Source organism: Serratia sp. PF-27, from assembly GCF_030053255.1.
Taxonomy (GTDB): domain Bacteria; phylum Pseudomonadota; class Gammaproteobacteria; order Enterobacterales; family Enterobacteriaceae; genus Serratia; species Serratia bockelmannii.
In genome coordinates this window covers 657,028-769,720 of the sequence record NZ_JASGBT010000022.1, presented here as the reverse complement: position 1 = coordinate 769,720, position 112,693 = coordinate 657,028, and the positions used below count along the sequence as shown (strand labels likewise).

At 61.9% G+C, this 112,693-nt stretch carries 108 protein-coding genes and 3 tRNA genes (1 of these 111 cut by a window edge); 40 read left to right on the top strand and 71 right to left on the bottom strand.

The window, feature by feature from the left end; genetic code table 11:
- From osmY to QMZ29_RS23015, 6 genes are all read right to left on the bottom strand, one after another.
- A protein-coding gene (osmY, locus tag QMZ29_RS23040) for a molecular chaperone OsmY (RefSeq protein WP_025305209.1) crosses the window boundary here: on the bottom strand, window positions 1–496 show its 5' portion. 119 nt of this gene lie to the left of the window's left edge; only the first 496 of its 615 coding nucleotides appear in the window; it begins with the start codon at window positions 494–496; the stop codon falls past the left edge of the window.
- 517 nt (window positions 497–1,013) lie between these two features.
- Complete coding sequence (prfC, locus tag QMZ29_RS23035; protein WP_025305208.1) at window positions 1,014–2,603, bottom strand: peptide chain release factor 3; 1,590 nt, start codon at window positions 2,601–2,603, stop codon at window positions 1,014–1,016.
- Between the two features lie 146 nt (window positions 2,604–2,749).
- Window positions 2,750–4,015: a type II toxin-antitoxin system HipA family toxin gene (locus QMZ29_RS23030; RefSeq protein ID WP_043136059.1), complete on the bottom strand. Its 1,266-nt coding sequence runs from the start codon at window positions 4,013–4,015 to the stop codon at window positions 2,750–2,752.
- A 3-nt stretch (window positions 4,016–4,018) separates the two neighbouring features.
- Entirely contained in the window at window positions 4,019–4,324 is a 306-nt protein-coding gene (locus tag QMZ29_RS23025) for a helix-turn-helix domain-containing protein (RefSeq protein WP_060434177.1), read from the bottom strand.
- Between the two features lie 154 nt (window positions 4,325–4,478).
- Window positions 4,479–4,922 carry a ribosomal protein S18-alanine N-acetyltransferase gene (rimI, locus tag QMZ29_RS23020; RefSeq protein WP_261425191.1) on the bottom strand — a complete coding sequence of 148 codons (444 nt, stop codon included), beginning with the start codon at window positions 4,920–4,922 and terminating at the stop codon, window positions 4,479–4,481.
- Window positions 4,867–5,304, bottom strand: a complete 438-nt coding sequence (locus QMZ29_RS23015; RefSeq protein ID WP_060434175.1) for a DNA polymerase III subunit psi — start codon at window positions 5,302–5,304, stop codon at window positions 4,867–4,869. The genes rimI and QMZ29_RS23015 overlap by 56 nt, the downstream gene beginning before the upstream one ends.
- 146 nt (window positions 5,305–5,450) lie before the next feature.
- Here QMZ29_RS23015 and rsmC point away from each other — a divergent pair, with 146 nt between their 5' ends.
- On the top strand, window positions 5,451–6,491 hold the full coding sequence (gene rsmC / locus QMZ29_RS23010) for a 16S rRNA (guanine(1207)-N(2))-methyltransferase RsmC (RefSeq protein ID WP_261425194.1): 1,041 nt from the start codon (window positions 5,451–5,453) through the stop codon (window positions 6,489–6,491).
- A gap of 51 nt (window positions 6,492–6,542) precedes the next feature.
- On the opposite strand, the gene QMZ29_RS23005 is transcribed toward rsmC, so the two are convergent.
- Window positions 6,543–7,535, bottom strand: coding sequence for an aldo/keto reductase (locus tag QMZ29_RS23005; RefSeq protein WP_025305204.1), 993 nt, complete (start codon window positions 7,533–7,535; stop codon window positions 6,543–6,545).
- A 118-nt stretch (window positions 7,536–7,653) separates the two neighbouring features.
- Between QMZ29_RS23005 and QMZ29_RS23000 the strand changes: the two genes are divergently transcribed.
- From QMZ29_RS23000 to QMZ29_RS22985, 4 genes are all read left to right on the top strand, one after another.
- A complete protein-coding gene (locus tag QMZ29_RS23000) occupies window positions 7,654–8,598 on the top strand; it encodes a LysR family transcriptional regulator (protein WP_261425198.1) in 945 nt (314 codons plus the stop codon).
- Window positions 8,599–8,670: 72 nt separating this feature from the next.
- Window positions 8,671–8,757 (top strand) — tRNA-Leu (locus QMZ29_RS22995).
- 36 nt (window positions 8,758–8,793) lie between these two features.
- Window positions 8,794–8,880: transfer RNA gene (locus QMZ29_RS22990), tRNA-Leu, on the top strand.
- Window positions 8,881–8,922: 42 nt separating this feature from the next.
- A tRNA-Leu gene (locus QMZ29_RS22985) sits at window positions 8,923–9,009 on the top strand.
- A gap of 88 nt (window positions 9,010–9,097) precedes the next feature.
- On the opposite strand, the gene QMZ29_RS22980 is transcribed toward QMZ29_RS22985, so the two are convergent.
- Window positions 9,098–9,382 (bottom strand): DUF1435 domain-containing protein, encoded by a 285-nt coding sequence (locus QMZ29_RS22980; RefSeq protein ID WP_261425199.1) that lies wholly within the window; start codon window positions 9,380–9,382, stop codon window positions 9,098–9,100.
- Between the two features lie 259 nt (window positions 9,383–9,641).
- Between QMZ29_RS22980 and QMZ29_RS22975 the strand changes: the two genes are divergently transcribed.
- Window positions 9,642–10,721 carry a GGDEF domain-containing protein gene (locus QMZ29_RS22975; RefSeq protein ID WP_173888225.1) on the top strand — a complete coding sequence of 360 codons (1,080 nt, stop codon included), beginning with the start codon at window positions 9,642–9,644 and terminating at the stop codon, window positions 10,719–10,721.
- A 45-nt stretch (window positions 10,722–10,766) separates the two neighbouring features.
- On the opposite strand, the gene QMZ29_RS22970 is transcribed toward QMZ29_RS22975, so the two are convergent.
- The gene (locus QMZ29_RS22970) at window positions 10,767–11,363 is read right to left on the bottom strand and encodes a TetR/AcrR family transcriptional regulator (protein ID WP_016929176.1); all 597 of its coding nucleotides are present in this window, start codon (window positions 11,361–11,363) and stop codon (window positions 10,767–10,769) included.
- A gap of 136 nt (window positions 11,364–11,499) precedes the next feature.
- Between QMZ29_RS22970 and QMZ29_RS22965 the strand changes: the two genes are divergently transcribed.
- Complete coding sequence (locus QMZ29_RS22965) at window positions 11,500–12,696, top strand: MFS transporter (protein ID WP_060434166.1); 1,197 nt, start codon at window positions 11,500–11,502, stop codon at window positions 12,694–12,696.
- 10 nt (window positions 12,697–12,706) lie between these two features.
- On the opposite strand, the gene QMZ29_RS22960 is transcribed toward QMZ29_RS22965, so the two are convergent.
- Window positions 12,707–13,618: a LysR family transcriptional regulator gene (locus tag QMZ29_RS22960; RefSeq protein WP_025305199.1), complete on the bottom strand. Its 912-nt coding sequence runs from the start codon at window positions 13,616–13,618 to the stop codon at window positions 12,707–12,709.
- 108 nt (window positions 13,619–13,726) lie between these two features.
- Here QMZ29_RS22960 and QMZ29_RS22955 point away from each other — a divergent pair, with 108 nt between their 5' ends.
- Window positions 13,727–14,929, top strand: coding sequence for an MFS transporter (locus tag QMZ29_RS22955; RefSeq protein ID WP_261425201.1), 1,203 nt, complete (start codon window positions 13,727–13,729; stop codon window positions 14,927–14,929).
- A gap of 1 nt (window position 14,930) precedes the next feature.
- Here QMZ29_RS22955 and fucP read toward each other — a convergent pair whose 3' ends face one another.
- From fucP to QMZ29_RS22920, 7 genes are read right to left on the bottom strand one after another with little or no spacing between them, the layout of a single operon-like run.
- The gene (fucP, locus tag QMZ29_RS22950) at window positions 14,931–16,160 is read right to left on the bottom strand and encodes an L-fucose:H+ symporter permease (protein ID WP_060434161.1); all 1,230 of its coding nucleotides are present in this window, start codon (window positions 16,158–16,160) and stop codon (window positions 14,931–14,933) included.
- Window positions 16,161–16,200: 40 nt separating this feature from the next.
- A complete protein-coding gene (locus tag QMZ29_RS22945) occupies window positions 16,201–16,560 on the bottom strand; it encodes an L-rhamnose mutarotase (protein ID WP_043136092.1) in 360 nt (119 codons plus the stop codon).
- Window positions 16,557–17,333 (bottom strand): L-fucose dehydrogenase, encoded by a 777-nt coding sequence (locus tag QMZ29_RS22940; protein ID WP_043136096.1) that lies wholly within the window; start codon window positions 17,331–17,333, stop codon window positions 16,557–16,559. Before QMZ29_RS22940 ends, QMZ29_RS22945 begins: the two co-directional genes overlap by 4 nt.
- Window positions 17,311–18,174 carry an amidohydrolase family protein gene (locus QMZ29_RS22935; protein WP_060434159.1) on the bottom strand — a complete coding sequence of 288 codons (864 nt, stop codon included), beginning with the start codon at window positions 18,172–18,174 and terminating at the stop codon, window positions 17,311–17,313. Before QMZ29_RS22935 ends, QMZ29_RS22940 begins: the two co-directional genes overlap by 23 nt.
- Window positions 18,175–18,188: 14 nt before the next feature.
- Window positions 18,189–19,466, bottom strand: a complete 1,278-nt coding sequence (locus QMZ29_RS22930; RefSeq protein ID WP_283225792.1) for an L-fuconate dehydratase — start codon at window positions 19,464–19,466, stop codon at window positions 18,189–18,191.
- A 14-nt stretch (window positions 19,467–19,480) separates the two neighbouring features.
- Window positions 19,481–20,326: a fumarylacetoacetate hydrolase family protein gene (locus QMZ29_RS22925; protein WP_025305192.1), complete on the bottom strand. Its 846-nt coding sequence runs from the start codon at window positions 20,324–20,326 to the stop codon at window positions 19,481–19,483.
- A 25-nt stretch (window positions 20,327–20,351) separates the two neighbouring features.
- A complete protein-coding gene (locus QMZ29_RS22920; RefSeq protein WP_043136107.1) occupies window positions 20,352–21,092 on the bottom strand; it encodes an SDR family oxidoreductase in 741 nt (246 codons plus the stop codon).
- A 236-nt stretch (window positions 21,093–21,328) separates the two neighbouring features.
- On the opposite strand from QMZ29_RS22920, the gene QMZ29_RS22915 reads away from it, so the two are divergent.
- Entirely contained in the window at window positions 21,329–22,087 is a 759-nt protein-coding gene (locus tag QMZ29_RS22915) for a FadR/GntR family transcriptional regulator (RefSeq protein ID WP_025305190.1), read from the top strand.
- A gap of 126 nt (window positions 22,088–22,213) precedes the next feature.
- Complete coding sequence (gene ampH, locus QMZ29_RS22910) at window positions 22,214–23,356, top strand: D-alanyl-D-alanine-carboxypeptidase/endopeptidase AmpH (RefSeq protein ID WP_025305189.1); 1,143 nt, start codon at window positions 22,214–22,216, stop codon at window positions 23,354–23,356.
- Between the two features lie 33 nt (window positions 23,357–23,389).
- Here ampH and hpaC read toward each other — a convergent pair whose 3' ends face one another.
- The 11 genes from hpaC to QMZ29_RS22855 form a co-directional block, all read right to left on the bottom strand.
- A complete protein-coding gene (hpaC, locus tag QMZ29_RS22905; RefSeq protein WP_025305188.1) occupies window positions 23,390–23,905 on the bottom strand; it encodes a 4-hydroxyphenylacetate 3-monooxygenase, reductase component in 516 nt (171 codons plus the stop codon).
- A 16-nt stretch (window positions 23,906–23,921) separates the two neighbouring features.
- Window positions 23,922–25,484, bottom strand: coding sequence for a 4-hydroxyphenylacetate 3-monooxygenase, oxygenase component (hpaB, locus tag QMZ29_RS22900; RefSeq protein WP_043136111.1), 1,563 nt, complete (start codon window positions 25,482–25,484; stop codon window positions 23,922–23,924).
- A 178-nt stretch (window positions 25,485–25,662) separates the two neighbouring features.
- Window positions 25,663–26,559 (bottom strand): 4-hydroxyphenylacetate catabolism regulatory protein HpaA, encoded by an 897-nt coding sequence (gene hpaA / locus QMZ29_RS22895; protein ID WP_004933161.1) that lies wholly within the window; start codon window positions 26,557–26,559, stop codon window positions 25,663–25,665.
- Between the two features lie 34 nt (window positions 26,560–26,593).
- Window positions 26,594–27,964, bottom strand: coding sequence for a 4-hydroxyphenylacetate permease (hpaX, locus tag QMZ29_RS22890; RefSeq protein WP_087762954.1), 1,371 nt, complete (start codon window positions 27,962–27,964; stop codon window positions 26,594–26,596).
- 3 nt (window positions 27,965–27,967) lie between these two features.
- On the bottom strand, window positions 27,968–28,762 hold the full coding sequence (gene hpaI, locus QMZ29_RS22885; RefSeq protein WP_099816600.1) for a 4-hydroxy-2-oxoheptanedioate aldolase: 795 nt from the start codon (window positions 28,760–28,762) through the stop codon (window positions 27,968–27,970).
- 76 nt (window positions 28,763–28,838) lie between these two features.
- Entirely contained in the window at window positions 28,839–29,642 is an 804-nt protein-coding gene (hpaH, locus tag QMZ29_RS22880) for a 2-oxo-hept-4-ene-1,7-dioate hydratase (protein ID WP_043136119.1), read from the bottom strand.
- A gap of 14 nt (window positions 29,643–29,656) precedes the next feature.
- Window positions 29,657–30,043 carry a 5-carboxymethyl-2-hydroxymuconate Delta-isomerase gene (locus QMZ29_RS22875; RefSeq protein WP_004933172.1) on the bottom strand — a complete coding sequence of 129 codons (387 nt, stop codon included), beginning with the start codon at window positions 30,041–30,043 and terminating at the stop codon, window positions 29,657–29,659.
- Window positions 30,044–30,093: 50 nt separating this feature from the next.
- Window positions 30,094–31,167, bottom strand: a complete 1,074-nt coding sequence (gene hpaD / locus QMZ29_RS22870) for a 3,4-dihydroxyphenylacetate 2,3-dioxygenase (RefSeq protein WP_147823079.1) — start codon at window positions 31,165–31,167, stop codon at window positions 30,094–30,096.
- A 37-nt stretch (window positions 31,168–31,204) separates the two neighbouring features.
- Entirely contained in the window at window positions 31,205–32,659 is a 1,455-nt protein-coding gene (gene hpaE, locus QMZ29_RS22865) for a 5-carboxymethyl-2-hydroxymuconate semialdehyde dehydrogenase (protein ID WP_033636981.1), read from the bottom strand.
- Complete coding sequence (locus QMZ29_RS22860; protein ID WP_033641766.1) at window positions 32,656–33,420, bottom strand: fumarylacetoacetate hydrolase family protein; 765 nt, start codon at window positions 33,418–33,420, stop codon at window positions 32,656–32,658. Before QMZ29_RS22860 ends, hpaE begins: the two co-directional genes overlap by 4 nt.
- Complete coding sequence (locus QMZ29_RS22855; protein ID WP_060434146.1) at window positions 33,417–34,049, bottom strand: fumarylacetoacetate hydrolase family protein; 633 nt, start codon at window positions 34,047–34,049, stop codon at window positions 33,417–33,419. Before QMZ29_RS22855 ends, QMZ29_RS22860 begins: the two co-directional genes overlap by 4 nt.
- Window positions 34,050–34,375: 326 nt before the next feature.
- Between QMZ29_RS22855 and hpaR the strand changes: the two genes are divergently transcribed.
- Entirely contained in the window at window positions 34,376–34,828 is a 453-nt protein-coding gene (gene hpaR / locus QMZ29_RS22850) for a homoprotocatechuate degradation operon regulator HpaR (RefSeq protein ID WP_049204618.1), read from the top strand.
- 56 nt (window positions 34,829–34,884) lie between these two features.
- Here the strand turns inward: hpaR and QMZ29_RS22845 are convergent, their stop codons facing one another.
- From QMZ29_RS22845 to QMZ29_RS22815, 7 genes are all read right to left on the bottom strand, one after another.
- On the bottom strand, window positions 34,885–35,676 hold the full coding sequence (locus QMZ29_RS22845) for an SDR family oxidoreductase (protein WP_261425206.1): 792 nt from the start codon (window positions 35,674–35,676) through the stop codon (window positions 34,885–34,887).
- A gap of 4 nt (window positions 35,677–35,680) precedes the next feature.
- Entirely contained in the window at window positions 35,681–36,478 is a 798-nt protein-coding gene (locus QMZ29_RS22840; protein WP_261425208.1) for a molybdenum cofactor biosynthesis F family protein, read from the bottom strand.
- Window positions 36,479–36,489: 11 nt separating this feature from the next.
- Entirely contained in the window at window positions 36,490–37,272 is a 783-nt protein-coding gene (locus QMZ29_RS22835) for an SDR family NAD(P)-dependent oxidoreductase (RefSeq protein WP_043136148.1), read from the bottom strand.
- Complete coding sequence (locus QMZ29_RS22830; RefSeq protein WP_043136151.1) at window positions 37,265–37,855, bottom strand: DUF3156 family protein; 591 nt, start codon at window positions 37,853–37,855, stop codon at window positions 37,265–37,267. The genes QMZ29_RS22835 and QMZ29_RS22830 overlap by 8 nt, the downstream gene beginning before the upstream one ends.
- Window positions 37,830–39,323, bottom strand: coding sequence for an APC family permease (locus tag QMZ29_RS22825; RefSeq protein ID WP_261425211.1), 1,494 nt, complete (start codon window positions 39,321–39,323; stop codon window positions 37,830–37,832). Before QMZ29_RS22825 ends, QMZ29_RS22830 begins: the two co-directional genes overlap by 26 nt.
- Before the next feature lie 129 nt (window positions 39,324–39,452).
- Complete coding sequence (locus QMZ29_RS22820) at window positions 39,453–40,637, bottom strand: anaerobic sulfatase maturase (RefSeq protein ID WP_149569893.1); 1,185 nt, start codon at window positions 40,635–40,637, stop codon at window positions 39,453–39,455.
- A complete protein-coding gene (locus QMZ29_RS22815) occupies window positions 40,634–42,346 on the bottom strand; it encodes an arylsulfatase (RefSeq protein WP_049204609.1) in 1,713 nt (570 codons plus the stop codon). The genes QMZ29_RS22820 and QMZ29_RS22815 overlap by 4 nt, the downstream gene beginning before the upstream one ends.
- Before the next feature lie 482 nt (window positions 42,347–42,828).
- On the opposite strand from QMZ29_RS22815, the gene QMZ29_RS22810 reads away from it, so the two are divergent.
- The 4 genes from QMZ29_RS22810 to QMZ29_RS22795 all read left to right on the top strand — a co-directional run bounded on the left by QMZ29_RS22810 (window position 42,829) and on the right by QMZ29_RS22795 (window position 46,813).
- Window positions 42,829–43,476 (top strand): helix-turn-helix transcriptional regulator, encoded by a 648-nt coding sequence (locus QMZ29_RS22810; protein WP_043136164.1) that lies wholly within the window; start codon window positions 42,829–42,831, stop codon window positions 43,474–43,476.
- Window positions 43,477–43,615: 139 nt separating this feature from the next.
- On the top strand, window positions 43,616–44,803 hold the full coding sequence (locus tag QMZ29_RS22805) for an MFS transporter (RefSeq protein WP_043136167.1): 1,188 nt from the start codon (window positions 43,616–43,618) through the stop codon (window positions 44,801–44,803).
- Window positions 44,800–45,912, top strand: coding sequence for a histone deacetylase-like amidohydrolase (locus QMZ29_RS22800; RefSeq protein WP_060448198.1), 1,113 nt, complete (start codon window positions 44,800–44,802; stop codon window positions 45,910–45,912). The genes QMZ29_RS22805 and QMZ29_RS22800 overlap by 4 nt, the downstream gene beginning before the upstream one ends.
- Before the next feature lie 94 nt (window positions 45,913–46,006).
- A complete protein-coding gene (locus QMZ29_RS22795) occupies window positions 46,007–46,813 on the top strand; it encodes an alpha/beta hydrolase (protein ID WP_261425215.1) in 807 nt (268 codons plus the stop codon).
- A 46-nt stretch (window positions 46,814–46,859) separates the two neighbouring features.
- Here QMZ29_RS22795 and QMZ29_RS22790 read toward each other — a convergent pair whose 3' ends face one another.
- The 3 genes from QMZ29_RS22790 to QMZ29_RS22780 form a co-directional block, all read right to left on the bottom strand.
- Window positions 46,860–47,225, bottom strand: a complete 366-nt coding sequence (locus tag QMZ29_RS22790) for a cupin domain-containing protein (RefSeq protein WP_015376517.1) — start codon at window positions 47,223–47,225, stop codon at window positions 46,860–46,862.
- A gap of 18 nt (window positions 47,226–47,243) precedes the next feature.
- Complete coding sequence (locus tag QMZ29_RS22785) at window positions 47,244–48,545, bottom strand: NAD(P)/FAD-dependent oxidoreductase (protein ID WP_033636959.1); 1,302 nt, start codon at window positions 48,543–48,545, stop codon at window positions 47,244–47,246.
- Between the two features lie 101 nt (window positions 48,546–48,646).
- A complete protein-coding gene (locus tag QMZ29_RS22780) occupies window positions 48,647–49,405 on the bottom strand; it encodes a helix-turn-helix transcriptional regulator (protein WP_261425217.1) in 759 nt (252 codons plus the stop codon).
- 229 nt (window positions 49,406–49,634) lie between these two features.
- On the opposite strand from QMZ29_RS22780, the gene QMZ29_RS22775 reads away from it, so the two are divergent.
- Complete coding sequence (locus QMZ29_RS22775; RefSeq protein ID WP_261425219.1) at window positions 49,635–50,762, top strand: iron-containing alcohol dehydrogenase; 1,128 nt, start codon at window positions 49,635–49,637, stop codon at window positions 50,760–50,762.
- A 135-nt stretch (window positions 50,763–50,897) separates the two neighbouring features.
- Here the strand turns inward: QMZ29_RS22775 and QMZ29_RS22770 are convergent, their stop codons facing one another.
- Window positions 50,898–51,827 (bottom strand): LysR family transcriptional regulator, encoded by a 930-nt coding sequence (locus QMZ29_RS22770; RefSeq protein WP_025305173.1) that lies wholly within the window; start codon window positions 51,825–51,827, stop codon window positions 50,898–50,900.
- Window positions 51,828–51,962: 135 nt separating this feature from the next.
- On the opposite strand from QMZ29_RS22770, the gene aptA reads away from it, so the two are divergent.
- The 4 genes from aptA to QMZ29_RS22750 all read left to right on the top strand — a co-directional run bounded on the left by aptA (window position 51,963) and on the right by QMZ29_RS22750 (window position 57,437).
- Entirely contained in the window at window positions 51,963–53,303 is a 1,341-nt protein-coding gene (aptA, locus tag QMZ29_RS22765) for an omega-aminotransferase AptA (RefSeq protein WP_282980704.1), read from the top strand.
- 10 nt (window positions 53,304–53,313) lie between these two features.
- The gene (locus tag QMZ29_RS22760; protein WP_261425220.1) at window positions 53,314–54,822 is read left to right on the top strand and encodes a CoA-acylating methylmalonate-semialdehyde dehydrogenase; all 1,509 of its coding nucleotides are present in this window, start codon (window positions 53,314–53,316) and stop codon (window positions 54,820–54,822) included.
- 126 nt (window positions 54,823–54,948) lie between these two features.
- Window positions 54,949–56,325, top strand: coding sequence for an APC family permease (locus QMZ29_RS22755; RefSeq protein WP_261425221.1), 1,377 nt, complete (start codon window positions 54,949–54,951; stop codon window positions 56,323–56,325).
- Between the two features lie 2 nt (window positions 56,326–56,327).
- Window positions 56,328–57,437 carry a DmpA family aminopeptidase gene (locus tag QMZ29_RS22750; protein WP_049204593.1) on the top strand — a complete coding sequence of 370 codons (1,110 nt, stop codon included), beginning with the start codon at window positions 56,328–56,330 and terminating at the stop codon, window positions 57,435–57,437.
- A gap of 34 nt (window positions 57,438–57,471) precedes the next feature.
- Here QMZ29_RS22750 and QMZ29_RS22745 read toward each other — a convergent pair whose 3' ends face one another.
- From QMZ29_RS22745 to QMZ29_RS22700, 10 genes are all read right to left on the bottom strand, one after another.
- Window positions 57,472–58,722, bottom strand: a complete 1,251-nt coding sequence (locus QMZ29_RS22745) for a phospholipase D-like domain-containing protein (RefSeq protein WP_261425222.1) — start codon at window positions 58,720–58,722, stop codon at window positions 57,472–57,474.
- Window positions 58,715–59,365 carry a MotA/TolQ/ExbB proton channel family protein gene (locus QMZ29_RS22740; RefSeq protein WP_282980705.1) on the bottom strand — a complete coding sequence of 217 codons (651 nt, stop codon included), beginning with the start codon at window positions 59,363–59,365 and terminating at the stop codon, window positions 58,715–58,717. Before QMZ29_RS22740 ends, QMZ29_RS22745 begins: the two co-directional genes overlap by 8 nt.
- A 46-nt stretch (window positions 59,366–59,411) precedes the next feature.
- Window positions 59,412–61,655: a TonB-dependent receptor family protein gene (locus QMZ29_RS22735; protein WP_049204587.1), complete on the bottom strand. Its 2,244-nt coding sequence runs from the start codon at window positions 61,653–61,655 to the stop codon at window positions 59,412–59,414.
- Between the two features lie 39 nt (window positions 61,656–61,694).
- Entirely contained in the window at window positions 61,695–62,441 is a 747-nt protein-coding gene (locus QMZ29_RS22730) for an energy transducer TonB family protein (RefSeq protein ID WP_141971155.1), read from the bottom strand.
- A 1-nt stretch (window position 62,442) separates the two neighbouring features.
- Complete coding sequence (locus QMZ29_RS22725) at window positions 62,443–62,850, bottom strand: ExbD/TolR family protein (RefSeq protein ID WP_197781094.1); 408 nt, start codon at window positions 62,848–62,850, stop codon at window positions 62,443–62,445.
- A gap of 244 nt (window positions 62,851–63,094) precedes the next feature.
- Entirely contained in the window at window positions 63,095–63,418 is a 324-nt protein-coding gene (locus tag QMZ29_RS22720; protein WP_049207794.1) for a helix-turn-helix domain-containing protein, read from the bottom strand.
- The gene (locus tag QMZ29_RS22715) at window positions 63,381–63,761 is read right to left on the bottom strand and encodes a type II toxin-antitoxin system RelE/ParE family toxin (RefSeq protein ID WP_033641319.1); all 381 of its coding nucleotides are present in this window, start codon (window positions 63,759–63,761) and stop codon (window positions 63,381–63,383) included. The genes QMZ29_RS22720 and QMZ29_RS22715 overlap by 38 nt, the downstream gene beginning before the upstream one ends.
- Window positions 63,762–64,015: 254 nt before the next feature.
- Window positions 64,016–64,936, bottom strand: coding sequence for a L,D-transpeptidase family protein (locus QMZ29_RS22710; protein ID WP_025305160.1), 921 nt, complete (start codon window positions 64,934–64,936; stop codon window positions 64,016–64,018).
- A gap of 232 nt (window positions 64,937–65,168) precedes the next feature.
- Complete coding sequence (locus tag QMZ29_RS22705; RefSeq protein WP_173888199.1) at window positions 65,169–66,044, bottom strand: helix-turn-helix domain-containing protein; 876 nt, start codon at window positions 66,042–66,044, stop codon at window positions 65,169–65,171.
- A gap of 10 nt (window positions 66,045–66,054) precedes the next feature.
- Window positions 66,055–66,432: a hypothetical protein gene (locus QMZ29_RS22700; RefSeq protein WP_147823095.1), complete on the bottom strand. Its 378-nt coding sequence runs from the start codon at window positions 66,430–66,432 to the stop codon at window positions 66,055–66,057.
- A gap of 120 nt (window positions 66,433–66,552) precedes the next feature.
- Between QMZ29_RS22700 and QMZ29_RS22695 the strand changes: the two genes are divergently transcribed.
- Window positions 66,553–67,374, top strand: coding sequence for an AraC family transcriptional regulator (locus QMZ29_RS22695; RefSeq protein WP_147823096.1), 822 nt, complete (start codon window positions 66,553–66,555; stop codon window positions 67,372–67,374).
- Between the two features lie 38 nt (window positions 67,375–67,412).
- On the opposite strand, the gene QMZ29_RS22690 is transcribed toward QMZ29_RS22695, so the two are convergent.
- The 7 genes from QMZ29_RS22690 to QMZ29_RS22660 all read right to left on the bottom strand — a co-directional run bounded on the left by QMZ29_RS22690 (window position 67,413) and on the right by QMZ29_RS22660 (window position 74,645).
- Window positions 67,413–68,549: a porin gene (locus tag QMZ29_RS22690; RefSeq protein WP_033638822.1), complete on the bottom strand. Its 1,137-nt coding sequence runs from the start codon at window positions 68,547–68,549 to the stop codon at window positions 67,413–67,415.
- A 371-nt stretch (window positions 68,550–68,920) separates the two neighbouring features.
- On the bottom strand, window positions 68,921–69,691 hold the full coding sequence (locus QMZ29_RS22685; RefSeq protein WP_173888193.1) for a 3-hydroxybutyrate dehydrogenase: 771 nt from the start codon (window positions 69,689–69,691) through the stop codon (window positions 68,921–68,923).
- Window positions 69,692–69,703: 12 nt separating this feature from the next.
- Complete coding sequence (locus QMZ29_RS22680) at window positions 69,704–71,098, bottom strand: GntP family permease (RefSeq protein ID WP_197781138.1); 1,395 nt, start codon at window positions 71,096–71,098, stop codon at window positions 69,704–69,706.
- 42 nt (window positions 71,099–71,140) lie between these two features.
- Window positions 71,141–72,064 (bottom strand): 3-hydroxyacyl-CoA dehydrogenase family protein, encoded by a 924-nt coding sequence (locus QMZ29_RS22675; protein ID WP_049204569.1) that lies wholly within the window; start codon window positions 72,062–72,064, stop codon window positions 71,141–71,143.
- 18 nt (window positions 72,065–72,082) lie between these two features.
- On the bottom strand, window positions 72,083–73,267 hold the full coding sequence (locus tag QMZ29_RS22670) for an acetyl-CoA C-acetyltransferase (RefSeq protein WP_197781091.1): 1,185 nt from the start codon (window positions 73,265–73,267) through the stop codon (window positions 72,083–72,085).
- Between the two features lie 14 nt (window positions 73,268–73,281).
- The gene (locus tag QMZ29_RS22665) at window positions 73,282–73,935 is read right to left on the bottom strand and encodes a CoA transferase subunit B (protein ID WP_019453268.1); all 654 of its coding nucleotides are present in this window, start codon (window positions 73,933–73,935) and stop codon (window positions 73,282–73,284) included.
- A gap of 11 nt (window positions 73,936–73,946) precedes the next feature.
- Entirely contained in the window at window positions 73,947–74,645 is a 699-nt protein-coding gene (locus tag QMZ29_RS22660) for a CoA transferase subunit A (protein WP_004933280.1), read from the bottom strand.
- A 168-nt stretch (window positions 74,646–74,813) separates the two neighbouring features.
- On the opposite strand from QMZ29_RS22660, the gene QMZ29_RS22655 reads away from it, so the two are divergent.
- From QMZ29_RS22655 to QMZ29_RS22645, 3 genes are read left to right on the top strand one after another with little or no spacing between them, the layout of a single operon-like run.
- A complete protein-coding gene (locus tag QMZ29_RS22655; RefSeq protein WP_060434097.1) occupies window positions 74,814–75,731 on the top strand; it encodes a LysR family transcriptional regulator in 918 nt (305 codons plus the stop codon).
- Window positions 75,703–75,903, top strand: a complete 201-nt coding sequence (locus QMZ29_RS25870) for a hypothetical protein (RefSeq protein ID WP_442992108.1) — start codon at window positions 75,703–75,705, stop codon at window positions 75,901–75,903. The genes QMZ29_RS22655 and QMZ29_RS25870 overlap by 29 nt, the downstream gene beginning before the upstream one ends.
- A complete protein-coding gene (locus tag QMZ29_RS22645; protein WP_043136237.1) occupies window positions 75,900–76,301 on the top strand; it encodes a putative T6SS immunity periplasmic lipoprotein in 402 nt (133 codons plus the stop codon). The genes QMZ29_RS25870 and QMZ29_RS22645 overlap by 4 nt, the downstream gene beginning before the upstream one ends.
- A 15-nt stretch (window positions 76,302–76,316) precedes the next feature.
- On the opposite strand, the gene QMZ29_RS22640 is transcribed toward QMZ29_RS22645, so the two are convergent.
- The gene (locus QMZ29_RS22640) at window positions 76,317–76,616 is read right to left on the bottom strand and encodes a hypothetical protein (RefSeq protein ID WP_261425223.1); all 300 of its coding nucleotides are present in this window, start codon (window positions 76,614–76,616) and stop codon (window positions 76,317–76,319) included.
- Between the two features lie 236 nt (window positions 76,617–76,852).
- Between QMZ29_RS22640 and QMZ29_RS22635 the strand changes: the two genes are divergently transcribed.
- From QMZ29_RS22635 to QMZ29_RS22595, 9 genes are all read left to right on the top strand, one after another.
- Window positions 76,853–78,223 (top strand): glutamine synthetase family protein, encoded by a 1,371-nt coding sequence (locus tag QMZ29_RS22635; protein ID WP_261425225.1) that lies wholly within the window; start codon window positions 76,853–76,855, stop codon window positions 78,221–78,223.
- Between the two features lie 246 nt (window positions 78,224–78,469).
- Window positions 78,470–78,670 (top strand): GNAT family N-acetyltransferase, encoded by a 201-nt coding sequence (locus QMZ29_RS22630; protein WP_261425226.1) that lies wholly within the window; start codon window positions 78,470–78,472, stop codon window positions 78,668–78,670.
- Window positions 78,671–78,683: 13 nt separating this feature from the next.
- Window positions 78,684–79,373: a trehalose-6-phosphate synthase gene (locus tag QMZ29_RS22625; RefSeq protein WP_049207774.1), complete on the top strand. Its 690-nt coding sequence runs from the start codon at window positions 78,684–78,686 to the stop codon at window positions 79,371–79,373.
- Window positions 79,374–79,857: 484 nt separating this feature from the next.
- Window positions 79,858–81,579 (top strand): ABC transporter permease, encoded by a 1,722-nt coding sequence (locus QMZ29_RS22620; RefSeq protein WP_261425227.1) that lies wholly within the window; start codon window positions 79,858–79,860, stop codon window positions 81,577–81,579.
- A gap of 15 nt (window positions 81,580–81,594) precedes the next feature.
- On the top strand, window positions 81,595–82,386 hold the full coding sequence (locus QMZ29_RS22615) for an ABC transporter ATP-binding protein (protein ID WP_261425228.1): 792 nt from the start codon (window positions 81,595–81,597) through the stop codon (window positions 82,384–82,386).
- Window positions 82,387–82,417: 31 nt separating this feature from the next.
- Complete coding sequence (locus QMZ29_RS22610) at window positions 82,418–83,500, top strand: porin (RefSeq protein WP_283225791.1); 1,083 nt, start codon at window positions 82,418–82,420, stop codon at window positions 83,498–83,500.
- Between the two features lie 584 nt (window positions 83,501–84,084).
- A complete protein-coding gene (locus QMZ29_RS22605; protein ID WP_147823105.1) occupies window positions 84,085–84,864 on the top strand; it encodes an ABC transporter ATP-binding protein in 780 nt (259 codons plus the stop codon).
- 111 nt (window positions 84,865–84,975) lie between these two features.
- Window positions 84,976–85,668, top strand: coding sequence for an MgtC/SapB family protein (locus tag QMZ29_RS22600; RefSeq protein WP_019453282.1), 693 nt, complete (start codon window positions 84,976–84,978; stop codon window positions 85,666–85,668).
- A gap of 27 nt (window positions 85,669–85,695) precedes the next feature.
- Window positions 85,696–86,580, top strand: coding sequence for a LysR family transcriptional regulator (locus QMZ29_RS22595; protein WP_282980825.1), 885 nt, complete (start codon window positions 85,696–85,698; stop codon window positions 86,578–86,580).
- A gap of 4 nt (window positions 86,581–86,584) precedes the next feature.
- Here QMZ29_RS22595 and sfnG read toward each other — a convergent pair whose 3' ends face one another.
- The gene (gene sfnG, locus QMZ29_RS22590) at window positions 86,585–87,679 is read right to left on the bottom strand and encodes a dimethylsulfone monooxygenase SfnG (RefSeq protein WP_025305137.1); all 1,095 of its coding nucleotides are present in this window, start codon (window positions 87,677–87,679) and stop codon (window positions 86,585–86,587) included.
- Window positions 87,680–88,115: 436 nt separating this feature from the next.
- Here sfnG and QMZ29_RS22585 point away from each other — a divergent pair, with 436 nt between their 5' ends.
- The 3 genes from QMZ29_RS22585 (at window position 88,116) to yjiA (ending at window position 91,717) form a co-directional block, all read left to right on the top strand.
- The gene (locus QMZ29_RS22585; protein WP_060448212.1) at window positions 88,116–90,296 is read left to right on the top strand and encodes a carbon starvation CstA family protein; all 2,181 of its coding nucleotides are present in this window, start codon (window positions 88,116–88,118) and stop codon (window positions 90,294–90,296) included.
- A gap of 218 nt (window positions 90,297–90,514) precedes the next feature.
- A complete protein-coding gene (locus QMZ29_RS22580) occupies window positions 90,515–90,718 on the top strand; it encodes a YbdD/YjiX family protein (protein ID WP_004953088.1) in 204 nt (67 codons plus the stop codon).
- A gap of 21 nt (window positions 90,719–90,739) precedes the next feature.
- Window positions 90,740–91,717 (top strand): GTPase, encoded by a 978-nt coding sequence (yjiA, locus tag QMZ29_RS22575; protein ID WP_261425230.1) that lies wholly within the window; start codon window positions 90,740–90,742, stop codon window positions 91,715–91,717.
- 182 nt (window positions 91,718–91,899) lie between these two features.
- On the opposite strand, the gene QMZ29_RS22570 is transcribed toward yjiA, so the two are convergent.
- The 8 genes from QMZ29_RS22570 to QMZ29_RS22535 form a co-directional block, all read right to left on the bottom strand.
- Complete coding sequence (locus QMZ29_RS22570) at window positions 91,900–93,126, bottom strand: RhtX/FptX family siderophore transporter (RefSeq protein WP_261425231.1); 1,227 nt, start codon at window positions 93,124–93,126, stop codon at window positions 91,900–91,902.
- A gap of 3 nt (window positions 93,127–93,129) precedes the next feature.
- Complete coding sequence (locus QMZ29_RS22565) at window positions 93,130–94,548, bottom strand: PepSY-associated TM helix domain-containing protein (RefSeq protein WP_261425232.1); 1,419 nt, start codon at window positions 94,546–94,548, stop codon at window positions 93,130–93,132.
- Window positions 94,545–94,793, bottom strand: coding sequence for a hypothetical protein (locus QMZ29_RS22560; protein WP_049279053.1), 249 nt, complete (start codon window positions 94,791–94,793; stop codon window positions 94,545–94,547). The genes QMZ29_RS22565 and QMZ29_RS22560 overlap by 4 nt, the downstream gene beginning before the upstream one ends.
- On the bottom strand, window positions 94,793–96,931 hold the full coding sequence (locus tag QMZ29_RS22555) for a TonB-dependent siderophore receptor (RefSeq protein ID WP_197769267.1): 2,139 nt from the start codon (window positions 96,929–96,931) through the stop codon (window positions 94,793–94,795). Before QMZ29_RS22555 ends, QMZ29_RS22560 begins: the two co-directional genes overlap by 1 nt.
- Window positions 96,932–97,018: 87 nt before the next feature.
- A complete protein-coding gene (locus QMZ29_RS22550) occupies window positions 97,019–98,656 on the bottom strand; it encodes an ATP-binding cassette domain-containing protein (protein WP_261425234.1) in 1,638 nt (545 codons plus the stop codon).
- A complete protein-coding gene (locus QMZ29_RS22545; protein ID WP_173888167.1) occupies window positions 98,646–100,322 on the bottom strand; it encodes an ATP-binding cassette domain-containing protein in 1,677 nt (558 codons plus the stop codon). The genes QMZ29_RS22550 and QMZ29_RS22545 overlap by 11 nt, the downstream gene beginning before the upstream one ends.
- Window positions 100,323–100,422: 100 nt before the next feature.
- Window positions 100,423–101,301 (bottom strand): helix-turn-helix transcriptional regulator, encoded by an 879-nt coding sequence (locus QMZ29_RS22540; protein ID WP_060434065.1) that lies wholly within the window; start codon window positions 101,299–101,301, stop codon window positions 100,423–100,425.
- Between the two features lie 123 nt (window positions 101,302–101,424).
- Complete coding sequence (locus QMZ29_RS22535) at window positions 101,425–102,447, bottom strand: LacI family DNA-binding transcriptional regulator (RefSeq protein WP_145956992.1); 1,023 nt, start codon at window positions 102,445–102,447, stop codon at window positions 101,425–101,427.
- Between the two features lie 284 nt (window positions 102,448–102,731).
- Between QMZ29_RS22535 and ascF the strand changes: the two genes are divergently transcribed.
- Together ascF and QMZ29_RS22525 are read left to right on the top strand one after the other, a co-directional pair.
- Window positions 102,732–104,174 (top strand): PTS cellobiose/arbutin/salicin transporter subunit IIBC, encoded by a 1,443-nt coding sequence (gene ascF / locus QMZ29_RS22530; protein ID WP_261425237.1) that lies wholly within the window; start codon window positions 102,732–102,734, stop codon window positions 104,172–104,174.
- Between the two features lie 16 nt (window positions 104,175–104,190).
- Window positions 104,191–105,621: a 6-phospho-beta-glucosidase gene (locus QMZ29_RS22525; protein WP_261425239.1), complete on the top strand. Its 1,431-nt coding sequence runs from the start codon at window positions 104,191–104,193 to the stop codon at window positions 105,619–105,621.
- 42 nt (window positions 105,622–105,663) lie between these two features.
- Here the strand turns inward: QMZ29_RS22525 and QMZ29_RS22520 are convergent, their stop codons facing one another.
- From QMZ29_RS22520 to QMZ29_RS22510, 3 genes are read right to left on the bottom strand one after another with little or no spacing between them, the layout of a single operon-like run.
- Window positions 105,664–106,083 (bottom strand): putative T6SS immunity periplasmic lipoprotein, encoded by a 420-nt coding sequence (locus QMZ29_RS22520; protein WP_197769262.1) that lies wholly within the window; start codon window positions 106,081–106,083, stop codon window positions 105,664–105,666.
- A 12-nt stretch (window positions 106,084–106,095) separates the two neighbouring features.
- On the bottom strand, window positions 106,096–106,521 hold the full coding sequence (locus QMZ29_RS22515) for a putative T6SS immunity periplasmic lipoprotein (RefSeq protein ID WP_261425240.1): 426 nt from the start codon (window positions 106,519–106,521) through the stop codon (window positions 106,096–106,098).
- Window positions 106,522–106,532: 11 nt separating this feature from the next.
- Window positions 106,533–107,066 carry a hypothetical protein gene (locus QMZ29_RS22510; protein WP_048795350.1) on the bottom strand — a complete coding sequence of 178 codons (534 nt, stop codon included), beginning with the start codon at window positions 107,064–107,066 and terminating at the stop codon, window positions 106,533–106,535.
- Window positions 107,067–107,602: 536 nt separating this feature from the next.
- Between QMZ29_RS22510 and QMZ29_RS22505 the strand changes: the two genes are divergently transcribed.
- A complete protein-coding gene (locus tag QMZ29_RS22505) occupies window positions 107,603–107,911 on the top strand; it encodes a hypothetical protein (RefSeq protein WP_164099981.1) in 309 nt (102 codons plus the stop codon).
- A gap of 235 nt (window positions 107,912–108,146) precedes the next feature.
- Window positions 108,147–109,265 (top strand): HNH endonuclease, encoded by a 1,119-nt coding sequence (locus tag QMZ29_RS22500; RefSeq protein WP_261425241.1) that lies wholly within the window; start codon window positions 108,147–108,149, stop codon window positions 109,263–109,265.
- Window positions 109,266–109,326: 61 nt separating this feature from the next.
- On the opposite strand, the gene QMZ29_RS22495 is transcribed toward QMZ29_RS22500, so the two are convergent.
- Entirely contained in the window at window positions 109,327–110,613 is a 1,287-nt protein-coding gene (locus QMZ29_RS22495; protein WP_261425242.1) for an McrC family protein, read from the bottom strand.
- Window positions 110,606–112,672, bottom strand: coding sequence for an McrB family protein (locus QMZ29_RS22490; RefSeq protein ID WP_261425243.1), 2,067 nt, complete (start codon window positions 112,670–112,672; stop codon window positions 110,606–110,608). Before QMZ29_RS22490 ends, QMZ29_RS22495 begins: the two co-directional genes overlap by 8 nt.
- Window positions 112,673–112,693 lie beyond the last annotated feature (21 nt).

Genomic DNA, 112,693 nt, shown 5'->3' with positions numbered 1-112,693 from the left:
CATCGGTGGTTTCCACTTTCACATTGCGCGACGGCACGATGTCATCGGCCAGCAGCTTGGCTTTCAGCTCACTGGTGGTGGCGGTGTCGCCGGCATACGATTTGATCGATTGATTGGCTTCATCTTTCACGTGCAGCTTGTCGCTAACGGTTTTGACGCCTTCCACCTTGCCGGCAACCGCAACTGCATGCTCCGCCTGCGCCTGGCTGCCGACAAACCCGCTCAGGATCACGGTGCCTTTTTCGGTTTTCACCGAAATGTCAGTGCTTTTGATGGTCTTATCGTCCACCAACGCACTTTTAACTTTAGCCGTTATCGCGCTGTCATCCATGTAACCGTCAACTTTTTTCATGGAGCTATCGATTTTGGCACCGGCACTGTCCGCGGCGTTAGACGCCTTGTTGAGCAGACTGTCTTCGGCTAGCGCAGTGCCGCTCACCAAAGCAGAACCCAAAACAACAGCCATCAGCGAGTGTGCAAATTTGGTCTTTTTCATCGATCTCTTCCTTTTGTTGGGGGCCCGCAGCGCCAGAGTGCCGGAACCCTTCAGCCACCTTCACGCGGCCTCTCGGTAAATACTTCATCATCGCTATACGATTAAGCGTTCACGATAGGAATATTGCAACAGCCGTGCCAACTCAATAAACACCTTTAAAATCAAGCAAAAGAAGCGTTGAGCCGGATTTTTAATCAAAAAACTGTCGCCTATTGACGACAGACTAAGTGACACGAAACGGTAAAATAGTCATCTCATTGATATTTAAGGAAACAGACTGTCTCCTATCGGCAACACATCAGAATAACTAACCAAACAATCAGCGTATTGCAGTGATTTACTCTCAAGCAATGTGCGGACATCTCGTTAAAGATAGACCATGCGGCGGAAAACGCAGGCCAATCGCGTCTCGCCTTGGCGATGTCGATTCGCAGGATAAAATATGAGGAAGTTTTATTAATTAGCGGAGTGAGAATACGGGGAGCTGGCAGGGCGCACCGGGCGCCCTGCAGAGTTATCAGTGTTCGCGGGTTTTGCGGAAGGTCACGTCAGGATAGCGTTCCTGCGTCAGGTTGAGGTTCACCATGGTCGGCGCGATGTAGGACAGGTTGTCCCCACCGTCCAGCGCCAGGTTGATCTCGTTCTTGCGCTTGAACTCTTCGAACTTCTTCACATCGTCGCACTCGACCCAGCGTGCCGTCGACACGTTGACCGACTCATACAGCGCTTCCACGTTGTACTCGCTCTTCAAACGCGCCACGACCACGTCGAACTGCAGCACGCCGACCGCACCGACGATCAGATCGTTGTTGGCGATCGGGCGGAACACCTGCACCGCGCCCTCTTCGGACAGCTGCACCAACCCCTTCAACAGCTGTTTCTGCTTCAGCGGATCGCGCAGGCGAATGCGGCGGAACAGTTCCGGCGCGAAGTTCGGGATGCCGGTGAACTTCATGTCTTCGCCCTGGGTGAAGGTATCGCCGATCTGAATGGTACCGTGGTTGTGCAGACCGATGATGTCGCCCGGGTAGGCTTCTTCCACGTGCGAACGGTCACCGGCCATAAAGGTCAGCGCGTCGGAGATCACCACGTCTTTGCCGGTGCGCACCTGGCGCAGCTTCATGCCTTTCTCGTAACGGCCGGACACCACGCGCATAAAGGCCACGCGGTCGCGGTGCTTCGGATCCATGTTGGCCTGGATCTTGAACACGAAACCGGTGAATTTCTCTTCCGCCGCCGTTACTTCACGGGTGTCGGTTTTACGCGGCATCGGCGCCGGCGCCCAGGCCACCAGGCCGTCCAGCATATGATCCACGCCGAAGTTGCCGAGTGCGGTACCGAAGAACACCGGCGTCAGCTCGCCGCTCAGGAAGGCCTCCTGATCGAACTCGTGGGAAGCGCCCTGCACCAGTTCCAACTCATCGCGCAGCTGCGCCGCCAGATCTTCGCCCACGGCGATATCCAGTTCCGGGTTGTTCAGGCCTTTGACGATGCGCACTTCCTGAATGGTGTGGCCTTTACCGGTCTGGTACAGGTAGGTTTCATCCTTGTACAGGTGGTAAACGCCTTTGAACAGCTTGCCGCAGCCGATCGGCCAGGTGATAGGCGAACAGGCGATTTTCAGTTCGCGCTCGACTTCGTCCATCACTTCCATCGGATCGCGGATGTCGCGGTCCAACTTGTTCATGAAGGTCAGGATCGGCGTGTCGCGCAGACGGGTGACTTCCATCAGCTTGCGGGTACGATCCTCAACGCCCTTGGCGGCGTCGATCACCATCAGACAGCAGTCCACGGCGGTCAGGGTGCGATACGTATCTTCGGAGAAGTCTTCGTGCCCCGGGGTATCCAGCAGGTTGACCAGGCTGTCGCGATACGGGAACTGCATCACCGAGGTGGTGATCGAGATCCCACGCTGCTTTTCCATTTCCATCCAGTCGGATTTGGCGTGCTGGCTGGAGCCGCGGCCTTTTACCGTACCGGCGGTCTGGATCGCCTGTCCGAACAGCAGCACTTTTTCGGTAATGGTGGTTTTACCGGCATCGGGGTGCGAGATGATGGCGAAAGTTCTTCTTTTGGAGACTTCGCGGGCAAATTCACTAGGAGACATGGTTTTCAGGTTCTACGGTTAGTCCGCCCTGCGACATCATCAGAACGCGCCGATCGCGGCGCCGGGCAAAGCGGTGAATAAAAGATAACAGCCGGGCATTTTCGCCGATTTGCCAACCGGTGACAATCAATGGATCCGATTTCCCGCTAACGCAGGCGGAAATCGGGAGACAAAGCGGCCCAATGCCGGCGCAATACCGATTTGTGATCGTCCGCCATCGGCAGCTCTTCCAATAAGGCCGGCCACAAATTTCGCGCCTTGTCGATGGCATCCACCAGGTGCACCCGTATCGCAGACCAGGGAATATCGACCCGCTCAGCCCAGCGTTCGAAGGTTTGCATTGAGATCCTATCCCAGCGCTTTTCCTTCGCCATATTGAGCGCAGCCTCAGACTCACCAGGAATATAAGCCAACGTAGTGACGATGTCATAAGCGGGAGAAAGCCGAATATCAGTCTGGTTTGGATAGAACATGGACCAATTTTTTACGTGCGCATCGCCATTGGCGAGCAAAATATTCGCCAACAGACGGCGCGCCATTTGCTGCACATCCGCTAAAGATTCACTGCCATACTCATAGAGATAAGCCGCTATTTGATCGTAATTTTTGCCGCGGTATTTATCGTGCGCGTAAATCTCGAATATCTGGGCAAAATCTTCTGCATGCACTCGCCCGCTTTCGCTGCGGTCAAAACGACGGGTGGCATAAGCATAGGGTTCATCCGCCAAGCGAATATCAGGCAAGTGTTCAAGTCGTGTCAGTTCAACCAGCTCAATATCAGGAATATCCACGCCGATGGCTTGCGCCAAACGCATTGCCGTATATTCATTTTCAGGGAGATGACGATGAACCGTTGAAGGCGTTTTAATGATCCAGCTATCAGCGCCCACCTGAGAAGAAATGTTGAAGCGGCCCTCTTTGCGCACAGAGGAAAATTTCATTTGTACCCCTGCCAGAGAAAACTTTTGCGCCTCCATCCCAACATCAATTTGCACGGCTTCCAACTCGCCGCGCGACCTTAACGCCCAGGCGGGTATGTCACTGGCAGCCAACGGCCGTGCTTCAAGCGCTCCCGGCAAGTTTCCACCGGCCCAGGCAATTAAAGGAAACTCCTCATTCACATGGGCTTTCAACGACTGTGCCACCCAAGCGCGCAGTGCGCCTTCGGGTAACAAGTTGGATAAAACGGGCGGCAGACGCTGCGATGACTGTAAAACTTGCTCAAGATACCCCGCGTGCGCCTTCTGCCTGAGCGTAAACAAAGGACGAACACGCTCCGGCAAAGCGAGGTAGTGTGGATCAAACGTCAGGATGTTTCTGCCGCCGCTGTAATGCGCCAGCACGCCAACACGCACGCCATGCAATATCAAGGCTAATGCCTGTACCGATTCAACCTGTCGCAGCCCTTTCATCAGCTAGTCCTCGAGATCTTTCAGTTTTTTTTCAAAATCCTGCGGCTTACCGACTTCCGGTGCGCTACTCACTTCCTGTTGCAGCAGGCACTCCACATCACGGGCAGACTTTTTTGGCACGATGACATATTCCAAATTCATCGCCGCCAATATTCGTAGCAACGTGCTTACCCGCAGATCGCTCCCCGCTTCAATACGCTGATATTGCTGTTGGGTCATGCCAATCTTCATTAAAAAGTCTTTTTGACTCCAACCCAACTCACTGCGTTTTTCTTTCAGCAACGCTGATATTTCGGATAGTTTTCTCATCCGCGCCTCCAAACAACGCATTGATTGTCTCACCAGCAATAAACAACAAACTAGTTGTCGAGACAGTGAAAAACAACTTTTTTGATGTAAATTAATGAAGAAACAACTTTTTAGTTGTAAAAGGGAATGCAAACAATAAACAGGATGTTTTAGATTACCCCAGCGGCAGCGCCATCACGATCGCGTCTTCGCGGCCGTGGGTGCTCGGGTAATAATTGCGGCGCACGGTGACCTCGTTGAAACCGAGATCTTCATACAGCGCGATCGCCGCCTGGTTGGAAGCACGCACCTCCAGCCACAGCGTAACCACGCCGCGGCTCTCCAGCTGTTCGATCACCGCGTTGAGCAGCAGGCGGCCAAAGCCCCGGCGCTGGTACTGCGGATGGATGGCGATGTTGAACAGCGTGGCTTCGTCCAGCACGATCTGCGTGATGGCGAACCCCGCCATCGCCCCGTCGGCGCTCAGCTTCAGGTTAAGGTAGCGATCGCCCTGATTGCTGGCGAAGGTGGTTTCCGTCCAGGGAAAAGCGTGGCTGGCTTGCTCAATGGTGAAGGCCGTGGCCAGATCGGCCGCCGTCAGGGTAGAAATCGTGTTCATGATGACAAATCTGCTGCCAGAGGGCGCGTTTGGCCCCCGCGTCTTGGGAAAGCTCGGCCAGCGCCGGGCTGTGTAGCTGCGCGCCGGCGACCGCGAGCGGTTCCGCCACGCCCAGCCGCCAACTGTTGCATGCGGTCTCTTCAGGCAGCATCGCCGCCTGTTCCGGCGTCAGGCTGTAAGTTTGCGCCGGCGTCAGCCCCAGGCTGTGCAGCACGTCGCAAAACAGCGGATCGTCGGGTGCGGGCAGCGTCTGCGCCACCACCAGCAGGCGTGCCTCGGGCGGCAGACTGACCGCCACTTCGCCCTGCAACACGCTCGGGCGGCGCAATGTCCACTGCGTAATACCCAGTTGTTGTAACAGCCAGTCGCGTTTTGATGCCATGCCGATTCCTACCCGTTGTGGTGCGCCATGCCTGCCATGCGCCGCGCTATGCTAACAAACCCGCGCAGCCCGCGCCAACAAACCCGTCGAACATATCGCCACAAAGCTCTATAATCCCCGGTCTCATTTCCAGGAGCCAATATCTGATGTCTGCATTAACCCCCGCCAGTGAAGTCATGCTGCGCCACAGTGATGAATTTATCGAACGCCGCGTGCTGTTTGCCGGCGACCTGCAGGACAGCCTGCCGGCCCAATTCGAGGCCGCGGACGTGCGCGTCCACACTCAGCAATACCATCACTGGCAGTTACTGAACCGGACGATGGGCGATAACGTGCAGTTCGGTTTGACCGTCGATCCCGCTTTCGTCGCCGACTGCGACACGCTGGTTTACTACTGGCCGAAGAGCAAGCAGGAAGCGCAATTCCAGCTGTGCAACCTCCTGGCGCTGCTGCCGGTGGGCGCGGACGTGTTCGTGGTCGGTGAAAACCGCAGCGGCGTGCGCAGCGCCGAGCCAACGCTGGAAGGCCATGCCACGCTGGTGAAAATCGACAGTGCGCGCCGCTGCGGCCTGTATCATGGCCGCCTGGACGCGCAGACCGAGTTCGACCTGAACGACTGGTGGGACAGCTATCAGCTGCACGATCTGGAAGTGAAAACGCTGCCGGGCGTGTTCAGCCGCGACGGTCTGGACGTCGGCAGCTCGCTGCTGCTGTCGACGCTGGAAAAACACATGAAAGGCAAGGTGCTGGACATCGGCTGCGGCGCCGGCGTCATGGCCTCGGTAATGTCCAAGCTGTCGCCGAAGGTGAAACTGACCCTCAGCGACGTCAACGCCGCCGCGGTGGAATCCAGCCGCGCAACGCTGGCCGCCAACGGCATCGAAGGCGAAGTGATCGTCAGCAACGTTTACTCCGACATCACCGGCCGTTTCGACATGATCATCTCCAACCCGCCGTTCCACGACGGGCTGCAGACCAGCCTGACCGCTGCTGAAACCCTGATCCGCGGCGCGGTGAAGCACCTGCCGATCGGTGGCCAACTGCGCATCGTCGCCAACGCCTTCCTGCCGTACCCGGACATTCTGGACGCCACCTTCGGCAGCCATGAAGTGCTGGCGCAGAACGGCCGCTTCAAGGTGTATCAGGCCACCGTCGGCCGCCCGCCGCGCGCGCCGAAGAAGAAATAATTCGCCGTTGGCGGAAAACGACAGAGCGCGGCCTGAGGCCGCGCTTTTTTTTTAGCCGTTGATATAGGTCATCGACTCGGCGCCGTAGCGTTCGCCGGCCGCCGCACTCAGTGGGAACACCGCGTCGATCGCCGCCAGCTCAGCCGCGCTCAGCGTTATCTCCGCCGCCGCGACGTTCTCTTCCAGGTAGCGACGGCGTTTGGTGCCGGGGATCGGCACGATGTGCTCGCCCTGCGCCAACACCCAGGCCAGCGCCAGCTGCGAAGGTTTGACGCCCTTCTGCGCCGCCAGCTCGCCCACCTTCTCCACCAGCGCCAGGTTGCGGGCGAAGTTTTCCCCCTGGAAACGCGGGTTGCCTCGGCGGAAATCGTCCTCGGCCAGATCCTCCGGCCGCCGGATAGCGCCGGTGAGGAAACCGCGCCCTAACGGGCTGTAAGGCACAAAGCCGATGCCCAGGCGCTCACAGGCCGCCAGCACGCCCTGCTCGGCGTCGCGCGTCCACAGTGAATACTCGGTCTGCAGCGCCGTGATCGGATGTACCTTGTGCGCCCGCTCCAGCGTGGCCACCGACGCCTCACTCAGGCCGATATGGCGGATCTTGCCTTCGCGGATCAGATCCGCCATCGTGCCGACGACGTCTTCGATCGGCACTTGCGGATCGACCCGGTGCTGATAATAAAGATCGATCTCCTCCACGCCCAAGCGCCGCAGGCTGCCCTCGACGGAGCGCCGGATATACTCGGGGCGGCTGCTGACGCCGCGCGCCGAAGGATCCGCCGGATCGCGCAGGATGCCGAACTTGGTGGCCAGGAACACCTGTTGCCGTTTGCCTTTGATCGCTTCCCCCACCAGCGCTTCGTTGGTGTGCGGGCCATACATGTCGGCAGTGTCGAGCAGCGTGACGCCCAGCTCCAGCGCCCGGTGCAGCGTGGCGATGGCTTCCTGCCGATCGGCGCCGGTGGAGTAGAAGTCGCTCATGCCCATGCATCCCAGCCCCAGGGCGGAGACGACGGGACCGTGGGAACCCAGTTTACGTTGTTGCATTGTGCTGCCCTCATGCGGTGAATGGATAACGCAGCAAAGTCTGGTTGTTTACGCTACAAAGATAAATAATGCAGATTGCACATCACTGTTCAAAAATCACCAACAATCCGGAGTGGACATGGATCAGGTTCAAGCCATGCGCATTTTTACCCGCATCGTCGAACTGGGCAGCTTCAGCCGGGCGGCCGAACGCCTGCAGCTGCCGCGCGCCACGGTCAGCAACGCGTTAAAACGGCTGGAGCAGCGGCTGGGCGTTCGCCTGCTGATCCGCACCACCCGCCAGGTACAGGTGACCAGCGAAGGCAGCCTCTACTATCAACGCTGCGTGCAGTTGTTGGGGGCACTGGAGGAGGCGGACACGCTGTTCAGTCACCATAAGCTGCAGCCGTCCGGCAAGGTGCGCATCGATATGCCCCATTCGCTGGCGCGCCAGATCGTCATTCCGGCGTTGGACGACTTTTACCAGCGTTATCCCGACATCACCCTGGCGCTGGGTGCCAACGACACCCACGTCGATCTGTTGCGCGAAGGCGTTGACTGCGTGCTGCGCGCCTGGGAAACCGAAGACGACAGCCTGGTGGCGCGGCGCATCGCCCAGTTGCCACAGATCACCTGCGCTTCCCCCGCTTACCTGCAGGCCTGCGGCACGCCGCTCGACATCGATAGCCTGCAGCCGCATCGCGCGGTGGGGTATTTTTCCCTGGCCAGCAACCGCGATTATCCGCTGGAATTCTGCCGCGGCGGCAAGGTGGAACGGCGCGAACTCCCCGCCCGGCTGAGCGTCAGCGGCGCCGACGCCTACATCGCCGGCGCGCGGGCTGGCATGGGATTGATTCAGGCGGCGCGCTATTCGCTTGCCCCTTGGCTGGAACGGGGCGAACTGGTGGAAGTGTTGGCGGACACGCCGCCCCCGCCGATGCCGATTTACATCATGTATCCGCCCGGCCGTTTCCTGGCGCCACGGGTCAGGGTGTTGATTGATTGGCTGATTTGGCTGTTTGACCAGCAGAAAAGCGGCGATATGGCTGTTTTTCCAGCAAACGCCCGCAAAGCGGGGAAATAACTGTTGACGTGTCCGCCAAAATCTCTAGAATTCGCCTCCGTGGTAACGTTACTCCGGTAATGTTTCTGGTACGCGAAGGTGGCGGAATTGGTAGACGCGCTAGCTTCAGGTGTTAGTGTCCTTACGGACGTGAGGGTTCAAGTCCCTCTCTTCGCACCAAATAACCACATGATTTATATTGCACTCAGCATCGATGCGAAGGTGGCGGAATTGGTAGACGCGCTAGCTTCAGGTGTTAGTGTTCTTACGGACGTGAGGGTTCAAGTCCCTCTCTTCGCACCACGCTGGCGACGTAATATAAATCAAAGCAACAACATCGACTGTGCGAAGGTGGCGGAATTGGTAGACGCGCTAGCTTCAGGTGTTAGTGTCCTTACGGACGTGAGGGTTCAAGTCCCTCTCTTCGCACCAATTGATGATCTCTCCGGTAGTGTCCTCGAAAAAATCCCAACGCATTGATGAACAACACGCCTAAGCGTGGTTTTGCCGTTTCCGGCGTTTACGTGAAGCTGAAGTTGAGGCTGATTGCCGCCAGGCCGCCCGCCAGCGCCATGCAGGAAGGCAGCAGCAGATAGTGGCGCAGCCGGCTGTTGAACAGCATCACCAGCGTGGCCAACATCGCTATCACAATCAGGGTGCGCAACTGCAGCATATTCAGATCGATCAAGGCCAACAGCGGCATCAGCGCGCACGGCAGCAAAACGCCCCAGGCGCTGGCCAGGCGATCGCCGAGGCACCAGCTGACGCCCCACAGTCCACACGCGGCAATCATGGCAGTAAGCATGACAACCCCCTTTAAGTGATAATGATAACCAATATCATATAACACTTTTTTGGCCGCCGCATCATTTTCACTGCGGTGACCAAACCCAGATGACACCAGCATGAAAAAATGATAATTTGACATAAGAAAATTCCTAGTCCTGTTTGCATGATAATAATCACAATCCTCAACCATGCAATTCAAGTGGATATTCGCGCCAAAGGAATGCTTCTCAACCTTAATTATTCGACAGAACGACTTTGCAAAGAGTGACCTCCGTATGAACGCCCGTTCTTATCAGGAATTACTGAACAGCAAGCAGCGCCTGGCATTATTTCTTTTTCTGGTGATGAATGCCGCCTCTTCCGTATTTACGTTATTGTTCCCTTTTAGGGATACGCCCGCATTTACCCTACCTTTATTATGTATACCGCTATTTTGTCTGGCGGCGGCGCTATTTTCCCTGCAAACGCCGCGGAAATACTTGTGCAAACTCAACCTGTTTTCCAGCGTGCTTGGCCTGCTGTGGGCCGCACATATTTACGTTAAAAGTCAATATTGCTTGCCGAATAACCAAGATTTTTTATTAATTAGTTTGTTCAGCATCTTTTTTATCAGCGCTATTTCTCTGACGGATAACTTTACCGCCTTTTGTTTACACGCCGTGCCTTCCGCAATGGTGATCCTGGCTTTAGACGGCATGCATAATACCCTGCGGATATTATTCACCACGCTATTACCTATTATCGCTTTCTCCATTCATCACCTGATGTTGAAACGCAGTGAAATCTTTACCCACGCGCTGGTGGCCAACCTGTATAACGAGCGGGACAAATTCAATAATTTGAGCATGCTCGATCCCCTGACCGGCCTTTATAATCGCCGCGGGCTGGAAAATAAGATCACTATGCTGCTGGAACCGCAAACCGGCCGCCACTACGTGCTGCTGCTGGATATCGACCACTTCAAGGTCTACAACGACAGCTACGGCCACGCCATGGGCGACCGGGCGCTGGTGCAGGTAGCGGTCGCCATTCGCGATGCGGTGCGTTCGCGCGACATCGTGGTGCGTTACGGCGGGGAAGAGTTTTTGGTGCTGCTGACCAACGTGCACGAAGGCTACGCGGCGCAACTGGCCGAACGGGTGCGCCAGCGGGTGGCGGAGCTGAACATCCCGCACGGCGCCAGTCCGCAGCACAGCGGCACGCTGACGCTCAGCGCCGGCATCTCCGCGCTGGAAAAACTGGACATCGAATCGGCGATAGGCGCAGCCGACGCCGCGCTCTATCTGGCGAAGCACAGCGGCCGCAACAATATTCAGCTGGCGCAAAACGTCGAGCCCGCCGCCGTTCACCCTTAAGCCGCCGCCGTAACGGCGCGGCGGCTGACATCAACACTTATACGGCTATACGGCGGTGGAACGCAGCCCGTTCAGCAACAGGTTCAAACTGACCAAGGCTTGTTCCAGCCCCACGTCTTTTTCCGGATGATGGGCGACCCACAGCGCGGCATCCATCAGTCCGCCGTTGATTAAATGCGCCAGCGATTCCGGCTCGGCGACGGCGATGCGCCGCTGCGCCATCAAGGCCTGCAATGCGCCCGTCATCCAGCTGATGCACGCCAGCTTGCTGGCCCGCAGATATTCAGCTCCCAGCACCGAAGGTGAATCACGCAACAGAATGCGTTGCGCTTGCGGCTCCGTCATCATGATCAGATAACCGCGGCAACGCGCCGCAAAAGCCTCCCAGTCATCCGCAGTACTCGCGGTTATGTCAGCCAGATGCGCATCCATCTCCGCGTCTATCGCCTGCACCACCGCCAGGAACAGCCCCTTTTTATCGCCAAAATGGTGATAGAGCGCGCCGCGCGTCAGGCCGGCCTGGGCGGTGAGATCATCCATCACCGTCTCGGCATACCCCACGCTGCCAAACTGCCGGCGGGCCGCCGCCACCAGCTTTTGTCGGGTTTCTTCAATCATTTCGGTGCGCGCTTTACGTGCCATGGGTCCACTCCGCCTCATTATTGATGACGTTATAATTGACATACGCCATGTATGTCAATTAACGTAACATACGTGGCGTATGTCAATGATGGACATTGAGCGAATACCGAGCCGCCAACATTCCGGAGCCCTTTCCATGGCAAATCCTTATTTCAAACTGTTCAACGCCCCGGGCAGCAAGGCGTTTTCCTCTGCCGGGCTAATCGCGCGCCTGCCGGTCTCGATGACCGGTATCGGCATCATCACCATGCTCTCGCAGGTACGCGGTTCCTATTGGTTGGCGGGCGCGGTGGCAGCGACGTTCGCCTTTTCCATGGCGCTGCTTGCGCCGCAAATCGCGCGCGCGGCGGATCGTCACGGCCAAAGCCGCGTGTTGCCGTATGCCACCGGGATCAGCGCGATCGCCCTGCTGCTGCTGTTGCTCTGCACCCACTATCGGGCACCGGACTGGACGCTGTTTGTCTTCGCCGCGCTCGCGGGCGGCATGCCCAGCATCTCCGCGATGGTCAGGGCCCGCTGGAGCGAAATTTATCGCGGCACGCCACAGCTGCACACGGCATTTTCATTCGAGTCCGTATTGGACGAGGTGGCCTTTATCGTCGGCCCACCGATCGCCGTGGGGCTTAGCGTTTCACTCTTCCCAGAGGCCGGCCCTCTGGTGGCCGCGCTGCTTCTGGTGGCGGGCGTTGCGGCATTCGCCGCGCAAAAAAGCACCCAGCCCCCGGTTTACGCCCACAATAACCAGCGGCAGCGCGCCATCCTGACCATGCCGTCGATGCAGATCCTGGTGCTGGCGCTGATCGCCCTCGGCACCATCGTCGGCACCGTGGACGTCATCAGCGTGGCCTTCGCCGAGCAGCAAGGGCAGCCGGCCGCCGCCAGCATCGTACTGTCGGTTTACGCGTTCGGCTCCTGCCTGGCCGGGCTGATTTTCGGCGCAATGAAGATCCCCGTCCCCTTGCCTCGTCTGTTCTTATACGCGGCGTTCGCCACCGCTTTCACCACCTTGCCGCTGCTGTGGGTGCACAATGTCTTAACGCTGGCGGCGGCGATGTTTGTCGCCGGATTGTTTTTTGCGCCGACCATGATCGTTGCCATGGGGCTGGTTGAAAACATCGTGCCGCCCTCCCGGCTGACGGAAGGATTGACCTGGATGGTCACCGGCCTGGGGATAGGCGTAGCGTTCGGCGCAGCCCTGGCAGGCCTGGCGATCGACGCTGCGGGGATAACGGCCGGCTTTGGCGTCACGCTCACGGCCGGCCTGGTCGTACTGCTGGTGGCGGCCGGCGGCTACCGCTTAATGCAGCGAACGCTGGCCTTGAAAGCGGCGTGAATCGCCCGCGCTAAGCGGTTTCCCAAATCGCCTTGCCCTGCCAGCGCCGTTCGATCGCCGTCAGAAACAGTTTCACCTTGGGGGAGAGATGGCGCCGGCTGGGATAGACGGCGCAGATCGGCGGCCCCGGGCGACAATAGCGCTCCAGCACCGGCACCAGCGTGCCGGCCGCAATCTGCTCGCCGACCAGAAACGCCCCCACTTGGCACAGGCCGGCCCCGGCGACGGCCGCATCCCGCAAAGCCTCGACGTTGTTGAAACGCATCCGGCCGCGCACCGGCTGTTCGTGCAGTTGGCCGTTGACCAAATAGCGCCAGGGCGCCGGCAGCCCCTGATGGCTGAAAACCAGCGTCTCGTGATCGCCCAACGCCTCCGGTTTTGCAGGCGTACCGTGCCGCGCCAGATAGTCCGGCGCCGCGCAGGTGATTAGGCGATGCGGCGCGAGCACTCGCCGCACCAGCCGGCTGTCGTCGCTGCCGCCGACCCGGATAGCTACGTCGATGCCGTCGCGCACCAGATCGCTGTACTCATCGGAGAAGCTGACGTCGGCGTCCACCTCCGGCCACTGTGCCAAAAACTCCCGTAAAATCGGCAGGATATGCAACCGCCCCAGCGAGACCGGCAGATCCAACCGCAGCCGCCCGCGCGGGGTTTGCCGCCGCGTATTGAGCGCCGTTTCCGCCTCTTCGGCCTGCGACAGGATGCGCTGCGCATACTCGTAAAACACCGCGCCGTCTTCGGTCAGGCTGACGCTGCGCGTGGTGCGCTGCAGCAGCCGGGTCGCCAATCGCTCCTCCAATCGGTTCACGCATTTGCCCGCCGCCGATCGGGAGATGCCCAGCCTCTCGGCCGCCAGCGTGAAGCTGCAAGCGTCGGCGACGCGGATGAACACCAGCAGGTCTGTCAGGTTATCCAACGGCATAGACGGTAAATTAGCCACGATTTGTCCCCAATGTTGCGCAATCAGGCCAGTTTATCAGCCATTTTGGCGCGGATACACTGAGGCTCTTCATCTGTTGGGAGGATCCTTATGAATGCCTTACACGCCGACGGCGGCGCAAAACCCTGGCTGGCGACCTTCGCGGTCGGCCTGTCCACCTTTACCGTCGTCACCGCAGAAATGCTGCCCGTCGGCCTGCTGACCCCGATCGTCAGCACCCTGAACGCGACGATCGGCCGCGCCGGATTGCTGATTTCCCTGCCGGCCCTGTTCGCCGCGCTGTTCGCCCCGCTGGTGGTGCTGGGCGCCCGGCGTACGGATCGCCGCAGCCTGTTGGTGGGCTTTCTGCTGCTGCTGATCGCCGCCAACCTGCTGGCCGCCGCTGCCACCTCCCTGGCCCTGCTGTTCGCCGCGCGCATCCTGCTGGGTTTTTGCATCGGCGGTATCTGGGCCATCGCCGGCGGGTTGGCGGAACGCCTGGTGCCGCCGGCCTCCGTCGGATTGGCGCTGTCCGTCATCTTCGGTGGCGTAGCGGCGGCCTCGGTGTTCGGCGTGCCGCTCGGGGTGTTCCTCGGCGAAGCGCTGGGTTGGCGCATGGCGTTTCTGGCGGTCGCCGTCCTGGCGGCGCTGGCACTGCTGTTGCTGGTGTGCGTGCTGCCGCCGCTGCCGGTCACGCAGGCGATAAGCTGGCGGTCGTTCACCGCGCAGCGCGCGAATCGCCGACTGTTGACCGGGCTGCTGCTGACGTTTCTGCTGGTCGCCGGCCACTTTATGGCTTACACCTTTGTTCGCCCGCTGTTGCAGACGGTCGCCGGCATCGAGGGCCGCTGGGTGGGGCCGCTGCTGTTCGCCTACGGCGTCGCCGGTATCGCCGGGAATTTCATCGCCGGCCAGGCCGCCGCCAAACGGCTGCGCCGCACCCTGGCGCTGATCGCCCTCGGGCTGGCGCTCGCCGTCCTGCTGCTGCCGCTGCTGGGCCACGCGCCGCTGAGCGGCAGTGCCTTCCTCCTGCTGTGGGGCATCGCCTACGGCGGCGTTTCCGTTTCGCTGATGGCATGGATGCTCAAGGCGGCCCCCGATGCGGTCGAGGTCGCCTCTTCTCTGTATATCGCGCTGTTTAATCTGGCGATTTCCTGCGGTTCGCTGGCGGGTGGGCTGGTGGTGGACACCGGAGGCCTGACGATAAACGGCGTGCTGTCCGGCATGGTGCTGCTGCTGGCGTTGACGATCCTGATGCGAACGCGCCCACAGGCGCTGACAACGGCGGCGAAGGCCGATTCGCCGCCGGGTTGAATCAGGCGCGGCGCTGCCGCAGGCCGTAAACCAGCACCACCGCGAAGCACAGCAGCGGCAGCAGATAAGAGAGAGCAGTGCTGTAACGGTCGGCCAGCGCCCCCATAAAGTACGGCATGATGGCGCCGCCGACGATCGCCATGATCATAAAGGAGCTGGCGCGCTTGGTGTGTTTACCCAAATTTTTCACCCCCAGGGCGAAAATGGTCGGGAACATGATCGACATAAAGAAGAACACCGCGATCAGCGCCACCACCGACACGCCGTCGACGCTCAGCATCACCACGCCGCACAGCGCGATGTTGATCAGCGCATAGGCCGCCAGCAGCGTCGCCGGTTTGACTCGCCCCATCAGCCAGGTGCTGAAGAAGCGTCCGACCATAAAGCAGATCATGGCGATCGACAGCAGGTAAGAGGCGCTCTGGTTAGACACCTCGCGCCAGTGCTCGGTGGCGTAGTTGATGAAGAACGCCCCGACGCCCACCTGCGCCGCCACGTAGAAGAACTGTGTGATAACCCCGCCGACGAAATGCGGATGCTGCCACAATCCTTGCGCTATCACGCCGTGCACCGGTTTTTCCTCTTCGCGGATCGCCGGCAGCCGTGTGCGGCTGAACAACAGCGCGATCAGCAGCACCAGCGCGGCGATCGCCACATAGGTCATCTTCACCGCGCTCTGATCGCCGCCGCCGGCGGACTGGCTGGCGGAGAAGAACAGCGTGCCGCCGATCAGCGGGCCGATAAACTGCCCGAGGCCGTTGAACGACTGGGCCATATTCAGCCGCCGTTCGGCGCCCTGCGCATCGCCCAGCACCGTGGCGTACGGGTTGGCCGCCGTTTCCAGGCAGCCCAGGCCGCTGGCGATGACGAACAGCGCGAACAGGAATACGCCGAAGCTGTTGGCCGACGCCGCCGGCACGAACAACAGCGCCCCCAGCGCGTACAGGCACAGCCCGACCAGAATGCCTGCCTTATAGCCCTTGCGATCCATAAAGTACCCGGCGGGCAGCGCCACCAGGAAATAGGCGCCGAAATAGGCCGCCTGCAGCAGCCCCGACTGCGCCTTGGTGACGTGCAACGTCTCCTGAAAATGTTTGTTTAATACGTCCAGCAGGCCATAGGACAGCCCCCACATGAAGAACAGGCTGGTGACCAGGATAAAGGCCCAGCGCAGATTGGCGGTCACGGGGACGCCCGGCTGCGCGGAGGCCGCACTTTTTTCAGCAAGCATGGTGATACCCTCGTATCGTCTGGCGATGATGATGTTGGCGTTATTGCTGTTGCAGAGAGAAAATCCGCGCCATTTCCACCCATTTTTCGCCCTGCGGCGTCCAGGGGGTGGCGGCCTGGTAGTGCCACATCAGCGCTTCCCATCGCTGTACTTCGGGGTTGTTCAGGCTGGCGGCGTCAAAACGCGCGGCGTCAAAATCGGCGCTGACCTCCACGATCATGAACAGCCGGGTGCCCAACCGGTAAATCTCCATGTCCAGAATGCCGTGCTTGCGCAAATGCGCGGCGATGCCCGGCCAGATGCGCTGATGATGCTGCTGGTACTCCGCAATCAGCGCCGGTGAGTCAATCAGATCGAGCGCCTGGCAGAAACGGCGCCGCCCTGCCGCCGCGCCGCTCACGTCAGCGCCCGATCGAGATGCAGGTAGCCGCCGTCCACCGATAGCCACTGCCCGGTGGTATGCGATGACCGCGACGACAGCAGAAACGCCACGGTATCGGCGATCTCCTGCGGCGTGGTCATGCGCTGCCCGAGCGGAATGCGCGCGGTGATTTTCTCCATCTGCCGCTGCGGCTCGGCGAAGGTGTTGAGCCAGCGCTGGTACTGCGGGGTGATCACCTCCGCCGGCACCACCGCGTTCACCCGCACCCCGTCATGGCGCAGCGACACTGCCCATTCGCGCGTCAGCGCCAGCACCGCGCCCTTGGCGGCGGTGTAGCCGCTGGTGCCCCCCTGCCCGCTGAGCGCGGTCTTGGAGGCGATGTTGACGATGGCGCCCCGGCTCTCCTGCAGCGCCGCCTGGCACAGGTGCGCCATCAGGTAGTAGTGCACCAAGTTCTTCTCCAGCGAGCCGACGAACGCTTCACGCCCCGCCTCCAGCCCGACGCCGTCATTGACCCCGGCGTTGTTCACCAGTCCGTCGATGCGGCCGAAGGTCGCCAGCGTCTGGCTGACCGCCCGGCGGCAGGCCGCCTCGTCGCACAATTCGGTGAGGATCACCTCGGTGCGCGGCTGCAGCCGCTGCAAATCGGCCAGCAGCGCCGCCTCCGGCGCGGCGTTGGTGACCAGCACCGGGATCGCCCCCTCCTCGGCCAGCACATGAGCAATCGCCGCGCCGATGCCGGCACCGCCGCCGGTGACCAGCACCACCTTATCTTGCAGATACAGATCCATAACCAGACTCCGTTAAACCGTAAATTCGCCAGGCGGTGCCGCCCCAAATCGCCGCCTGCTCGGCGGCCCCCAGCGTCGACAGCGCCCGTTCGCACAGTTGCACCACCTGGCGGTAGTCGCCGGCCAGCAGGCACACCGGCCAGTCGGAGCCGAACATCAGCCGCTGCGGGCCGAACGCCTCCAGCGCGGCGTCGAAGAACGGCAGCAGTTCTTCCGCCCGCCACCGGCCGCCCGGCGCCTCGGTGATCAGCCCCGACAGCTTGCAGGCCACGTGCGGCAGCGCCGCCAGCGGCCGGATTTGCTGCGCCCAGTGCCGCGCGCCGCGCGCGATGTCCGGCTTGCCGAGGTGATCCAGCACCAGCCAGTGTTCGTCATGGCGGGCGGCGAACGCCGCCGCTGCCGCCAGATGCCGGTGCGTCACCAGGATCTCGTACACATACCCGGCGCGCTGCAGCGTTTGCATGCCGCGTTCCACCTCCGGCCGCGCCAGCCAGGCCGCCGGATCCGCTTCGTCCTGCACCTGATGGCGCACCCCGCGCAGCGCGCTGTAAGGCCGCAAGGCCTCCAGGCGCTGCGCCAGCTGCGGCGCGGCGATATCCAGCCAGCCCACCACGCCGCATACGCCCTCGCTCTGTTCAGCCAGCGCCAGCAGGGCCAGCGTCTCGTCCTCGCTGGGGCGCGCCTGCACCGCCAGCGCGCCGTCGAAACCGTGTTCCTGCAACAGCGGCCGCAGCCGGGGCGGATCGAAATCCTGCCGCAGCACGCGCATCCGCTCGTCGATCCACGGGTAGTGCCGTGGGTGATAGCGCCAGTAGTGCTGATGCGCGTCGATGCGCGGCATGCGATCCTCCCGCCTCACCCGCGGAACCGATACTGCTCGATCGACGACGGATGCATCTCGATCGAATAGCCGGGACGGCTCGGCGGCATGTAGGCCGCGCCGTTGATCACGCAGGGATCGACAAAGTGTTCATGCAAATGATCGACGTACTCGATCACCCGGCCTTCGTGGGTGCCGGCGATGCACAGGTAGTCGATCATCGACAGGTGCTGCACGTACTCGCACAGTCCGACGCCGCCAGCGTGCGGGCAGACCGGCAGCTGGTATTTGGCCGCCATCAGCATCACCGCCAGCACTTCGTTGACGCCGCCGAGACGGCAGGCGTCGATCTGCACCACGTCTACCGCGCCGCGCATGATGAACTGCTTGAACATGATGCGGTTCTGACACATCTCACCGGTGGCCACCTTGACCGGCGCCACCCCTTCGCGGATGCGGCGATGCCCTTCCACGTCGTCCGGGCTGGTCGGCTCTTCGATAAACCAGGGTTTGGCGAACGCCAGATGCTTCACCCACGGAATGGCTTCGTCCACTTCCCACACCTGGTTGGCGTCGATCATCAGCCGGCGATCTGGGCCGATCACCTCGCGGGCGATGCGCACCCGGCGGATGTCGTCTTCCAGATCGCGCCCGACCTTCAGCTTCAGGTAGGAGAAACCGGCGTCGACCGCTTCCTGGCACAGGCGGCGCAGCTTGTCGTCCGGGTAGCCCAGCCAGCCGGCGGAGGTGGGGTAACAGGGATACCCCTCCTGCAGCAGCCGCTCCAGGCGCCGTTCTTTGCCCTCGGCCCGCTGTTTCAGCAGCGCCAGCGCTTCCTGCGGCGTGATGCAGTCGGTGATGTAACGGAAGTCGATGCAGCGTACCAGCTCCTCCGGCGTCATCTCTGCCACCAGCCGCCACACCGGTTTGCCGACCGATTTGGCCCACAGATCCCACACCGCGTTGACCACCGCGCCGGTCGCCAGGTGAATGGCACCTTTGTCCGGCCCGATCCAGCGCAGCTGGCTGTCGCTGGTGAAGCGCCGCCAGAAGGCGCCCATATCGGCGGCGATCGTCTCCAGCCGCTCACCGACGATCTGATGCTCCAGCGCGCGGATCGCCGCGCAGCAGATCTCGTTGCCGCGGCCGATGGTGAACGTCAGTCCGTGGCCGCTGAGATCCGCGCGATCGGTCTCCAGGATCACGTAGGCGGCGGAATAGTCGGGATCCGGATTCATGGCGTCGGATCCGTCCAGCCCCAGCGACGTGGGGAAACGAATGTCTTCAACCCGCAGTGCGGTAATGGTGGTCATGGCGGCGCTCCCGGTTAAGCCTGTACGGTTTGCTGGCGCTGTTCGCCCAGCCCTTCAATGCCCAGACGCATCGTCTGGCCCGCCCGCAGGTAGATGGGCTGCGGTTTCTGCCCCATGCCGACGCCCGGCGGCGTGCCGGTGGAGATCACGTCGCCCGGCTGCAGGCTCATAAAGCGGCTGAGGTAGCTGACGATCTGTGGAATGCGGAAGATCATGGTGCTGGTGTTGCCGTCCTGATAACGCTTGCCGTCCACCTCCAGCCACAGGTTCAGGCTGTGCGGATCGGCGATTTCGTCGGCGGTCACCAGCCAGGGGCCGATCGGCCCAAAGGTGTCGCAGCCTTTGCCCTTGTCCCAGGTGCCGCCGCGCTCAATTTGATACTCGCGTTCTGAGACGTCGTTGATCACGCAATAACCGGCGACGTGGCGCATCGCGTCCGCTTCGCTGATGTAGCGCCCGCCCAGGCCGATCACCACGCCCAGCTCCACTTCCCAGTCGGTTTTCTGCGAGCCGCGCGGGATCTCCACCCGGTCGTAGGGGCCGACCACCGCGCTGGTCCATTTGTTGAACACCACCGGTTCCTCAGGAATGGCCGCACCGGTCTCCGCCGCGTGATCGGCGTAATTCAGGCCGATGCAGATGAACTTGCCGATGCCGCCGACGCAGGCGCCGAGACGCGGCTGCCCCTCGACCAGCGGCAATGCGGCGCTGTCCAGCGCGCGCAGTTTGGCGAGCGACGCCGGCGATAACGCGGCGCCGCCCACGTCGGCGATATGCTGCGACAGATCGCGCAGGCGGCCCTGCTCATCCAACATGCCGGGGCGCTCTTGCCCGGGTTCCCCATAACGTAAAAGTTTCATGCGTTCCTCTCTCAAAAATGGCGGCTCAGTTGCTCCAGCCACCGTCGATGATCTGCACCGTGCCGGTGGTGTACGAGCTGGCGTCGGAGGCCAGATACAGCGCCAATTGGGCGATTTCCTCGGTGGTGCCGATGCGCCCGATCGGCTGACGGGCGACGAACGCCTGATACACCTCTTGCTCGCTGCGCCCCTGTTCGCGCGCCTGCTCGGCGATGCGCTGGCGCAGCGACGGCGATTCCACCGTGCCGGGGCAAATGGCGTTGCAGCGGATGCCCTGGGTGACGTAATCCGCCGCCACCGAGCGCGTTAGGCCGATCACCGCCGCCTTGCTGGCGCTGTAGGCGAAGCGGTTCGGCACCCCTTTCACGCTCGAGGCCACCGAAGACATGTTGATGATCGAGCCTTTGCCGCGCGCCAACATGCCCGGCAGGAAGGCGCGGATCATGCGGAACATCGCGGTGACGTTGAGATCGAGCGCGAACGCCCACTGATCTTCGCTGCAGTCGAGGATCGATCCGCTGTGCACCACGCCAGCGCAGTTGAACAGCACGTCGATCGGGCCGATCGCTTCCGCCGCCGCCGCGATGGCGGCCGGATCGGTGACGTTCAGCGTCAGCGCGCGGATCCCGGCGGAGCCCTGCAGGCGCTCGAGGTTGATGTCGCTGGCGATCACTTCAGCGCCGGCGGCGGCGAACAGCCTGGCGGTGGTGAATCCGATCCCTTGCCCGGCGGCGGTGATCAGTACGCGTTTCCCGGTTAAATCCATCTTGACTCCTCGGCCTAAAGGTCTAATGGTCAGGCCACTAAAGGCGGTTAAAGGTCAGGCCTCTAACATGACAAAAGACGCTTTACGCGTTATCGTTGGGGGAAGAAGTTAATAAAAACAGCCTTGAAACCGCATTTCAATTAACCATTTTTTTACACTTGAATAACGATTACTCAAGCGCCTTATCGCATAATTGTGCGCCAAATCACTGAACGCCGAATCGTCAAAGGTCAAAAATGCCGATTACCCGACTGGAAAACCCAAGAATTTACAGACAGATAGCTGACCAACTCAAACGTCTTATCGAAAATAACGAATTTCCGCCGGGCAGCCGTCTGCCCTCGGAGCGCGATCTCGCCCAGCAATTGCAGGTCAGCCGCGCGTCGGTGCGCGAGGCGCTGATCGCGCTGGAAGTGATCGGCCTGGTAGACGTCAAGGTCGGCAACGGGGTGATCGTGCGCTCGCCAACGCCGCTGGCGCCGTCGCAGGAGCCGGTGATGGCCCAGGCCGGCCGCAACCAGTGGGCGGAGATCGACGACGAGCTGAACATCGAGCTGGATTTCAACGCCGAGTTGCCGCCGTTTTCTCTGCTGCAAACCCGCCTGCTGATCGAACCGGAGACCGCCGCGCTGGCCGCGCGCCACGCCACCGACGAAGAGCTGGCGGGTATCCGCGCCGCCTATGAACAGAACTGCCGCGATAACCGCGCCGGTTCCGCCACCCACCCCGGCGATCGGCTGTTCCACATCCGCATCGCCCAGGCCAGCGGCAACCCGGCCTATGCGTTCATCATCGGCCACCTGCTCGGCCACCGTTACGGCAGCATGTTCCGCGTGCTGCAGCGCCACTATACGCCGGACGACATGCCGCACCGCTCCGAGCTGGAACACCGGGCGATCCTAGCGGCGATCGAAGCGCGCGACGTGCGCGGCGCCCGCAAGGCGATGAAGGCGCACCTGGACGAAGTGATCGCCATTTTCGCCCGCGCGCAGTAGGCCGCCGGCGGTGAAAAAATTTTATCGCCACCGCTCTTTTTTCTACATGCAGCCGGGGCCTGGGGGCATTACACTGGGCGACGAATAAGCCCTTTCCCCGCTGCATTGTTAAATGGATAACGACCGTTGAAGAACTCTGTCTCCGCTTTATTGCTGGCGCTGGGCCTGTGCGCCGCGCCGCTGGCCGTGCAGGCCGCGCCCCCGCAGCTGGCTTCGCAAATCGTCGACCAGTATGCCGAACATATTTTCTACAACAGCGGCGCCACCGGCATGGCGCTGGTGGTGATCGACGGCAATCAGGTGGTTAACCGCAGCTTCGGCGACACCAAGCCCGGCAACAACCTGCGCCCGCGCCCGGATTCGCTGATCCGCATCGCGTCGATCACCAAGCTGATGACCAGTGAAGTGATGGTAAAAATGGCGGCGGCAGGCCAGGTCAAACTGACCGATCCGCTGCGCAAGTACGCCCCCAAAGGCGCCTATGTGCCGGCTTACAACGCCGGCCAGCCGATCACCTTATTGAACCTGGCCACTCACACCAGCGCGCTGCCGCGCGAGCAGCCGGGCAAGAAGCCGCCGAAAACGCCGGTGTTCACCTGGCCGACCAAGGCCCAGCGCTGGCAGTGGCTGGCGCATGCCAACATCACGACGCCGCCGGGCGTGCACGCCGCGTATTCCAACCTGGCGTACGATCTGCTGGCCGACGCGCTGTCGCGCGCCGCGGGCAAGCCTTACAACGCGCTGCTGAAAGAGAAAATCACCGCGCCGCTCGGCATGGTGGATACCACGCTGACGCCGAGCCCTGAACAGTGTTCGCGCCTGATGGTGGCGGCGGCCGGCCCGAGCGCTTGCCGCGACACCACCGCCGCGGCCGGCAGCGGCGGCGTCTACTCCACCCCGCGCGACATGCAGCGTTGGATGCAGCAGTTCCTCTCCTCCAGCGCCAGCGGCCCGCGCAAAGCCACCGCCGCCAGCGAACAAACCATGTACTTCCAGCGCCACGATCTGGTGTCGCTAAAGGGCATGGACGTGCCGGGGCAAGCGGATGCATTGGGATTGGGCTGGGTGTATATGGCGCCGAAGGACGGGCTGCCGGGCATCATTCAGAAGACCGGCGGCGGCGGCGGGTTCATCACCTACATGGCGATGATCCCGGCGAAAAATGTCGGGGTGTTCGTGGTGGTGACCCGCTCGGAGCTGAGCAAGTTCACCAACATGAGCGATCCGGTCAACCGCCTGGTGAGCGATCTGGCGGCCAACAAGAGTTGATATGCGGGGCGCAGCTGGCTGCGCCCCCACGTCTCAGGCCAGCACCGCCATCTGATGGATCACCGGATGGAAGTTGCGCTTGAAGTAGATCAGGCCGTTGCCGGCTTCGCTCAACGCGATCTGCTTGATCTGCACCAGGTACATCTGGTGGGTACCGATGCTCTGGATCTGCTCGATTTCCCCTTCCAGGCTGGCCAGGGTATTGCGCAGCACCGGCTGCCCCAGTGCGCCGAGCTGCCACTCTTCCAGCCGGAAACGATCTTCCATGCTGACGCCGGTCATGCCGGCGAAGTGGCGCGCCATCAGCTCCTGCTCGTGGTTGAGCACGTTGACGCACAGCCTGCGGTTTTCCTGAAACACCGGGTTCATCGCGCTGTTGCGGTTGATGCACACCAGCAGCGTCGGCGGCGTATCGGTTACCGAGCACACCGCCGTGGCGGTGATGCCGCAGCGCCCCGCCGGGCCGTCGGTGGTGACGATATTCACCGCCGCCGACAGGCTGGCCATGGCGTCGCGAAAGCGCAGGCGCTGTTCATTTTCCTGAGACATACAACCTCCTCCTGAATTACTTCAGCAGATTATCCAACTGATTAATATCGTCATTGTTCCGCAGGTGCGGCACCTTCCAACCGTGCTGATCGTAATCGGCCAGGCACTTGTCGACCATCTGCATCATGCGATCCATATTGCCGGATCCCTGCGCATGGCGCAGGCACTGCAGGCGGATCTCATCCTGGCTGCCGGCGTAGTTGATCTCATACAGCTCGTGGCGCCCGCCGAACTCACTGCCGATCGCGTCCCACATCAGCTTGAGGATCTTGATGCGCTCGACGTGATCCATGCCGTCCGATCCGCGCACGTAGCGCGCCAGGTACTTGTCGATCTCCGGGTTGTTCATGTCGCGCACGCTGGACGGCAGGTAGATCAGGCCGCTGGTGACGTTCTTTTCGATGATGTGTTTCACCTTGGTGTAGGCCATCGGCGCCATCACACGGTAGGTTTGCAGCGCGGCGGAATCCGGCAGGTAGGCGCCGTTTTCCCATTGCGTGGCTTCGGCGCACATCGCGTCGCTCAGCGACCAGAACAGGTTGCGCCAGGCCACCACTTCGCCCAGATCGGCCTGCACGCCGCGGAACTCCAGCACGCCGGTGCACGAGAGGCTCTTTTGCAACAGCGCGGTGATGAAATCCATCTTCACCGCCAGGCGCACGCAGGCCTGCAGCGGGAACAGCCGGGCGAAACCGCCCTGGGTGCTCCAGCGGCGGCAGCGGTCGAAATCGCGGTAGATCAGCACGTTTTCCCACGGGATCAGCACATGATCCATGATCAGGATCGCGTCGTTCTCGTCGAAGCGGCTGGTGAGCGGATAGTCAAACGGCGATCCGGTGGCGCCGGCCACCAGCTCGTAGGAGGCGCGCGAAATCAGCTTCACTCCTTCGGCGTCCATCGGCGCCACGAACATCAGCGCGAAGTCCGGATTATCGCCCATCACCTGCGCCGAACCGAAGCCGATGAAGTTGTAGTGGGTCAACGCCGAGTTGGTAGCCACCACTTTGGCGCCGCTGACCACGATGCCGGCGTCAGTTTCTTTCTCCACCTGAATGTAGACGTCCTTCACCTCATTGACCGGCTTATGACGATCGATCGGCGGGTTGACGATGGCGTGGTTGAAATAGAGCCCGGTTTCCTGAATGCGTTTGTACCAGTGGCGCGCGTTATCGGCGAACTGGCCGTAGAACTCCGGATAAGCGCCCAGCGCGCAGCCGAAGGCCGCCTTATAATCCGGCGTGCGCCCCATCCAGCCGTAGCTTTGGCGTGACCAGTCGGCGATGGCGTCACGCTGCTGGCGCATCTCTTCCGGGCTGCGGGCGTAGCGGAAGAACTTGTGGGTATAGCCGCCGTTGCCGGTGTCGGTGTTCCAGCACAGGCGATCCTGGCTGGCCGGATCGTGCAGCGCGTCGTACAGCTGGCCGACCGACGCCGCCGCGTTGCGGAACGCCGGGTGGGTGGTGACGTCTTTTACGCGTTCGCCGTAAATGTAGATTTCGCGGCTATCCTGCAAACTTTTCAGGTATTCGGCGCCGGTGAACGGGCGTTTGCTGTCGGCACGAAAGTCTTCTGGTTTCATCGGGTCTTCCTCGTCATCGGCATTTTTCAGGCCGTGGAGTCGGCCATTTGTTAAAATAATGTTTTCTTTTGGTTGCTTAATTGAAGCTGCCAAAGCCGGTTTCGAGAAGAGACTTTTGCGGCAATCGCCGGTACTTTTCAGGTCAGTTTGCCGCTTTCGCGGCAAACTGTGATCGCGGTTACGAAAGGGCGTGTTGCGCCGCGCGGTAGGTCGAGGGGGAACAGCCTTCCAGCCGATTGAAAAAACGGGCGAAATAGGCCGGATCCTTGAAGCCGAGGCTGTAAGCGGTTTCATGCACCGTGCAGGCGCTGAACAGCAGCATGCGCTTGGCCTCGCGCAGCAGCCGATCGAAGATCAGCCGTTTGGGCGGCCGGTTGGCGAAGCGCCGACACAGGTCGTTGAGCCGCGATTCAGTCACCCCCAACGCCTGCGCATACTCCGGCACCGGCAGATGCTCGCGAAAACGCTCGTCCACCATCTTGTTAAACCGTTGAAACAGCTGCAGTTCGCCGCGCACGCCGCTGTTGGCGCTGTCTTCCAGCGCGGTGTTGCGCAGCAGCAGCGTGAACACCGCCTGCGCCAACAGCGCCAGCGTCTGTTCGCGCCCGGCCAGGTTCTGCGCGAACTCGCGGCGGATCAGCGCCCAATAGTGGCTGAGCGCCGTCAGCTCCTGCGGCGCATCGGCCAGCGACAGGCAGATGCCCGGCATGTCCAGCGCCAGATTGCTGCCGGGATACAGGCGCTCCAGCAGCGGCCAAATCAACTCCTGGCGCACCGTCAGCACGTGGCCGTCGCTGTCCGGTTCGGTGAAGAACGCATGCGGCACCGACGGCGGCGTGAGGATGAACAGCGGCGCCTGCACCGAATAGTGCTGATCGTCGAGCTGCAGCTCTATCTTGCCGGTCTCCAGGAAATGCACCTGGAAGAAGCAGTCGTGCCAGTGCACCTGCATGTCGCGGCCGAAGAATGCCGCCAGCCCGGCGAAGGTTTCGTAGTGCACCTCGTCGGCGGCGTAGCGCGCGTCATACTCTTTGCAAATATCGATGTTGGCGATAAAGCCGGTACTTTTCCGCACCTCATGACCTCCTGCAATCATGCCCACTTGCGCATCAAGGCGTCGCTCTCGGGCGCGAATCCTTCATCGGAATGCGCCACACCAGCACGGCGCCGACGATCAACAGCGCCGAAACGAAATACAGCCCGGAGTTGAAGCTGCCGGTCAGATCCTTGAACCAGCCGATCAGCAGCGGGCTGAGCGCCGATCCGATGTTGCCGGTGGCGTTGATCACCGCGATCCCCACCGCCCGCGCTTCCAGGCTGATCGACTGATCTGGCGTGGTCCAGAAGATCGCCATGGCGGTAAAGGAGCCGACCGACGCCATCACGATCCCGAGCAGCTGGATCAGGCTGTGATCGGTGGCGGACGCCAATAGCCAGCCGGCGGCGGCGAACAGGTACGGCAGCGCGGTGTGATGCTTGCGCTCCTGCAGCCTGTCGGATCGTTTGCTCCACCACACCATGCCGGCGATGGTGCAGATCTGCGGGATCGCCGCCAGAATGCCGATCGTCACGTTGCTGCTGCCCTGGTTGAAGCTCTGCAGGATCTGCGGCGTCCAGATGTTGATCGCGCTCAGGGTGTTGGTCAGGCAGAAATAGGCCAGCGTGTACATCAGCACAATCGGCGTGCAGATCTCACGCCACAGGCTGCGCTGCTGCAGCGCGCGGTGGCTGCTCGGCCCGTTGGGCTGCACCAGCTGCAGCTTGTCGGCCTCCATCATCGCCTGCAGGCTGGCTTTTTCCTCGTCGGTCAGCCACTTGGCCTTGGCCGGGGTGTCGTCGAGATAGAACCACACCACCACGCCCAGCAGCACCGATGGTATGCCTTCCAGCAGGAACAGCCACTGCCAGCCCTTCAGGTTCATCACCCCGTCCAGCGCCAGGATATAGCCGGAGACCAGCGAGCCGATCGCCATGGTCACCGGCATGGCGATCATGAACAGCGCGTTGGCGCGGGCGCGGTAAAACGCCGGGAACCAGTAGGTGAGGTACACCAGAATGCCCGGCAGGAAGCCGGCCTCGGTGATGCCGACAATCATGCGCAGCACGTACAGACTGGTCGGCCCGGTAGCGAACATGGTGCAGGTGGAGGCGATGCCCCACAGCACCATGATGGTGGCGATCCAGCGCCGCGCACCGACCCGGCTCAGCATCATGTTGCTCGGTATGCCAAAGATCACGTAGGTGACATAGAACAACGTCGCCGCCAGCCCGAACATGGTCGAGCTGAGGCCGAGATCTTTGCCCATCGTCAGCCCGGCGAAGCCGATGTTGATACGATCGAGGAAAGAGAAAACAAACAACACGAACAGGAAAATGATCAGGCGCCGAAACAACTTTTTAATCACCGATTGCTCGGCGGCGGTTAACGCTTTATGTTGCTGCGCCGGGTTGGCCGGCGGCAGCGAATCGACGTGGTTCATGGTTCAGTAGACTCCCGATGAAGGCGCTTGCGCCCCGCCCTGTTTGAACTCGTCCGCCAGGGCTTCCGCCGCCCGCGCCAGCAGGGTGGTATCCACCCCCACCGCAACGAACAGCGCGCCGGCCTCCAGATAGCGCTGCGCCAGTACCTTGTTGGCCATCAAAATGCCCGGCGCCTTGCCGGCGGCGCGGATACGCGCGATGGCGTCGTCGATGGTGCGCTGCACCTCCGGGTGCTGCGGATTACCGGCAAAGCCCATGTCGGCGCTGAGATCCGCCGGGCCGATAAACACGCCGTCCACCCCTTCCACCTGCAAAATGGCGTCGAGGTTTTTCACCGCTTCGCGGGTTTCAATCTGCACCAGCACGCACATCTGCTCATCGGCCTGCTGCAGGTAATCGGGCACCCGATTCCAGCGCGAGGCACGCGCCAGGGCGCTGCCGACGCCGCGCACGCCGTGCGGCGGATAGCGCGTGGCGCGCACCGCGTCGCGCGCCTGTTCGGCATTCTGAATCATCGGGATCAATAAGGTTTGCGCGCCGACGTCCAGCAGTTGCTTGATGATCACCGCGTCGTTCCACGGCGGGCGAACCACCGGCTGGCTCGGGTAAGGCGCGACCGCCTGCAGCTGCCCCAGCACCGTTTGCACGTTGTTGGGCGCATGTTCGCCGTCGATCAGCAGCCAGTCGAAACCGGCGCCGGCCAGCAGCTCGGCGCTGTAGCTGCTGCACAGCCCGAGCCACAGCCCGATCTGCGGGCGTTTTTCCTGCAGCGCACGCTTGAAGTGGTTGGTTAACATCGCATTCTCCCTGACAAGCGGGCGCGGCGCGTGGCCCCCGCCCGGTTATTGCGGCCCGGTTCGCCGGACCTGCTTATTAGACGAAGCGGCAGCTGATGCAGCCCATCGGGCCGTAGTCGACGTGGAAGGTATCACCGCGCCGCGCCGGCACCGGCCGGGTGAAGGAGCCGCCGAGGATCACCTGTCCCGCTTCCAGCTCCACCTCATACGGCGCCAGCTTGTTGGCCAGCCAGGCCACGCCGTTGGCCGGGTGGTTGAGCACCGCGGCCGCTACGCCGGACTCTTCAATCACGCCGTTGCGGTACAGCAGCGCAGAGATCCAGCGCAAATCCAGCGCATCCGGTTTGATCGGCCGCCCGCCCATCACCACCCCGGCATTGGCGGCGTTGTCGGAAATGGTGTCGAACACCTTGCGCGGCCGCTGCGTCTCGGGATCGACGTTGTGGCTGCGCGCATCGATGATCTCCAGCGCCGGAATGACGTAGTCGGTGGCGTTGTAGACGTCGAACAGCGTGCAGTTCGGCCCGCGCAGCGGCTTGGCCAACACGAAAGCCAGCTCCACCTCCACCCGCGGCACGATAAAGCGATCGATCGGAATGTCGCTGCCGTCGTTGAAGAACATGTCGTCCAGCAGCGCGCCATAGTCCGGCTCGGTGATCTGCGAGCTCACCTGCATGGCGCGCGAGGTCAGGCCGATCTTGTGGCCTTTGAGCGTGCGCCCCTCGGCGATCTTCAGCTCCACCCACTGCCGCTGAATGGCGTAGGCGTCTTCAATGGTGATCTCGGGATGATCGAGCGACAGCGCGCGGATCTGCTCACGACTCTTTTCCGCCTGATGCAGGCGCTGCACGGCGCGGTTAATCTGCTCTTTATCCAGCATGTACGACCCCTTATTCACGCCTTGTTGAACAGCGCGTGGACATTGTTCTGTTTGTAATTCAGCACCGGATCCAGCTCTTCCATGGTGAAAGAGAGCGCCAGGTAACGCTGCGCCATCAGCGCGGCAAAGTGTTCCTTGATCAGCGCAAACAGCATCTCGCCCACCTGCTGCCGGCTTTCCAGACTGCGGCCGTGGCCGATCTTCAGCGTCATGTGCACGAAGGCGTAGTCCTGCTTGCCGTCGGCCATCTGCCAGGTGTCGAGCCAGATGGCGCGGCTGCGCACGCCGGCCAGCGGAAAGATGCCGGTCGCCGCCAGCGCCTCGTTGACCTTGGCGAACAGGGTGGGCAAATCCGCCTCGCGGCGGATGTTGTCGGTACATTCAGCGTAAAAATGGGGCATAACGTTCTCCAGACGGCGCATAGGCGCGGGCGCGGCCCGCGCAGCGGCATTTACAGCGTATTGCCAAGTTTGAAACCTTTTTCCGTATCGCCCTCGCGGGTATAGGAAAAACCGTCTGCGCCGATGGTGACGGCCATTTCGCTGGGCGCACTGCGCTCGATGACCGGCTGCGGCTGCCCATCGAGATCCAGCACCAGCGATCCTTCGGTATACCAGCTCGGCACCACCGGATTGCCCCACCAGTCGCGGCGCTGGTTGTCATGCACGTCCCAGGTCACGGTCGGGTTGTCCGGATCGCCGGTGTAGTAATCCTGCGTGTAGATTTCCACCCGGTGGCCATCGGGATCGCGCAGGTAGAGATAGAACGCGTTGGAGACGCCGTGGCGGCCAGGGCCGCGTTCGATCAAATCGGATTTGCGCAGCGCGCCGAGCTTGTCGCAGATGGCCAAAATATTGTGCTTTTCATGGGTGGCGAAGGCGATGTGGTGCATGCGCGGCCCGGCGCCGCCGGTCATCGCGGTATCGTGCACCGTCGCCTTGCGGCGCATCCAGGCCGCGTAAACCACGCCGTCTTCATCGCGGATGTCTTCCGTCACGCGGAAGCCCAGCCCCTGGATGTATTCCACGGCGCGCGGCACGTCAGGGGTGATTTGGTTAAAGTGGTCGAGGCGCACCAGCGCGCCCGGCGTATACAGATCGTAGCGCCAGGCCAGACGCTCGACGTGCTGCACGTCGTAGAAAAACTCATACGGAAAACCGAGCGGATCCTCTACCCGCACCGCATCGCCGATGCCTTTGGCGAACCCGTTCACCCGACGCTCGGTACGGCAGCCAAGCGCCTTGAAATACGCTTCGGCGCGATCGACGTCTTCCGGCGTGCGCACGCGGAAAGCAAACGCCGCCACGGCGGCGACCGGGCCTTCGCGCAGCACCAGGTTATGATGAATAAACTCCTCCATCGAACGCAGGTAGAGGGTTTTATCCTCTTCGGCGGTCACGACCAGGCCGAGGATATCGACGTAAAATTCGCGTGCGGCTTTAAGGTTCGTGACCTGAATTTCCATGTAGGCACAGCGCACGACGTCGGGAGCAGGGACAGCATCAGTGGTAAGTTTTATCGTCATTGTTCTCATCTCTTTCGTTATTATTGTGGCCTGAGGCTCAAACGCCCCATTTCGGGATCGGGTGGTCGCCCATGGAAATGCACACGTTCTTCATTTCGGCGAACACTTCGAAGCTGTATTCGCCGCCTTCGCGGCCGGTGCCGGAGGCTTTCACGCCGCCGAACGGTTGGCGCAGATCGCGTACGTTTTGGGTGTTGACGAAAACCATGCCGGCTTCGATGCCGCGGGCCAGGCGCAGAACCTTGCTCACATCCTGCGTCCAGATGTACGACGCCAGGCCGTACTCCACGTCGTTGGCCATGCGCAGGCCGTCTTCTTCCGACTTGAACGGCAGCAGGCAGGCCACCGGCCCGAAAATCTCCTCCTGCGCCACGCGCATCCGGTTATCGACATCCGCCAGCACCGTCGGGCGCAGGAAGTTGCCGTGGCTCAAACCGGCCGGTTTGTCCGGGCCGCCGGCCAGCAGGGTTGCCCCTTCTTCCACCCCGAGGCGGATATAGCCGGAGACTTTTTCCCAGTGCTGCGGGCTGATCAGCGCCCCTACCTGGGTGTTGGGATCTTGCGGGTCGCCCACGCGCAGGCGGTTGGCACGCTCGGCAAAGCGTTTGACGAATTCCGGGTAGATGCTCTCCTGAATGAAGATGCGCGAACCGGCGGTGCAGCGTTCACCGTTGATCGAGAAGATGGTGAACAGCGCGGCGTCGAGCGCCCGCTCGATGTCGGCGTCTTCAAAGATCAGCACCGGCGACTTGCCGCCCAGCTCCATGGAGAATTTCTTCAGCCCGGCGCTTTCGATGATGCGGCGGCCGGTGGCGGTGCCGCCGGTGAAGGAAACCGCGCGCACATCTTTATGGCGCACCAGCGCGTCGCCGGCAGTGGCGCCGTAGCCCTGCACCACATTCAGCACCCCGGCCGGGATACCGGCCTCCAGCGCCAGCTCGCCCAGGCGGTCGGCGGTCAGCGGCGACAGTTCGGACATCTTCAGCACCGCGGTGTTGCCCAGCGCCAGGCAAGGCGCGGTTTTCCAGGTGGCGGTCATGAACGGCACGTTCCACGGCGATACCAGCGCACACACCCCCACCGGCTGCACCAGCGTGTAGTTGAGCATCTTGTCGTCCACCGGGTAGGTCTTGCCGTTCATCTGCTGGCACACCTCGGCGAAGAACTCGAAGTTGTGCGAGGCGCGCGGGATCAGCACGTTTTTGGTCTGGTGGATCGGCAGGCCGGTGTCGGCGGTTTCCAGTTCGGCGATCTGCGGCACGTTCTGGTCGATCAGCTCCCCCAGACGACGCATCAGGCGCGCGCGCTCTTTCATCGGCGTGTTGGCCCATTTGGGGAACGCCTCTTTCGCTGCCGCCACCGCCTGGTCGATCTCCAACTGACCGCCGGAAGCCACCTCCGCCAGCACCTCGCCGTTCGCCGGGTTGGTGGTGGTGAAGTACTCTTTGCTGGCGACGTTCTTGCCGTTGATCCAGTGGTTGATGGTTTTCATCGCAGGCTCTCCTCGTAATCTTTTTCACTGATAATGTGGTTAACCAGACGGCCGATGCCCTCGATCTCCACCACCACTTCATCGCCCGGCTGCACGTCGGCCAGCCCTTTCGGCGTGCCGGTGGCGATCATGTCGCCCGGCTGCAGCGTCATGAATTCGCTCAGGTAGGCGATCAGGAACGGAATGTCGAAAATCATGTCGGCGGTGCTGCCGCGCTGGCGCAGCTCGCCGTTGACATAGGTGCCGAGCGCCAGCCGGTGCGGATCGGCGACGTCGTCGCGATCGACGATATACGGCCCGATCGGCGTCAGGGTGTCGCGGCTCTTCACCCGCAGATTTGGCCGGTAGTAGTTCTCCAGGTAATCGCGGATGGCGTAGTCGTTGCATAGGGTGTAACCCGCCACGTACTCCATGGCGTGCTCACGGCTGACGTTGCGCGCGGTCTTGCCGATCACCGCCACCAGCTCGGCTTCGTAATGCATGTACTCCACGCCGGCCGGGCGTACCGACACCTGACGGTGCCCGGTCAGGGTGTTTGGCGCCTTGAGGAACACCAGCGGTTCTTCCGGCGCCTTGAATTCCAGCTCGCTGGCGTGGTCGGCATAGTTCAGCCCCAGGGCGAACACCGTGCCCTGCGCCGGCGGCAGCCATTCCACTTCGCGCTCCTGCAGCACCTCGCCGTTCGGCAGCGTGACGCGCAGCTGGTCATCCACCTGCACGTTGAAGACCTGGCCATGATGGCGAATACGAGCATGTTTCATGATGCGGCTCCTGCCTGGGTGACGCGGTTGGTCAGAGTGGGCAGGCCGGCGGCACGCACCGTCACCTCATCTCCCGGTTTGATCTCCACCCGCTGGTGCGGGGTGCCGATCAGCACCGCATCGCCCGGCTGCAGAGTGATGAAGTCGCTGATGGCGGCGATCAGCTCCGGCACCGAGCGCACCAGATCGGCGGTGGACCAGCGATCCCGCTCCACGCCGTTGATCTCGGTGACGATCTCCAGCCGATCGGCAGTCGCCAGCTGGCCGATCTCCCCCAGCGGGCAGAACCCGTCGCGGCATTTGGCCTTGATCGCCGGGCGGTAAAAGCTGCTTTCCGGCAGGCTGACGTCGTTGGCCAGCGCGTAACCGGCCAGATAACGGCCCACCTGCGCCGCCGGCACCTTGCGCGCGGTGTCGCCGATGATCACCGCCAGCGTGCCGCCGCTTTGCACGGTTTCACCGGCCGGAAACGGGATCGCCCCGCCGTTGGCGAGGTGGGTGTTGCGCGGTTTGATAAACCACACCGGGGTTTTGGGTGGGGTTTGATACGGTGGCTGGTGAAACGCCTGATCCCAGGCGTCCAGTTGGCTGCGGTGGTTCAGCGCAACGGAAAATACGGTGCCTTTCATGCGAACTCCTCCAATGGCAAAACATGACAACCGGCATTCATTAATATATTAATGATTACTTTTATACACTGTGCAGCTTTTACGCAACGCGCTTGGAGTGATTTGTGATCGTGATAACAAAATATTCACAAACAACGAACATTAGCGTGATTATTCAGCGTATTAATCATTTTTATCGCCATTTTTCGCTGCCCCGCGCATTTTTGCTTTATCCCTGCGGGTAACTTTGGCTACTATTAAGTTATTAACAAAATCGGGCCTGGCGGGGTAACAGCCCTGCGGTAAGCGCCGTGACAACGAACACCTTGATAGCTAAGGCCAAACTTATGCATGAATCGTTAACCATCGCCCTGCTGCAGGCGCGCGAAACCGCCATGGGGTTCTTTCGCCCGATCCTGAAAAGCCACAACCTGACCGAGCAGCAGTGGCGCATCATCCGCGTGCTGGCCAACAGCCGTTCGATCGAATTCCACGAACTGGCGGCGGAAACCTGCATCCTGCGCCCCAGCCTGACCGGCATTCTGTCGCGCATGGAGCGTGATAAGCTGATCTTCCGCCTCAAGCCGGTTAACGATCAGCGCAAGCTGTACGTGTCGCTGACCCAGCAGGGCCAGGATCTGTATGAAGTGGCGCGCCACCAGGTGGAACAGGGCTACGCCGAGATTGAAGCCGCTTTCTCGCGGCAGAAAATGGACCAGCTGATGACGTTGCTGGACGAGCTGATCACCCTGGGTGACAGCCTGCCTGCCAACGTCGCCGCGCATCCCGCCAAGCAGTGATTTAACCAACCGGAATGCTCAAATTAATTGGCGTTGCAGCCAACAACGCTGCAGCGTCAAGTAAGCAGAGAATTCGTTTCCGGCAACAGCGCGCCGCCGTCCACCACCAGCGTCTGGCCGGTGATGTAGGCCGCCGCCGGCGAGGCGAGAAACACCATCGCCGCGGCGATGTCTGCCGGTTCCCCCAGCCGCCCGAGCGGCACTGAGGCGGCGATCGCCTGATTCACCTGCGCGTCGCCCAGGTTGGCCATCGCCGGCGTGCGGATCATCCCCGGCTCCACGCCGTTGACGCGAATGTTCTCCGCCGCCAACTCCAGCGCCGCCGCGCGAATAAATCCGTTCACCCCGGCCTTGGAGGCCGCATAGTGCGCCAGCCCCGGGTAGGCTACCCGCGGGCCGGTCACCGACGAGGTCACCAGAAGGCAGCCCCCGCCCCGACGGCGCATCCACGGCAACGCCGCCTGCGCCAGAAAGAACGGCGCCATCAGATTGACGCTCAGCGTGCGTTGCAACAGGGCCGCGTCGATGGCGGCGAACGGCGTCAGCGGAAAATAGGCGGCGTTGTGGATCACCACGTCCAACCGTTGACGGCGCTCACCCACCGCCGCCACCAACTCGGCAATCTGCCCCGGCTCGGCCAGATCGCAGGCCAGCGCCTGTACGCTCAGCCCTTCGTCCCGCAGCGTTTGCGCCGCCGCCTGCGCCTGCGGCAGCTGCACGTCCGCGATCGTCACCTCGGCGCCCAGCCGGGCAAAGGCGCTGACGATCGCCAGCCCAATACCCTGAGCGCCGCCGGTCACCAGCACCACCTGCCCCGCGAAGGCATTGGCCGCATAGGTTGCGCTCATCGGCCTATCCTCGCGGGTGGTGCGTGATGTTCAGCACCTGCGCGTGGGCGCCGACCGCAAAGTTGCTCAGCGCGCTGAAATCGCTGCCCTGATAACCGAGGATCTTGCCGTCGGTGCGCATGCCCTGCAGATCGATCATCACCACGCCCAGCGTCGGGATGATCTTCTCGCGCCAGACGAACAGATAAAGCTGATCCGCCACCTTCACGTAGTGGCAGCGATCGACGTCCGCCAGCCCTTTCTCCACCCCGTCCAGACACTGCCAGGCGTAGAAGTTGTCGTTCAGGTAGATGTGCTCGTACCGCTCGGTCGGGCTGTAGGTGTACATATTGCGCATGCCGATCAGCTCGTCGGTAAAGCCCGGCGGCGCCACGTCGGCGTCGTCCAGCGTGCCGAAGCGGAATTCGGCCTCGACCGGGGTCAGCGGCAGCCCCTGTTCCACCCGGCTGAAGGCGTCGAGCCGAGCCTGCGCTTCGTCCGGCAGTTGGCCGTACACCGCGGTGAAGTTGCCCTGATTGCGGTCGCACACCAGCGTAATGCTGGCGTTGGCGCGGGCGGGGTCGAGAAAATCGATGAACAGCACGCCGGGACGAATGCTGGTCGCGCGATAGGCGACGCTGCGCCGTTCGCCCCACTCCAGCGTCTGCTCGTCGGTAAACCGGCAGCGCTGCGTCGCGCCGTCGCTAAAGCGCAGCGTCAGCGTAGTGCCCGCCAGCCCGTGCTGCCGTTCCAGCGTATTGCTGTGCGGCGCAAAGCCTTCCGCCAGCGCGCCAACCTGAATGAATACCGCTTCTGAACTCATGGAAATACTCCTTACAGGGAAGTGAAAGCCAGGGTCGGCACATCGACGATGGTGGAGCCACCGTCGGCCACCAGCGCCGCGCCGGTAATGATTGAAGCCTCGCTGGAACAGAGGAAACGGCAGACGCGGGCGATCTCCTCAGCGCTGGCCGGCCGGCGCAGCGGTACGTCGCGACAGACCATTTGGTAGGCCTGCTCCAGCGAAATCTGATGGGCGTCCATCAGCAGTTGCATCTCTTCGTCCGCCATCGGCGTGGTCACCCAGCCCGGACACACCGCGTTGGCGCGCACGCCCAGCGGGCCATAATCGCGGGCGATGGAACGCATCAGCCCGATCAGCGCATGTTTGGCGGTAACGTAGCCGCAGACCTCCGGCCCGGCGGCCAGCGAGGCGATCGAGGCCACGAACAGCAGGTTGCCGCCGCTTTTAATCAGCTCCGGCAGGCAGGCGCGCGCGCTGGCGAAAGCGCTGTTGAGGTTGCTGTCCATCGCCCCTTGCCACTGCGCGTCGGTCATCTCGGTGATACGCTTGAAGCCCATGCCGCCGGCGCTGCCGATCAGGCAGTCGATGCGCCCGGCGTCGCGCAGAATCGCCGGCAGCAGCGTGTGGTTCCAGCTCTCGCCGCTGGCAGCGTCGCCCACCAGCGCCTGCGCGCCGATCTCTTGCGCCAGCGCCGCCAGCGGTTCCGGGCGGCGGCCGATGATGAACACCCGATCGCCCTGCGCCGCCAGCAGGCGGGCGCAGGCGGCGCCGACGCCGGTACCGCCGCCGGTAATCACAACCACTCTATTCATGATTCAGCTTCTCCATCAGTTGGCCGATCATCAGCAGGCTGCTCAACAGCAGCCGCCGCTGTTCGGCATCCAGCCGCAGATAGCGGCGGCCGGCCGGCAAACGGCTGACCACCTCCGACGCGGCGAAATGCTCGATATCCACCTGCCAGCGCCCGTCGTTCACCGTCAGCCGCACGCGGCGAAAATCCAGCTGCGCCAGCGTCTCGCCGATCTGCGGGTAGCGCTGCAGCCCTTCCAGCACTCGCTGCGCGGCTGCATGGCGTTGGCGCAACAGATAGCGCACCCCGCGCCGCCGCAGCCAGCCGCCGGTCACCACGTCCAGCGTCAGCGGAGGCTGCGCTGCGCATGCGCCCTGCAACCGAAAACGGTGGCTGACGATATGCGCCATAAACAGCCCCTGCACCTGTTCGCCGATCTCGATCTGCGGCCCCTGCGGCAGCGTCAGCCGCAGCAGGCCCGGCGCCAGGCGTTCGCACGCGTAGGGTTCCAGATTGCGCGCCAGACGATCCAGCGCGGCGCCCGGCCGATAGCCCGACGGCGCGCGCCGCCAGGCGCGATTAAGTGAGGGAAGTAAGCCGATCAAACTGCGCCTCCTCGTTTTCACCCTTGGCAAATGCGTTCTCCAGCACCTGCTCGACCGGCACCGGCTTGAACGGGTTCACTTTCTGCACGCACAGCGTCCAGAACAGCGCATAGGCGGCGGTCAGGCCGATCATCCAGCCGAAGGGAATGTAGATATCGCTCGGGTTCATCCCCGGCGGCGTGATGTAGACGATGGCCAGCACGATGCCGACGCTGGAAACGATTTGCGGCAGCGGGAACCACGGCGATTTATAGGCACGCGGCAGGTCGGGGCGGCGCACGCGCAGGATCACCACCGAGCAGGTCACCAGCAGGTAGGCCACGCCCCAGGCGCACACCGCCGCCAGCACCAGCGGAATGATCCTGTCGAGGTTGCCCTGAATGGCGAAGGCGTGTACGCAGGGGATCAGGACCGCCACCAAAATGCCGACCACCGGCGTTTTAAAGCGCGGGTGCAGATAAGCGAACATGCGCGGCAGCGCGCCGTCCAGCGCCATGCCGTACAGAATGCGCGGCACCGCCGCCATCAGCGTGTTGATGGTCGCCGCGCCCGCCAACAGCAGGCCGACGCCCAGCCAGTATTTGCCGAACTGGCCCATCACCTGGCCGGCGAACGCCGGGATGGCCATCGGCGTTTCCAGCAGGCGCGTGCCGCTGGCGGCGTCGATCACCACGTTTTCCACCTGGTGGCTGAGCGCCGCGCCATACAGCGCCATGCACACCGCCACGCCGCACAGCCCGAGCGCCATCGCGCGCGGGATCACCCGATCGCAGCGTTTGATCTCCGGCGCCATCGGTGTCACCAGCTCACAGCCGACGAACATGAACATCGCCATGCCGATCAGGCTGAACACCGCGAACGGATCGTTCAGGCTCAGCGCGCTGCCGAACCAGCCCTCGAGCGGCACCGCATGCGGCGACAGCAGCCCGACGATGCCGAAAATCACCAGCGTGCTCCACATGGCGAAGGTCAGCACGATCTCCGCCTTGCCGAAGGCCTCGATGCCAAACGCGTTGAGCAGGCCGAACACGACAACCAGCCCAACGCCGACCATCCAGGAGGCATTGTGGCTTTCCATCAGGGTGTTGAGGTGCTCGAAGTTCACCAGCGCCATGATGCCGGAAAGAATGGTCTCGGCGGTGCCGGCGAAGATATGCACGATCAGGTAGGCCGACAGCGCGCCGGTGATGGCGAAAAAGCGCCCCATGCCGCAGGAGATGTAGTCGTAAACCGAACCGGAGGTCGGCAGCAGCGACGCCGCTTCGGAGAAGGTGGTGAGCTGCGCCTGCATCATGATGAAGGCGATCAGCATCGCCAGCGCGAAGGTGTCGCCGCCGATGCCGAAGCCGCTGGTGACCGTCAGGATCACCGGGCTGGCCATGATCACCCCGACCGAACTGGCCAGGGTGGTGGGAAAGCCGACCTTGCCTCGAGCCAGGTGGGCGTGCAACCGCGACGACAGGTTCATGGTTATTTCCTCTTATAGTTTTGGCCTGATGCATGCAGGTGCTTGCAGGTTTTTCACCGCCAGCGGCGGTAATCTCACTATAGAGAGGAAAGGAAAATGCTGACTATCGTCCTTAAGGACGAGACGATTTCAACCTGCGGTGGCGCTCACGGCGGCGCGCCATTGCATCGCCCCCTGCGGGCTGCGCGGGTAGGCGCGCAGCGGCGCCAGCAGCGCGGAAAAGAAGGCGTAATAGCCGGCGCACAGCCGGTTGTAGCGATCTTCGCCCACATGCGCCGGGCAGCCGCCCTGGCAGACGCTTTTCACGCTGCAGCGTTGGCACTCGCGGCGCAGGCTCTTGTTTTTACCGAACGGCATCTCCACCGCCCTTGCCGCCAGGGTGGCGAGCGGCGTGTGGCGATCGGCATGGCCGAGCAGATGCTGCGCATTGATCAGATGATCGCAGGCGTAAAGCCGCCCGTCCGGCTCCATCACCAGATTGCCGCCGCAGCGTTCGGCGTGCACGCAGCTGGGGCTGACGTGGGTGAAATACTGCGCGTAGACCTGTTCGATGTTCATCACGAAGACCTGGCCGATATGCCCGCGGCTGCGCCAGCGGCGATATACCGCCAGCATGAAGCGCCCCCAGTTGGCGGCGCTCAGTCCGTAACCGGCGGTGGGCGCATCCCCTTCCAGCATCAGCGGCTGAAACTGCAGATAACGCGCCCCGATCGCCACCGCATGATCGTAGATCGCCTCGGCGCGATCCGCGACGCCGTCGTGCACCACCATCAGCAGGTTGAAGTCGATCTGATGGCGCTGCAACAACGCAATGCCGCGCAACGCGGCGTCATAGCTGGCGCCGCCGCGCTTGTCCGGCCGGTGGGCGTCCTGCACCTCGCGATCGCCGTCCAGGCTGACGCCGAGGATAAAGTGATGTTGCCGGAACAGCCGGCACCAGGCGTCGTTCAGCAGAGTGCCGTTGGTCTGCAGGCTGTTGCTGATCCGCACGCCCGGCGGCGCATAGCGGCGCTGCAACGCCAGCGCCCGCTTGTAAAAACCGATCCCCGCCAGCAGCGGCTCACCGCCCTGCCAGACGAAGTTGATCTCGCGGCTGTAACGCGGCTGGGCGGCGATGTAGCTGCGGATAAATTCCGCCAGCAGGTCATCGTCCATCTTGCGCGTCCGTTCTTCCTGGCGCTGCGGATAGTAGCAGTAGCGGCAACCCAGGTTGCAGCCGGCGCCGATCGGCTTCACCAGCAAATGAAAAGGCGCCGCCGCGCGCGGTTCGCTCTCCACCGGGATCTGCTGCGCACGCAGCTGGGCCAGGTTCATGGTGCCGCCTGCGGCAACGGTTTGTGGGTCTGCGGATCCAGGCCGATGTAGTCACCGGTGCTGGCGTCAACGCCGAGGTAGTCGATCGCTGCGCCTTTAGCTTCAATAATCATGCTCTGCTGCGCAAAGCGGCGATACGCTTCGCTCAGCCGTTTGACCCGTTCCGGGTTGGCGGCGGCCAGATCGCGCGTTTCCAGCGGATCGTCATGCAGGTTGAACAGCCCCCACGGTGCCATCTGCGCCGTCGGCCCGGCCTTCACCAACCGCCGCAGCTTCCAGATGCCGTCTACATAGGCGGCCTGGTTATGCAACTCCACGCCGTAGGTCGCGCGCGGCACACCGTCGGCCTCGCCGCTGAAATAGCGCTTGAAGCTGACGCCGACCATCGGCAGCGTCGGTTTGGCCTTCAGCGGTTTGTTGGCGTCGATGCCGGCATAGTCATACAACGTCGGGGCGATGTCATACACCGCCATCGGCGTGCGGTCGATGCCGCCGCGCCCCTTCAGCCGCGGCGCGGAGATGATGAAATCGGTATTGATGCCGCCCTGTGCGCTGGTGGTTTTGTGGTAGTTGGCGTACGGCGCATTGCTGACGTTGGCCCAGTGCGGCCCGTAAGAGATGAACGATCCCTTGCGGCCGAGGTTGGCGTAACTGTTGTCGAACTGCCGCCAATACTCCGGCTTCGAGCCGTAGTAGAAGCCGCTGGCCGGGTTAGCGCCGTTGTCGGTGGCGAACACGATCACCGTATTTTGGTCGCGGCCGGTCTGCTTCAGGGTGTTCAGCACCGCGCCGACCTGATCGTCCATATAGGCAATCATCGCCGCGTATACCTGCATGGTCTTGGCTTCATATTTTTGCTGCTCGGGCGTCAGCGCGTTCCAGGCCTTATCCAACGCCAGCGTCGGCATCGGCGTGCGATCGGAAATCAACCCCAGCGCCTTCAGGCGCTGAATGCGCTGCTGATAGGCCTGCTGATAGCCGGCGTCGTATTTGCCGTCGAATTTAGCGATCCAGTCATCCGGCGCCTGCAATGGATCGTGCGGCGCGGTGAACGCCAGATAGGCGAAGACGGGCTGATTCTGCGGTGTATCGCGGATCCACTGTTCCAGCTGATCGGCATAGGCCTTGCTGGAGTAGAAATCTTTGGGCAACGACACGCGTTTGCCGTTCAGGGTGTAGAAGGTGTGGAACGCCTCCACGGTGCCCAGCGGTTTCGCATCGTCGAAATGGCTGGTGCCGCCGCCCATGAAGGCGAAGGCGCGCTCGAAGCCGCGATCGGTCGGTTTGGCGCCGTCGACATAGCCCAGGTGCCATTTGCCCGCCATCATGGTGGCGTACCCCGCATCGCGAAAGCGCTCCGGCAATGTGGTCACGCGGTCGGTCAGCCGCATTTCATAGCCCGGCTGCGCCGCGGTGCTCTCATACCACCACATGCCGCCCATGCCGGCCTGCTGGTTGGTGTTGCCGGTCATCAACATCGACCGCGCCGGCGCCGACATCGGCGAGGTGTAGTACTGGCTCATGCGCACGCCCCGTTCGGCCAGCGCCTGCAGGTTGGGGGTCGGTATCTCGCCGCCGAACGGGCTGATGTCGGAGTAGCCCATGTCGTCCACCAGAATGATCAGCACATTAGGGCGATCGGCGTCCGCCCCCTGTGCCAGGCCCGATAAGGCACCGCTCAACGCCACCGCCAACGTTTTTTTCTGCATCGTTCGTTCCCCGTATGGTCATGCGGACTGAACAACCCGACGCCTCAGCCCGAGAAAGGTCATCATTTTTTCGTCTTATACGTTTGGCGCCGCCTGGCGCTATCTTCAATTCGCAGTGTAGGAAGCGGTGGAAAAGCCTGGCTATCGTTCTTAAGAACGAGGGGCGGCGACGGTCGCGCCGGTTGTAGCACGCGCCGGGCGGCGAGGGCTTCGTCCAGGCAAGCATTCAAAAGCGCTGTAAATTCAGCGGGAAAAGCGGCGAACTATTTCATTAACCTATTAATGAAAATCGCGAAAAATCCGCCCTAAAAAGCCCTGATAAACGCAGTGTCATCTTGTTATTTATGTGTTTTATTGCAATCGGCCTCACGTTGTTAATATGTTTTTATTGTGTTGCCAAATTGCTACAACTATGCTTGTATCGTTCATATATTGACCGCCAACATTCTCCAGATTGAACGATAAAGGGAGGAATACGAATCATGCACAGCACCGCATCCGATGCCTTTATCAACAGTTGTTTGGCGACCATTACGCACCTGATCCCGGTGTCCGCCGGGGTGTTTTATCTGGTCGATCGCGACCTGCGGCCGGATCACTACATCCTGCACGGCATGCCCGATAAAACGCATCAGCAGTACCTGAACCACTTCCAGCAGATAGACCCGCTGCAGCCGGCCAATTTCCATCGCCAGGACATCACCATGGTCGGCATGAGCCCGGCGGCGATCGCCGGCAACCGCCGCTATTACCACGACTTTATGCTGCCGAACGACATGCGCGACATGACGGAGATCTTCATCCGCCAGCGCAAGCGCATCGTCGCCGGGGTATCGCTGATCCGCGATACGCCGTTTACTGACGTGGAGCGCGGCCGCCTGCGCGCGGTGCTGCCGCTGATCGAGCTGGCGACGCGCGATCTGCTGCCCGACGGCGAGGCGCAGCTGTTGACCGCCAAAGAGCAAGAGATCGTCAACCTGGTTCGCGAAGGCGCCAGCAATAAGCGCATCGCCCTGAAGCTGGGCATTTCGCTGTCCACGGTGAAAACCCATATGCGCAATATTTTCGCCAAAACCGACGTGGTGAACCGCACCGAACTGGTCGCCGGCGGCTTTCTCGCCCACGGTTAACGCCCGATAACGGCCGCCGCTGCCGACGGCCGGAAAATAACGCCAAAACGTATTCGCCATTTATGGCGCGGCCTCCCCCTGCCCGCAATCGGGCCGGGCGGGATATTTCATCGTCACTCAACGCTTGGGGAAAAGGTTTATGTCCAGTGATTCGGTTTCCGCGCCCGCCGTCGGCGCGGCGCTCCCCTGCCCGCCGCGGCTGTTGACCGCCATTATCGTCTTCGCCGCCATCGCGCCGGGCATTCTGATGACCGCCCCCGCCGTGGCCGCCCAGCTCGCTACTCAGTGGCAGCTCGGCCCGGCGCAGATCGGCCACCTGTTCTCCACCGAACTCGGCGCCATGAGCCTGGCCACGCTGCCGGCGTGGTGGTGGATCGGGCGCATCAACTGGCGGCGGGTCGCTACGCTGTCGGCGCTGGTGTTTATCGCCGGCAACCTGGCTTCGGCGCTGGTGCAAGATTTTACCTTGCTGCTACCGCTGCGCTTTATCGCCTCGCTGGCGGGCGGCACCCTGATGATCCTGTGCATCACCTGCGCTGCCGGCACCGCCAATCCCAGCCGCGTCTATGCCTTCTGGGTGCTCGGCCAGCTGGTGCTGGGCGCGGTCGGGCTGCTGGTGCTGCCACCGCTGTTTGCGCACTTCGGCCTGATGGCGGTCTACCTGATTTTGGCCGCCATCATGCTGTGCTGCCTGCCGCTCATCCCGGCGTTCCCCAACGGTTTCACCGCCGCCCGCACCGCCCGCAGCGGCCCCGCCGCCTCGCTGGCGCGCAAGCTGTGCGCCGTGCTGGCGGTGCTGACCTTTTACATCAGCCTGAGCGCGGTCTGGACCTTTATCGGCGGCATCGCCGCCGGCGCCGGGCTGTCGCCGGCCCACAGCGGCCAGGTGCTGGCCGTCGCCACCTTGCTCGGCATCGTCGGCGCGGGGGCCGCGGCGCTGATCGGCGCGCGCTTCGGCGGCGGACGCCTGATCGTGCTGGGGTACGCCCTGCTGCTGGCCAGCGTGGCGCTGCTGACAGGCCAGCCCCTGCTCCTGCGCTTCGCCCTGGCCGCCCTGCTGTTCAAATTCACCTGGACCTTCGTGCTGCCGTTCATTCTGGCGCGGGTCGCCGGGCTGGATAACGACGGCAAGCTGATGAACGGCATCAACCTGGTGATCGGCGGCGGCATGGCCATCGGCCCGACGCTGGCCGGCTCTCTGATCGAATCTTCCGGCGGTTTCAACGCCTTGCTGTTTGGCGCGCTGGGCTGCGCGCTGCTGTCGCTGCTGTTGATTTCGCTGGCTTCACCGCGCGCACCGCGCCGTATAACAGGAGGAGAAAGGTGAAAAGAACAACCGGTTTCTTGTTTGATGAACGCTGTTTCTGGCACAGCACCGGCCTGCACGCCACCACCCTGCCGGTCGGCGGCTGGGTGCAACCGCCCTCGGGCGCCGGCCATGCCGAATCGCCGGAAACCAAACGGCGTATGAAGAACCTGATGGACGTATCCGGCCTGTCGCGCCAGCTCACCCTGCTGAGCGCCGAACCGGCGACGGAAGAAGACCTGCTGCGCATCCACCCCGCCCACTACCTGCAGCGCTTCAAACAGGTGAGCGACAGCGGCGGCGGCCTGCTGGGGGAGGAAGCGCCGCTGGGGCCAGGCAGCTATGAAATCGCCAAACTCTCCGCCGGGCTGGCCTGCGCGGCGGTGGAGGCGGTGCTGCAGGGCGAGCTGGATAATGCCTATGCGCTGTCGCGCCCGCCGGGCCACCACTGCCTGCCGGATCAATCGATGGGCTTCTGCTTCCTGGCCAATATTCCCATCGCCATCGAGCGCGCCAAGGCCCGCTACGGCCTCGGCAAAGTCGCGGTGCTCGACTGGGACGTGCACCACGGCAACGGCACCCAGCACATCTATTGGCAGCGCGGCGACGTGCTGACGCTGTCGCTGCATCAGGACGGCTGCTTCCCGGCGGGCTATTCCGGCGAGCAGGATCGCGGCGAAGGCGACGGGGCGGGCTGCAACGTTAACGTGCCGATGCTGGCCGGCGCCGGCGACGACGGCTACCTGCACGCCATGCGGCGCATCATCATCCCGGTACTGGAAAAATTCGAGCCGGAGCTGATCATCGTCGCCTGCGGTTACGACGCCAACGCCCTCGATCCGCTGGCGCGCATGCAGCTGCACAGCGACAGCTTCCGCGCCATGACCGCGCTGGTGCAGGAGGCCGCCGACCGGCTATGCGGCGGCAAACTGGTGATGGTGCATGAAGGCGGCTACGCCGAATCCTACGTGCCGTTCTGCGGGCTGGCGGTGATGGAACAGCTAAGCGGCGTGCGCACTGAAGTGCAGGATCCGCTGCTGACGTTCATCCAACAGCAGCAGCCGCGCGACGCCTTCAACCGCTTCCAGCGCGAAGCGCTCGACGAGCTGGCGCGCCAGTTCGGCCTGTAATCCCCTCTCTGCGGGCGCCGCACCCGGCGCCCCTGACAACCTCGCCGCCAGCCGCTACGCTGAAAGGCAACCCTACCACCATGAGAACAATAACATGTCCGAACAAACCGTCAGCTTTATCAAAGGCCGTCACGGCGACATCGCCGTGCACGACTGGGGAAACGACAAGCCGCACTATCTGGCGCTGCTGGTGCACGGCTACGGCGAGCACCTCGGCCGCTATCAATACGTGGCGCGCACGCTGCAGGCGCAGGGCGCGCGGGTGTTCGGCCCCGACCATCTCGGCCACGGCCTGTCGCAGGGCGAGCGCGTGCTGATCGAAGATTATGACGCCGTGGTCGACGACGTGCAGCGCGTGGTCAGCCATTTCCGGCAGCAATACCCCACCTTGCCGCTGGTGGTGATCGGCCACTCGATGGGCGGCATGATCGCCACCCGCTACGTGCAGCGCCATGGCGAGGAGGTACGCGCGCTGGTGCTGTCCGGCCCGCTGCTCGGCGACAGAACGGCGATTTCCGATCTGGCTGAACTGCCGACGATCCCCGACGCGCCGCTGGATACCGCGACCCTGGCGCGCGATCCGGCGGTTGGCGCGGCGTATCAGGAAGATCCGCTGGTGTGGCACGGGCCGTTCAAGCGTCCCACCCTACGCGCCATGCAGCGGATCCTCGCCGCCATCAACGCCGGGCCGGGCTTCGGCGCGCTGCCCACGCTGTGGATCCATGGCGACGACGATCGGCTGGTGCTGATGAGCGAAACGCAAACCGCGCTCGATCGTCTGCGCGGCGACGATTTCGAACGGATGATCAATGCGGGCGGGCGGCACGAGAGCTTTAACGAAACCAATAAGGATCAGATCCTCACGCGGGTGACCGATTTTATTGCGCGGGCGTTAGGCTAAGGCGCTCCCCCTCGGCATTCAGCCTGCTGAGGGGGGCATGACGGCGTCAGCCTTCGACGATGGCGAGGTAGTGTTTGACGAAGCGATCCGAGGTGATGTCCCAGCGCACCGGGGTGCCTTTCTCGACGAACCAGGAATCGCCGGCCTGATACTGCACCGATTCGCCGGTGCGTTCGTTGGTCAGGGTCGCGCTGCCTTCCCACACCGTAGCGTGCTCGGCGAACGGATACTCCATCACGAAGCTGCCGCGGGTGCAGCTGAACACGCCGCAGTTCAGGTTGTCGGTCGGTTCGCCGAAGATGCTGGCCACGCCGACGTTTGGCGTGCCGGCGATCACCGTGGCGCCCAGGTTGCTGACGCTGCCGATCTCCAGCAGTTCTGGCAGCGGTTGTTTAAGCAATAACGGTTTCATGAGATTCTCCTCTGAGGGTTAACGGCGGCCTTTCCAGTAGCCGGATGTCTGGTGCCAAACCTTACCGGCGGTGGTCATCACCCGCCGCAGCTTGTCCTTGCCGAAGATGTTGACGTGCGGGATCGAGCTCATCAGATCGTACCGATCGGATCCTTCGCTCATGCCCTCCGCCAGCACCTTGCACACGATGTGGCTCGGCGTCACGCCGAAGCCGGAGTAGCCCTGCACGTAAAACACGTTGTCGCGATCCGGCAGCGTGCCGATCTGCGGGAACAGGTTGGCGCTACAGCACAGCGGGCCGCCCCAGGCCAGATCGATCTTCACGTCTTTCAGGTACGGGAACACCTTCAGCATCAGGTTGCGGTTCCAGGCCTTGAGATCCGATGGGAAATATTCGATCAGGCGGGTGGCGCTGCCGAACAGCAGCCGGTTCTCGTTGGTCACCCGGTAATAATCGATCACCGGGCGGATGTCGCTGTAGGCGCCGCGGATCGGGCTGATCTGACGGATCAGATCGTCAGACAGCGGCTCGGTGGCCAGCTGGAAGGCGTAGGTATTGATGGTCTTGCGGTAGATCTGCGGCTCCATGCCGTTGAGAAAGCCGTTGCAGGCCCACAGCATCTTGTTGGCGCGCACAGAGCCCATGGCGGTGCGCACCGTGATGCGCGGGCCATACTCCACGTTGAGCACGCTGCTGTTCTCAAAGATTTTCACCCCGTAGCCGCTAAGCGCCTTGGCCTCGCCCAGCAGCAGGTTGAGCGAATGTACGTGGCCGCCGCCCATGTGCTTCAGCGCGCAGGTGTAGGCGTCGGAGCCCACCACCTGCTTCACCTCCGCCCCGGTGTAGAGCTCAATCTCCTCCTGCGGCGCTACCGCCTTGAACTCCTTCAGCCAGCCGCGCAGGGTCTTCTCCTGGCGCGCGTTGCTGCCGAGATAGCCGTAGCCGAAGCAGAAGTCGGCGTCGATGTCATATTTCTTGATGCGCTCGCGGATAATGCCGGCGCCGAGGTTACTGATTTTGAAGATGGTTTCCAGCCCGGCCGGGCCAACGTGGCGCTTGATCTTCTCCAGATCGTGGCCGATGCCGGCCATCACCTGGCCGCCGTTGCGTCCGGTGCCGCCGTAACCCAGATAGCGGCCTTCGAGAATGGCGATGTTGGTGATGCCCTTCTCCGCCAGCTCCAGCGCGGTGTTGATGCCGGAGAAGCCGCCGCCGATGATCACCACGTCGACGTCCAGATCCTCTTCCAGCGTCGGGAAGCGCAGATCGTATTTTTTGGTCGCCGCGTAGTAGGTTAAGGACTCGATTTCGTTGTTCACTGCCGCACTCCCGATTGCCTATGCCATGACATCGGATTATCGGGAGCCGTGGGATCGTTCGCTATGTCCCCTTAGGGACATTTGCTACAAAAAATTAACATTCACGCGCTGCGCCGCTGCGGGACGGTCAGCAACAGGCTGAACAGTTCGGCCTGCGAGCCGATGTTCAGCTTGCCGTAAATGTTCTTGCGGTGATTTTTTACCGTGCCGAGGCTGATGAACAGCCGGTCGGCAATCTGCTGCGAACCGCAGCCGGCGAGGATCAAATCGACGATCTCCCGCTCGCGCGGCGTCAGCAGATAACGCGCCTGCCCACCGTCGTCGTTCATCGTGTCGGCCTCGGCCGGTGCCGCCACCACTTCGCCGTGCAGCCGTGCCACGCTTTTCACCAGCGTCAGCGCGCTGCGCAGATCCGCCCGCTGCGGGTAGCGCACCGCCACCGTGCGGCGCGCCGAGCCGAAGAATACCCCAAGCCCGCGCTCCGGCGTCAGCTGCAGCAGCACGCCGGCCTCGTCATGCCAGCCGGTCTTGCGATAAAAATTGCGGTAATAGTCGCTGTGATAAAACCCGCATGGCGCCAGCTGGCGCAGCGTGAGCACCTCGCCTTCGCCGCCGTCGTTCAGCGCACGGTAAAACGGATCCTGCAGGTAGGCACCCTGTTGGTAGATCTGGTTGACCGCATCGCTGTTTTCCCGCTCGGTTTTGATCAGGCAGCGCGGCGGCCGGCCGCGTTCGAAGGCATAGACGATGGCGTTGTCGAAGGCGAAAAACCCCTCCAGCCAATTCAACAGGCTGAGATAAAAGCGCGGGCTGGCCACCGCATCGATCACCGCAGACAAGCGTTCAACCTGAATTTCCATACCCGCCTCGCCATTATTAATACATTAACAATCTACCGATTTCGGATGGGGTTGGCCGCACGACGGCCGGTACTGTTAAAAAAAGCACCCAAAACGCCGAAATGCAAGAGCGCGATCGTTTACATGTTAAACAACTCACAGGTTGCCGCGGCGGGGAAAGCGGTGGCCGCTCCGCGCCCGCTGGCTTATGCTGTGGCATCGCGCTCTGCAACGTCGTCAAGGAGACCTCATGTCCGTCAGCCACATCATCGCCAACCGCCAGACCTGGTTCGGCCACGGCAGCATCCAGCAACTGCCGCCGCTGCTGCTTGCCGATCCGCAGCCGACGCTGCTGTTCAGCTGCCGATCTTTTCTCAACGGCCCGGTGTACACCGGCCTGCGCGAATCGCTGACGCCGCTGCTTATCGGCACTGAGATCGTCAGCCACGAGGCGTCGCCGCAGGAAATAGACGCCTGGGTGGCGCGCTGGCGCGGCCAGGCGCGGCGCGTGGTGGCCATCGGCGGCGGCAGCGTCCTGGACGCCGCCAAGGCGTTCTCCGCGCTGGTGGAGCATCCGCTGCCGACGCTGCGCTATATGGAAAAAGTCGGCGACAGCAAAATCAGCGGCGCCACCCTGCCGCTGATCGCCATTCCCACCACCGCCGGCACCGGCAGCGAGGTGACGCAGAACGCGGTGATCACCGATACCCAGGTCAGCAAAGTGAAGGCCTCGCTGCGCCACAATAACTTCGTGCCGCACACCGCCATTCTCGATCCGCAGCTGCTGGCGGGCGCGCCGGACAAAGTGTTGGCCTACTGCGCTATCGACGCCTTCACCCACCTGTTCGAGGCCTATCTGTCGAAAACCGCCGGCGCCATGACGCGCGACATGTCGCTGAACGGCATACGCCACTTCCTCGCCGCCTGGCCGGCGCTCAACCGCAGCGATGCGGCGCGCGAGGCGATTATGCAAGCTTCGTACCTCGGGGGGCTGACGCTGAGCGCCGCCGGGCTGGGGGTGATCCACGGCATCGCCGGCGAGATCGGCGCGCTGCGCGACTACCACCACGGCCAGGTCTGCGGCCGCCTGCTGCTGCCGTTCCTCGCCCTGCTGGAGAGCAGCGAGCAGCCGCAGCAACGCGCACTGATGGCCGAGCTGGCCGCGCGCCTGTACCCGCACTGGCAGGGCAGCCCGGAGAGCTACCTGACCGATTTCATCACCCGCCACGCCATTGCGCCGTTCTGGCAGGACGATTTGCCGATTTCCGGCCAGGAATTGGCGGTCGCGCTGGAGAAATCCAACAGCAAGAATTCCTGGATCGACTATGCGCCGGCGCAGCGGCAACGGATGATCGAAGAGGCGTTTCGCGTCGAATGATTATATAATCAGATCAACGCACTAGCAGGAGTTAAGAAAATGGGCATCATCGGCTGGATCTTCGCCGGCATCGCGGTCGGCATCCTGGTCGGCGCGCTGATCAGGATCTTCGGCAAGAAGAAAGAGCAGTAAGCGTCACGCTGTTCCGTGGGCCGCCAGCAGGCACTCATGGAACAGCTTCACCACCCGCTGTGGCACCGGCGAGCGGCGCAGCACGCTGGAATATTCGCAGTGATAGCGGAACAGCGCCGGTTTGATCGCCCGCATCATATTCTGCGCCACGAAAAACGCCGCATAGTGATCCGGCAAAAAGCCGACGTATTTGCCGGACAGGATCAGCGTGGCGATCGACTCCTGCGCGAACCCCGTCGCCTTGCGATGCAAATGTTGCTGCAGGCTCAGTTCCATATTCGGCGAATGATAGCCTAATCCGGCGAAGGCATAATTGTGCAGCAGATCCCAATTTAATGTTTCATGGGGGCCGGAAAATAATTCATGCTGCGCGCCGCAATATAAGAACATCCTCTCACTGAATAACGAATGATAAGATAAACTTTCCGCGCTGCGGTGCATGGGAATAACACCAACCTGAAATTGCCCGTCAATGACGCCGCGTTCAATGGTATTAATCGGCTCCACGTACATTTGCAAAGAAACCTCCGGCGCACGCTCGCTGAATAACGCGATGGCCCGGCCGATCTGCGCCTGCGGATTGCTGACCGTATGGTCGAATATCGCCACGTGCAGCTGCCCGCCCATGCGCTGGTGCACCTCGTCCACCCCGCGCCGGAACGCCTCGGTGGCCGCCAGCAGATTGACCGTTTCCTGGTAGATCAACAGCCCCTCGTCGGTGACTGCAAAGCCCTCGCGCCCGCGCTGGCACAGCGTCAGGCCCAGCCGCTGCTCCAGATCCTTGATGTGTTTGCTGATGGTCGACAGGCTGATATTCAGCTCCAGTTCGGCGGCGCTCATGCCGCCGCAGTCGACCACGGCCTTGAATACCCGCAGCAAACGCAGATCCATATCCGACAATTGCCCTAACAGCGCGCGCTTTTTTACTTGCATAAAACCTTAAGTAAGTTTCGACATATGATTATTCACAGTAGAGAACAAGCGGTACATAGTCAATTTCGCACAACAATTCGTTAACAACTCATTTTATTTAATTAATCGCACTTATTTTCCTGCCCGGAGGAAAACATGGCCGCTGAAAATTATTCGCTTAATCGTCTCGATGCCGAAGGGTTAGAAGCCCATTGGATGCCTTTTACCGGCAACCGCAATTTTAAAGCGCAGCCGCGCATCATTACTCAGGCCGCAGGAGCGTATTACACCAGCCACGACGGCAGAAAGATTTTCGACGGCCTGTCCGGATTGTGGTGCTGCGGATTGGGGCACGGCCGGCAGGAAATCACCGACGCCGCCCAGCGCCAGTTGGCGACGCTGGATTACTCGCCGGCGTTTCAGTTCGGCCACCCGCTGTCGTTCGAGCTGGCCAACAAGATCAAGGCACTGACGCCGGCGGGGCTGGATTACGTGTTCTTCACCGGCTCCGGATCGGAAGCGGCGGACACCTCGCTGAAAATGGCGCGCGCTTACTGGCGCGCCAAAGGCCAGGCGGGCAAAACCTGCTTTATCGGCCGGGAAAAGGGCTATCACGGCGTTAACTTCGGCGGCATCTCGGTCGGCGGCATCGCCGGCAACCGCAAGACGTTCGGCGCCGGCGCCGAGGCGGACCATCTGCCGCACACCCTGCTGGCCGGCAACGCCTTTTCGCGCGGCATGCCGCAACAGGGGGCGGAGCTGGCGGAAGAGCTCAACCGCATCATCGCGCTGCGCGACGCCTCGACGATCGCCGCGGTGATCGTCGAACCGTTCTCCGGCTCCGCCGGGGTGATCGTGCCGCCGGTCGGCTACTTGCAGCGCCTGCGCGAAATCTGTACCCAGCATGACATCCTGCTGATCTTCGACGAAGTGATCACCGCCTTCGGCCGCTGCGGCGCGATGACCGGCGCCGAGGCGTTCGGCGTCACGCCGGACATCATGAACATCGCCAAACAGGTGACCAACGGCGCGCAGCCGATGGGCGCGGTGGTGGTACGGCCGGAGATTTACCACACCTTCATGAACGGCGGCGAGCCGGACTACCAGCTCGAATTCCCGCACGGCTACACCTACTCCGCCCATCCGGTCAGCTGCGCGGTCGCGCTGGCGACGCTGGACATCCTGCAGCGCGAACAGATGGTGGAGCGCGTACAGGCGCTGGCGCCCTACTTCGAGCGCGCGGTGCACAGCCTGCAAGGAGCCAAACACGTCGCCGACATTCGCAATATCGGCCTGGCGGCCGGCATCACGCTGGCGGCGCGGCCCGGCGAGCCGGCGCGGCGCCCCTTCGAGGCGGCGATGCGCTGCTGGGAAAGCGGATTTTACGTGCGCTACGGCGGCGACACCCTGCAGCTGGCGCCGCCATTCATCAGCAGCGAAGCGCAGATCGATGCGCTGATCAACGCCGTGGGCAACGCCCTCAACGCCACCGAATAAGGAGAAAACCATGACCATCACCCACTGGATCAACGGCGAGCCTGCCGCCGGCGGCGAACGCAGCCAGCCGGTTTACGACCCGGCCACCGGCCAATCGGCGCAGGAGGTGCAGCTGGCCGACCGCGCCACGGTGGAGCGCGCCATCGCCGCCGCCGAACAGGCCTATCCCGCCTGGCGCGACACCCCGCCGCTGAAGCGCGCGCGCATCATGATGAAGCTCAAGGATCTGCTGGAGCAGCACGCCGACGCCATCTGCCAACTGATCACCGCCGAGCACGGCAAGGTGCTCAGCGACGCCTTGGGCGAACTGCAGCGCGGCATCGAGAATATCGAATACGCCGGCTATGTGCCGGAACTGCTGAAGGGCGAACACAGCAAAGAGGCCGGCCCGGGCATCGACAGCTGGAGCGAGTTTCAACCGCTGGGCGTGGTGGCGGGCATCACGCCGTTCAACTTCCCGGCGATGGTGCCGCTGTGGATGTGGCCAATGGCGGTCGCCTGCGGTAACACCTTCGTGCTGAAACCTTCCGAGCGCGTGCCTTCCGCCGCGCTGTATATCGCCCGGTTGGCGGCGGAAGCCGGGCTGCCGCCGGGGGTGCTCAACGTGGTCAACGGCGATCGTGAAGCGGTGGAGACGCTGCTGCATGACGGGCGCGTCAAAGCGATCAGCTTCGTCGGTTCGACGCCGGTGGCGGAACACATCTATCACACCGGCTGCGCGCAGAACAAACGGGTGCAGGCGTTGGGCGGCGCCAAAAACCACGCGGTGGTGCTGCCGGACGCCGACATCTCCGGCGCGGCCGGCGCGCTGATGGGTGCCGCCTTCGGCTCCTGCGGCCAGCGCTGCATGGCCATCCCGCTGGTGGTGGCGGTGGGCGACGGCACCGCCGACGCGCTGATCGCCGGGCTGCGGCAACAGATGGCCGCCATGCGCGTCGGCCCCGGCAGCGACAACCGCAACGACATGGGGCCGCTGGTGACCCAACAGCATTATCAGAAGGTAAAAGGCTATATCGATCAGGGCGTGGCCGAAGGCGCCGAGCTGCTGGTGGACGGCCGCGAACTGAGCGTGATCGGCGCCGACGGCCGCCCCAGCCAGGGGTATTTCCTCGGCCCGACGCTGTTCGATCGCGTGACGCCCGGCATGCGCATCTATCAGGAAGAGATCTTCGGCCCGGTGCTCGGCGTGGTGCGCGCGGCATCGCTGCCGGAGGCGATGGCCATGATCGACGCACACGAATACGGCAACGGCACCTGCCTGTTCACCCGCGACGGCGAAGCGGCGCGCTACTTTTCCAGCCGCATTCAGGTCGGCATGGTGGGGATCAACGTGGCGCTGCCGGTGCCGGTGGCCTACCACTCGTTCGGCGGCTGGAAGCGCTCGCTGTTTGGCGATCTGCACGCCTACGGCCCGGACGCCGTCAGGTTCTACACCAAACGCAAGACCGTGACCCAGCGCTGGCCGGCCTCCGGCGATGCTCGCCGCGCCAGCTTCAGCTTCCCGTCGGGGCAGGGGTAACACATAAGAACAATAAACTTCCGGGGAGCAACGCTCCCCGGCATTTCGCGCGCTCCATTTGATTCCTGCGTACAGCCTGTGCAGCAAAACAATAACTCACTCACACGTTAATGGAGTCGTTATCCCATGAAAGAGTCCGCCCCTGAACACACCTTCAAAGGCAATCTCAGCGTCCTCGACGTGGTGATGATCACCGCGTCCGGCGTGACGCCGGCCAGTTCGATCTTCGTTATCGCGCCGCTGGCGATCGCCAACGCCGGCAGCGGCGCCTTTCTGTCGTTTCTGATCGCCGCCTGCGTCGCCGCCACCATCGCGCTGTGCTATGCCGAGCTCGGCGCCGCGCACCCCAGCGCCGGCGGCGAATACAGCATCATCAAACGCCTGTTCGGCACCCTGTGCGGGTTGCAGACCTATCTGTTTATTCTCAGCGCCGCGCTGTTCGTGCCGGCGGTGCTGGCCACCGGCGCGGTGCCTTACCTGAATACCGCGCTGGGCACCTCATTCGACGCCTCCACCGCCGGCATGATCACCGTGCTGATCGGCGGCGCCTGCGCCATTTTCAACATCAAGGCCAACGCCCTGCTGACCGGCGCCTTTCTGGTGGTGGAAGTGGCGGTGCTGGCGCTGATCGCCTGGCTCGGCTTCAGCCATCCGCATCAAAGCGCGGAGATCCTCACCGCGCCGGTGATGCTGGACGCGCAGGGCAGCCTGGCGCCGGTTTCGCTGCCGCTGATCGTCGCCATGGTCGGGGTCGCGCTGTTCTCCTACAACGGCTACGGCGCGGCGGTGTACATGGCGGAAGACATGCGCGAACAGGGCAGGCCGATGGCGATCGCGATCATGCTGACGCTGGTCATCGTGGTGCTGGTGGAACTGGTGCCGTTCACCGCCCTGCTGATCGGCTCGCCGTCGCTGGCGGAGATGGCCAAACAGGCCGATCCGGTCGGCTACGTGGTCACCCAGCTCGGCGGCCCGACGCTGGCGCGGGTGGTGAGTGGCGCAATCTATCTGTCGGTGTTCAACGCCATTATCGCCATCGTGGCGCAGTTCAGCCGCATGATGTTCGCCAGCGGACGTGACGGCTTCTGGCTGCCGGCGTTCAACCGGGCGCTGAAAATCATCCACCCGCGTTTCGGCACCCCCTGGATCGCCACCCTGCTGTTCGGCGTGCCGTCGGCGCTGCTGGCGTTTTGCTCCGATCTCGAATCGCTGACCTCGTTCACCGTGATCCTGCTGCTGCTGGTGTACATCATTATGGCGGTGGCGGCGCTGATCAGTCGCCGTCGCCGCCACTTCCACCACCCGTACCTGATGCCGCTGTGGCCGCTGCCGGTGGTGGTGGCGCTGCTGTGCTGCCTGTACGTGCTGTGGACGATTTTGATCGCCAGCAGCCTGAAAGACTTTATTATCATTGCCGGCATCATCGGCTTCGGGTTGGCGCTGAACCATCTGCGCGGCCGCCAGACGGCGCCCCTCGCCACCCCCTCAATAGAAGGAGAATAACCATGACGCAGCGCGCTCAGGATCTGGGCATCATCATCGGCCAGGGCTCGCCCGGCCCGCTGAACGCCATCACCGACGTGCCCGGCGTGCGCGTCGGCCATGCCAGCATTCATGCCGACTTGGCGGACGGGCGCAGCGTGCGCACCGGCGTGACGGTGATCGAACCGCGCCCCGGCTCCGCCCGCCACGCGCCCTGCTTCGCCGGCGTGCACGTGCTGAACGGCAACGGCGACGCCACCGGCCTGGAATGGGTGCGCGAAGCGGGCCTGCTGACCAGCCCGATCGCCTTCACCAACACCCACAGCGTGGGCGTGGTGCGCGATGCACTGATCGCGCTGGAGCGTGAAGCGCTGCCCGCAGGCGACAACGCGGTGTATTGGAATATGCCGGTGGTGATGGAAACCTTCGATGGCCTGCTCAACGACATCAACGGCTTTCACGTCAAGGCCGAGCACGTGCGCGAGGCGCAGCAGGCGGCCCAGGGGGGCTTGCCGCAGGAAGGCGCGGTCGGCGGCGGCAGCGGCATGATCTGCCATGAATTCAAAGGCGGCAGCGGCACCGCCTCGCGCCGCTTGCCTGCCGATCAAGGCGGCTGGACGGTGGGCGCTATCGTGCAGGCCAACCACGGCAAGCGCGAGTCGCTGCTGGTCGGCGGTTACCCGGTGGGCCGGCATCTGGGGCATCTCCCCTCGCCGTTCACGCCGCAGTTGCCGCATCCCGGCATGGGCTCCATCGTGGTGGCGCTGGCGACCGACGCGCCGCTGCTGCCGCACCAGTGCGCGCGGCTGGCGCAGCGCGCCAGCATCGGCATCGCCCGCACCGGCGGCGGCACCGAGGATTCGAGCGGCGATATCTTTATCGCCTTCGCCACCGGCAACGACGGCCTGCCGCCCGCCGACTACGCCAATAAAGGCGATTTCACCACACCGCTGCGCATGGTGAACAACGACTACATTTCGGCGCTGTTCGCCGCGGCGGCGGAAGCGGTGGAAGAGGCGATCGTCAATGCGCTGCTGGCGGCCAATACCGTCAGCGGCAACGGCCACCGGGCGGAAGGGTTAAGCGCCGAACAGCTGGTGACGGCGCTGGAGAAGGCCGGCTGGCGGCGATAAACAACGCGGGGCGCGGGTTAACGCGCCCTGACCGTCAGGATTCGCCGCCCGGTTTAGGCGTCGGGTAGTCGTAATCCAGCCGCAACGGTTCGGCGTAGACGCTGTTCCACAGCTGTTGGTACAGCTGGTCCAACCGCCCGCTCATCGCCGCGCTGTGCATCACCAGCTCCAGATTGCGCGAGTTGTCCAGATAGCCGCCGGTCCAGTTGCTGGTGCCCACCCAGGCAATCTCATCGTCGATGGTCATCAGCTTGCTGTGGATCACGCGGGCAAACGGAATGAAGCCGCTGCTGGCCGGCGGAATGGTCACCACCTTGATCTGCACGTTCGGCACCAGCGCCAGGCTCTTTAGCCAGGCGATATCCGGCTTTTTGGTGTTCCAGTTGGCCACCATCAGCTCGATCTGCACGCCGCGCGCCGCCGCGCTGCGCAGCGCGTTGTCGATCACCGCGTAGAAGGGGCGACTGCGCTCCGGGCCAAACGACAGCGGCGCATAGTCCATCACCTGCACCCGCACCCGCCGTTTGGCGCCGGCCAGCAGACGCGGCAGCTCGGCCTGCGAATCGAGCACGCCCGCTGGGTTGTAGGCGCGCGGGCTGGCCACCAGATAGTTGCCCTGCGGCTGCGCCGTCGGCGGCGAATCGGGCAACGCCGGCACCGGCTTATCCTGCGCCAACAGCGCCTGCGCCCGCCAGTCCTGTTCGAAGATCGCCTGGATCTGCCCCACCACTTTAGCATCGCTGATGCGCAGCCCGGTTTCGTGAATATGCTCCAACGCGCGCCAGTCGAAATTCTGGCTGCCGACAAACGCCTGCTCGCCGTCCACCAGCAGATATTTGGCGTGCAGGATGCCGCCGCTCAGCTTCTGGTAAGGAATGATGCGCAGCTCCAGATTGGGGATCGCCTTCAGCTGTTCCAGCGTTTCGGCGGTAGAAATGCGAATGCCCTTCTCTTCCACCAAAAAGCGGATTTTCACCCCGCGCTCACCGGCCGCCTTCAGGTGCTGCAGCACACCGTCCAGCAGCGAACCGTCCTGATTCGCCACGTAAAACTGCCCCAGGTCGATGCGGGTTTTCGCCGCGTCGAACATCTCGCGCCACACCTCGGCGGTGTTGCGCAGGTCGTCGGCCTGCAGCGCGGTTTCCACCGGCGCGGTGTACACCAGCTCATAGCCGGGAATCGCAAAACGCGCCGCAGCGCTCTGGCTCAACATCAACAAACAACCGCTCCACAATGCCGCATAAAGGCGGCCGAGCGGCCGCCGTACTGGATGGCCATTAGGCATAGCGCGGCGCTCCGCTGTCAACCCATTGTTCGCCGCTGCCGTTCTCCGGGCGGCTGGTCGGCTGACCGGCGCGGATCAGCAGCACCTTCAGCAGCTCGTTGATGCGCTCCATGCGGCTCTGCAGGAAGTTGTTGGCCACCAGGCACAGCAGCGCGATGGCGATGCCGAGGCCAGTGGCGTACAGCGCGGTGCCCATCCCGGCCGACACCAGGCTCGGCTCGGACACCCCCGAGGCGGCCAGCGCCTTGAAGGTTTCGATGATCCCCATCACCGTGCCGAGCAACCCCAGCAGCGGCGCGGCGGTGACCACGGTTTCCAGCAGCCACAGGCCGCGCGCCATCGGCGGCTTGCTCAGCAGGTACTGGGCGTCGATCAGATCGCCGATCGTTTCACGATCGCTGGCGCGGTGCTTCTGCGCCAATACCGGCGCGATCACCGCCATCGGCAAGCTGTTGCGCTGGGTCAGCTCGTCCGGTAGATCGGCGGCGCGGCGCACGTCCGGCGTCAGCGCCTGCTCCAGCCGGCGCGCCTGGCGTTGGGTATAGGCGAAGTACAGCGTGCGTTCGATGATGATCACCAGCGCGATCGCCAGCGCGGCGTACATCACGTAGAAAATAATGTCGTGCAACAGATTGGCGTCCATACAGGGCTCCTCTTCCCCGCCGCCGGGCAGGCGGCGGGGTATTCAGTTAAAAGGTGGCTTCCAGCGAGACGCTGAAGGTGCGTTCTTCGCCGACGTTGTAATACGGCGTGCTGGCCTTCACGCCGCCGTACGGCGCCGCGTTGAAGGTGGTGGTGCGCACCGAGGTCAGGTATTCCTTGTCAAACAGGTTGCTGATGCCAAAGCGCAGCGCGGCGCTTTTGACGATTTTCTTGTCCACGGGCAGATGCACCCCCGCCGCCAGATCGAACACCGTGCGGCCGCCGATCTTCTCGTCGTTGGTCAGATCGCCGTAGAACGCACTGACGTACTTGCCGCTGACGCTGCCGTAATACAGCCCGTCGTCATAACCCAACGTCATGTTCAGCAGGTTTTTCGGCACGTTCGGCACCTCTTTGCCGGAGGTCGGCAGCGGCTGCCCGCCGTTGCTGACAATGTCGCTCTTCTGCTTCGATTGGGTATAGGTATATGAGGTGTAGTAGTTGAAGTTATGCGGCAGTTGGCCGCTCCACTCCAGCTCCAGCCCTTTGTTCTCCACATTGCCGATGTTCATCATCTCGTAATCGCCGGCCGAGTTGGTGGTGGAGATCTGGCGATCGCTGTAGCGCATGTAGAACAGCGTGGCGCTCAGCAGCATGTCCTCTTGCTGGAAACGCCAGCCCAGTTCGTGGTTCCAGCTGAGTTCCGGCTTGGTGCTGAGCGAGTCGCCGACGTTGTACAGCACGTAGTTTGGCGGCGTGCGCATGTTGCGCGTCAGGTTGTAGAACACCTGGTTTTCCTGGTTCACCTTATAGCTGGCGCTGAAGTTCGGCAGGAATTCGTGATAGGTGGCTTTGCGCTTCTCCGGCACGTTGTACAGGCTGCCGCGGTTGTCCCCTTTGCGCTCCACGTACTGATAGGCCAGGCCGCCGACGAAGGTCCAGTCCGGCGTGGCGAACCAGGTGTCCTGCAGCCACACCTTCTGCGCCGGGGTGATGGTGTACTGGTTGCGCCCCTGCACCGTATTGCCGTTGGCGTCCTTCACCTGATCGGATCCGCCCGGTTTGCCCGAGATTTGCGCCGGATTGCCATCATCTTTGATGCTGATGAACGGTTGGGTCTGCAGCTGGCGCGCGCGCTCGTACCAGTAACCGATGTCCAGGCTGTGCTGATCGTTGATGTCCCACTTCAGCTTGGTGGTGATGCCCGGCCGCCAGGTTTGGGTCCACGACGGGCGGTAATAGGTGTTGGACTGCAGGTTGCTGAGGTCATACTGCCCGGCCTTGTCCGACGTGCTGGACAGCACCGAGGCCGTCTGGCCGTTGAAGCTGCCGCCGTTGCCCCAGTAGTAATACGGTTGCAGAGTCAGCGACAGGTTATCGCGCAGCTGCAGCTTCTGGGTGAACGACAGCGTGAAGGTTTCGAACGGGTTGCGTTCAATCTTGTAGTACTTGTTCAACTGCCCTTTGCTGTTGTACTCCGGTGTGGTGACGTAGTCGGTGTCACGGCCGTCGTTTTGGAACTGCGCCTTGCTCAGAGTGTTGTAGTTGGTGTTGTTCTGGCGGTTGTACTTCATCACCAGGTTGCTGCTGTTGCCGTTGCCGTCTTCGTACAGCGAGTTCATCTCGAACTTGTCGGAATACAGTCGCCCCTCGCCGCGCCACTTCTTCGCTTCGGTGTGCGAATAGGAGAGCCAGTTGCTGAAGCCGTTGTACTCGCCGGTCTCCAGGCGGGCAAAGGTTTTGCTCAGGCTGTTGCTGCCCAGCGTTTGCTTGACGAAACCGCCGAAGTCTTTCGCCGGGCGGCGCGTCACCAGGCCGATGTTGCCGCCGCTGGAGCCGATGTGCGGGCCGTCCGCTTCGGAAGACCCTTGGGTGACGAACACCTCCTCCAGGTTTTCCGCATCGCCGAGCAGGTTCGGGTATACCGCGTAGTTGCCGGAGTCGTTGATCGGAATGCCGTCCATCGACAGGCCGATCTGATCCGAGTTCATGCCGCGCATGGTGTAGTCCACGCCGCTCAGGCCGCTGGCGTCGTTGCTGTTGACGTTCAGGCCCGGCGTGTATTTCAGCTTGTCGATGGCGTTGGCCGCCGACGGCATTTTATCCATCGCCTCTTTGGTGACGGTAGAACGCGCCTTGGCGCTGTCATCCTGCACCATCATGCCGCCGCCGAGCGACTGCCCCTTGACGCTGATGGTGCCGACATCGGTGGCGTCGGCCGCCAGCGCGGCGCCCGGCAGCATCGCCGACATCACCGCCAGATAGATCCCAGAACGATTAAACGATTTCATTGTGTGCATCCCATAAAAATCAAACGATTAACCCTTGCGCTAAGGCGCCTGATAATTGAACGTCGCGGTAAATCTTTTGGTTGTTTGCCCGGCGAATGCCTCGCTCGGGAACGGCTTTACTGAACTGATGCTTTGCAAGCTGCCCATCGCCGCGCGGTTCAGCAGCATGCTGGCGGCTTTGTTGGCGATGCCGGAAGAGAGCACCCGCCCGCTGCGATCGACCTCCAGCCACACTTCGACGTTGCCCTGCGGACGCTCGAGCGAGGCCTGACGCCCGCTCGGGTAGCGCTTGCGCTGTTCCAGCTCGCGGCGCAAGGCCAGCAGATAGCCGTTTTCAATCGCCTGAGCGTTCACCTTCGGCGCCGCCGGGGCAGCCGGTGCGGATTGCGTCGCCGGTTTGCTGACCAGCGCGCGCGGTGCAGCAGGCACCGGCGTCGGTTTAGGCTTCTCTACCGGTTTGGCTTTCTCTTTCACCGGTTTGGGTTTGGGCTTCGGCTGCGGTTTCGGCACCGGCTTGGCTTCCACGATCGGTTCCGGCGCCGGCACCACCGGTTCGGGGATCGGCTCCGGCTCGGGCGGCGGCGGTTCGGGCTGGGGTTCCGGCGGCGTTTCCGGTTGAGGTTCAGGCGCCGGTTCAGGCTCCACCAGCGCCAGTTCGATGGCGGTTTCGTCGTAGCGCGGCTGGATCTTCAGCGCCGCCTGCTGGCTGGCGAACAGCAGGCAACCGGCGACAATCAGCGCCGGCAACCAGCTGAAAAGATGACGTGAGCGATAGAGCAGATACATGTCACAGCTTCCGTGTCGCGATGGAGACGGAGAAGAAACCGCCCTGGCGCAGGTTGTCCATGACTGCCACCAGCCGCTCGACCGACACGCCCTTGTCGCTGTTGACGATGATGGTGGTAGTCTGGTTGGCCTGCTGCTGTTGCTTCAGCGTGTTGACCAACGCGTCGAGCGCGATCGGCTGGCCATCCAGCTGCAGCTGTTCGTCGGCCCCCAGCGTGATGATCGCTTTCTTCTGCGGTTTCAGCTGCTGCGCACTGCCGGCGGACGGCAGCTGCGTTTTCAGCCCGAGCGCCGGAATGACGTTCAGGCTAATCAAGACGAAAAACACCAATAAAAACATCATCACGTCGATCATCGGGATCAGTTCGATGTGCGCTTTGTTCTTTTTCGGTTCGTTCCAGTTACGCATGACACTCCCTCCCAAAAGCGAAGCAGCCAATATAGGGGGGGTATGTTTACCTTTTGTTACGCTTGTGTGATCTTATTTTCACAGTGTGGTTTTTTTGCGAGAATTTTTTCAATGGCAGGCGATAAGGGAGAAGATATAACTTATTAATTAGCGATAGTTTTTATTGGAATAATTGCGATATGGGTATTTCAGAGAGCCAAAGCCAGAGAGGATAATGTGAGAATAGTGACAGCCCAAACGGTCACTACAACAAGACCTCAAGCCCGTGCTTACGTACGATCGAAAGCAGCTTAAGCGACACGCCGCCGGGCCGTTTCACCCCCGTCTCCCACTTCTGTATGGTCGATACGCTGGTATTCAGATAACGGGCAAAAACCGGTTGGCTTAAACATAGCTGCTCACGCAAGGCTTTGATCTCTTGGGGCTGTAACATCTCGACCGGAGCAAGGCAAGACTCGTCGAAACTGCGTAGGGTTTCCAGAGAAATGGCGCCAGTACGATGCAATCCTTCAGCCGCGCTGTGAATCGCCTCAAAGGCCGGACTCCGAAACGTTTTTTCCTTCTTCATGGCAAATCTCCATCCATTCGTTCTTTACGACCAAGGATTGGAGCATTTCGTCGCTCAACGCGCCAAAATGCACCGCCAACTTGCGAAAAGCTTGCAATTCCGCCCCAGAGATATTGGCCTGGACCTGCTTGGCAAACAAAAAAACATACACCCAATGCCGACCGTTTTTCGCTAATACCAACGCACGGTCCCGATTGTGATTAAGACGTTTTTTAAATACACCACCGCCTAAATCCACAGCCAAACCCCGTTGTACATCGTGTACCGCCCGACATAATGCCTTATCGGTAATGCCGTGCGCCTGAGCCTTCTTGCTAAACCAACGAGTTTTAAATGTACGCATTGCAATGACTTCCCCATGAAACATAGCACTGAGTGAAACACTTTTCCAGAGCATTCCTTCTCGCCAGCATCACCTCAAACGTCGATGATGGCCACCATGGGAAACCCGATTTGCATGATGGCGCGCATCATGACTTCTTTCTGTGCAATGCTGAGGGCATCATTGCGAACGCACACGCAACAACATGTTTTACAAGCATAAAAAAAGACGCCCGCAGGCGTCTTCTTGGCATTTTCACTGAGGCCGGAAGGCTTTCAGTTCACTTTCACCGGCATACCGGAACGGGCCTTGATCGCCGCGTCCACTTCACTCTGGTTAACACCGGCGTCCATCAGCACTTTGCCGACCGGTGCGGAAATGGTCAGCGGCACCGGATCCTTGGATTGCAGCTGCTCTTCGTTGGCCGACAGCGGGTTGTGCACTTCCACGTAGCGCGAGCCGTCCGGTTCGACGGTGGCCTTCATCGGTTCGTTGATGAACTGCACGCGGGTGCCTACCGGCACGTTTTCGAACAGGTACTTGATGTCGTCGGCGCGCAGACGCACGCAGCCGTGGCTCACGCGCAGGCCGATGCCGAAGTTGGCGTTGGTGCCGTGGATGGCATACAGGCGGCCAACATACAGCGCATACAGCCCCATCGGGTTGTCCGGGCCGGCCGGGAACACCGCAGGCAGGATTTCGCCGTCAGCCGCGTATTCGGCGCGCATTTTGGCGGTCGGCGTCCAGGTTGGGCCGTCTTTCTTGCGCTGCACGGTGGTGGTCCAGTTCAGCGGGGTGTCTTTACCCAGCTGGCCGATGCCGATCGGCAGCACCACGACGGTGTTGGAACCTTTCGGGTAGTAGTACAGACGCATTTCGGCGCTGTTGATGATGATGCCTTCACGCGGCGCGTCCGGCAGGATCAGCTGTTGCGGGATGGTCAGGGTGCTGCCGGCCTTCGGCAGGAACGGATCCACGCCCGGGTTGGCCTCCAGCATGTTGCTCAGCCCCATCTGATACTGGGCGGCGAAGCTCTCCAGCGGCAGTTTGCTGTCTTCCGGTACGGTGATTTGGATATTCTCGCCCACCAAACGGCTGTCTTTTGGCGGCAACGGGTAAACGACGGCGAAGGCAGCCTGGCTGAAAGCAACCAGTGCCGTAAACAGGGTTAATAACGCGCGAATGCTCATTTTCATCTTCGTGTTGGTCAAGGCCACTGGCGATTAGGGATATCGGTTTCTACGGCCACTTTACCCCGTTGAATTTCAGCCGACAGCCAACGGCGCTGCGGCCTGAAAAGCCAGGGGGGTTTGACCGGATGCGCATTATATGTGCACATCAATCAAAGTGTGAACCATTACCGATGTAATATCGCAATTTTTTGTAACCTGACGCGCCACGAAGGCGATTTTTTGCGAGAACCGCCGCCTAACTGGCGGCGGCCAACGCTTCCCCCCGCCGAATGGGGATCAGATATTCACAGCGGATCGCCGCGCCGCCGAGCGGGCAACAGCCCTCCTGCGCCGGGTAGAAACGCTCGATATCCTGCCCCGGCCGGCGGATGGCGTTCATCTGCGGCATGGCAGTGTCATACAATCGGACAATAAAGTTTTGTAACCCTTCCGCCTGCCCCTGATAGGTGAAACGGGCATACTCTCCCTGTTCGATAGTCACCCGCTCCCCCATCGCCCCTTCGTCCGGCAAAGCGGCGGTATACGCCATACGCGGGCAGCCCCGGCGTTGCCTGTCGACTTCCAGGCTGGTGAGGCCGTACACCACCTCCGGCAGCGCCTGCGGTTGCAGCAGCTGCCGCCAGGCATGGCGGCGCAGCTCGCACTTGGAGTCCGCCAGCTGCCCCAGCGTGAAGCTGCGGCGCTGGGTGTTGCCCACCAGCTGCATGGCGGGCAGCGTCACGATATCGGCCTGCGGCAACGGCGCTTCGGTCAGCCGCAGCGGCGGCTGCAGGCCATAGCTCGACCAATCTTGGCTGCGGCGATAGCTGGCCGGCGGCAGACCGAACTGCTTGCGAAAGCAACGGGTGAAGGTTTGCTGTGAATCGAACTGGTAAGTATCGGCGATGCAGGCCACGCTGGTACCGGTCAGGCGCAGTTCGCGCGCGGCGGCGGTCAGCCTTCTGCGGCGCGCGTAAGTGCCGAGAATATGGCCGGTATGCTGCTTGAACATCCGCTGCAAATGCCATTTGGAGTAGCCGGACTTGGCGGCAATGTCGTCCAGCGTCAGCGGCTGATCCAGGCTCTGCTCGATCCAGGCCAGCAGCTGTTCAATCACCTGTTGCTGGTGCATGGTATTCCCCTTATTTTAGCAATAACGTCTGCGCCAATACCCGGCCTGCGGCCTCATCGGTGGCCACCAGCACCGGATAGCCCCAGAACTTGGCGCCGTATTCGGCGAATTCTTCCGCCGCCGCGCGTTTGGCGTCGTCAGGCTCCAGCATGATCATGCCTTTCACCCACAGCTTCAGCGCCTCGCGGTTATCGCGTTTCCACAGCGCCACCAGGGTGCGGGCATCGCGATCGTGCTCTTCACCTTCATCGCCGACGCTGCGGTCGGTCAGCAGGACAAAGGGTTCGGCGCGCGCCAACAGCGCGCTGAATTCAGCCAGCTCGGCCTGGGTATCGCGCCCGTTTCGGCGCATCCACACCAGCGGAAAATCAGTGGTATCCAATGACATAATCAGTTTCCTCGCGAAAGGGTTTAGGACTGGCGCTTACTTTATCGGCACCGGCGCTAGACCACATTGCGCAATCAGGACATAATACTTTTCAATTCCGCCAAATTGAGAATTATTCTCATGAAAGTACAAATTCCCCGCCACTGTCTGGATATCGATCAGGTGCCGCGCCCGCTGTTTGCCCTGCAAGGTTCGACCCTTGAGCAGGATTGGGAAGTCGAGCCGCACCGCCACCAGAAGGCGCAGCTGATCTACACGGTACGCGGCATGATCCGCTGCGAAGTGGAAAACGGGCTGTGGCTAGTGCCGCCGCAGTGTGCGCTGTGGATGCCGGGCAACGTGTTGCACAACGCCCAGGGCGCCGGCTCCACCGAGGCCTACTGCCTGTTCGTCGATCAACATGCCGCCGCCGATCTGCCGCAAAACTGCTGCACGCTGTCGGTCTCGCCGCTGCTGCGCGAGCTGCTGCTGCAGGCCAGCACCTTCGAACCGCTCTACGACGAACAGGGCGCCGAAGGGCGTCTGACGGCGGTACTGCTGGATCAGCTGGCGGCCGCGCCGATCGAGAATCTGCACCTGCCGGTGTCCGACGACGCGCGCATCCGGCAGTTGACCGAGGGCATGCTGAGCAGCCCGGCGGACAAATCCACCCTCGGGCAGTGGGCACAGCGCATCGGCATGAGCGAGCGCTCCCTCAGCCGCACCTTGCAACAGCAGATGGGCATGAGCTTCGGCCACTGGCGGCGCCAGCTGCACGTGATGCTGGCGCTGCAGCGCCTGACGCAGGGCGAGAGCGTACAGACGGTGGCGCTGGATCTGGGCTACGAGAGCGCCAGCGGCTTCGTCACCATGTTCAGAAAGGCGGTAGGCAAACCGCCGGCGCGCTACCTGGCGGAGCGCAACGCCTCTGGAGAGACCCTGGGCGGGGCGATCAGCATGTGAAAAAGCCGGCGCAAGCGCCGGCTTGGAGCAGGTGAAAATCAGAAATCGTAGAACACCGTTATCCAGGTGGAATCCGGCTCGTTGTCGCTGCTGTTGGCCAGCGTGCGCTCCACATACACCGACAGACCGTAACCGATGGTGGTGCCCGCGCCAAGATAGACGTGGTTGGCGTGATACGCCTCGTCTCCCTTCAGCCGCAGCGAGTCCGCCGCCACATAAGGCTGGACGGATTTGAGGAACGGCTTGTCGATATTGAAGGTATAACCGACGAAACCTTCCAGCCCGTAGCCGTCACCGGCGAAGAAGTGCGACAGCGTGCGCTGGCGGGTGCTCGGCACATAATCTTTGTAATAGCTGGCGGTGCCGACGATGTACCAGTTGTTCGGCTGCCAGGTCAACGCGGTGCCGGACAGCTGCTGGTGATAATCCTGTTCGTGGTACAGATTGTCTTTGATCTTCGCATCGGTATAACTGTAGGCCGCGCTGAAGGTGAAATCCTTCGTCACCTTGTAATCGAAGCCCAGCCCGCCACCGCCCTTGCGGCGGTAAATCAGGTTATCCGCGGTGTGCAGATCGTCTTCCGGCAATAAATAGTTGGCGTACAGCGTGACCGGCCCGAAATCATTGGTGTATTTGATGCTGTTTTTCGGTTTATTGCCGCCGTCATAGTCGCCGGAAATGCCGATGCCGGTGCCGCCCGCATGGCCATCGTTATCCCAGACGTCGCTTTTAATGCCGACCACCGAATAATAGATGCCGTATTGATGGCCATAGGTCAGGGTGCCGTAACGATCGTCCTTGAAACCGGCGTACAGTTGGCGCTGATAGTCGCGCTTGCCGTCTTCGTTATAATGCCCGTCCCAGCTGAGCGCGTGCGCCAGATCGACGCCCCACTCGTAATAGCCGATGATTGAAGTGTCCTGCGTCAGCGCATAATCGCCGCTGAAGCGAAAACGCGTGCCGCCGTCGTGGCCGTTTTTGTCATAGCCCGGCTCCGGGCCGTTATTGAAGATCCACTCGGGGCGAATGCTGCCGCCCACCTTTAAACTGAGCGGCGCCAGCAACACATTGCTCTGCGGGTTTTTATCCAGAATGGTGATCTCGGCCTGCGCGCCGGCGGATAACGCCGACAGCAAGACGCCGCCAATGAATATTGGCGTTGTATTTTTTCTCATTATTACCCCTGCCCGAAAAAATTATTGTTATAAACACGGTGGTCTTAAGCCACGCGGAAATAATTACCCGATGTAAACAGCGCACGCAAGATATAAAAATTCACGTCATAATCTGCCATTATTCCAGGTTGGTTTTATTTTCAGCATAAACGTGTTCATCTGTAACGCGAAGAAAAACAATGTAATAACCGCAGCACGAAATAAACCAATCCGCATCTTTTATCCAAAATAACCCGGCGTGATTATCCGGGAATAAAAATAGCAAATAACAAATAAATATTATTGCCGCAGGTAAACCGTCACGCAGGGGAATTAACTAAAGGCGGGAAATAACGACGGAGCGCGTTGCGCGCTCCGGGAGAGAGAATTCACTACTGCGCCAGCCAGCCGCCGTCCATGTTCCAGGCGGCGCCGCGCACCTGCGCCGCCGCATCACTGCACAGGAACAGCGCCAGCTCGCCGAGCTGCTCAGGCGTGACGAACGCTTGCGAAGGCTGCTTCTCCGCCAACAGCTCATCGCGCGCCTGCTGCGGATCGGCCCCGGCGGCAATGCGTTTGTCGATCTGCTGCTGCACCAGCGGCGTCAGCACCCAGCCGGGGCAGATGGCGTTGCAGGTGACGGGCGTGCGCGCGGTCTCCAGCGCCAGCGTCTTGGTCAGCCCCACCACGCCGTGCTTGGCCGCCACATAGGCCGACTTGTCTTTCGACGCCACCAGCCCGTGCACCGACGCCACGTTGATGATGCGCCCCCAGTTGCGCTCGCGCATCCCCGGCAGCGCCAATCGGCAGGTGTGGAACACCGCCGACAGGTTGATGGCGAGGATGGCGTTCCATTTCTCCACCGGGAACTGATCCAACGGCGCCACGTGCTGAATGCCGGCGTTGTTCACCAGAATGTCCACGCCGCCGAACTCGCGTTCGGCATAGTGCATCATGTCCGCTATCTGGCCCGCATCGCCGAGATCGGCGCCGTGATATCCCGGCACGGCGCCCAGCTGCGCGACCTGCGCTTGCGCCTGCTCCACGTCACCGAAGCCGTTGAGGATCACGCGTGCGCCGGCGGCGGCCAACACGGATGCTATCCCGAGGCCGATGCCGCTGGTCGAGCCGGTCACCAGCGCGGTTTTGCCTTGTACACTCATGGTATCGCTCCTTTAAACAATGCCGGTCAGGTAGAACACGCCGATCACGAACAGCACCGCGGCGCTCTTGATCAGGGTGATGGCGAAGATGCCGCCATAGGCCTGCCGGTGGCTAAGGCCGGTGATCGCCAGCAGGGTGATCACCGCGCCGTTGTGCGGCAAGGTGTCCATGCCTCCGCTGGCCATCGAGGCCACCCGGTGCAGCACCTCCAGCGGAATGTGTGCCGCATGGGCGGCGGCCACGAAGTTATCGGCCATCGCCGCCAGCGCGATGCTCATGCCGCCGGAGGCCGAACCGGTGATACCGGCCAGCAGGGTGACGCTGATCGCTTCGTTCAGCAGCGGGTTGGGGATTGCCGACAGCGCCTGCGACAGCACCAAAAAGCCCGGCAGCGCGGCGATCACCGCGCCGAAGCCGTATTCGGAGGCGGTGTTCATCGCCGCCAGAATTGCGCCGCCGACCGCCGTCTTGCTGCCTTCCGCCAGCCGGCCGCGAATATTGCGAAAGCCGAACACCACCACCAGCAGAATACCCGACACCAGCGCCGCTTCCACCGCCCAGATGGCGGTGATCTTCGCCACATCGGTGGTGATCGGCTTGGCCAGCCCCGGCAGCGTCAGCTCATGGCTGGCGCCGTACCACTGCGGGATCCAATGGGTGAAGCCAAGGTTGAATACCCCGACCAAAATCAGCGGCAGGATGGCGATCAGCGGGTTCGGCAGGTTGATGTCGTCCGGGGTTTCCGGCTCGTTCAGCAGATCGGTACCGTAACCCTCCCCCTTCAGCTGCGCCTTGCGCCGCTGGCGTTCAAGATACAGCAAACCGACCGCGATGATGAACAGCGAGCCGATCAGCCCCAGCCAGGGCGCAGCCCAGGCATTGGTGCCGAAGAAACTGGTCGGGATGATGTTTTGGATCTGCGGCGTGCCGGGCAAGGCGTCCATGGTGAAGGAGAAGGCGCCGAGCGCTACGGTGGCCGGGATCAGCCGCTTGGGGATGCCGCTCTGGCGGAACAGCTCGGCGGCGAACGGATAGACCGCAAACGCCACCACGAACAGCGACACCCCGCCGTAGGTCAGCAGCGCGCACACCAGCACGATCACCGGAATGGCGTGGCGTCGGCCGAGAATACGGATCGCCGCCGCGACGATCGAACGGGAGAAGCCGGACAGCTCGATCAGCTTGCCGAACACCGCCCCCAGCAGGAACACCGGGAAGTAGAGCTTCACGAAGCCGACCATCTTTTCCATAAACAGCCCGGTGAAGGTCGGCGCCACCGCGCCGGGATCGGTCAACAGCACCGCGCCCAGCGCGGCGATCGGGGCGAACAAAATCACGCTGTAGCCGCGGTAGGCGGCCAGCATCAGTAATCCCAGTGCTGCCAGGGCAATCAAAACGCTCATCAGGCACCTCGCTATCGTTGTTATTGTCAGGTACGGCGTGCGAAATTACGGTTTCAGCGCAAAGCGCAGCTGATGCGCCCGTCGCCGTTGAATGCGTTCCCTGCGCGCTTCATCCCAAAGATAAAATCCCCGGCCGCTGCGCTGGCCGGTATCGCCGCGCCGCAGCCGCTGTTCCACCAGCGCCATCATCTCGTCGCCGGTCGCCAGTTCCGGGAACAGGTGGCGGGCGATGTCCGCCACCGTCGCCAGCCCGGTCATGTCGGCGGCCTCCAGCGGGCCGACCATGGCGTAGCGCCGCCCCAGCGAGGCGCGCATCACCTGATCCACCACTTCAGCGCTGGCGATGCCGCTGTGGACGATGTGCAGCGCCTCGCGCAGCACCGCAAACTGCAGCCGGTTGCCGACAAACCCCGGCGCGGCGCGTTCCAGCAGCACCGCCTCCAGCGCCATCCCGCCGAGCAGCGCCTGCACCGCCGCCAGATGGCGCGGATCGGTGGCGCGGCCGGGCACGATCTCCACCAGCGGGATCAGGTGCGGCGGGTGCCAGAAGTGGGCGATCAGCAGCCGCTGCGGATGGGTCATGCGCGCCGCCAGCTCGTCCGGCGGCAGGCCACTGGTGTTGCTGGCAATCACCGCGTCGTCGGCGATCAGCCCCTCCAGTTGCTCATACAGCGCGTGCTTCAGCTCGAGCCGTTCCGGGATCGCCTCGATAAGCAGCCGGGCGCGCGCCACGCCATTCAGATCGCCGGTCACGCGCAGGCGCGCCAGCGCTGCTTCGCGTTCGCCGCGATCAAACTGCCCGACGTCGCTCAGCTCGGCCAGAATGCCGCTCGCTACCGCCGGCGCTTCCGCCAGGCGCTGCGGATCCGGGTCATACAGCAGCACCTCATGGCCGTGGCGGATAAAGTGGGTGGCGATACCCACCCCCATCAGCCCGGCGCCCAGTACCGCATAGTCAGATGACTGCATGGTGCCCTCCTCGGTTGTTTACGGGCGCTCTACCGCCAGCGCCACGCCCTGCCCGCCGCCGATGCACAGCATCGCCAGCCCCTTGTTCACCTCGCGGCGCTGCATTTCGTACAGCAGCGACACCAAAATGCGGCAGCCGGACGCGCCGATCGGATGCCCCAGCGCGATCGCCCCACCATTGACGTTGACCCGCTCTGCCTCCCAGCCCAGTTCTTTGCCCACCGCCAGCGCCTGCGCGGCGAAGGCTTCGTTGGCTTCGATCAGATCGACGTCCTCCAGCCGCCAGCCGGCTTTCTCCAGGCAGCGGCGTGCGGCCGGCGCCGGGCCGATGCCCATGATCGCCGGATCGACGCCCGACGAGGCGTAACCGGCGATGCGCGCCAGCACCGGCAAACGCAGCGCTGCGGCTTTTTCCGCGCTCATCAGCAGCACCACGGCGGCGCCGTCGTTGAGCGACGAGGCGTTGCCGGCGGTCACCGTGCCCTCTTTGCGAAACGCCGGGCGCAGCCGCGCCAGCGCCTCCAGGCTGGTGTCGCGCGGCTGTTCGTCGCGCTCTACCCGCAGCGCTTCGCCCTTCGGCTGCGGCACCGTCACCGGCGTGATCTCCTGCGCGAAACGCCCGGCCTGCTGCGCCGCCTGCGCCTTCTGCTGCGAGCGCAGCGCGAACCTGTCTTGTTCTTCTCTGCTGATGGCGTATTTCTCCGCCAGGTTCTCGGCGGTGATGCCCATGTGGTAGTCGTTGAACGCGTCCCACAGGCCATCGTGGATCACGCTGTCCATCATCTGCGCGTGACCGAGGCGCAGGCCGGCGCGCGCGCCAGTCATCAGGTAAGGCGACCGGCTCATGCTCTCCTGGCCGCCGGCGATCACCGCATCGGCGTCACCGCTGCGGATCGCCTGCACCGCCAGATGCACCGCCTTCAAACCGGAGCCGCACACTTTGTTGATGGTCAGCGCCGGCGTCGTAAACGGCAGTCCGGCGTTCAGCGCGGTCTGGCGCGCCGGATTCTGCCCGCAGCCAGCGGTCAGCACCTGGCCGAGGATCACTTCATCGATCTGCTGCGGCGCCACGCCGCTTTGCGCCAGCAGCCCCTGCACCGCCGCCGTGCCCAGTTCCACCGCCGTCAGCGGCGCCAGCGCGCCGTGAAAACTGCCGACCGGCGTGCGCGTCGCCGCCACGATCACCACTTCACGTTGTTGCACATTCACCTCCCGTTTCAGAAACGCATTTCCGGCACTTGCTCCGGCACGATCAGCCGGCCGGCGGTTTTGGCGACAATCTCCGCCACGCTGACGCCGGGCGCGCGTTCGCGCAGCACGAAGGCGCCGTCTTCTATTTCCAGATAGGCCAGATCGGTCAATACTTTGCGGATGCAGTTGGCCCCGGTCAGCGGCAGCGTGCAGCGCGGCAGCAGCTTGGACTCGCCGCCCTTCGAGGCGTGGGTCATCACCACGATGATGTTCTCCGCCCCCGCCACCAGATCCATCGCGCCGCCCATGCCCTTGACCATCTTGCCGGGGATCATCCACGAGGCGATGTTGCCCTCGACGTCCACTTCAAACGCCCCCAGCACGGTCAGATCGACGTGGCCGCCGCGGATCATGGCGAACGACTGCGCCGAATCGAAGATCGACGCGCCGAGGCGCGCGGTGACCGTCTGCTTGCCGGCGTTGATCATGTCGGCGTCCAGCTGCTGCTCGGTCGGGAACTCGCCCATCCCCAGCAGGCCGTTTTCCGACTGCAGCATCACGTCCATGCCCGCCGGCACGTAGTTGGCCACCAGCGTCGGAATGCCGATGCCCAGGTTGACGTAGTAACCGTCCCTCAGCTCTTGCGCCACGCGCTGCGCCATTTGTTCACGGGTAAGCATGCGAATTCTCCTTATGCCCGCAGGGTGCGTTGTTCGATACGCTTCTCGAAGGTGCCCTGGATCAACCGATCGACATAGATGCCGGGGGTGTGGATCGCCGCCGGATCCAGCTCGCCCGGCGCCACGATCTCTTCCACTTCCACCACCGTGATGCGCCCGGCGGTCGCCATCAGCGGATTGAAGTTCTGCGCGGTGTGGCGGTAGATGACGTTGCCGAAGTGATCGGCCTTCCAGCCTTTCACGATGGCGAAATCGCCGGTGATAGCGGTTTCCATGATGTAGGGGCGGCCGTTGAACTCGCGTACCTCTTTGCCTTCGGCGATCGGCGTGCCGTAACCGGTGGCGGTGAAGAACGCCGGGATACCGGCGCCGCCGGCGCGGATCTTCTCCGCCAGCGTGCCCTGCGGCGTGAGATCCACCTCCAGCTCGCCGCTGAGCGCCTGCTGCTCGAACAGCGCGTTTTCACCGACGTAAGATCCCACCACCTTGCGGATCTGATGGGTTTCCAGCAGCCGCCCGAGGCCGAACCCGTCGACGCCGCAGTTGTTGGAAACCACCGTCAACCCGCGCACGCCGCGCCGGCGGATCTCTTCGATCAGATTCTCCGGGATGCCGCACAGGCCAAAGCCGCCCGCCAGCACCGTCATGTTGTCCGTCAGGCCTGCCAGCGCTTCCTGGTAGCTGCCGACGCGTTTGTCGAGCCCTGCCATATCGTTGCCCCTGCATGTTGCGGCGCAGGGCGAAATGCCCTGGCTTACGTGAGGGCATCTTCAGGTCACAAAAATGATTTGTTAATTTTGTTTTTATGCCGCATTCATTTAGAATTTTTATTAATCACTCGTTAACCGACAATTAACAAAGAGTTAACGCCAACCAAAATGAAAATGAGCATCAAACAGTTACGTGCGTTTTTAGCGGTAGCTCACACTCTGAATTTCGCCCAGGCCAGCGAGCGGCTGAATATTTCTCAGCCGGCGCTCAGCCTGGCGATCCGTGGGCTGGAAGACGCGCTGGGCGGGCCGCTGCTGCTGCGCACCACCCGCCGGGTGACGCTGACGCCGGAGGGGGAAACCTTCTTCCCGATGGCGCGCCAGCTGCTGGCGGATTGGGACAACGCGGAAGAGGCGATGCGTCAGCGCTTCACCCTGCAGATGGGCAAGGTGGCGATCGCCGCCATGCCGTCGTTCGCCGGCAACCCGCTGCCGCCGATCCTCAAGGCGTTTCGCGATCGCTATGCCGGCATCAACGTGGCGGTGCATGACGTCATCAACGAACAGGTGTTTGAAATGATCCGCGAAGGGCGGGTAGAGATGGGCATCGCCTTCGAGCCGGAGCCGAGCGACACCCTGCACTTCACCCCGCTGTGCCGCGATCGCTTTCTGGCGGTGGTGCCGAAGGATTCGGCGCTGGCGCGCAAGGCGCAGGTGAGCTGGAAGGAGCTGCTGACGCTGGATTTCATCACCCTGCAGCGGCCATCGGCGGTGCGGCTGATGCTGGAGCAGGAGCTGGCCCGCAGCGGTCGAACGCTGGAGGTGGCGTTTGAGAGCCACCAGCTGGTGACGGTCGGGCGCATGGTGGCCAACGGCCTCGGCGCCAGCGCGGTGCCTGCGCTGTGCGAGCGACAGATGGATGAGCTGGGGGCGGTCTGCGTGCCGCTGATCGGCCCGATCATCGAACGGCGCGTGGGCCTGATCCGCCTGGCACAGCACCAACTCTCTTCCGCTGCGCAGGCGCTGGCGACGGTGATCGAACGGGAAATGGCGGGGAGTGGCGGGCAGCCTGCGCTTAAACCGTAAACCCGACGTGCTTGCCGCCCGGCAGCTCAACGTCCAGGCGCAGCGTGCCGCCCATCGCTTCCACGTAGCCACCAACTACAGCGGCATTATTGGGCCAGACATCAAAAAACGCTATGAATGGGTATTGCGAGCTTTCCTGAAAAATCCAAAGAACCGGAACACCTTATTATGACAAGACGTTATCTCTCTTTGCTGTGCGTACTGCTACTGAACGGCTGTCAATCCACTCAGCCCTGGTACCATCCGTTGGATGTCTCGCTCAAAGACAATCAACCTTGCTTTGCCGTGCCTATCAACAGCGTTCGCAGCGGCGACAAACTGCAAAACCGGGGAGTGATCGTCTCACGACAGGAACAACAGCAATGGCATATCGTCTGGACCTCACCAGAAATCACTCCGTTGCCTGACCTGAAACCAGGGCAATGCGTCACCTATCCGCAAGTAAACTGGGCAGCGGGAGAATACTCAGTCTTGCTCGGCATCTCGATGAATAACGACACGGAAAGGCGTAAATACATGAAAGAATTCAACTTAAGAATTAATCCCAAGGGAGAAATACAGCTACAGTAAGGAGACTGGGATTATTTATTCCCCCTCCACCGCCTGCACCGCCGCCTTCTGCGTGGCGCGCTGATATAAGCACAGCTCCCTGCCCGGCTGGTTTTTCATAAACGGCTGCGAGTAGCGCCCACCGATAAACAGCGCCGAATAGCCGACGTCATCGCCGTAGTGAATAATCTCCCCTTCCACCCTGGCGTTTTTTAGCCCGCTGGCTTTCAGGCAGGCGGCGCGCATCGCCCGTTCGCTCTCGGCCCACGCCTGTGGGGAAGACGCGGTGGCGTGGAACGCGGCCAGCGCGGCGATAAGCAGCCCTATTCTCTTCATCGTTACCTCTCCTTCTACGGCCCATCTCGCCAGTATAGACCGTACCGACCCGGCCAACCCGCCGCGCTCTTTACGGCATTTTTATTCCGCGCCCCGTTAACGTTACGGCGTTTTTACAGACAGTTTTTGCCGCCGCAGATACCCTTTTCACATCGCCGCTATGGCCTCACAAGAGAGTTGTCTCATGCGTTTATCCCTGCCTCTGGCCGTGACCGGTCTTCGTTCTGGAGCGCGCCATGCATGCTAATATCATCGGCTTCAATCCTCTGCTGGCGGAGCTGCCCGCATCGCCGACGCGCACCTTCCGCAAAGAGCTGGAACACTACCTGCAGCGCTATCCGGATACCGAACAGTTGGATATTTATCTGCACGATCTGAACGGCCAGCTGCGCGGCAAGCGCCTGCCGATCGCCGAAGCCTTTGGCCTGGAAAAAGGCTGCTACTTCCCGCTGTCGATCTACGCCCTGGATCTGCACGGCCGGGTGATTGAAGAAAGCGGGCTGGGGCAACGGGCGGGCGAGCCGGATCGGTTGTGCCTGCCGGTGCCCGGCACGCTGCGCCCCTGCGCGCGCGATCCCGAACGCCACGCCCAGCTGCTGCTGACGATGCAAAACGCCGACGGCGGCGCCTGCGAGCTGGAGGCGCGTGTGGTGCTGCAACGGGTGCTGAAGCGCCTGCACGAGCGCAACTGCTTCCCGGTGGTGGCGGCCGAACTGGAGTTCTACCTGCAGGATCCGCAGCGCCCCGCCGAGGCGGAAGCCTGCCCGACGCAGAGCTTCGCGGTGGATGCGCCCGAGCGCCACCATGCGCTGCTGAGCGACATCGAACGGCACGCGCGGCTGCAAAGCCTGCCGCTGACCGGCGTGGTGGCCGAAGCCGCTTCCGGCCAGTACGAGCTGAACCTGCATCACAGCCGGCGCGTGCTGGAAGCCTGCGACCAGATCATGGCGCTGAAACGCCTGACGCGGCAGATTGCCGAGCAGCATCACCAGCACGCCTGCTTTATGGCCAAGCCCTGCGCCCACGCCGCCGGCAGCGGGCTACATTTCCATATCAGCTTGCAGGACGAGCACGGCGAGAACCTGCTGACCGGCGCGCCGGGCGAACTGAGCGATAACATGCAGCAGGCGATGGCGGGCATGCTGGCGCTGATGCCGGCATCGATGGCGATCCTGGCGCCCAACATCAACGCGTTTCGCCGCTTCCGCCCCGGCATGCACGTGCCGCTGCGCGCCTCCTGGGGCCACAACAACCGCACGGTGGCGCTGCGCCTGCCCTGCGCCGACAGCGCCAACCAGCGTATCGAATACCGCCTGGCCGGCGCCGACGCCAACCCTTATCTGGCGCTGGCGGTGATGCTCGGCGGCCTGTTGCACGGGCTGGAACACCCGCTGCCGCTGCCGCCCGCCGCCAACGGCTGCGAGAGCGATAACGCCGCGCCCTTGCCGCTCGGCCAGCAGGAGGCGCTGGCGCTGTTCCGCCACAGCGATCCGCTGCGTGAGCTGCTCGGCCCGGCGTTCTGTACCCTGTGGCACACCTGCAAAAGCGCCGAGCTGCGCCGCTTCGAGGAACAGGTCACCGCCGCCGAACTCGGCTGGATGCTGTAACCGACCTCCGATTCGTTAACCTAAGGATAATCATGAACATGCAACCGCAACGGGCGTCCGTGCAGCCGCTGCTCTGCTGGCGCAAAGGCGTTTTTCATATCAGCACCGATCGGCAGTTGTTGGATATCGACGCGATCCAGCGTTTCCTCAGCCTGCAGGATCGGGCGGCGGCGGAGCGCCTGGTACACCACGGCCTGTGCTTCGGGCTATACCGCAAGCAAGCGCCACCTGCTCGGTTTCGCCCGCATGGTGACCGACTACGCCACCTTCGCCTCGGTGAGCGAACTGTTCGTCAGCGCCGAGTACCGCGGCGTCGGGCTGGGAAGCTGGCTGACGCGCTGCTGCCTGGCGCACCCGGCTTTGCGCGGCCTGCGCGTCACGCTGCCCGCTCTGCAAGCGCCCTGGCGCGCCGATGGTTCGGCGCACGCCCTGCGTGCCCTTCACTGATAAGGAGACCCTCATGTCTCGTTTGGTGCTGATTTCCAACAAGCAGTGCGACGGCAAGGATCTGGCCTGCGCCGGCCAGACGCTGGCGGCCGACGCCGAACCGGGGCTGTGGCTCGGCTGGAACGGCGACGTGCAGAATTTCGCGCAGCGCCCGATCAGTTGCCGCCAACGTGCCGGTTATGATCAGGTGACCTTCCCGTTGTCGATCGAAGAGTTCCGCCGCCACTATCAGGGCTACTACCACGACGGCCTGTGGCCGGTGTTCCACAACCAGCCGGAGAAAGCGCACTTCACGCCGGAAAACTACCGCGCCTACCGGCAGCTGAACCGCCGGTTTGCCGATATCGCCTGCGAGCACCTGTGTCCGGGCGACATCGTCTGCATCGACGACTACCAGCTGCTGCCCTGCGCGCAGGCGCTGAAGGAACAGGGGCTGCTGAACGCCTGCGCGTTCTTCTTCCACCTGCCGTTTCCGTCGGCGGCGCTGCTGCGGCGCATCCCGGAACATCGCCAGTTGATCGCGTCGCTGCTGTTCTACGATTTGATCGGTTTTACCACCACCGACGATCGCAACGCCTTTCTCAGCTGCCTGGCGGGCGAATTCCCGCTGGAGATGCTGCCCGACGATCAGATCCAGGCCAACGGGCATCTGTTCGCCACCGGCATTTTCCCCGCCGGCATCAACGGCAGGCAGGTTTATTAATTTACGGCGGTGCGCCCCCTTCGGGCGCGCCGCTTTATTTCGCCGTGATTTATTTTCACCGTATTTACCGCCATCAAAATAGGTTATTTCATTTTCTGAATATAGCGATTAAAAAATAAATATTCATCCTGTTACATATCAACCGTAAAAACCCTACGCCGCCAATTGCTTTTTATCAGCAAAACACATTACCCTCTCCGTGCCATATTTAAACCGAGGAGGGCCCTATGGGCGATGAAAGTTTTAGTTTTATGCTAATGCTATTGGGCACCTTTCAGTAATGCCATCCACGTTGCATTCTGAAAGATACGGAATGCGGCAACCGCTCTCCTTCTGACGGCCTTTCCCGCTCTGCCTGCCCGCCCATCGCCCCGCTGCGAAAACAACGTCTGTCTCAACCGCTACAGCGGTATTTATCTGGTGTCGCCGGGCCTATTACCCGAGCGGCGACGGATTTCTTATGGGAAAAATAAGGTATTGCGTTATGCAAAATAACCGGGGTACATCTATTTTCAGAAAGTCTTATTTAAATGACTTTATCGTTATCGCCATCGGCGTTTTCTTCATTGCCTTTTTTATTCGCGCGTGGGGCGACATGCACGGCGACTTCAATGAACAAAACGTCTCTGCCATTAGTCTCGATGCCTGGAACCTGCTTTATTATTCGCTCAGAACCAGCATGCGTTTTCTCCTCGGCATGGCCTGGTCGCTGCTGTTTTCTGTGGTGTTCGCCGTGCTGGCCGCGCGCTATGCGCCGCTGCGCCGGGTGATCCTGCCCTTCGTCAACTTTATGGAGTCGGTGCCGCTGGTGGGGTTCCTGACCTTCACGACCGTGTACTTTCTCAACCTCTACCCGCACAGCGTGATGGGGCTGGAGTGCACCGCCATCTTCGCGGTGTTTACCGGCCAGGCCTGGAACATGATGCTGACGCTGTATCAGACGCTGCGCATCGTGCCCAAGGAGCTGGATGAAGCCGCCCGCAGCTTCAATTACAACCCGTGGCAACGCTTCTGGCGGCTGGAATTCATCTATTCGGTGCCGGGCCTGCTGTGGAACGCCATGGTGTCGCAATCCGCCGCCTGGTTCGCCCTGGTGGCCTCCGAAGCCATTCCGGTCGGCGATCGCTCGGTCGAACTGCCCGGCGTCGGCTCCTATATCGCCGAAGCGCTGGCGCAGCAGAACGTGCCGGCGATCCTGTATGCGATCGTCGCGCTGGCCGCCAACATCGTGCTGCTCGATCAGCTGGTTTTCCGCCCGCTGGTGCGTTACACCGCCCGCTTCAAATACGAAGACGTCACCGCCAATCGCCCGCTCGGCAATCCGTGGTTTTACAACAGCCTGGCCTTCTCGCACGTCGGCGCGGCGCTCGGCCGCACGCTGCGCGCGCTGGCTGACCTGTGGCTGTTCAAGCTGCCGCGGCTGTGGTACGCCCTCGGCCTGCACCGCCTGTTCAGGCTCGCCGCCAAGGGGAACTGGCTGTGGCGCAGCCTGTGGTATCTCGGCGTGGTGCTGGCCTGCGTCTGGTTCGGTTACCGGCTGTGGGAATACTTCCCCAAACAGTACTTCGCCATGCTGCCGGAGTGGATGCTGCTTACCACCGCGCGCGTGGCTGCGGCCATGCTGCTCAGCGTGGCGATCTTCACGCCGCTGGGGGTGTGGATCGGCCTGAATCCACGGCTGGTGAAGATCTTCCAGCCGATCATCCAGATCCTGGCGGCCATTCCGCCCAACATTTTCTACCCGCTGATCGCCGCCTTTATCGCCATTTATCATCAGGATCTCGGCTGGTGGGCCATTCCGATGATCATGCTGGGCACCCAGTGGTACGTATTGTTCAACGTGATCGCCGGCGTTTCCGCCATTCCAACGCAGATCACCGAGGTCAGCGAAACCTTCGGCCTGCGCCGTTTGAGCTGGTGGCGCTACTACATGCTGCCGGCAATTTTCCCCTACATCGTGACCGGCATCATCTCCGCCGCCGGCGGCGCCTGGAACAGCGCCATCGCCGCCGAAGTGATCCAGTGGGGCAGCACCACCCTCAGCACCACCGGGCTGGGCGCGTTCATTTCCGTCGTCACCGACGCCGGCAAGAACCCGGAGTCAGCGCTGGGCTGCGCCGCCATGTGCGCGCTGGTGGCGCTGTGCATCATCTTCGTCTGGCAACCGCTGTATCGCATCGCGGAAACCAAATTCAAATATGACTGATCAAGGGGGAACAACATGCTGACTCAAGAGGTAATTATCAGCGCCCGCCGGCTGAACAAGACGTTTATCGGCGAAAATAAACGCCCCAAACCCGTGCTGCGCGACGTATCGCTGACCGTACACGCCGGCGAGTTCGTCACCATTCTGGGGCAATCCGGTTCGGGCAAGTCCACGCTGCTGCGCATGCTGGCCGGGCTGATCCCACCGGACAGCGGCACGCTCACCCTGGCGGGCAAACCGATCAATGGCCCGAGCGCGAACGCCGGCATGGTGTTTCAGTCCTACGCGCTCTATCCCTGGCTAACGGTGTACGACAACATCGCCTTCGGGCTGCTGGCGCAACGGCTGCCGCCGCAGACGATCGCCGAGCGGCTGGGGGCGCTGCTGCGCCTGGTGGGGCTGAGCGGCTATGAGCACGCCTGGCCGCGCGAGCTCTCGGGCGGCATGCGCCAGCGCGTGGGCTTCGCCCGGGCGTTGGCGGTAGAGCCCGATGTCTTGCTGCTGGACGAGCCCTTCTCCGCCCTCGATATCTTTACCGCGCAAAAACTACGCAGCGATCTGCTGGCGCTGTGGGGAGACAACCGGCTGCGCACGCGCGCCATGGTGATGGTGACCCACGACGTCGAAGAGGCGGTGCTGATGTCCGATCGGGTGCTGATCCTGGACGCGACCAGCAAACGGATCGATGACGAATTCAGCATCAATATTCCCCGCGCGGCGCGCAACCGGGACAGCCTGCGGCACCTCACCGATCGGATCCGCAGCTGCCTGTACAAAAAAATCGCGCGGGCGCAACCGGCCGGATAAGGCCGCATTTTCGTTAACTCAGGGTAGTGAAATGAAACATAAAAGCTTACTGATGGCGCTGGTCATCCTGATGCCGGCGGCCGCCGCCGGGGCAGAAATCGTCAATAAAGACGGCAATAAACTGGATCTGTACGGCCAACTGAACGGGGTGCATTACTTCAGCAGCGATGCCGACAATAACGGCGATCGCTCCTACACCCGTTTCGGTTTCAAAGGCGAGACGCAGATCGCCGACGGGCTGACAGGGTATGGTCAATGGGAATATCAGGCGGGGCTCGATCAGGCGGAAAGCGCCGGGCCGGGCGACAGCTATACCCGGCTGGGCTTCGCCGGGCTGACGTTCGGCCGCTGGGGCAGCCTGGACTACGGCCGCAACTACGGCCTGCTGTATGACGTGGCCGGCTGGACGGACGTGCTGCCTGAATTCGGCAACGACAGCTACGAAGCGGCCGACAACTTTATGACCGGCCGCGCCAACGGCCTGCTGACCTACCACAACCGCAGCCTGGGCGGCCTGGTCGACGGCCTGGATCTCGGCCTGCAATATCAGGGGAAGAATCGGGGGGACGACGCTCTGCGGGCGAAGGATATTCAGACGCAAAACGGCGATGGCTACGCCTTTTCCGCCACCTACGACACCGGCGTGGGGCTCAACGTTGGCGGCGCCTACGCCAACTCTGCGCGCACGCTGGCGCAACAGCGCTTCGGCCTGGCTGACGGCGATCGCGCTCGGGCCTGGACCCTGGGGCTGAAATACGACCAGGACAACCTCTACCTGGCGGCCAGCTACGCGCGCACCGAGAACATGACCTACGTCGACGGCGATCGCTACGCCGGCTTCGCCCCCCGCGCGGACGCCGTCGAGGCGGTCGCGCAGTATCACTTCGATTCCGGCGTCACGCCCTCGGTAGCCTACCTGCAAACGCGCGGCCGTAACCTGCCCGGCATCGGCGACGCCGATCTGGTCAAATACCTGGATCTGGCGCTGAACTACAGCTTCAACGCCAATATGTCGACCTACGTGGAGTACAAGCTCAACCTGCTGCAACGGCAGAACGCCGGCGGCGCCGGCGCCGACGACATCGTCGAAACCGGCATCATGTATCAGTTCTGATCCCCATCCCGGCCGGAGGACGCTCTCCGGCCGGTTTATTCTGTGACTTTCCGCCCGCCCCTTATTCTCTCGTTTAATTCAGGTTTATATTTCCACAAAATGACGCCTATATTCATTATCGCGCTTTCTGTTTACGCCCCGTTTAATGAATAAAGAAAATCTTTCCCGCATTCATATTAAATTACATTTTGCCGCCATAATTCGGTGCAACCACATTGAACAATAGGCTATGGCACGCGTATTATGGCCACACGAAAAATAACGGGAGAATGATATGGACGGCGACAGTTGGTTGTTTATTTTATTGTTGGAATCGCTGAGGTCACAGGAGCAATAGTCATCCCATTGCATCCTGAAAGTGTCAGGATATGAGTCAGTTACAGCATCCCTTCGCTTTACCCTTCAGCATCATGCCTACGTGCACGCCGCTCCGGCGCGCCCGACGGGCTACCCCTCCAGCATACGCTTATTAACAGTCCGATAACGCTCAGACTTATTTGCGCTCGCATTTATTTTACCCCTGCGCGGCGATAACTATCGGCCATTTTCCCATGCTCATATTTTTAATTGAGTGGAGAAACATCATGATGGTAAAAAAAACCACGTTGCTGACGGTTAATAACGTCAGCAAAAGCGTTCAGCCTACCGGTAAAAAAAAACGCCTGGTGCTGAATGAAATCAACCTGCGCCTCTACGATAACGAGGTCGTCAGCATTTTGGGGCAGTCCGGCTCGGGCAAATCCACCCTGCTGCGCATACTTTCCGGCCTGATCGCGCCGGATCTGGGCACCGTGATGCTGGGGGATAAAAAAGTCTCGGGGCCGAATCCGCAGATCAACATGGTGTTCCAGACCTTCGCCATTTTCCCGTGGCTGAACGTCTATCAAAATATCGCCTTCGGGCTGCAGGCGCAGGATCTGCCGCCGCAGGTGGTCGAAACCCAGACGCTGAAAATGCTCGATCTGGTCGGTCTCGCGCCCTACCGCGACGCCTACCCGCGCGAGCTTTCCGGCGGCATGCGCCAACGGGTCGGCTTTGCGCGCGCGCTGGCGGTAGAACCGATGCTGCTGTTGCTGGACGAGCCCTTTTCCGCGCTGGACGTCTATACCGGCGAACACCTGCGCAGCGATCTGCTGCGCATCTGGAGCACGCGCCAGATCAAAACCCGCTCCATCGTGCTGGTGACCCACAGCGTAGAGGAAGCGGTGATGATGTCTGATCGCATCCTCCTGCTGGGCGCCGGCACCCTCGACGGCTGCTATCACATCGCGCAGCGCCGCGAGACGCGCACCCGCGAGGGGATGCAGCCGCTGACGGACAAAATCAGCGAGACGCTCAGCCGGCAGATCGCCGCCGCGCACTGAGCGCCGCCCTGGCCTGGCGGGACGGATCCCGCCAACTTAACTACCTGTTTATCAAGAGTCACCCCACCACGGGTGGCTCATGATAAGCGGATAATACATCGAGTTATTATCATGCATTTCATTCATACACTGCTGACGCTGCTGACCGCGTCCGTCCTGGGCGCCGCCATCGGCTACGAAAGACAATTCCGCCAGCGCACCGCCGGGCTGCGCACCAATACGCTAGTGGCCACCAGCGCGGCGATCTTCGTCCACCTGGCCATGACCATCGACGGCAGCGGCGGCGCGGTGCGCGTCATCTCCTACGTGGTCTCCGGCGTCGGCTTTCTCGGCGCCGGGGCCATCATGAAAGAAGGGATGAACATCCGCGGCCTGAACACCGCCGCCACGCTCTGGGGCTCCGCGGCGGTCGGCGCCTGCGCCGGCTGCGGCCTGTACGGCGATGCGCTAGCCGCCACGCTGTTCGTGCTCGCCGCCAACACCCTGCTGCGCCCTCTGGTCAATATGGTCAACAAACAGCCCTTCAATGACGTTAACGGCGAATCCACCTACCAGATTTGCGTCATTGCCTTCGAGCATGAACAGCGTGAAGCGCTGGCCAAATTCAAACAGGTGCTGCAAGGAGAAAACTGCTTTATCTCGCATCTGGATATCGAACCCTTTGGCGACGACGACGTGGAGATCACCGCCACGCTGATGCCGGCCTCCGTCACCACGCCGGTGCTCGACCAGACCATCAATAAACTGCTGAACGACAGCATGATGAAACAGGCCTATTACAGCCGCATCGCCGGCTCCGGCTAATGCCGTTCACTTCCAGGGAGATCCACCATGAAAACCATGCCAAAACTGGCTCATCTGACGATGTTCAAAGACATCGTTCACTGCGGAAGTTTGCACGATGCCGCGAAAAAACTGGCCGTCTCGCAACCGACGCTAAGCCGGGTGCTCAAAGAGCTGGAAATGTCCATCGGCGCGCGGCTGCTGGAGCGCAGCAACCGCGGCGTGCGCCTGACGGCGGTCGGCGAGCTGTTTTACCGGCGGATAGACGCCGCCACCAATCAGTTGCTCAGCGCGTTTGACGAGCTGCGCGGCATGAGCGCCGGCGGCGAGAAGCGCCTGCAGGTGGGGATGAGCGTCGATCCGCTGCTGTGCTACCTGCCCCAGGTGCTCGAAGGCTTCAACCGCCGCTACCCGCATACCCGGGTGACGGTGGTGGAAGACGGCCCGGAAGGCCTGCTCGCCCGGCTGAGAAACTGTGAGCTGGATTTGGCGGTCAGCAGCCTGAACGGCGCGGCGGGCGGCGCCGATCTGGCCATGCAGGCGCTGAAGAGCGAGCGCTTCTCGCTCTATCAAGGGGGCGACCTGACCGGCGCCGGGCAGCCGCCGGCCGAAGCCAAATGGGTGGTGCCGCGCTCCTGCTCGGTGGGGCATGCCGCCATCCGCGAGATCGCCGAGCGTTACACGCCGCACGGCCAGATCGTCGAGACCGACTCCTTTCTGGCGACCTGGTGCCTGGTCAGGCAGCAGGGCTATATCGCGCTGCTGAGCGATCGGGTGGTCGCGCACTACGCCCCGCAGCTGCACCTGCAGAAAATCCCGACGCACGAGATCGACATCAGCGCGCGCTTTTACGTCTTTACCCGCCATGAGCCGGCCACGCCGCCGCTCAGCGCCGCCTTTATCCACCTGCTGCAAACTCTGCAAACGGGTTGAACGCTCAGGCCGCTGCCCGCTGGCGCTCCAGTTCGCGCACCAGCGGGATCACTTCGCGGCCGAAGTACTCCACCTCTTCCTGGAAGTGCAGAAACGCCAGCAACAGCAGATCCACCCCGGCGTCTTTCAACGCGATGATGCGCTCGGCGATCTGCTGCGGCGTGCCGATCAGGTTGGTTTTAAAGCCGTCGTTATACTGCACCAAATCTTCGAAGGTGGACTTGGCCCAGTTGCCCTCGCCCTCGGGTGAGGCCGCCCCGGCGTTTTTCACCTCGTGCCCGAAGCCCTGCACCGCCTCCGGGTTGGCGTGATCGATGATCTCCTGCAGCACCGCCTGCGCCGCCTGTTCGCTCTCGCGGGCGATGACAAAACCGTTCACCCCCACCTTCACCCGATGGTGATTGGCCTGCGCCTTGCTCTGGATGTCCTCCACCTGCCGGCGAATGCCCTCCACGCTGTTGCCATTGGTGAAATACCAGTCCGAGACCCGCGCCGCCATGTCGCGCGCCGCGCGTGAGCTGCCGCCCTGGAAAATTTCCGGCAACGGCGCCAGCGGCTTCGGCTTCAGCGAGTAGTCGCGGAAACGGTAGAAATCGCCGGCGAAGGTGAAGCTGGGCTCAGTCCAGATGCCGCGCAGGCAGCGGATAAACTCTTCCGAACGCAGGTAGCGCTCCTCATGATCCAGCCACGGCTCGCCGATGGCCTTGAACTCGCCGCGGAACCAGCCGCTGACAATGTTCACCGCAATGCGCGCGTTGGAAAGATGGCTAATGGTGGCGATCTGTTTGGCCGCCAGCGTGGGGTTCCACGGCCCCGGCAGCAGCGCGGCGATCACTTTCAGTTTCTCGGTGGCGTCCAACAGGGCCTGTGAGAACGACACCGATTCGTGCTGGTTTTCCGCGCCGTAACCGGCGGTGAAGCGGATCTGGGTAAGCGCGTAGTCGAAACCGGCGCGCTCGGCGATCTGCGCCAGCTTGCGGTTATAACCGATGTCCCAACCGGTGCGCTGCGGGATATTGCTGATCACCAGGCCGCCGGAAACGTTCGGCACCCAGTAGGCGAACTGAATCGGCTGCTGCGAGTGGTTTGCTGCTGACATGCTTCTCTCCCTCTGACCGTCGGCGCCGTTATGCGGCGCGCATATAACCATTATTGACTTACAAATATTGAAAACATTGTTTTGGTTATAAAACCGATAGCAGGATGTGTGCCAACCGCCGCATTAAGGCATCTGGCTGAAAAACCGGGCGTTTAAAGCCAGCGAGTTCGGGCGGGTGCTGCATTGGCAACAGCGGCTGACGGGCGGCTGTTGGTTATGCAACAAACCGCTTACCCCGCCAATCCAACCGTTCACCCGGCGGATCTGACCGCTGACCGAAATACGCCTGTCTTCCCCCCTTACCCCCGGCGATGATGAGCTGTTCCTAAACCCGCCTTACCTCGGGAAAGACGCTACGGCTCACCGCGCCACTCTGACATCTCTTACAAGCGGATGAGTTCATTCATATTTTGCAGACTGGAATTAAGGATACCTCATGAAACGAGAGGGGATTTTAAAGCACATTCCGTGGATGCTGCTGGGGATACTCGGCGCAGCCTGCCTCGGCGTGGTGGCGCTGCGCCGCGGCGAACACATCAGCGCGCTGTGGATCGTCGTCGCTTCGGTGGCGGTGTATCTGGTGGCCTACCGCTACTACAGCCTGTACATCGCCACCAAGGTGATGAAGCTGGACGCCGGTCGCGCCACCCCGGCGGTGGTCAACAACGACGGCCTGAACTATGTGCCGACCAACAAGAACGTGCTGTTCGGCCACCACTTCGCCGCCATCGCCGGCGCCGGGCCGCTGGTGGGGCCGGTGCTGGCCGCGCAGGTCGGCTACCTGCCCGGCACGCTGTGGCTGCTGGGCGGCGTGGTGCTGGCGGGGGCGGTGCAGGACTTTATGGTGCTGTTCATCTCCTCGCGCCGCAACGGTGCCTCGCTCGGTGAGATCATCAAAAAAGAGATGGGGCCGATACCGGGCACCATCGCGCTGTTCGGCTGCTTCCTGATCATGATCATCATCCTGGCGGTGCTGGCGCTGATCGTGGTGAAAGCGCTGGCGGAAAGCCCGTGGGGCGTCTTCACCGTCTGCTCCACCGTGCCGATCGCGCTGTTTATGGGCATCTACATGCGCTACCTGCGCCCCGGCCGCGTGGGTGAAGTGTCAATCATCGGCATCGTGCTGCTGGTGGCCGCCATCTGGTTTGGCGGCGTGGTGGCGCACGACCCGTACTGGGGCCCGGCGCTGACCTTTAAAGACACCACCATCACCTTCACGCTGATCGGCTACGCGTTCGTCTCCGCTCTGCTGCCGGTGTGGCTGATCCTGGCGCCACGCGACTACCTGGCCACCTTCCTGAAAATCGGCGTGATCGTCGGGCTGGCGATCGGCATCGTGATCCTCAACCCTGAGCTGAAAATGCCGGCGGTGACCCAGTTCGTCGACGGCACCGGCCCGGTGTGGAAAGGCACGCTGTTCCCGTTCTTGTTCATCACCATCGCCTGCGGCGCGGTCTCCGGCTTCCACGCGCTGATCGCCTCCGGCACCACGCCGAAACTGCTGGCCAATGAGACCGACGCGCGCTTTATCGGCTACGGCGCGATGCTGATGGAGTCCTTCGTCGCCATCATGGCGCTGGTGGCGGCTTCCATCATCGAGCCGGGCCTGTACTTCGCCATGAATACCCCGCCGGCGGCGTTGGGCATCACCATGCCGGATCTGCACCGCCTGGGCACCGAAGACGCGCCGATGATCATGGCTTCGCTGAAGGACGTGACCGTGCATGCGGCGGCGGCGGTCAGCTCCTGGGGCTTCGTCATCAGCCCGGAACAGATCCTGCAGACCGCCACCGACATCGGCGAACCTTCGGTGCTGAACCGCGCCGGCGGCGCGCCAACGCTGGCGGTGGGCATCGCCCACGTGTTCCACCAGATCATTCCAGGCGCCAACATGGGCTTCTGGTATCACTTCGGCATTCTGTTCGAGGCGCTGTTCATCCTGACCGCGCTGGACGCCGGCACCCGCTCCGGCCGCTTTATGCTGCAGGATCTGCTCGGCAACTTCGTGCCGTTCCTGAAGAAAACCGACTCGCTGGTGGCCGGCATCATCGGCACCGCCGGCTGCGTCGGGCTGTGGGGCTACCTGCTGTATCAGGGCGTGGTGGATCCGCTCGGCGGCGTGAAGAGCCTGTGGCCGCTGTTCGGCATCTCCAACCAGATGCTGGCCGCCGTGGCACTGGTGCTGGGCACCGTGGTGCTGATTAAGATGAAGCGCACCCAATACATCTGGGTGACCGTGCTGCCGGCGGTGTGGCTGCTGATCTGCACCACCTACGCGCTGGGCCTGAAGCTGTTCAGCGACAACCCGCAGCTGGAAGGCTTCTTCTTCCTGGCCGGCGAGTACAAGCGCAAGATCGCCGAAGGCGGCGCCGAGCTGAGCGCCCAGCAGATCGCCAACATGAACCACATCGTGGTGAACAACTACACTAACGCCGGGCTGAGCATTCTGTTCCTGCTGGTGGTGTACAGCATCATCTTCTACGGGGTGAAAACCGCGATGGCGGCGCACAAGAACCCGAAACGCACCGACCAGGAAACGCCTTACGTGCCGGTGCCGCAGGCCGCGCCCGCCGACGGCGTAACTGAGGGGGAGGTCAAAGTTTCGACCCAGCATTGATGTGATTTAACGGATACCCTGCATAATAAACGTTAAGTAGTACCCAAAGCCGCACAGCCTGTGCATCGCAAGATGCCAGGCGTGCGGCGCGATGCAATCGAGATACCCGGGGCGACCCGGAGGTGGGGCATCCCTGCGGGAACCCCATCCCCCGGCTTCCCCTAATATCAGGCTTAAGCAAGCGCTGTAGTGATGCAGGGTAGAGTTGGAGAAGGCTTATGTTCGGAAATCTCGGCCAGGCGGGGAAATATCTTGGGCAGGCGGCGCGCATGTTGGTGGGCGTGCCTGACTACGATACCTACGTCCAGCACATGAAAGACAACCACCCGGACAAGCCGGTGATGACCTATAAAGAATTTTTCCGCGAGCGCCAGCAAGCGCGCTACGGCGGCGACGGCAAAGGCGGCATGCGCTGCTGTTAACCCGCAGTCACAAGGACCCGTATGAAACCCATTGCAGTCACCATCCTGACCGGCTTTTTGGGCGCCGGCAAAACCACCCTGCTGCGCCACATCCTGAACGCCGAACACGGCTATAAAATCGCGGTCATCGAGAACGAGTTCGGCGAAGTGCCGATCGACGACGCGCTGATCGGCGATCGCGCCAGCCGCATCACCACCCTGAGCAACGGCTGCATCTGCTGCAGCAAATCCAACGAGCTGGCGGACGCGCTGCTGGATCTGCTGGACGGCGTCGACAGCGGCCAGCTGGCGTTCGATCGGCTGATCATCGAATGCACCGGCATGGCCGATCCCGGCCCGATTACCCAGACCTTTTTCTCGCACGAGATCCTGTGCGAGCGCTTCCTGCTGGACGGCATCATCACCCTGGTGGACGCAGCGCACGCCGAGCAGCAGTTGAGCCAGTTCAGCATCGCCCAGGCGCAGGTGGGCTACGCCGACCGCATCCTGCTGACCAAAACCGACGTGGCGCCGGACTGCGAGGCGCTGATCCAGCGGCTGCAGCGGATGAACGCCCGCGCGCCGGTCTACCAGGTAACGCACGGCGATATCGATCTGAGCGTGCTGTTCGACATCGAAGGCTTCACGCTGAACGACAAACTCAACCTGACACCGCCCGCCCCGCTGTTCCGCCGCATCCCGCAGCCGCAGAGCGACATCCGCTCGATCGTAGTGACGCTGGAGCGCCCGCTGCCGCTGATGCAAATCTCCGAAGTGATGGAAGGCCTGCTGCTGGAATACGCCGACAACCTGCTGCGTTACAAAGGCATTTTGTCTATCGAAGGCGAGCCGCGCCGCCTGCTGTTCCAGGGCGTGCAGCGGCTGTACAACGCCGACTGGGATCGGGAATGGCTGCCGGAGGAAGAGCGCAAGAGTACGCTGGTGTTTATCGGTGTGGATCTGCCGGAGGAGGAGATCCGGGAGCGGATTGGGGGGCTGGGAGCGCAAAGATCCCAATGAAATAAAAAGGGCAGAACATCTTTCATTCTAACTAAGCATCGAAGACGTCCTCAGTTACCTCGCCCCCTTCTGAAAATACGGCCCGGCCGCCACCGAGCCACGCTGGCTCTGGCCGGCCGGGAAGCTGGAGCGTTTCGCGGTTAAACATCGAGGCCGGGCTTAACCGGCCCCAGCGATCGCCTCTACTCTTCTTGCCGCTGCGCCCCCGCATGGCGCCGGTAGTTGGCCAGGTTGATGCCCAGCAGCAGCACGGCCAGCGCGGCCGCCAACCCGAAGGAGAAACGGTAACCGAGGCTGGCGGTCATCCCCACCATCAGCATATTGCTGACCATTTCCCCGATATCGCGCGAGCTTTGCACCATGGTCATGTCAGTGCCCGCCTGATCGCCCTGCGCGGCGAACTGCATGCCGGCAGTCATGATAGCGACCGAGGTCACGCCGGAAGCCAGCGCGCCGCCCATCACCGCGGCGATCACGCCACCGGATTGCAGGCCCCAGTTGGCCATCGCCAGCCAGCATAACGCGGCGCCCAGCGCGCAACCCAGGCCGACCGCGAACGCCTTCCACACCCCCAGCCGGCTCACCAGCCAGGCGCCGCCGCCGCACCCGAGCACCAGCGTCACCATGCCGCCGGCCATGCCGATCTGGCCGACCTGCGCCGGCGTCCAACCGTGATCGGTTAAAAACAGCTTGGCCAACCCGAAGCCGGATACCGCGGTCACCGCCGACAGCAGCGTAAGCGTCAGCAACCGCGCCGCGCCGCGACGGCGCAGCGTGCGCAGCAGGCTGGCCGGACGCGAAGCGGCGCGTTCGGGCGGCAGATCGGCGTGTTGCCGGAAGCGGCCAATCGCCAGCAGGCTGGCGGCAGGGAAGATCGCCATCGCCAGCAGCGCACCCTGCACGCCGACTCTGGCGCTCAGCATCATCATGCCCGCCCCGCCGACGAAGAAGCCGCTCATCACCCCGGCGATTTGAATGGCATTGACGCGCGACAGCAACTCACCGCTGACGTGTTCCGCCGCCATGCCGTCGGTGGCGATATCCTGCGTAGCGCTGGCCAGCGACGCGACGACCAGCAGCGCGACGCACAGCCCGGCCGCCGCTGCGGAAATGCCGACCGCGCTGAGCAGGATCAGGCACAGCATCACTACGCACTGCAGCGGAATAATCCAACTGCGGCGGCGTCCGAAGCGCGGCGACCAGTGATTGTCCACCAGCGGCGCCCAAAGAAACTTCACCACCCAGGGCAGCCCCACCAGCGGCAAAAACGCCAGCGCCTGCAGGCTGGCGCCGTCATGGCGCAGCAGGGTCGGCAACGCATCCATGGCGATGCCGATCGGGATGCCCTGGCTGAAATAGAGCAGCCCCAGGGTCAGCACCAGATGCCGATGTTGCAATAGTTGTCGCATATTTTACTCCGATTGGCGCGGCCAGGCGCCGCGCGATTGCCATAACAAGGCGCCGGCGGCGAACAGGGCCGCGCTGACCAACAATAAAGCGCTGTCCAGCCAGTACAGGCCGGGGCCGGCGCTGAGCATATGGCCGAGCGCCGCCGCCAGCAGCGCCGTGCCACCGACCATTCCGCTGCCGAACAAGAGCCACCCCGGCCAAACCCGCCACGCCGACAGCGCCACCGCGCCCCACATTCCCCAAAACAGCCAGGCGGCAGGGAACGCCGCCAGCGGCCGGGCGGCCAACAGCAAACTTCCCGCCACCGTCAGACCGCAGCAGACGCCGGTGATAAAGCGCGCGGCACGGCGCTGCGGCTGCCGCAGGCACCACAATCCCAGCCCGCTCAGCGCCAGCGTCGCCGCGCCGAACCCGGCCAGAAAATGCAATGCGCTCACCGCCGCCGTCCGCGGCAACCAGGCGTATTGGCCATAGTGCAACGGCTGTACGGCGATGAACGCGCGCGTCCATGGCCCCTGACGAGCGGCGCTGCGCCGCATCAGCGCCGGCTGCTCGCCGCTGCCGAAACGAAATTGCTCGAACAGCGCGCTGCTGGGAATGCCGCGGGTGACGCCGCCCACCGCCAGCAGTGCGCCATCCGGCGCGCGATGCAGGGTTTGCGGCGTAAATTCCGGCGCCTGGCGCCGCAGCGCCGCCAGCGTCTGCGCGGGAGTACGCCCGGCGTCAGGCAAGGGTGGTGCAGGTTGCGCACCGCTCATCAGCTGCGCCATCACCCGCTGTGGCGCACCGGGGCTGACGCGGTCGGCCAGCAGCACCGTACCGAGCGCGCCGAGGCCGGACAGCGCGCCGGTCAAAGCGAACATCACCAGCCACGGATAGCACCAAAGCCCCAACAGATTGTGCAGATCGAACAGCAGCACCCGCAGCCCCTGACGCCGCCGCAGCTGCAACAGCTGGCGCAGCCGTCGGCCATGCAGCGCAATCCCGCTGATCAGCAACACAGTGAACGCAATGCCGAACAGGCTGAGAAACACCCGACCGGGAAAGCCGAGAAACAGGTTCTTGTGCAGCGTCACCAACAGCGTGGTCGGCGCCGTCAGGCTGATCGGCCGCCCGCTGACGGCGCTCAGCGCAAGGGCGCAGTCGTCCGGGGCGCGGCAAAAGCGAATCACCGGATAACGCGCGCTCGGCAGTATGACGTAAGGCGCCGCGCCGTCTTCACCGTAGGCTTTCGCGTCGTCCAGCAACTGCGCCAACGGCCGTTGCTCGCCGCTCATCGTCACGCCGTTCCACCACAGCGTGAAGCTGTCGCCGGCCAGGCTCCAGCAGCCGGTGAACAGGATCACGAACAGCGCGCAGCCGAACAGCGCGCCGCAGCCCCGATGCAGCGCCGCCAACGCCCGTCGCGCGACGGCGTTCATCGCCACGCCTCCAACAGCGCCAGCGGCAGCGGCCACCACAGCCAGGCGCGCAGCAGCGTGCGACGCCAGTCCGGCGCCAGCAGGCTATATGTCAGCAACGCGATGCCGCCGAACAACGCCAGAAACAGCGCGCCGTAAAGCCGATCGAGCGGGTCGGCCGAGGGGTAGCCGCGCGCCAACAGCAGCGCCAGAGTAACGCCCCCCATGGCGCTGCCGAGGCACGCCGCCCATACGCGCGGGCTCATCAGAACTCGGCCTTGACGGTGAACATCAGGTTGCGCGGTTCACCGTAACGGTTGTTCCACTGCGGCGAGAACAGCCCGGCGTAGTAACGGCGATCGAACAGGTTGTTGACGTTGAGCGCCGCCGACCAGGTCTCGTCGATGCGATACCCCAGCCGGGCGTTGACCAGCGCATAGCCGCCCTGACGCAGCGTCGTCGCGCCGTTGGCGCTGCTGAACGCGCTCTGCGCCTGGATGCCGCCGCCGATGCTCCACTTGCGCTGATCCCACGGCAGATCGTAATCGCTCCACAGCCGCAGCATATGACGCGGCGTCAGGCTGTTGTAGGCGCGCCCCTGGTTGCTGACGTCGCGGGTGTAGCGCGTGTCGGTATAGGTGTAGCCGAGCGTGACGTCCCACCAGGGCGTGAGATAGCCGCGCCCTTCCAGTTCGAAGCCTTCGCTGCGCGCCTTGCCGCCGCTGATGTACCAGGTATCGAAACCGCCGCCCGGATGATCGGGGTCCACCTGCGGATTGTTCTCCAGATCGATGCGGAACGCCGCCGCCGAGAGGTTGAGCGCGCCGTGCATCAGCGACGCCTTCACCCCGCTTTCCAGCGTGCGGCCTTCAACCGGCTTCAGCATCTGCCCGCTCCAGGTTTTGCCGGTCTGCGGCTGGAACACCGTGGCGTAGCTGGCATACCACGACCAGTCTTCGGCGAAGTCCCAGATCAGGCCGCCGTAGGGCGTCAGGCGCGCGTTCTCCTCCAGGCTGTCGCTGGGTGAACGCAGTTGCCACCAGCTCTCACGCGCGCCGGCCACCAGCGTCAGCGGTTCTGCCAGTTTGATGCGGCCCATGCCGTACACCCCGCGCTGAATGGTTTTGGTCGATCCCGGCGAACCGTAGGCGCCGATCGCCGGCTTCGGCACGCCGTGCGGATCCCAGCGATAGACGTTAACCGGCACCTGAAACGCCGGATCTAACTGCGCGGTGAACTGCTCCTCTTCGGCATGGGTGTAGCTAGCGCCGACGATCAGCTCGTGCTGTCGTCCCCAGGCGTCGATCTTGCCGTTCAGGCTGGCATCCAGCCCCAGCTGCCGGTTGCGGAAACGATAGGCGCCCCCCATCAGCGCCGCGCCGTCGCCGGTGGCCGGATCGACGTTGCCCCAGGCGCCGGCATACAGCAGCCGCGACTTGGCATACAGATAATCGCTGCTCAGCTTGAGCTGCCAGGCGTCGTTCAGCCGCTGCTCCACCGCGGCGAACAGCCGCGTGGTGTCCCATTTGAAGCGATCCCAGTCCACGTCCAGATAGGTGCTGCGCGGTAGGTGCAGATCGCTGCCGTCTTTCCCCATCGGCACCCCGGCCATGTTGGTGACGGAATCGATGGTCTGGTACTGCGCGCCGACGCGCAGCAACGTGTCCGGCGTCAGATCGGCATCAACGGTGGCGTACAGCAAACGGGTTTTCTGATCCGAGACGCGATAGAAATAATCGCGGTCTTCCCATGCCATCACCGCCCGGCCGCGTACGCTGCCCGAGGCGTTCAGCGGGCCGCCCACGTCCGCTTCGCCGCGATACTGGTTCCAGCTGCCGGCGCTGGCGGTAAACTGCGCGCGGTTTTGCGCCAGCCCGTGCTTGCGCACCATGTTGACCGTGGCCGCCGGGTTGCCGAGCCCGTGCAGCAGGCCGTTGGAGCCGCGCAGGATCTCCACCCGCTCGTACACCGCCATGTCCTGCGGCGAGCTGGCGGTATTGCCCAGCAGCGTCGGCACGCCATCCAGTTCGAACGAATCGATCTTGAAGCCGCGCGCATACCACGCGGTGGTCAGCAACACGAAGGGGGCGCTGGTGACGCCGGTGGCGCGCGTCATCACCGCGTCCAGCGAAGTGAGGTTCTGTTGGTCCATCTGCTGGCGATCGATCACGCTGACCGACTGGGCCACTTCACGCGGTTTCAGCGGGATTTTCCCCAGCGTGGTGACGCCGGGAGCCACATAGTCATCCCGCGCCGCCGCGCCGGCGGTCACGGTGAGGGTATCTTCTTTTACGTCCGTTTTGGCCGGCGCATCCTGCGCCAGCGCACCGGTGCCGCACAGCGCGCACAGCAACGCGCCGCGGCGCGTCGCGGCCGCCACTGGTGAGAGGTGAATGAGTCGCATGTTTTTCCCTGGTTGTTATTGTTAAATGATAATCGTTATCAATCTAACAAAACGGCCGCCGCGACTTTTTCGATTGCCGGAGTTTCTCTATCGATCGCCGGTCATTTTCGCCTGGCAGAAACGGGCGAACCACCCCCCCGCCTCGCGCAGCGCATCCGGGCTGCCCGCCGCCGTCAGCCGCCCGCCTTCCAGCACCCATACCCGATCCGCCCGACAGGCCAACGCGGGATCGTGGGTGACGACAACCCGCGTGCCGGGCCAGCCGGCCAGCAGGGCCGCCACGCGCTCGGCGTTGCGCCGATCCAGACTGGCGCCCGGTTCATCCAACAGCAGCCGGGGAGCCCCCTGCAGCAGCGTGCGCGCCAGGCACAGCCGCTGCTTCTGCCCGCCGGAGAAACGATCGCCGTCGCTGCCGACCTCTTCTTCCAGCACGTCGGGCGGCAGATCCAGCGCCGCCAACAGCGCCAGCAGACGCTCATCGCCGATATCCGTTCGCCCCTGGGTCAGATTCCAGCGCACGCTGCCGCGCAGCAGGCGATTGTCTTGCCACATCACGCCGCGCCCGCTCGCCAATTGCCGCGCCGACAGCGCGCGCACGTCACGGCCGCCGTAGAACACCCGCCCCGCCGTCGGATCCTGCGTGCGCGCCATCAGGCTCAGCAGGCTGCTTTTGCCGGCGCCCGAAGGGCCGACGATCGCCAACATCTCTCCGGCGGCACAGGCTCCGCCTATCTCCCGCAACCGCCAACCGCCGTGCGCCGCCGCCAGGCTCAGCGCCTCAAGCGCGATGCCGTCGTCCTGCGGCGCCGGGCCGTCCCGCTCCGGCAACGGCAGCGCGGGCGCCGCCAGCGTCTGGCGCAGTTGGCCCCAGCCGTTCTTCAACTGACGCAGCGCCTGATCGAGGTAAGAAAGCTGAAGCAGCGGCTCCAACGAGCGGGCCAGAACAATCATCAGCGCCAGCCATTGGGCGGCGTTCAGGCGCTGCGCCAACACCTCATGGGCGCCGAACCACAATGCCGCCAACAGCGTCAGCTGCAACCCGGCGCTGAACAGCAGATGATACGGCAGGCTTTGGCGCAGCAGCGCGGCATACGCTCGATGATGGCTATCCAACCGCTGCGTCAGCGCTTCGGCGGCGGCGGCCTGCCCGTAGCCGAAGCGCAGCAATGCCTGATGACGGGCAAACTGCATCAGCGCCCCTTCGATATTCTGGTTGGCCTCCCCCAGCTCCCGCTCTCGCCGGTGCAGCCGGACCGCCGAACCGCGCAACACCAGCGCCAGCAGCACGCCGGCCGCCAGCAACGCCAGCGCCATTCCCAGGCTCTGCCAGGCCAGCCCGGCGACCAGCGTCAACGGCGTGACGATCGCGCCAACCAGCGGCGCCAGCAGGTGCGCCGGCGCCGACATCGCCTGGCCGATCGCCCCGGTCAACAGGCCCGGCGCCTGCTCCTGCGGCGACAGCGCGCGCGGCAGACGGCGGAACAGCGCCCGCAGCAACGCGTTCATCACCGCGCCGCCGGCGAAGAAACCGCGGGTGGCCGCCGCATACTGCACCGCCAGCGCGAGGGGCGTGGCCAGCGCCAGCAACCCTAACCAATGGCCGGGATTTTGCCGCCAGCTCGCCACCGCCGCCGCCAGCAGCAAGGCGCAGACGCCCTCCAGCGCCGCGGCCAACGCCATCAACAGCAGCGCCGGGGCTAGCGCCTGCGCCAGCTCACGCTTCATCGTCCACCTCCCGGCGCTCGGCCAACGCCGCCAGCAGCGCCGGATGTTGCGCCAGCGCGGCGGGCGTGCCGACCGCCAGCAACCGCCCCTCCGCCAGCACCGCCACCCGATCGGCGCGGCGGCACAGTTCCGCGTCGTGCGTTGCCACCAGCCGAGTGGCGGGCAGCTGCGCCAGCGCCGTCAGGATGCGTTCGCGACTCTGCCGATCCTGCGCCGAAGTCGGTTCGTCGGCCAACAGCAGCGGCCGCCGCGCCAGCAACGCCCGGGCAATGGCGAGACGCTGCGCCTCCCCGCCGGAAAGCGACGGCGCCTCATCCAACCGCTCCTGCAAACGCGCCGCCAGCCCCAGCGCGGCCAGCACGCGCCGCAGCTGCGCCGCCTCCGCCCCGGCGGCGAACAGCGTCAGGTTGTCGCGCAGCGACATCGCCGGCGGCGCATGCTCCTGCGGCACCACGGCCACCATCTGATTGAATGCCTGCGCCGAAAACGCGTCGGCGGGCACGCCGTTGAGCGATACCGTTCCGCTATCCGGCTCGCTATAACGAGCGATCAACCGCAGCAGCGTGCTTTTACCGCTGCCCGACGCCCCGACAATCGCCAGCCATTCCCCCGGTTCGACGGCCAGATTGACGCCCTGCAACAACCAGCGTTCGTCCTGTCGGCAACCGAGATCGCTCAGCCGCAGCGCCGCCCCCTGCGGCGCCGAAGCGATCGCCGAGCGCTCTCCCCAGCGTATTTCGGGATGCGCCAGCAGCGCCCGAATGCGGCCGGCGGCCAGCGTCGCCGCGCGCAATGCATCGCCGCCGTGCCCCATCGCCATCACCGGTTGCGACACGCTGCGCAACAGCAACACGAACAGCGCCAGCTCCGCCAGCGTGAGATCGGGCGCCAGCCAGCGGGCGCCGAGCAACAGCCAGCCGGCCGACAGCGCGGCGCTGAGCAGCAATTGGGTCACGGCGCCGAGCGCGCCGATACGCCGCAGCCAGCGGTGAAAGGCGGCGAGAAAGTCCCGCAGGCTCTGCCGGGCGCGCGCTTCGATGCCCGCACCGGGAAACTGGCGCGCCAACAGCGGATGCGCCGCCAGCTGCCGATAATCGTCGTTCAACTGCCGAAACGCCCGATCGCGTTGTTCAAACGCCGGCCGCAGGCGCGGCGAACGGATGACGCGAAACAGCAGCGCGGCCGCCAGCAAAGGTATCAGCGCGAACAGCAGCAGCGGCCACTGCACCGCCGCCAGCAGCGCCAGCGCGCAGCCGGGCACGACGGCCAGCTGCACCAGTTCCGCCGGCGCATGGGCCACCAGCTGATGCAGCGCCTGAATGTCCTGCGACAGCGCCCGGGCGGCGCCGCTCTCGCCCTGTCGCACAAACCAGTTCAGCGGCAGGCGTGCCAGCTTGGCGGCCAATTGGCTGCGCAGCCGGTGGCACAAACGCGCGTCAAGCAGATGAGTCAGATGCAGCGCCAGCGTTTGGGCGAACAGCCACAGCGCCAGGCCACCGGCGGCGACGCCGAGCCAAAAGGGATAGGCCGCCGGTGAGGCGTCCACCAGCCGGGCGATCGCCAGCCAGGGAAACAGCGAGCTGACGCCGGCCAGCGCCTGCAGCGCCAGCGCGGAATACAACATGATGCGGAAAGGACGCGTCAGCGCCCGCAGGTCACTCAGCATGAGATCCTCCACGGCAAAGGCGCCTACTGTAGCCACAAGCGGCGGGCGCCTTCATCCGCAAAGGCTTTCGCCGGCGGGACTTTTTCTTTCGATTGCGTGGCTAACGCTTTTTGACGTCGCAGGGCATGACGCCAAAACGCTTGCGGAAAGCGACGGAGAAGTGCGCCGGCGTATAACCCACCTGCCAGGCGACGGTGGAAACGTGCAGATCCTGCTCGCTCAGCAAGCGCCAGGCGGTTTGCAGCCGGTGCTCCTGCAGCAGGCCGAACACGCTGGCGCCAAACAGCTGGCGGAACCCTTGCGTGAGTTTGCGGGTATTCAACCCGGCGCGTTGCGCCAGTCGATCCAGGCTCGGCGGCTGCTCCATCTCCGCCAACAGGATTTCACGCGCCAGCTGCAGGCGCGCCACGTCCCGCGCAGCCAGGCGCACGCCAACAGACGGCGCGGCGGCGCTGCGGTTCCAGCATTGATGCAGGCAATGCGCCGCCAGTTCGTTGGCCTTGGCGCTGAACCACAGCCCGCGCTGAGACTCGTGCAACGGGCAGGCGAACAGCTGCCGGGCCTGGCCAATCAGCGCTGCCGGCGCCGCCAGCGGCACCAACTGCGCATGCCGCCGCCCATCGAGGCCGGGCGGCAGGCGGACATCGTTCTGTTCCAGCCAGGCGGCGGAGAACTGCATCAGGGTGTAATCGAGCGGTTCGCCGGCCTGGAACAGGTTGTTCAACACGAAGTCGTCCCGCCCGGCGGCCAGCAACAGCGAAGGGCCGTTCAGCTCCACCTGCGGCCCCGCTCCGCTTTCACAGCGCAGACGCCCGCGGCGGATCACCACGATCTTCAGGCCCGCGCGGTGGGGTTCATCCAGCTCGATATCGACGTCGGCGGCCAACACGCCGCGCCGCGCGCGCAGCATGTCCGACAGCGCATAGTCCTGCGCTTGCTGATGATATTCCTGCAGTAACCGTTGAGGGGACGTAGACATGTTCGCCCTGCCTGTGAGTGATGACGCCGACCGTCGGCGAGGTTTTTGATAGTGATTCTCATTAGCAATATAAGGCCGGCCGACGGGTTTGTCTATTGAGGCGATGGATGAAAAATCGGCAGATCAGTTACCAACCCAATACGGCCCCGCCGCCACCGACTCGCGCTCGATCAGGCTGGCCGGGAAACTGGGGCGCTTGCTCAGCTCGCCGCCGTCCAGCATCGACAGCAGGCGGTTGATGGTCTCCTGGATCATCTCGGTGACCGGCATCTTCATGCTCGACAGCGACGGTACGGTATAGGGCGCCAGCGGGATGTCGTCAAAGCCGATGACCGATACCGCCTCCGGCACCGCCACGCCGCGCTCCGCCAGCCGCTTCATCGCGCCGATGGCCATCTCGTCGTTGCCGGCGACGATGGCGCTGAACGGCTGCCCGCCGGCCAGCAGCGCATCGACCGCCGCCACGCCGCTTTGCGCGTGCCATTTTCCTTCGACGATCAACGCCTCGTTAACCGCAATGCCCTGCTGCGCCAGCGCGGACTTGTAGCCGGAAAGCCGCTCCAGCCCGGTGGGGGAATCGAGCGAGCCGGTGATAAAAGCGATGTCGCGATGGCCGCGCGCGATCAGGTGCGCCACCGCCGCCGCGCCGGCGGCGTGCTGATCGCTGAAGATGCAGTAGCTGTCGTTCAGCCGCAGCCGCCGGTTGATCACCAGAATCGGCTGGCGGTGTTGGGAGACGATCTCGTCCATTTCCGCGATCGACAGAAAACGCGGATAGATAATCACCCCGTCGCAGCGCAGATCCAGCAAAAACTGAATGGCGGCCCGCTCCTCTTCGGCGGTGTGCTTGCCGTCCGCCAGGATCAGTTGGCGGCCGTTCGCCTCCATGATGCGCGCCGACTGCGCCATCAGTTCGCTGAAATAGTTGCCGCTGTAGAGAGTGTTGGTGACCACCAGACCGAGGGTTTGGGTGGTGTTGGTCGCCAGGCTGCGCGCCAGCAGGTTGGGCCGATAGCCGGTTTCCGCGATGGCTTTATCCACCAACGCGCGTTTCTCCTCGCTGACATAGCCGCTGCCGGACAAAACGCGCGACACCGTCGCCTTTGAAACGCCGGCCTTTTTCGCCACCTCGAGTATCGTTGCCATCTGTGCGCCGCCAAAATCCATGGGTTCAGCGCAGTCTACCCAAGACGCCCGGCGTTTGGAACGTTTTCACGCCCCTGCACATCGGTATGCGCTTACCTCTGACGATCCAGATCACGAAAACGAAACGCCAAAAATCATAGTTCTTGCCAACAACAAAACACCAATACATGATTTTGTGAAACCGGTTTCTTATGGGCGTTTCATACGGATGGAACGACGGATCGCCCAGGCAGTAAATATTCGCCTTTGGGCTATCCGAATTGCTATCTGAGAGACGACACGCCATGCCGAAGAACTACGCAGAGATCTCGCACGCCATCGTGGCCGCCCTGGGCGGCACGGGCAATATCGAGACCGTGACCCACTGCATGACCCGCCTGAGATTCGTGGTGAAAGACAAAACGCGGATCGACACGCCGGCGCTGAAGGCCATCGACGGCGTGCTGGGCGTGGTGCACAGCGGCGAGCAGTGCCAGGTGATCATCGGCAACGAGGTGGCCAAGGCCTATCAGGCGGTGCTGGCGCTCGGCATGCCGGGCGCGGCGGCCCCCGCCGCCCCGGTGAAGCGCAAGCTCACCCTGAAGGGCATCGGCGCCGGCATTCTCGACGCGCTGGTGGGCACCATGTCGCCCCTGATCCCCGCCATCATCGGCGGCTCGATGGTGAAGCTGCTGGCGATGATCCTGGACATGGCCGGGGTATTCGAGAAAGGCTCCTCGACCCTCGTCATCCTCAACGTGATCGGCGACGGCGCGTTCTTCTTCCTGCCGGTGATGGTCGCCGCCTCGGCGGCGCTGAAGTTCAAAACCAACATGTCATTGGCGATCGCCATCGCCGGGGTGCTGGTGCATCCCAACTTTATCGATCTGATGGCCAAGGCGGCGCAGGGCCAGGCGGTGGAATTCGCCTTCATCCCGGTGACGGCGGTGAAATACACCTACACGGTGATCCCGGCGCTGGTGATGACCTGGATCCTGTCGCACATCGAACGTGGGGTGGATCGCATCACCCCGGCGGTGACCAAGAACTTCCTCAAGCCGATGCTGATCGTGCTGATCGCCGCGCCGATCGCCATTCTGCTTATCGGCCCGCTCGGCATCTGGATCGGCAGCGGCATCTCTGCGCTGGTCTACACCGTGCACGGCTACCTGGGCTGGCTCTCCGTGGCCATCATGGGGGCGATTTGGCCGCTGCTGGTGATCACCGGCATGCACCGGGTGTTTACCCCAACCATCATCCAGACCATCGCCGAGACCGGCAAAGAAGGCATGGTGATGCCTTCGGAGATCGGCGCCAACCTGTCGCTGGGCGGCGCTTCGCTGGCGGTGGCGCTGAAAACCAAGAACCGCGAGCTGCGCCAGACCGCGCTGGCCGCCGCGGCCTCCGCCATCGTGGCGGGGATTTCCGAACCTGCACTGTACGGCGTGGCGGTGCGCCTGAAGCGGCCGCTGGTCGCCAGCCTGATCAGCGGCTTCGTCTGCGGCGCGGTCGCCGGCATCGGCGGGTTGGCCAGCCATTCGATGGCCTCGCCCGGGCTGTTCACCAGCGTGCAGTTTTTCGATCCGGCCAACCCGATGAGCATCGTGTGGGTGGTGGCGGTGATGGCGCTCTCGGTGGTGCTGTCGTTCGCGCTCACGCTGATGCTGGGCTTCGAGGATCTGCCGGAAAACGCCGCCGCGCCCGGCCAAACCGCACCGGCGGCGAACGCCGCCAGCGCAACGCATTGAGACACCAGAGGATTGCATGTCCGATTCAACATTCCCTAAAGGATTTTTATGGGGCGGCGCTTTAGCCGCCAACCAGGCGGAAGGCGGCTATCGCGAGGGCGGCAAAGGGCTGACCACCGTCGATATGATCCCGCACGGCCCGCACCGCATGGCGGTCAAACTCGGGCTGGAGAAGCGCTTTAGCCTGCGCGACGACGAGTTTTACCCCAGCCACGACGCCATCGATTTCTACCATCGCTACCGCGACGACATCGCGCTGATGGCGGAGATGGGCTTTACCGTGTTCCGCACCTCCATCGCCTGGAGCCGGATTTACCCCAACGGCGACGAGCTGACGCCCAACCCCGAGGGCATCGCCTTCTACCGCAGCCTGTTCGAAGAGTGCCGCCAATACGGCATCGAGCCACTGGTGACCCTGTGCCACTTCGACGTGCCGATGCACCTGGTGACCGAATACGGCTCCTGGCGCAGCCGCAGGATGGTGGAGTTCTTCACCCACTACGCCCGCACCTGCTTCGAAGCCTTCGACGGACTGGTGAAATACTGGCTGACCTTCAACGAGATCAACATCCTGCTGCACAGCCCGTTCTCCGGCGCGGGGCTGGTGTTTGAAGCGGACGAGAACCCCGAACAGGTGAAATACCAGGCCGCGCACCACGAACTGGTGGCCAGCGCGCTGGCGACGCGCATCGCCCACGAAGTGAACCCCGCCAACCAGGTGGGCTGCATGCTGGCCGGCGGCAACTTCTACCCGTGGTCTAGCAAGCCGGAAGACGTGTGGGCCGCGCTGGAGAAAGACCGCGAGAACCTGTTCTTTATCGACGTGCAGGCGCGCGGCGCTTACCCCTCCTACGCCGCCCGCGTCTTCCGCGAGAAAGGCGTCAGCATCGTCATGGCACCGGAAGACGCCGATATCCTGAAGCACACCGTCGACTTCGTCTCCTTCAGCTACTACGCCTCGCGCTGCGCCTCCGCCGACATGAACGACAACAACAGCAGCGCCGCCAACGTGGTGAAATCGCTGGCGAACCCGCACCTGCCGCGCAGCGACTGGGGCTGGGGCATCGATCCGCTGGGGCTGCGCATCACCATGAACATGATGTACGATCGCTACCAAAAGCCGCTGTTCCTGGTGGAAAACGGCCTGGGCGCGCACGACGAGTTCAATGCAGCAGGCGAGATTGAGGACGACTACCGCATCAGCTACCTGCGCGAACACATCCGCGCCATGGCCGACGCCATCGCCGACGGCGTGCCGGTGCTGGGTTACACCACCTGGGGCTGCATCGACCTGGTGGCCGCCTCGACCGGCGAAATGAGCAAACGCTACGGCTTTGTCTACGTCGACCGCGACGACCAGGGCAACGGCACCCTCGCCCGCACCCGCAAGAAATCGTTCTGGTGGTATAAGAAAGTGATTGCCAGCAACGGGGGGGATTTGGGGTAGGTTTGGGTCGGAGGCTAGGAGGGTTGGGCGCTGGTGGTGAGATTAGCGTGGGGGACGGAGGACTTCCAACCTAAGTTGATTGCCTTCCTGCCGCACAGCAAATTCGGCGACGAATTCACGCGCAGAGGGAAACTCGCCCGCCTGCTGTTTGTTGAGGGAGACCAGCTTCGCGGAGAAATGGTATTGCTGCCCCGGCGTAAATACGTAGCCCTCATCAGGGACGCACTGATTGGGGGCGACATCCCGCAGCGGATCGAAGAATTTGAACGTGCGGCTCTGCGCCTCATCCAATCGGTAGATCGAGATGCCCGCGAGCTTTTCGTCTCCCAGCGGCTGAACGGTGATACATACTTTGCCCTCACGCAAGCCGGCGGTTGCGGGGTAGTCTACGGGGATACGATCGCCTATCGACGGGCAGCCGGCGAGCAGGAAGGGGAAAGTGAGGGGGAAGATCCGTTTCATTTTGTCCCTACGTTATCTGCTGCCCTGTGTGATATTTTCAATTTCGTAAACACCATTGAGCTTTGTCACTTTGAAGTGAGCAATAAAGGCCCTGCCGGAAACATCCTGCAGGTTTCTGCGCTTCTCAATCGGCACAAAATTTAGCCTCATGCTATAGGTATGATTTTCCTGAAATGGGTAATCGTTCTGCGTAACGCAAATGCCCTTTTTAAGATCCTGATTCCCCACCTCAATCAATTTCTCATCAGCATCACCCGTGAGATAGAGCGTATCTTGCCTTTCGTTTTCCTTTGGTGAAGGATAGATACAGATGTCTCCATTCTCTTTAACATGGGCGGCGATAGGGATATCCGGCGCATAGCGCTGATCGAGACGATCGCCTACACAGGCGCTTAGCAAGGTCACACCAACAACGGCACAGAACAGTCTCGCCTTCATAACCAATCCTCTTACTTGTAAGGAAAACCGACTAACACTTTCTCATATTTTTCTTTTACTTTTCTCACATCGGCATAGTCATTACCGTTGTAAGTCACTTCCTTGCCGAAGCGGTTTCTCCAAACAGCATAACCTGAAGAGGTCAACAAATGATAATCAGCAACGATCTGAGCCTGTTGCTCCATAGCGTAGTTCTTTAGGAGTTTGGAGCCATCCAGTTCATAACTGTAATTTGCCAACCAACTGTAGAGGCCTCGGGTCTTAACCCACATACCACGCTGGTATTGCCAAACATGAACCATTTCATGGATGAAAAGATGTTTATGACTATACCCTTCCTTTGAGAAATCGGGCACGTACCAGTCTCTAAAATACAGCTCACCATTGGGTGACATCGCAGTGTTTCGATTTTGTAAGCCAAAGGGGAAATAGCTATCGTGATGAACCCAGACTTTCCCATAAATAATTGAACCACCAAATACCGACTTCGCAAGGCCGATCTCCCCGGAGGTTAATAGCCTTAAAGCCCCCTCTTTCTTTTCCATCGTAGTGCATCCCTGTCATTATTTTAAAAAACTCACTACCGCGAGTATTAAAAAAGAGGTTGATAATAGCACCCTAGGTACACAGGATAAACATTCAACCATTCTTTTTACATTCATTCACCTCAACGTATTTCGTGACAACAAAATTCACAGATTTAATAATTCATTTAGCAAATGAATTATCCTAACTGATTAGCCTGAATTAAAATTTAATAACTGCGATCTGCATTCCAACCTCATGAGTAAACAGCCTGTAATTCCATACGGCTTATTTTTTCCTTTTACTGATAACGTTATAGTTTTTCTGCTGCGGCAAAATCCGCAGCCGGAGTTAGCGTTCCGAATCTGACATATTACCGCTGTATTATGTAATAATGCAGCAGCTTTAGTTCACTCCAAATAATGGTGGCTCAGGCGGGGGCTTCGCAAGAAGCGCCGGTTCGTATGTCCCGGTGACGCTAACCCCGTCTGGGCTACCACCCGAGTTTAGCGTCTCTGGTGATAGTCATTAACCAATGACATACGGAGATGCCCCCATGACAAAGGTTCCCACTACAGAATCCGTTGAAAGCACCCTTATCCTCTACCGCCAACTGTTTAACCACCTCGATCTCAGCGCTTTTAACCCTTCAGAACTTTTAGACCTGGCCGCACTCTCTGCCGAGCAAGCGGAAGGGCTGTGCCACGGCCTGATGCTGTTTGGTCACTTGCTGCAAAAGCACCCACAGTTGGATACCGAAGGCTGGGAGCAGATGAATCGCTATCTCAATGCTACAGCGCATCTGGTTCCTGCGTTGTGTAACCTTTATGGGCGTGCGTTGCGGGAGATGGAAGCCTGCAGCTAACGTAAGCGACAATCAGGGCGATGCCTGCACTTGTCGCCCTTCCCATTCAGGATTTCCAATAGATCTGACTGACATATCACAACAAAAGCATTCATCAAGGTAGGCATTTCCTCCCCTACCTGGCATAGTTAACGCATTCGGTAAATCGATGAGTTAACTGCTGGGTATTGATGCATACTGCTCTCGTCAGCAAGCACATTGCTCAGAGCCAACTCGGTAATATGAGGGAGTGGTTTTGGCAACTGCAATAGAGGCGTTATCTTCAAAAGAATCCGTTTTAAAAGCCATCGAAGAATATAAAAAACTTGGCAGAGATGAATTCTTAAAACAACATGAAATAAAACGATTTAAAAAACACACCCTTCTTTATAATGGCGAGAAGTACGACATCCGAGGCATTGCCGCTAGAGCATACCGTGAGCAGCATGGCTATCCGTTTAAGGGAGTCAACGCCGATAGCGGAACGGAAAAAACCATCCAATTTCTCAAAGATCTCGGTTTTGAGATCGTCGAAACGCCGCATCCTTTTGACTATTTAACCGAAGGCAAACTGTACACACGCAAAGCACTTATCGAGCTCTACGGCGGACAGCTACAAGGCGGTATCTGGACCCCGCGGGAATTCCCGGTAATCTTTATCTTCACCGGAGAAAGCGGCGAAACCTACGGCTACAAAGATGGATGGACAGCCGAAGGCAGCTTCTCTTATACGGGAGAAGGCCAAAAAGGCCCTATGGAATTTATTCGTGGCAATAAATCCATCCGCGACCATAAAAAAGACGGCAAAGACATCTTCCTGTTCGAAGACAACAAGAAAGAAAAAGGCGTTCGCTATCTTGGCATGTTTGAGTGCGATTCTTGGGATCATATTCAGTGCTTAGACTTAGAAAATAACATGCGCCAAGGCATTACCTTTAACCTGTTCAAAGTCTCGTCACTGCACGCGGTTGAAGAAGATGCAGACACCGATGAAGCCGATACGCAGACAGAAACGCTCGAACAGTTACGCAAGAAGGCACTGCAGTCCTCAAAGCAATCAGGCCAGCGCCAACAGAGCGACAGCAAAAAATCCTGGTTCAAACGCAGCGAAGACGTAAAAAAATACGTGCTGAAGCGCGCCAATGGCATCTGTGAAGCCTGCGATCTGCCGGCCCCATTCAAGAAAAGGAACGGCGATCCCTACCTTGAACCCCACCACACCAAACGCTTAGCCGACGAAGGCCCCGATCACCCGCAGTGGGTGGGTGCTATTTGCCCTACTTGCCATCGGCGGATTCATAGCGGGGTGGATGGGAAAGAGGTGAATAAGCAGCTGATGGTGAAGTTGGAGTTGAAAGAGGCTGCATATAAATAGCCAGTTTTATTACAGTGCCTCTAGATCGAAACACCCCGTGTTGCCTTTCGAAAAGATAATCCTAGATAAAGGGATTATCTTTTCCCCACATCATTCTCTGCCCACGCTTTGCGGAGATTTGATAAGGGACAACCCATAACCTGAGTGTGTCTGAAAATGCGAAATGCTGGCGTACTGGGTGATTGAAATCATCATGCGCAGGATAAATTAAATACATATCTCCTGAGCCACCAAGATACTTTTGGCCATAGGCAAACATTTGGTAGAGATCGGATTGTGCAATGCCATAGAGAGGTTTCTCCTGCGAGTTGTTATTAATCAGCTTCCATTTGGTATCTAGCACCATTTTGGTACTGACCGGATGACGTGATTGAATCAACAAATCTGGGCGCAGCTTAAAACAGTCCCTCTCACCATGTTTAACCAACGAATAGCTTGCAGCCTGCGGCTTCACCTTGAAACCATCCGGCAATTCGTCAGCAAGCGTTGACGCGACAAAGGACTCAAATACCGCCTCCATCGGGAACAGGAGTGACAACGCTTTAGCATCGCCCTGTAGAGCGCTGGGGCTCATACCCTGCAATATCAACTGCGCCCACGCCAAAGGCTCATGGTAATGAGCCATACCGCGTTCCAAACGCAAACTCGATATGTCACCTTTTATATCTCTACTCGACGGGATACCATCAAAAGCAAAGCGTAATTCCTGTAACCAACGTTGATTATCTGAGGACAGGCTCAGGTTACCCAACTGATAAAGTGCAGAACGTAATAGCCTATTGGCCGCACAATCAGGTAAGTAATCATCGTAATCAAGATAGAATTTATGACGGTTCACTACGTTATGGCGTAACTGCGCTGACAGCATCAACTTGCCCTTCATAAAGGGCAAGTTAGCCTGTTCTTTCACGTAATCTGACCGCAGTCCCTGCTTAAGTAGCTGGCTAACGCTATGCAAAAACTGGTTGATAAAGATCTCCAGTAAAGGCATTCGTTGCGCATGAACTGAAGCCTGCTGGGTTTGAATATGCCTAAATCCAGACAGATGACTTAGCATAATCAGTAGCGTTTCGCGCGCTTGCCCCAACGTAAGGTTTTTGCCTATCTTGGGCAGGATCTCCAGTTGCAGGCCATAGGGGGTATAGAGTATCCCTGCGTAATTCTGTACCTGTAGCAATCGGCGCCCAGAACGTGAGGTGAGTTTAAGCAGCTGGCTTCCTTTCTCACTGGTTAGGCTAAGCGATTCTAAATAGTCAAAAACCTCAGGAGGAAGAGGAACAGCGCCAACCGGCGACTCTTTTTCAACGCCTAACAGGTCATACTCAAAAACAGAGATCACCTTACCCATTTTGTACAGCCTGAGTGGCTTCTTCAGGTTGATAGATCGCACGGTAAGCCTGTGGCAAATCCCAGACTTCATGCTCAAACGCTTTCAGTTCGTAGGCGGTTGATTGCTGATCGTGGCGCCGTAAACCATGATCGGCACCAAAAAGAATCTCCAGATCGTCGCTTTGCTCCATCACGAATTGGAGGCTGTCGTTTTGTTTCTGATTATCCGCCAATACCAAACGGATTTTGTTCCAGTCGTCAAAGAAGTATTCCTGCAATAAGGGGATGATCTTCTTCTGGAAGGCCGCTTTCAGCTGTTTAAATGCCAAGTCTTCATCCTTCGCATCACAGGCTTTTTTAACTGGCATAAAGAAGGCATGCCCTAAAGTATGCTCACGATCGTAGAGCGCCTCAATTCGGCTATTAATCTTCTCTAACAAAGGCTCAAGCTCAATGCCCTTTACTCTCGCCCCGCTGAGCAATGAAAGATCCGGCATCATCTCAACAAAGTCGAATCGGCGACGCAATGCGGTATCCATCAGCGCTAACGAACGGTCCGCAGTGTTCATTGCACCAATAATGTCTACGTTGCCAGGAACGCTGAATACTTGGCCGCTATAAGACAGCTGCAAACTCATTGCATTGCTCATCCCAGCGCGCTTGTCGATTTCTATAAGAGAAATCAGCTCGCCGAAAATTTTGGAGATATTGCCACGATTGATCTCATCAATAAAAATGGCATAGCGATGCGCCGGATCGGCCTTGGCCCGCTGGCATAGCCGCATGAAAATACCCGGCTCTATGGGGTAAGAAATATTCCCATTGTCATCTGCACGGGCTCGCATCCCTTCAATAAACTCTTCATAACCATAGGATTGGTGGAAGGTGACTGCGGCAAATCGCTGAATCGCCTCTGCGGTTTGTGGGCCTCGCTTTAACTCATCATAAAGCGAGATAAGGTCTTCCACTTGTTCTAGCTGCGGCTTAACCAGGAACCACTCACTCTCTGCCGTTTTATTGAAAATCGCGGGCTCACGGCGGCCTTTATATTCAACCGTAGTAGACTCTGGCACGGTAAAGGATTGCAGCGTTGCCCACGCAGTTTGCGATAGATTACTGCTGCGGCCATTCAGTAGCGCTTTACGCTGGAACCAAGGGTGCTCAATCAGCAAACGAACTTTGGCTTTTCTATTAAGATCTAACAAAACTAACGCAGTCACCTGCATCCAGTTCAGCGTTTCGAGACGAGAATCTAACCAAGCATCATAGTCAGCGGAGGCCGCTTGGGTGGTGTACTCCTTCATCTTTTGCTGCAAGACGAAAGTCTTCCCGGTGCCCGGTGGACCAAAGTAGATAGCGTTCACAGGTGAGTGCTGCGGTATCTGCGGGCTCACGACTTTATGGCTTTCTACGGCAAGATGGTTAGCCACTTCCTGTTGCTTTTGTTCGCCATCTCGCTCACGTAGCAATTCGTAAAGATGCCAGATTGCCATGTTGACATAGTAAGGGTCCGCATCTGGTAACCGTGCGTTAATCGCATTCTTCAGTTCATGGTTTTTTTGCAGCCAATTTCCGGTAAGCATGAGCGCCAGGGAAAATCGATCATTCAGAAACGTCGCCGTTTTGGTGAATGCATTCTCGTCCACAGTACTGGTGCAGGCTGCCGGTGTAAACGCCGCAAAGACACGATTCCGCAAACTCCAATACATTCGCTTGAGCTGCCCGCTCTCCTTGGCTTGCTGCAAAGCGGCTTCTACATATTGGTAAGTTTGTTCATTAGGCTGGCGACGAATGCGCTCGGTCAGCTCTCTGAATAACGGCAGGCTTTGTTGGAATTCAGCCAACGATGGAACGCCCTGCCGGATACTGGCAATACCATTATCACGCTCGTACCAAAGCCGTTTAACCAGATCATCCGTTTCGGGCTCAGAAAATGTCGGCGTTTGCTGAAGTGACGCAGTGAATTCACGGTAACGACGATCCCACTCTGAATGCGAATAGTCTTTATATTCGGCCAGAGAACCGATCACTTCATCGAGAGTCAGCTTACCTGCTTCAATATCGGCAACGATATCCATCACGAAATTCCTATACTGTGA

Coding starts and splice junctions, on each gene's coding strand:
- prfC (WP_025305208.1), bottom strand. CDS start 2,603: ATGTCTCCTAGTGAATTTGCCCGCGAAGTCTCCAAAAGAAGAACTTTC.
- QMZ29_RS23030 (WP_043136059.1), bottom strand. CDS start 4,015: ATGAAAGGGCTGCGACAGGTTGAATCGGTACAGGCATTAGCCTTGATA.
- QMZ29_RS23025 (WP_060434177.1), bottom strand. CDS start 4,324: ATGAGAAAACTATCCGAAATATCAGCGTTGCTGAAAGAAAAACGCAGT.
- rimI (WP_261425191.1), bottom strand. CDS start 4,922: ATGAACACGATTTCTACCCTGACGGCGGCCGATCTGGCCACGGCCTTC.
- QMZ29_RS23015 (WP_060434175.1), bottom strand. CDS start 5,304: ATGGCATCAAAACGCGACTGGCTGTTACAACAACTGGGTATTACGCAG.
- rsmC (WP_261425194.1), top strand. CDS start 5,451: ATGTCTGCATTAACCCCCGCCAGTGAAGTCATGCTGCGCCACAGTGAT.
- QMZ29_RS23005 (WP_025305204.1), bottom strand. CDS start 7,535: ATGCAACAACGTAAACTGGGTTCCCACGGTCCCGTCGTCTCCGCCCTG.
- QMZ29_RS23000 (WP_261425198.1), top strand. CDS start 7,654: ATGGATCAGGTTCAAGCCATGCGCATTTTTACCCGCATCGTCGAACTG.
- QMZ29_RS22980 (WP_261425199.1), bottom strand. CDS start 9,382: ATGCTTACTGCCATGATTGCCGCGTGTGGACTGTGGGGCGTCAGCTGG.
- QMZ29_RS22975 (WP_173888225.1), top strand. CDS start 9,642: ATGAACGCCCGTTCTTATCAGGAATTACTGAACAGCAAGCAGCGCCTG.
- QMZ29_RS22970 (WP_016929176.1), bottom strand. CDS start 11,363: ATGGCACGTAAAGCGCGCACCGAAATGATTGAAGAAACCCGACAAAAG.
- QMZ29_RS22965 (WP_060434166.1), top strand. CDS start 11,500: ATGGCAAATCCTTATTTCAAACTGTTCAACGCCCCGGGCAGCAAGGCG.
- QMZ29_RS22960 (WP_025305199.1), bottom strand. CDS start 13,618: ATGCCGTTGGATAACCTGACAGACCTGCTGGTGTTCATCCGCGTCGCC.
- QMZ29_RS22955 (WP_261425201.1), top strand. CDS start 13,727: ATGAATGCCTTACACGCCGACGGCGGCGCAAAACCCTGGCTGGCGACC.
- fucP (WP_060434161.1), bottom strand. CDS start 16,160: ATGCTTGCTGAAAAAAGTGCGGCCTCCGCGCAGCCGGGCGTCCCCGTG.
- QMZ29_RS22940 (WP_043136096.1), bottom strand. CDS start 17,333: ATGGATCTGTATCTGCAAGATAAGGTGGTGCTGGTCACCGGCGGCGGT.
- QMZ29_RS22935 (WP_060434159.1), bottom strand. CDS start 18,174: ATGCCGCGCATCGACGCGCATCAGCACTACTGGCGCTATCACCCACGG.
- QMZ29_RS22930 (WP_283225792.1), bottom strand. CDS start 19,466: ATGACCACCATTACCGCACTGCGGGTTGAAGACATTCGTTTCCCCACG.
- QMZ29_RS22925 (WP_025305192.1), bottom strand. CDS start 20,326: ATGAAACTTTTACGTTATGGGGAACCCGGGCAAGAGCGCCCCGGCATG.
- QMZ29_RS22920 (WP_043136107.1), bottom strand. CDS start 21,092: ATGGATTTAACCGGGAAACGCGTACTGATCACCGCCGCCGGGCAAGGG.
- QMZ29_RS22915 (WP_025305190.1), top strand. CDS start 21,329: ATGCCGATTACCCGACTGGAAAACCCAAGAATTTACAGACAGATAGCT.
- hpaC (WP_025305188.1), bottom strand. CDS start 23,905: ATGTCTCAGGAAAATGAACAGCGCCTGCGCTTTCGCGACGCCATGGCC.
- hpaB (WP_043136111.1), bottom strand. CDS start 25,484: ATGAAACCAGAAGACTTTCGTGCCGACAGCAAACGCCCGTTCACCGGC.
- hpaX (WP_087762954.1), bottom strand. CDS start 27,964: ATGAACCACGTCGATTCGCTGCCGCCGGCCAACCCGGCGCAGCAACAT.
- hpaI (WP_099816600.1), bottom strand. CDS start 28,762: ATGTTAACCAACCACTTCAAGCGTGCGCTGCAGGAAAAACGCCCGCAG.
- hpaH (WP_043136119.1), bottom strand. CDS start 29,642: ATGCTGGATAAAGAGCAGATTAACCGCGCCGTGCAGCGCCTGCATCAG.
- QMZ29_RS22875 (WP_004933172.1), bottom strand. CDS start 30,043: ATGCCCCATTTTTACGCTGAATGTACCGACAACATCCGCCGCGAGGCG.
- hpaD (WP_147823079.1), bottom strand. CDS start 31,167: ATGACGATAAAACTTACCACTGATGCTGTCCCTGCTCCCGACGTCGTG.
- hpaE (WP_033636981.1), bottom strand. CDS start 32,659: ATGAAAACCATCAACCACTGGATCAACGGCAAGAACGTCGCCAGCAAA.
- QMZ29_RS22860 (WP_033641766.1), bottom strand. CDS start 33,420: ATGAAACATGCTCGTATTCGCCATCATGGCCAGGTCTTCAACGTGCAG.
- QMZ29_RS22855 (WP_060434146.1), bottom strand. CDS start 34,049: ATGAAAGGCACCGTATTTTCCGTTGCGCTGAACCACCGCAGCCAACTG.
- hpaR (WP_049204618.1), top strand. CDS start 34,376: ATGCATGAATCGTTAACCATCGCCCTGCTGCAGGCGCGCGAAACCGCC.
- QMZ29_RS22845 (WP_261425206.1), bottom strand. CDS start 35,676: ATGAGCGCAACCTATGCGGCCAATGCCTTCGCGGGGCAGGTGGTGCTG.
- QMZ29_RS22840 (WP_261425208.1), bottom strand. CDS start 36,478: ATGAGTTCAGAAGCGGTATTCATTCAGGTTGGCGCGCTGGCGGAAGGC.
- QMZ29_RS22835 (WP_043136148.1), bottom strand. CDS start 37,272: ATGAATAGAGTGGTTGTGATTACCGGCGGCGGTACCGGCGTCGGCGCC.
- QMZ29_RS22825 (WP_261425211.1), bottom strand. CDS start 39,323: ATGAACCTGTCGTCGCGGTTGCACGCCCACCTGGCTCGAGGCAAGGTC.
- QMZ29_RS22820 (WP_149569893.1), bottom strand. CDS start 40,637: ATGAACCTGGCCCAGCTGCGTGCGCAGCAGATCCCGGTGGAGAGCGAA.
- QMZ29_RS22815 (WP_049204609.1), bottom strand. CDS start 42,346: ATGCAGAAAAAAACGTTGGCGGTGGCGTTGAGCGGTGCCTTATCGGGC.
- QMZ29_RS22810 (WP_043136164.1), top strand. CDS start 42,829: ATGCACAGCACCGCATCCGATGCCTTTATCAACAGTTGTTTGGCGACC.
- QMZ29_RS22805 (WP_043136167.1), top strand. CDS start 43,616: ATGTCCAGTGATTCGGTTTCCGCGCCCGCCGTCGGCGCGGCGCTCCCC.
- QMZ29_RS22795 (WP_261425215.1), top strand. CDS start 46,007: ATGTCCGAACAAACCGTCAGCTTTATCAAAGGCCGTCACGGCGACATC.
- QMZ29_RS22790 (WP_015376517.1), bottom strand. CDS start 47,225: ATGAAACCGTTATTGCTTAAACAACCGCTGCCAGAACTGCTGGAGATC.
- QMZ29_RS22780 (WP_261425217.1), bottom strand. CDS start 49,405: ATGGAAATTCAGGTTGAACGCTTGTCTGCGGTGATCGATGCGGTGGCC.
- QMZ29_RS22775 (WP_261425219.1), top strand. CDS start 49,635: ATGTCCGTCAGCCACATCATCGCCAACCGCCAGACCTGGTTCGGCCAC.
- QMZ29_RS22770 (WP_025305173.1), bottom strand. CDS start 51,827: ATGCAAGTAAAAAAGCGCGCGCTGTTAGGGCAATTGTCGGATATGGAT.
- aptA (WP_282980704.1), top strand. CDS start 51,963: ATGGCCGCTGAAAATTATTCGCTTAATCGTCTCGATGCCGAAGGGTTA.
- QMZ29_RS22760 (WP_261425220.1), top strand. CDS start 53,314: ATGACCATCACCCACTGGATCAACGGCGAGCCTGCCGCCGGCGGCGAA.
- QMZ29_RS22755 (WP_261425221.1), top strand. CDS start 54,949: ATGAAAGAGTCCGCCCCTGAACACACCTTCAAAGGCAATCTCAGCGTC.
- QMZ29_RS22750 (WP_049204593.1), top strand. CDS start 56,328: ATGACGCAGCGCGCTCAGGATCTGGGCATCATCATCGGCCAGGGCTCG.
- QMZ29_RS22745 (WP_261425222.1), bottom strand. CDS start 58,722: ATGCCTAATGGCCATCCAGTACGGCGGCCGCTCGGCCGCCTTTATGCG.
- QMZ29_RS22740 (WP_282980705.1), bottom strand. CDS start 59,365: ATGGACGCCAATCTGTTGCACGACATTATTTTCTACGTGATGTACGCC.
- QMZ29_RS22735 (WP_049204587.1), bottom strand. CDS start 61,655: ATGAAATCGTTTAATCGTTCTGGGATCTATCTGGCGGTGATGTCGGCG.
- QMZ29_RS22730 (WP_141971155.1), bottom strand. CDS start 62,441: ATGTATCTGCTCTATCGCTCACGTCATCTTTTCAGCTGGTTGCCGGCG.
- QMZ29_RS22725 (WP_197781094.1), bottom strand. CDS start 62,850: ATGCGTAACTGGAACGAACCGAAAAAGAACAAAGCGCACATCGAACTG.
- QMZ29_RS22720 (WP_049207794.1), bottom strand. CDS start 63,418: ATGAAGAAGGAAAAAACGTTTCGGAGTCCGGCCTTTGAGGCGATTCAC.
- QMZ29_RS22715 (WP_033641319.1), bottom strand. CDS start 63,761: ATGCGTACATTTAAAACTCGTTGGTTTAGCAAGAAGGCTCAGGCGCAC.
- QMZ29_RS22710 (WP_025305160.1), bottom strand. CDS start 64,936: ATGAAAATGAGCATTCGCGCGTTATTAACCCTGTTTACGGCACTGGTT.
- QMZ29_RS22705 (WP_173888199.1), bottom strand. CDS start 66,044: ATGCACCAGCAACAGGTGATTGAACAGCTGCTGGCCTGGATCGAGCAG.
- QMZ29_RS22700 (WP_147823095.1), bottom strand. CDS start 66,432: ATGTCATTGGATACCACTGATTTTCCGCTGGTGTGGATGCGCCGAAAC.
- QMZ29_RS22695 (WP_147823096.1), top strand. CDS start 66,553: ATGAAAGTACAAATTCCCCGCCACTGTCTGGATATCGATCAGGTGCCG.
- QMZ29_RS22690 (WP_033638822.1), bottom strand. CDS start 68,549: ATGAGAAAAAATACAACGCCAATATTCATTGGCGGCGTCTTGCTGTCG.
- QMZ29_RS22685 (WP_173888193.1), bottom strand. CDS start 69,691: ATGAGTGTACAAGGCAAAACCGCGCTGGTGACCGGCTCGACCAGCGGC.
- QMZ29_RS22675 (WP_049204569.1), bottom strand. CDS start 72,064: ATGCAGTCATCTGACTATGCGGTACTGGGCGCCGGGCTGATGGGGGTG.
- QMZ29_RS22665 (WP_019453268.1), bottom strand. CDS start 73,935: ATGCTTACCCGTGAACAAATGGCGCAGCGCGTGGCGCAAGAGCTGAGG.
- QMZ29_RS22660 (WP_004933280.1), bottom strand. CDS start 74,645: ATGGCAGGGCTCGACAAACGCGTCGGCAGCTACCAGGAAGCGCTGGCA.
- QMZ29_RS22655 (WP_060434097.1), top strand. CDS start 74,814: ATGAAAATGAGCATCAAACAGTTACGTGCGTTTTTAGCGGTAGCTCAC.
- QMZ29_RS22645 (WP_043136237.1), top strand. CDS start 75,900: ATGACAAGACGTTATCTCTCTTTGCTGTGCGTACTGCTACTGAACGGC.
- QMZ29_RS22640 (WP_261425223.1), bottom strand. CDS start 76,616: ATGAAGAGAATAGGGCTGCTTATCGCCGCGCTGGCCGCGTTCCACGCC.
- QMZ29_RS22635 (WP_261425225.1), top strand. CDS start 76,853: ATGCATGCTAATATCATCGGCTTCAATCCTCTGCTGGCGGAGCTGCCC.
- QMZ29_RS22630 (WP_261425226.1), top strand. CDS start 78,470: ATGGTGACCGACTACGCCACCTTCGCCTCGGTGAGCGAACTGTTCGTC.
- QMZ29_RS22625 (WP_049207774.1), top strand. CDS start 78,684: ATGTCTCGTTTGGTGCTGATTTCCAACAAGCAGTGCGACGGCAAGGAT.
- QMZ29_RS22620 (WP_261425227.1), top strand. CDS start 79,858: ATGCAAAATAACCGGGGTACATCTATTTTCAGAAAGTCTTATTTAAAT.
- QMZ29_RS22615 (WP_261425228.1), top strand. CDS start 81,595: ATGCTGACTCAAGAGGTAATTATCAGCGCCCGCCGGCTGAACAAGACG.
- QMZ29_RS22610 (WP_283225791.1), top strand. CDS start 82,418: ATGAAACATAAAAGCTTACTGATGGCGCTGGTCATCCTGATGCCGGCG.
- QMZ29_RS22605 (WP_147823105.1), top strand. CDS start 84,085: ATGATGGTAAAAAAAACCACGTTGCTGACGGTTAATAACGTCAGCAAA.
- QMZ29_RS22600 (WP_019453282.1), top strand. CDS start 84,976: ATGCATTTCATTCATACACTGCTGACGCTGCTGACCGCGTCCGTCCTG.
- QMZ29_RS22595 (WP_282980825.1), top strand. CDS start 85,696: ATGAAAACCATGCCAAAACTGGCTCATCTGACGATGTTCAAAGACATC.
- sfnG (WP_025305137.1), bottom strand. CDS start 87,679: ATGTCAGCAGCAAACCACTCGCAGCAGCCGATTCAGTTCGCCTACTGG.
- QMZ29_RS22585 (WP_060448212.1), top strand. CDS start 88,116: ATGAAACGAGAGGGGATTTTAAAGCACATTCCGTGGATGCTGCTGGGG.
- QMZ29_RS22580 (WP_004953088.1), top strand. CDS start 90,515: ATGTTCGGAAATCTCGGCCAGGCGGGGAAATATCTTGGGCAGGCGGCG.
- yjiA (WP_261425230.1), top strand. CDS start 90,740: ATGAAACCCATTGCAGTCACCATCCTGACCGGCTTTTTGGGCGCCGGC.
- QMZ29_RS22570 (WP_261425231.1), bottom strand. CDS start 93,126: ATGCGACAACTATTGCAACATCGGCATCTGGTGCTGACCCTGGGGCTG.
- QMZ29_RS22565 (WP_261425232.1), bottom strand. CDS start 94,548: ATGAACGCCGTCGCGCGACGGGCGTTGGCGGCGCTGCATCGGGGCTGC.
- QMZ29_RS22560 (WP_049279053.1), bottom strand. CDS start 94,793: ATGAGCCCGCGCGTATGGGCGGCGTGCCTCGGCAGCGCCATGGGGGGC.
- QMZ29_RS22555 (WP_197769267.1), bottom strand. CDS start 96,931: ATGCGACTCATTCACCTCTCACCAGTGGCGGCCGCGACGCGCCGCGGC.
- QMZ29_RS22550 (WP_261425234.1), bottom strand. CDS start 98,656: ATGAAGCGTGAGCTGGCGCAGGCGCTAGCCCCGGCGCTGCTGTTGATG.
- QMZ29_RS22545 (WP_173888167.1), bottom strand. CDS start 100,322: ATGCTGAGTGACCTGCGGGCGCTGACGCGTCCTTTCCGCATCATGTTG.
- QMZ29_RS22540 (WP_060434065.1), bottom strand. CDS start 101,301: ATGTCTACGTCCCCTCAACGGTTACTGCAGGAATATCATCAGCAAGCG.
- QMZ29_RS22535 (WP_145956992.1), bottom strand. CDS start 102,447: ATGGCAACGATACTCGAGGTGGCGAAAAAGGCCGGCGTTTCAAAGGCG.
- ascF (WP_261425237.1), top strand. CDS start 102,732: ATGCCGAAGAACTACGCAGAGATCTCGCACGCCATCGTGGCCGCCCTG.
- QMZ29_RS22525 (WP_261425239.1), top strand. CDS start 104,191: ATGTCCGATTCAACATTCCCTAAAGGATTTTTATGGGGCGGCGCTTTA.
- QMZ29_RS22520 (WP_197769262.1), bottom strand. CDS start 106,083: ATGAAACGGATCTTCCCCCTCACTTTCCCCTTCCTGCTCGCCGGCTGC.
- QMZ29_RS22515 (WP_261425240.1), bottom strand. CDS start 106,521: ATGAAGGCGAGACTGTTCTGTGCCGTTGTTGGTGTGACCTTGCTAAGC.
- QMZ29_RS22510 (WP_048795350.1), bottom strand. CDS start 107,066: ATGGAAAAGAAAGAGGGGGCTTTAAGGCTATTAACCTCCGGGGAGATC.
- QMZ29_RS22505 (WP_164099981.1), top strand. CDS start 107,603: ATGACAAAGGTTCCCACTACAGAATCCGTTGAAAGCACCCTTATCCTC.
- QMZ29_RS22495 (WP_261425242.1), bottom strand. CDS start 110,613: ATGGGTAAGGTGATCTCTGTTTTTGAGTATGACCTGTTAGGCGTTGAA.
- QMZ29_RS22490 (WP_261425243.1), bottom strand. CDS start 112,672: ATGGATATCGTTGCCGATATTGAAGCAGGTAAGCTGACTCTCGATGAA.